The organism is Acinetobacter sp. YH12151 (assembly GCF_013418355.1).
Classification (GTDB): domain Bacteria; phylum Pseudomonadota; class Gammaproteobacteria; order Pseudomonadales; family Moraxellaceae; genus Acinetobacter; species Acinetobacter pseudolwoffii.
On sequence record NZ_VPCG01000006.1, the window covers coordinates 57,672 to 139,137 of the forward strand.

An 81,466-nucleotide genomic window follows, 5' to 3' on the forward strand; every position below is an offset into this window, starting at 1 on the left:
CGATCCTATGGAGCTAAACATGAAATTCCGTATTGAAAACATGACCTGTGGTGGCTGCGCGCGCAGTGTTACTGCGACGATTAAAGATCTGGATGAAAATGCTACTGTGAATATTGATGTGGCGACTAAGCTGGTTGAAGTTGAATCGACAGTCAGTGAGTCTGAGATTGTTGCAGCTTTAACCGAAGATGGTTTCCCGCCTGTGGCAGCCTGATCGTTGTCGTGTTAGATCACTCTTAATGATCATATGAAATCATACAGCCAAATAAAAAATGCCTGATCGAATCAGGCATTTTTTATTTTAGTGATTATACCGATGAGATTTTATCTGGCGTCATCAGCGCCTGATTAATATACAGCTTAATCAGACGTTCACGTGACCCAATCGCTTTTTGGTAATTGGTCGAATTTAATAACAGCGAAGCGCCATAGGTGACTGTCCAGATATAAGACAAATAATCCCGAATCGACATGGCACTTTCTAAAGCCACCAGATAATCATGGGTGATGTCTTTAATCCGGATAATCCGTTCTTCACGAATACGATAAAGCTCCTGAAATAATTCTTTCAGATTTTTTTCGTTATTGGTTAAACGCTCTTCAATGACATGCAACAGGATGGTTCGGTTTGAATTGAGCATGTGATAGAGCATATATTGTGAAACATAATTTTTAATATCGTTATTATGCTTTTTTGATATTTCTAGAATTCTTTTTTCATTCAGAATAATCAGTTCTAAATATAACTGGTTCTTGCTTTTAAAATGTTTGTAGATGGTTCCTTTTGCGATGTCCAGTTCACTGGCCAGCTCACTCAGGGTAATGTCCTGATTATTATCCAGTAGCAGGCTTTCCGCCATGCTCAGGATCTTCTCTTTACGAAGAAGGAAGTTCTGCTGTCTTACAGTCGTCATCTTCTTGGTCCATACTTTTCGAAAAAGAACCTTTAAAGAATATGCAATTTTGCACGCGATGGCTATAAAACTAAGGTCGTGATATTTATCTCATTTTGTATATTTATGCAGCAACTGCTGACAAATAAAAATAGCGATGCTGAGCAGCCAGAAATATTGTCAAGAAAACTGAACCCTAGAGATCAACTTTGCTAAATAAAATTCCATTTTCAGTATAATTATTTTATTGTTTCAGCGCACGAAGCTAAATCCTTTGACTGTTTTAAGCCCATATTCATCAAGGTTTAGTGCGGAAAGCAGATCAATATTAAGCTGGTAGATTCAGTCACTTATACTGAACATAAAGACGTGATTTTCAATGCAACTTTATGAATCTAGATATAGATTTAATACTGCAGGAATTGGATATCTCGATTTTAAAATCGCCTGCCTGGATTCTAATGAAAATTAGAAAATATTTGGCAACAGGATTGAGTATCACCCTTTAAGGAATTTAAAAATGCCGATTTATAATGCGCCTCTAAAAGACATGGAATTTATTTTAAATGATGTATTCCAAGCTGAACAATTTTGGCAAGGTAATGAAAATCTTGCACATTTAGATATGGCGACGGCAAATGCAATTCTGGAAGAGATGGCCAAATTTTCCAAGAATGTCATTCTTGACCTGAATCGTCCTGCTGATGAAGAAGGTGGTGCTCAGTTTAACAATGGTGTGGTGACGACACCCAAAGGTTTTAAAGAAGCTTTCAGACAGTTTGCCGAAGGTGGCTGGGTCGGTCTGGGTGCTCCTGAAGAATGGGGCGGGCAAAACATGCCGAAGATGCTCACGGTTCTGGCGGATGAAATGATCTGGAGCACCAATCCATCTTTTATGCTTTATCCACTACTCACTGTGGGTGCAGGTATGGCCATCAATGACCGCGCCTCACAGGAACAGAAAGAAACTTATTTACCAAAATTCTATACGGGTGAATGGTCGGGCACCATGTGTCTGACTGAACCACATTCCGGCACAGATCTTGGCATTATCAAGACCAAAGCTGAACCGAATGAAGATGGTTCATATAATATTACCGGTACCAAAATTTTTATTACCAGCGGCGAGCATGATCTGAGTGAAAATATCATTCATCTGGTGCTGGCAAAAACTCCGAATGCACCAGCAGGTTCACGTGGTATTTCATTATTTATTGTGCCGAAATTCCTGGTCAATGCAGATGGATCACTGGGTGAGCGTAATGCAGTATCTGCCGGTTCAATCGAACATAAAATGGGAATTAAAGGCTCGGCGACCTGCGTCATGAACTTTGACGGCGCCAAGGGCTATATGGTTGGCAATGAAAATGAAGGTCTGGCCGGCATGTTCGTGATGATGAACTACGAACGTTTGTCTATGGGAATTCAGGGCATTGGTGCAGCAGAATTTGCCTACCAGAATGCGGCACAATATGCGACGGACCGTTTACAGGGCCGTGCATCAACTGGTGCAAAATCTCCAGAAAAACCAGCCGATTCAATTCTAGTCCATGGCGATGTACGCCGTATGCTGCTCAATGTACGTGCTAACAATGAAGCTTCACGTGCGTTTGCGGTGTATGTAGGTCAACAACTGGATATTACCAAATACTCAACCGACCCTGAAGCGGTGCGTAAAGCGACTGACCGTGTGGCGCTGTTAACGCCAATCGCCAAAGCTTATTTGACCGACAAGGCACTGGATTCTGCACTGGAAGCGCAAATGTGCTTCGGTGGTCATGGTTATATCCGTGAATGGGGCATGGAACAGTGTATTCGTGACCTGCGTATTTCACAGATTTATGAAGGCACCAATGGCGTGCAGGCGATTGACCTGATTGGGCGTAAAACCACCAAATGTAATGGGGCTTATATCGCGGAATATATTGCTGAAATCCGTGAATTTGCCCAAAATTTACATGATTCATTGACGATTAAAACGGCGACATTAGAAGCCTGCCAGCAACTTGAAGATATCACCAAATTCATCGTCGAGCAGTCTAAGCTGAACCCTGATTTTGCTAATTCGATTGCTGTCGATTATTTACATGCGGTTGGGCTGCTCAGCTTTGTCTATATGTATGCGCGGATTAGCAAAGCCGCCGCAGCCAAAGACGATAGTTACTTCCAGAACAAACTGGTACTGGCCAACTACTATGTTGCCAAAGTACTTCCGGATTTGAGTGCACGAATCCAGCGTATTCAGGCCGGTGCGGAACTGGTCATGCAATTGCCTGAAGCATATTTTACCGCACAGGCTTAACCCGCAATGATTGCGAAGGACCAGCCCTACAGTGCTTTGGCTATGTAGGGTTGATAACAATGATGAAAAAGGATGAAACTAAAATGATCGTAATTGTAGATGCAGTACGTACCGCGATGGGCGGTTTTCAAGGTTCATTGTCAAGCTGTACCGCGCCAGATTTGGGTGCTGTGGCAATTAAAGAAGTAGTGGCACGTGCAGGTCTGTCGGCCAATGATATTGATGAAGTGATTATGGGCTGCGTTCTTCCTGCTGGTTTAAAACAGGGTCCGGCACGTCAGGCCATGCGTCAGGCGGGTCTACCGGATTCCACGGGGGCGACCACGATTAATAAAATTTGTGGTTCTGGTATGAAAGCCGTGATGCAGGCAGCAGATGCGATCAAAGCCGGTTCAGCAGAGATTGTGGTGGCTGGCGGTATGGAGTCGATGTCGAACGCACCATATTTGATGGACAAGGCACGTGCCGGATTCCGTATGGGACATGGCAAAGTCACGGATCACATGTTCCAGGAAGGTCTGGAAGATGCAGAAACAGGTCTGTCGATGGGAATTCTGGCACAGGAAATGGCAGATAAAAAAGGCTATACACGCGAACAGCAGGACGATTATGCCATTGGCTCATTAAACAAAGCGGTGACGGCTGTTCAGCAAGGCTTCTTTAAAGATGAAATCGTAGCAGTCACTGTCAGTAACCGTAAAGGCGATGTAGTGGTTGAGCAGGATGAACAACCTTTAAATGCCAAAACAGACAAAATTCCAAGCTTGCGTCCAGCCTTCAAAAAAGACGGAACCATTACCGCAGCAAATGCCAGTTCAATTTCAGACGGTGCTTCAGCACTGGTGGTCACCTCTAGTGAAATTGCTGCACAGCGTAACTTAAAACCGCTGGCTAATATTCTGGCCTATGCCAGCCATTCGCAGCATCCTTCAGAATTCACCATTGCACCTGTCGGTGCGATTGAAAAAGTGCTGAAAAAAACCGGTTGGGATGCCGCCGATGTGGACCTTTGGGAAATCAATGAGGCTTTTGCCATGGTGACGATGCTAGCCATTGATGGCTTTGAACTGGATACTGCAAAAGTCAACATCAACGGTGGCGCATGTGCGCTCGGTCATCCACTGGGGTCTTCTGGTTCCCGTATTATTGTGACCTTGATTCATGCCTTAAAACGTACTGGTGGCAAGAAAGGTATTGCCGCACTGTGTATCGGTGGCGGTGAAGCAACTGCGATTGCAGTGGAACTGGTTTAAGTCCAGCCAAAATTCAATGCTCGAATTAGCAAAATTAATTATTGATTGATTTAGACGCTAATGCTCTTGGTTCACCAGGAGCAGACGCCTCTTTATTTTATATTTTTGAGATTTTTTATGAACGGTTTAGAGCGCATTCGTTTGCTCCCATTACAAGATAAAGTCGTATCTGTCGAAAAAGCACTACAACTGATTCAAGATGGCGATGTAGTTGGTTTAAGTGGTTTTGGGGGGCAGGTGAAGCGAAAACTGTGCCTTTGGCCTTGGCTGAATATGCACAGAAGTATCCAATTCATATTACCTTGGCGACAGGCGCAAGTCTGGGGAACCGGATTGATGGAAAACTCAATGAAGCACATGTCATAACCCGCCGTTATCCTTATCAGGCAGATCCTTCTTTACGTAAAGCGATTAATGCCGGTGAAGTGATGTATGTCGATCAGCATCTCTCTGAACTGGCCGATAATATCCGTCATAAAAACTTGCCAGCGATTAATGTGGCTGTAATTGCTGCAACTGCGATTACTGAAGACGGTCAGATTATTCCGACAGGCTCTTGCGGAAATTCTGCAAATTTCATCGAAATGGCAGATCGGGTCATTATTGAAATTAATATGACGATTAATCCCGTACTAGAAGGTGTTCACGATATCTATGTACCTCAAGCGCGCCCAAACCGCGAGCCAATTCCTCTGACTCAAGCCAGTGACAAAATTGGAACAATCGGGATTCATGTTGCACCTGAAAAAATTTCTGCGATTGTCATCAATGAGATTCCAGACACTTCCTTTGGCATGGACGAACCGGATCAAGAAACGCTGGCGATTGCCAGTCACCTGATTCATTTCTTTGAACAGGAAGTGGCAGCAGGGCGTTTACCTGAAAATCTGGGGCCGCTGCAATCCGGTGTGGGCTCCGTGGCCAATGCGGTCTTTGCCGGCTTCGAACATTCCAATTTCAATAATCTGGAAATGTATTCTGAAGTCTTGCAGGATTGCACTTTCCAGCTTATCGATTCAGGCAAGATGACCTTTGCTTCAGGTTGCTCCATGACCCTGACCGATGACTGTGCCGCACGAGTGATGAACAATTTTGATCGATACAAAGATAAAATTGTCTTGCGTCCACAGGAACTTTCCAATAATCCTGAACTGATTCGCCGTCTTGGGATTATTGCGATTAATACAGCACTTGAGTTTGATATTTACGGAAATGTGAATTCAACCCATGTTACTGGAACCAAGATGATGAACGGCATTGGAGGCTCGGGAGATTTTACCCGTCATGCGCATATTGCCATCTTTGTGACCAAATCCTATGCCAAAGGTGGTGCGATTTCTTCAGTCGTTCCCCTAGTCAGCCATACCGACCATACCGATCATGACGTTGATATTCTGGTGACTGAGCAAGGTTTAGCAGATCTGCGCGGTTTGGCACCGCGTGAACGTGCCCGCAAGATTATCGATATCTGTGCTCATCCAGATTACCGCGAAAGTTTAAATCATTATTTTGAGCGTGCCTGTGCGCGTGGTGGTCAGACACCGCATTTGTTGAATGAAGCTTTGTCTTGGCATGCCCAATTTGAAGAAACCGGTTCAATGAAAACCGCTTAATACGTTTAATCGCATTGATCATCAAATAAAGCCCGTCGTATACGGGCTTTATTCATTTTATTACATTCAGTTTTTTGTCGTTTAGAGATCATTTGGATGATTTAAAAACTTTTTCCAGTACATGCCGATGTATAAATCGAAGCTTGTCTTCTACCGCTTCGGTCAGCTTGAATGGGTAGGCATCTTCCAGACCCATACAACGGTTCAAGGCATTTAAATTAAAGGTTAAGGTAACCCAGTTTGCAAGAATATGTTCAACATCCTGTCCGCCAATTGGACATTCTTTAAAATCCATGCTGGCCAGATAGCCACCATTGCCAATAACGCGGATTCCAGCATAGTAAGCAGTTTCCAGTGTTTCCATCATATGCAGATAATGCGCCCAGGTTTCTGCCCAGTCTTCCCAAGGATGTGCGGTGGCATAAGCACTAATATAGTTTTCCTGCCAGTTGATCGGGGCGCCGTCATTATAATAAGTTTGCAGCGCCTCACTGTAATTTTGCCGCTCATCACCAAAATAGTGACGAAACTCTTCAATCAGTTCCGGATGTAAGTGTTGCATCAGTGCAAAATAGTAATGTCCGCTTTCATGGCGAAAATGGCCCAATAAAGTCCGGTAATTTTCTCCCATATTCACGCGCGTTGTTTCACGATACACCACATCCGCCTCAATCGCATTTAAGGTAATCACACCATTGGCATGACCAATCAAAACCGGCTGATCATCTTCAGGCAGTAAAAAATCAAAACGCAGGCCAAATGGATCATCTTCAGATTTTTTGGGGCGTGGCATCATGTTCATACGCTGCGCCAAATAAAGGAAGCGGCGTTTGGCCTCTTCCAGTCGAAACCAGTAAATCAGGTTCTCTGAATTTTCCAGATCAGGAATCACATGAGTGAGTTGACAGGACTCACAAAAATCTTCATCTTCATTACTGGGAATCATCCAGTTACATACCTGATAGTGCGTATAGTTATGACAGGGTTTATAACTGGCATGCTGATAACTTTTGGAGACTGGAATCCATTGATCAGCACTCTGCTTTTTAAATGCGCACAATTCTTTTTCCGAAGCGACATAGCCGATTGGTGACATACAATGATCACAGACTGATTTGTAAAAAAATAGCTGTTGCTGGCAGACGGCGCATTCAAAATGTTTCATCTAAACTCCCTGTAGGGAAGCAAACTGTCTAGAATGCCTACCTAAATTTCATCCTATTGTAATAACATCATAAAAATTTTAATAAAAACTCTATATGGCTGAATTGTAAATGGAGGATGCTTGGCATTATATTGTGAGCTAAATAACTCGTTATTTTTAAATAGAAAAAGATTGCTTAGAGAAATACAAATTGACAGATGATCTGTTTTTGCAACAAAGCCAGGTTAAGGTGAAATTTAAAATAATATGAACATTAGAAAAGCTACTGTTCAGGATACATCTGCTATCGTAGAAGTCATTGCACCATTTGTAGAGGCTGTCACTACGGCAGAAGAGGGACGCTTACGTTTTAAAGCTGAAGTAATTCAAACCATTTTTGAACGGCCAGATAATTTATTATTATGTGGCTGAAATTGACCGCAGAATAGTCGGTGTGGTGGCTTATATAGCACCTGTACATTTCATGCATTTTTTCTTGAATAAGGCTTATCAAGGTCAAGGTTACGGTCGCCAAATGTGGCGCTTTTTAGAAAAACATATTCGTAGCCAAGGTCATCAATCTATTACTGTAAAATCCAGTTTATATGCTTTGGATATTTATAAACGCTTCGGTTTTGTTGAAATGGGCGAATACACTGAGGAAAATGGCATTCGTTTTATTCCCATGCGAAAAGACTATTTAGCTGAAATTTAAACTATCTAAAAACAATCCAAACTTTCCGCTATTCACCTTCACTCCATTTTTAATTAGTCATGCCTTTTACTTAGGCATAGAATTGGTTCACTTTTGTTATATATGCAAATCATTTTATGGCAATCAGTTGGATCTTTTTCACCTTAATGGCTGCATTTATGCAGGCATGGCGCAATGCATTTCAAAAACAGCTGAGCACTACGGTCGATGTTTGGGGGGTCACGCTGGCACGGTTTATCTTTGCCTTACCTTTTGCCATGGTCTATCTATACAGCCTGTATCACTTCAAGCCCGTTGAAAATATTATCCATTTTACTCCCAGGTTTTGGGTCTATATTGTGATTGCCGGTTCGAGCCAGATTTTAGCAACTGCATTGATGGTGAAGCTGTTTCAACAAAAAAATTATGCGATTGGGGTCGGTTTGGCTAAAAGTGAAGCCATTCTTGCCGCCGTCATTGGTGTCGTGTTTTTAGCCGATCATTTATCGGTACTGGCCTGGATCGGTGTGGTACTCGGTGCTTATGCTGTATTCCTGCTGAGTAAAGGCCAGCAGATCAGTGGATTTTCTGCCCAGACCTTAGCGATTGGAATCGGCAGCGGCTTAAGTTTTGCGATTACCTCACTCTTGGTCAGGGAGGCGAGTCTGGAGCTAAGCACATTGCCAACTGTCCATCGTGCTGCATGGGTACTGCTGATGGTCATCAGTTTTCAATGCATCAGTATGCTGATCTATCTGAGTCTATTTAGCCGCCAGACTTTAGTGGCCATGTGGCAACGCTTGAGATTAACCTTTAAAGTCAGCGTGTGCAGCTTTATGGCATCGCTGGGCTGGTTTACTGCCATGAGCATGATGAGTGTGCCCATTGTCAAAACACTAGGTCAAATCGAGATTTTATTTAGTATGCTGATTTCTGCATATTTCTTTAAGGAGAAACTGGCACGTGCCGAACATTGGGGGTTGGGCTTGGTGGTGATCGCTGCGATTTTGGTCATTTGGGCTTAATGCTGACTCCATCTTGATAAAAAAAAGCCACTGATGATGATCAGTGGCTTTTTTCTTTTTTTGAGCAGTTTAAGCTGCAATAAATGCCTGAACTGCCTGATTGAACGCTTCAGGTTGCTCGACATTGGAAATATGCGATGCATTGATTTCAAACAGTTGGCTATTGGCAATGCTGGCTTGCATCGACTGACCATCAGCAACAGTCGTTACAGGATCTTGCTGACCTGCCACAATCAATACAGGAACTGAAATTGTCTTTAACTGTTCACGTAAATCCGCTTTAGCCAAAGCTTCACAGCAACTCGCATAACCTTCCGGGCTGCCAGCTCCAAGGTCGTTTGAAAGTTCTGCAACAATTGCTGCGTTGCTTTGAATAAAGGGTTCGGTAAACCAGCGTGATGCTGCGGTCGATGCAATCGGTGCCAAGCCTTGCTCACGCACCAGTGCAGCACGTTCCAGCCAGGCCTGTTCCTGACCGATTTTGGCTGCCGTATTACACACAATCACTTGGTTAAAGCGTTCTGGGCGGTTAATTGCCAGCCATTGGCCAGTCAGACCACCCATGGAAATGCCACAGAAAGCAGCTTTCTGGATATTTAAATGATCCAGTAGATTCACTACATCTTGACCCAGTTGATCCAGGGTATATGGCCCTTGTGGTGCGCTCGAGCCACCGTGACCACGGGTGTCATAACACACCACGAAATAATCTTTCTGGAAAAAGTCAATTTGTGGCTGCCACATGCTGAATTTGGTGCCCAATGAATTGGAGAACACAATTGCAGGTTTAGAGGCATCCCCAAAAGTCTGGTAATTAATTTGTGCATCGTTAGATGTAAATGTTGGCATTAAAATCCCTCCCGACCTCCCTTTAAAAAAGGGAGGGGAAATTTTCATTAAGTGATATTGCTTTTAGACGCGTTCGATAATCAAAGCAATACCTTGACCGACACCAATACACATTGAACAGAGTGCATATTGACCGCCAGTTTGTTCCAGCTGGTTCAAGGCAGTGGTCACCAGACGTGCACCAGAGGCGCCGAGTGGATGACCCAATGCAATTGCGCCACCGTTCGGATTGACTTTTTCCGAGCCGTCTTCAATGCCTAGATCACGGGTACATGCCAACGCTTGAGCAGCAAAGGCTTCATTCAACTCGATCACATCCATCTGCTCTAAAGTCAGACCGGTTTGCGCCAATAGTTTCTTGATGGCAGGTGCTGGACCAAAGCCCATGATGCGTGGTTCAACACCAACGACGGTTGAACCAATAATTTTGGCACGTGGTTTTAAACCGTGCTGAGCAACCGCTTCATCAGATGCAATCAGTAGGGCAGCCGCACCATCGTTAATTCCTGAAGCATTACCCGCCGTTACCGTACCATCTGCTTTCACCACAGGCTTCAGTTTTGCCAGAGCTTCTGCAGTTGTAGATGCACGTGGATGTTCATCAGTATCGACAACGATCGGCTCGCCTTTACGCTGCGGAATCACTACAGGAATAATTTCATTGGCAAAGAAACCATTGGCCTGTGCTGCTGCGGTACGTTGCTGGCTGGTCAGGGCAAACTTGTCCTGGTCTTCACGGTTGATGTTGAACTGTTCCGCCAGATTTTCAGCAGTTTGTGGCATGGTTTCCACGCCGTACATTTCTTTCAGTTTCGGGTTAATGAAACGCCAGCCCATGGTGGTATCTTCGATTTTCTGACTACGGCCATAGGCGGTTTCTGATTTGCCCATGACAAAGGGTGCACGAGACATTGACTCGACACCACCGGCAATAATCAGATGGGCTTCACCCGCTTTAATCGCACGCGCAGCCATGGAGATAGTATCTAGCGATGAACCACATAGGCGGTTGACTGTAGTTGCAGGCACTTGATAAGGCACACCTGCAAGCAGCGCTGACATGCGGCCAACGTTACGGTTATCTTCACCGGCCTGGTTGGCACAGCCATAGATCACATCATCGACCTGTTCCCAGTTCACCGATGGATTACGTTCTATTAAGGCCTTGATTGGAAGTGCACCGAGATCATCAGTACGAACAGGAGCGAGGCCACCGGCATAACGGCCGAATGGGGTACGGATGGCATCGATAATATATGCGTTTTTCATGTTTTTACTTTCCAAATCTTTGAATCCCTCCCAACCTCCCTTTACTAAAGGGAGGCGTTTTTCCCGGAATTTAAAGGGTGAAAGTCCCTCCTTTAATAAAGGAGGGATTTAGGGAGGATTTATGAATTAGTTTTGAGTCGCATCAATCAGCTTGGCGCCAGTCAATGACTGCAATTCTTCGAATGACAGACCTTCGACTTTCTCAATCACTTTCATGCCTTCGCTGGTGATATCAATCACACACAGGTCGGTATAGATACGATCCACACATTTCAAACCAGTCGCCGGATAAGACAGTTCAGCCACAATTTTTGGCTCGCCTTTCTTCGTGACGTGATCGGTGGTGATGAAAACTTTCTTGGCACCCACAGCCAAATCCATTGCACCGCCCACAGCCGGAATCGCATCCGGTGCGCCAGTATGCCAGTTGGCCAGATCACCATTTTCAGCAATCTGGAAGGCACCCAATACCGCGATGTCTAAATGACCGCCACGCATCATCGCGAAGGAATCACCATGATGGAAGAATGAACCCCCTTCCAGTAAGGTTACGAATTCTTTACCAGCATTGATCAGCTCTGGATCACGGTCTTCTTCAGCAGGAGGAGGACCAAAAGCCAACAGGCCATTTTCAGAATGCAGGAATACATCTTTATCTGAAGGCAGGTAGCTGGAAATTTTGGTTGGCAAGCCGATGCCCAGGTTGACATAAGCACCATCAGGAATGTCTTGTGCCACACGTTCAGCGATCTGGTCACGGGTCAGTTTGCTATAGCTCATTATTTATCTCCGATGCCAATTATTGTGCAGGTTTAACTTGAACAACGTGTTGAACAAAAATTCCAGGGGTAATGATGTGCTCTGGATCCAGTGCACCGAGTTCCACGACTTCAGACACCTGAGCAATGGTGATATCTGCGGCCATCGCCATGATCGGGCCAAAGTTACGGGCAGATTTGCGATATACCAGATTGCCCCAGCGGTCGCCTTTAGAGGCTTTGATCAAAGCAAAATCTGCTTTAATTGGATTTTCTAAAACGAAGTCTTTGCCTTCGTAATTTAAAGTCGGTTTGCCTTCAGCCAGCAAGGTACCAAAACCGGTAGGCGTGTAGATTGGACCTAAGCCCATACCTGCGGCCTGAATACGGCAAGCCAGATTACCTTGCGGCACCAGTTCCAGTTCGATCTTACCTGCACGGTAAAGTTCATCGAATACCCAGGAATCCGACTGACGCGGGAAAGAGCAAATGATTTTACGTACAGCCCCGGCTTTCAGCAGTTTCGCCAAACCGTAGTCGCCATTGCCGGCATTATTATTGACGATAATTAAGTCTTTGATACCCAATTCGATCAGACCATCAATCAGTTCAGCAGGCTGACCCGCTGTACCGAAACCACCAATCATGATGGTTGAACCATCTTTGATCTGGGAGAGTGCTTCTTTCAATGATAATGAACTTTTATCTATCATAATCTGGTCCTTTCATATCCTAAACTTATGGATGTCTTTAAACTCATTTTGAATCTGATGCTGCAAGCGAAACAGCGTTACGGTCTTTTTGTGACAATACGAAGTGCGCCACCAAACCAATACAAATCCCCCAAAAGACTGAGCTCAGTCCAAGGAACTGCATACCAGATGCAGTCGCCAAAAAGGTGATCAATGCTGCATCACGTTGTGATTCTTTGCCCATTGCAACGGAAATATTGGTGGCAATTGCACCGAGCAATGCCAGTCCTGCCAAAGCCGCAATGAGTTCTTTGGGCATCAGGCTAAACAGCATGACAATGCTGCCGGCAAATAAGCCGCCTAAAATATAAAAAAGCCCATTGGCCACGCCGGCGATATAACGCTTTTCTTTCAGTTCATGGGCATCTTTACCCAAACATAAAGCAGCCGTGATTGAGGCCAGTACAATGGTAATGCCGCCTACACAGGCCACCGCAAGCGAAGCAATACTGGTCACACTAATAATAGGTTTGGCCGGCATGTCATAACCGCTGAGCTTGATAATACTCATGCCTGGTAAAAACTGGCCAGAAAGACTGACTAAAATCAGCGGTAGTGCCAGATTCAAGGTAGAGTTCCAGGTCCATTCCGGGGCAATAAATTGTGGAATCGCCAAGCTAAAATCAGCGGTTACCGGGTTAATTTTGCCCAGTAACAGACTTAAAACCACACCTGCCACTAATACCCAAACCATGGCATAGCGTGGGCTGAAACGCTTGGCCAGTAAAAATACTGCCAGCATGCCAAACACAATGTAGGGCATGGTATCGGTTGCCGTAAACAGACCTAAACCAAACTGCAATAAAATCCCGGCCATCATTCCGGCAGCCACTTCCTGAGGAATCCAGGACAGCAATTTGTCGAAATAACCGGTGATCCCAATGAAAAAAATCACCACGGCAGAGGTGATATAGGCAGCAACCGCTTCATTGAGCGAAATATCAGGAAAAAGCGTGACTAATAAAGCCGTTCCGGGTGCAGACCAGGCAGTCACCACCGGTATTTTGTATTTAATCGATAAGAAAATACCGGCAAGTGCAGCACCAATAGAAATTCCCCAAATCCATGAAATCATCATGTCTGGGGAAACTTGGGCTTGTTGAGCAGCCTGGAAAAAAATGATTAGTGGGCCTGAATAGGAAATCAGTACTGCTAAAAATCCTGCAACAGTTGCTGAAATTGACCAATCATTTTTTAATGTCTGAAACAGGGTGTTCATTGGTGATGTGCCTCCTTGCGTCAAACCATGATCCTGTTAAAAAAAAGTCATGATCAGGATTTAGCCCTGATCACCACCACCGACCGGTACGACGGTACCAGTCATATACGATGATTCATCCGAAGCCAGGAATACAATGGCATTCACCTGTTCCTGAATCGTACCGTAGCGACCCATAAAAGTACGGTCAATGGTCTGATCAACCACTTGCTGCATCCAGTCTTTTTCTGATTCAGTCAGCGGATTGGCATTGCGTGGCACTTTACGCGGTGGTGCTTCAGTACCGCCAGTTGCAATCGCATTGACACGAATTCCATCTTTGGCATGTTCAAAGGCGAGGGAAGCGGTCAAACCGTTCACACCACCTTTAGATGCTGAATATGGAACACGGTTAATACCACGTGTGGCAATAGAAGATACGTTTACAATTGTACCTTTCTGATTTTTAATCATTTCTGGAAGAACTGCACGGCAGCACCACAGCGTTGGGAACAGTGAGCGGTTCACCTCCTTGATAATTTCCTCTTCAGAAAATTCTTCAAAAGGTTTCATCCAAATCGCGCCGCCAACATTGTTGATCAGGACATCGACACGGCCATAAGTTTGCAGCGCTTTGGCGACAACAGATTCTGCGCCGGCAAAGGTTTCCAGATTGGCTTTGACAGTAATCGCATCACCGCCAGTGGCTTCAATTTCAGCCAGAACTTCCTCTACAAAAGGGGAAAGATCCGCCATGACGACTTGTGCGCCTTCGTTTGCCACTTGCAGCGCCACACCGCGCCCGATGCCTTGGGCAGCACCGGTCACGATCACGACTTTATTTTCAAATCTTTTTGAACGGTTCATTCTATTCTCCGGTTCAGTCTGAACTTAGTTTGCAGAGAATTTTTCAAACAGGAAGTTTGCAGGTTTAACGCCTTCAGCATCTAACCAGCCGCGAACTGCTTCAACCATTGGCACAGGACCACACAGATAAATATCCACATCACCCGCATTTAGCCATTCTTTTTCGATATGACCGGTCACATAGCCTTTACGCTCATGATTAGATTCTGGATTCGCAATCACAGTACGGTATTCGAACCAAGGGAATTTATCCTGCAGCTCATTTAGTTTTTCAATCGCCACCAGGTCAAAATCATTGGTCACACCAAACACCAGACGCACTGGATGTTCTGAACCTTTTTCTTCTAAGACTTGCAGCATCGACATAAACGGCGCGATCCCTGTACCACCAGCCAGCATCAATACTGGACGGGTCACAGGACGCAGGTAGAAGCTACCAAATGGGCCAGTAAAGGTCATTTTGTCGCCAGCTTGGGCATTGGCGCTCAAGAATTCACTCATTTTACCATTTGGCACGTTACGTACCACGAAACCGGTTAAACGATTACCTGGTTTTGAACTGAATGAATAAGAACGGGTTTCAGTCGTGCCCGGAATGCCGACATTGACATATTGACCGGCAAGGAAGTGAATGTCCGGTTGACCTTCGTCTAACTGAATGTCAAAAGTAATGGTCGAGTCAGATAAGTTCTCTACACGTGCCAAAGTACCCTGGAACGCGTGAATTTCAGTTTTACAAACTTCTGATGAGGCTTGAATCTGGAAAACTGCGTCTGAAGTCGGTTTACACTGACAGGCCAGAATATAGCCTTCTGCAGCTTCTTCAGGTGTTAATGCATCTTCAATATAAGTTTCTTCAGGCATGTCAAACGAACCTGATTCACAAAACGCACGACACGTTCCACAAGCACCATCACGGCAGTCCAAAGGAATATTGATCTTTTGACGGTAAGCTGCGTCTGACAGGGTTTCTCCGTCAGAAACAGAAATAAAACGTGTAACGCCATCTTCAAATTGAAGTGCAACATTGTGGTTTGACATGGCTGAATATCCTATATAAATCTTTGTAACTGAGCCTTTCAGTCAATTTTCCATCTGACTGAAAGGCTTAACCTGGCTGTATGAACAGTCTTAGAGGTGATAAATATCGATGACCTGGTTGATGTAATCGTTTTTCAGTACCACGTATTTGCTTAAAATTTGTGGTTTATCGCCTGAAAAGTCGATTTCATAACGTGACATACCGAAGTAGCTGTAGCTGTTTTTGTAACGGAAACTCAAAGTGTTCCAGTTAAAACGTACAGTCACTTTGTCACCCTCACGTTCTACAATTTCAATATTGCTGAGGTTATGGCAGGTACGTGTGTCCGGCATGGTTGCAGACGAACGTTCAGTCTTGATCCGGAACACGCGGTCTTCTAAACCTTGACGATCTGGATAGTAAATCAACGAGATTTCAGACTGCGGATCTGTGGTCAGTTTGTCATCATCATCCCAAGCTGGCATCCAGAAAGACGCAGTAGGGGCATAACAAGTTAACCAGTCATCCCATTGTTCATCATCTAAAAAGCGGGCTTCTTGATACAGGAACTGAGCAATATTTTCTAAAGTGATGTCGCTCATGCGTTTTCTCCTTCAGTCGATGCTGCAATTTCTTTCTCAGTCGCAATACCTTTTTTGATCAATTCTAACCAGTACTGGTGCTGAGACAGGTATAGACCTTCATCTTCAGTTTTAATACCAGACAGTTTTGGTTTTAAACCGATTTCATTGGCAGCATCATCAGGACCTTGAATCCAGTGTTTAGAACCACGGCACATATCGTTCCATTCCAGCGCGATACCGGCATAACCTGCCTGACAAGCACGGAATTCTTCAAGATCGTCTGGTGTCGCCATACCTGAAGCGTTAAAGAAATCTTCATACTGACGGATACGACGGGTACGTGCTTCAGGCTCTTCGCCTACAGGTGCGATACAGTAGATCGTCACTTCAGTTTTATCGACAGAAATCGGGCGCAGGACACGGATTTGTGAACCGAACTGATCCATGAAGTAAACGTTTGGATAGATACACAGGTTACGTGAACGTTCGATCATCCACTTCGCCATGGCTTCGCCATATTGCTCGGTGTATTCATCTTTCTTGGCAAAGTTAGGACGGTCTTCTGGGTTGGCCCATTGCGTCCAAAGTAGCATGTGACCATGTTCAAAGCCGTAAGAACCACCGCCTTGTTTGCCCCATGAACCTGCGCTCATGGCACGGATATTGTCACCCGCTTCTTTTTCTTTACGTTGCTGGGTCGTGGCAGCATAGTTCCAGTGTACAGCAGACACGTGATAACCATCGGCACCGTTTTCAGCAGTCAACTTCCAGTTGCCTTCATAAGTATAAGTTGAAGAACCACGTAATACTTCCAGACCTTGCTCAGACTGACCCACGATCATGTCAATGATTTTGGTTGCTTCACCCAGGTATTCTTCCAGAGAAGGAACATCCGGATTCAAGCTGCCGAACAGGAAACCTTTATAGTTTTCAAAACGGGCAACCTTTTTCAGGTCATGTGAGCCGTCTTTGTTAAAGCAGTCTGAATAACCCGCTTCAGCCGGATCTTTAACTTTTAATAACTTACCTGAGTTATTGAACGTCCAGCCATGGAATGGGCAAGTATAAGTTGCTTTATTGCCTTTCTTGTTACGGCACAATTGTGCACCGCGATGCGAACAGGCATTGATCATGGCATTCAGTTCACCTTGACGGTTACGTGCAATGATGATCGGCTGACGACCCATATAAGTAGTATAGAAGTCGTTATTGTTTGGAATCTGGCTTTCATGTGCTAGATAAACCCAGTTGCCTTCAAAGATGTATTTCATCTCAAGGTCAAACAGGGCCTGGTCTGTAAATACTGAACGGTGTAGTTTAAATTCACCAGATTCATAATCATCAACCAGTAATTCGTCAATGCGGTCTAAATGGCTGGTGTTAATTACGGGAATACGAGGCATGTCCTTTCTCCGACTTTCCAAGGGGGAAGTCAGCGGGATATATCTTTGAAACATACCCCGCTTCTATAGTTGTATTAAGCGCTAGCGCGGCGACGATCAACTTCAGTCGTTGGTGCAGCAGCTTGTTCTTTGACAAGTTCAATATCGAACTGGATGTGTTTGAAAGGACCTTTTAAGCCACGTTTTGCAATTTCAGCTTCATCAGTCACATCCACCGCAGTTGCCACCAGGCCTTCACGGGTTGCGAATGCAAAGTCATCCCACAGGTACTGGTCGCCTTCGATGTTGAATTGAGTGGTCAGCTTGCGGTAGCCCGGTGCAGATACGAAGTAATGCACATGCGATGGACGGTTACCGTGACGGCCTAATTTGTCCAGTACAAACTGAGTTGTACCTTCTGGAGGGCAGCCATAACCGACCGGCATTGTTGTGAGTGCAACGTATTTGCCGTCTTGGTCACTGAAGATAGAGCGACGTAAGTTGAAATCAGACTGTGACTTATCAAAGAATGAATAGTTCCCTAGGCTGTTGGCATGCCAAATTTCAACTTTAGCGCCTTCGATGATATTGCCTTCAGTATCCGTCACTGTCCCTTCAATGATCAACGTTGGGATTTTGTCTGATTCAGAACCATCATCCATACGTGCAAAGCCAACTGACTCTGGTGCACCTGAGACATAAAGTGGGCCTTCAATGGTACGTGGTGTACCACCGCTAATTCCTGCTTTTGCATCTGCTTCATCAGCACGTAGGTCCAAGTAATGCTCTAGACCCAAACCTGCAGCCAATAGACCTAGCTCGTTTGCTTGGCCTGCATCAGTAAAGTATTCAAGACCTTTCCACAATTCAGTTTGTGAAATATCAAGATCTTCGATCGCCTGGAAAAGATCACCGAGTAAACGTACAGTAATTTGCTGTACACGCTCATCTACAGGACCTGTCGCAGTGTCGACATTCATTTGTTTTACTAATGCATCAATTTCTTGGCGATTCATACTATTACTCCTCAGTATATCTACATTCTTTTATGTGGCGCGCTGTTTAGCTTGCTCTGGCTGGCTAAATCTTGCTGGCCACAATCCTTGTTTGGTTACCCTCTGGTCTTGCTGTGGGAAGGGGAATAACGTTATTCCCCAATTCCCATATTCTTAATTAGCTGTCGTCATCACGAATAGAAGAAGGGTGACGATTCAATGCCATCACTTCGATCTTCATATAGGGATAGAGTGGCAGGCCCTGAAGCAGGCTGTGCAATTCTTCATTGCTTTCAACATCAAAAATACTGATGTTTGAATACTGGCCAGTGATTCGCCAGATATGGCGCCATTTACCCTGACGTTGCAAGTCGTGGGAATAGGCTTTTTCAATGGCCTTGATTTCATTGGCCTGTTCCACTGGCATATCCTGTGGAATGTTCACGTCCATCCGTACATGGAAAAGCATGGGTATCTCCTCGAATTATTGACGACGCAAGTTGTCAATCTTGTTTTCATCCAACTCAATCCCCAGACCAGATCCTTTCGGAATCTCAAGTTCAAAGTTTTGATAGTTGAGTGGGGTTTTCAAAATATCTTCAGTCAGTAGCAAAGGACCAAACAGTTCAGTACCAAAAGCTAATGTTTCAAAGGTTGAAAATACATGTGCCGAAGCAATCGTGCCGACCGGACCTTCCAGCATGGTGCCGCCGTACAGATCGATTCCTGCAAGTTTGGCAATATTTCCGACTTCACAACCTTCGATCAGACCACCTGACTGGGCAACTTTCACTGCAAAAACAGATGAACCGTTTTGTTTTGCAATTTCATAGGCTGAATGTGGGCCCATTAAAGATTCGTCTGCCATGATGGCAATATCAAAACGTCGGGTGAGACGGCGCATTGCATCGAGGTTATCAATCGCACATGGCTGCTCAATCAGATCAACACCGCCGTCTTGCAGCAACTGAATTCCTTTAATGGCGTCTAATTCTGACCAGGCACGGTTGACATCGACACGAATCGAAATGTCTTTGCCCAGGGCTTTTTTAATCGCCAGCACATGCTCAACATCTTCTTCAACTGGACGGGAACCAATTTTGAGTTTGAAAATGTTATGGCGTTTTGCTGCAATCATTTTTTCTGCTTCAGCAATATCTTTTTCTGTATTGCCTGAAGCCAAGACCCAAAGCACTGGAATACTGTCACGTAAGCGGCCACCTAAGACTTCACTGAGCGGCTGCTGCATGCGCTGTGCCTGAATATCTAGCAGGGCAGTCTGAATCGCGCATTTGGCAAAACGGTTACCATTAATATTCTTTTTGATCGCTTGTAATGTTTGTGCAACATTTAAACCGGATAATGTCTTTAAAAGGGGGGCGAAATAAGTTTCAATATTGACTTTAACGCTTTCCGGGCTTTCATCACCATAACCTAAGCCGCCGATCGTCGTTGCCTCACCCCAACCGATATAACCATCTTCAGTGGTGATTTTAACTAAGACCAGGGTCTGGGTTTGCATCGTCGCCACAGCCATCTTGTGAGGGCGAATGGTCGGGATTTCTACCAGCAAGGTTTCAACTGACTTATACATAATACGGATTCACATTCTTGCTTTAATGCTTCGATTTGATATACCTTAAAAGAATAATGTTGATTGGTCTAAGATCGATTTAGCATTTTTTTATACTTTAAAGGTATTCTAGATCATGGAACTTAGACATTTACGCTATTTTGTTGCAGTGGTAGAAGAGCAAAGTTTTACTAAAGCGGCAGAAAAACTATTTATTGCTCAGCCTCCTTTAAGCAGACAGATCCAAAACCTTGAAGCAGAGCTGGATATTCAGTTATTTGAGCGTGGTAGCCGTCCATTGAAGACCACAGAAGCAGGTCAGTTCTTCTATCAGCACGCTGTTAAACTTTTGTCTAATGCGGAAGAAATTAAGTCGATGACCAAGCGCATCGGCATTGCAGATCGCACCATTACCATCGGTTTTGTTGGTTCTTTATTGTTCGGTTTACTGTCGCGTATTCTGTTTTTGTTTAAACAGCAGCATCCTTATCTCAAAATCGAGATGATGGAAATGAATACTTATGAACAGATTCAGGCCCTCAAAGAAGGCCGTATAGATGTCGGTTTTGGCCGCTTAAGAATCTCGGATCCGGCCATAAAACGAGTGTTGTTGCGTGAAGAGCGCTTGGTGGTGGCAGCACATGCCAGTCATGTCCTTGCTCAACGCGAGAGCCTGCATTTATCTGAACTGGTCGATCAGCAGTTGTTTTTATATCCGAATACGGGAAAGGCTAATTTTGCCACCCAGGTGCGCGGCATATTTTCTGAGTATGGATTAGAGCCTAAAAATCTGCGGATTGTACGCGAATTGCAGCTGGCACTCGGTTTTGTAGCGGCGGGAGAGGGTGTTTGTATCGCGCCGGAAAGTGCACAAAATATTAAATTGGCCCATCTCAACTTTATACCTTTAGCAGATGCATTTGCTGTGAGTCCTGTATTTATGGCCATGCGTAATATGGATGAAAGTGAATATATCCGCTACCTATTTGATGCTGTCTATCAAGTCTATGATCTTGAAGCATTAAAGTATGATCGTTCGGTGTTTTAAGTCTGATAAACCACTCAAACATGCACAAACAGGAACCGGATTTTTACAGGATGATGACTGCTGATCGAAAAATAATTCATGATTAAATAATATATTTTCCAGTTAATTTAACGGTTTAGCTTGAATCAGACTTTATAGGTATAAAGGCATGCCTATTCAGTTTTGGACATTAGCGTGCATCTTCTTCATTGTGGCTTTCATAAATTGAACTTCACAATCTGGAGGTGGAGATGTCTACAAATAAAGTGAATATAAATACGCTGATTGATGAAGCAAAGTTTACGCCCTTTCACTGGGGCGTATTGATCTGGTGCTTGCTGATCATTATTTTTGATGGCTATGATCTGGTGATCTATGGGGTCGCCTTGCCTCTGTTGATGCAAGAATGGTCATTAACTACAGTGCAAGCAGGTATGCTGGCCAGTACTGCACTGTTTGGTATGATGTTCGGTGCCATGACTTTCGGAACCCTGTCCGACAAGTTAGGCCGTAAAAAAACCATTATGATTTGTGTGGCTATTTTTAGTGGCTTTACCTTTATAGGTGCTTTTGCGACTTCACCGGTTGAATTCGGAATCTTGCGTTTCTTGGCGGGGTTGGGGATTGGCGGCGTCATGCCAAACGTAGTGGCCCTGATGACCGAATATGCGCCCAAGCGTATCCGTAGCACCCTGGTTGCCTTAATGTTTAGTGGCTATGCGATTGGTGGTATGACCTCGGCACTGTTGGGTGCATGGCTGGTACCGCAATATGGCTGGAAAATCATGTTCCTGTTAGCCGGTATTCCACTGTTGCTTTTGCCAGTGATCTGGAAATACTTGCCAGAATCACTGATGTACCTGACCAACAAAAATCAGACTTCCCAAGCGCACGATATTATTCAAAAAATATCTCCGGAACAGGTCATTACCCATGATACTCAATTTGTACTGAATGAAGTGCAGAAAGGTGATGAAGCGCCATTAAAAGCACTTTTCCAACAGGGCCGCAGTTTCAGTACGTTCATGTTCTGGCTAGCGTTCTTTATGTGCCTGTTAATGGTATACGCATTGGGCAGCTGGTTGCCAAAACTGATGATTCAGGCCGGTTACTCGCTTGGTGCCAGCATGATCTTCCTGTTTGCCTTAAATATTGGTGGCATGATCGGTGCAATCGGTGGTGGATATCTGGCAGATCGCTTCCATATCAAGAAAGTACTGACCATCATGTTCTTATGTGGTGCACTGGCCCTGATTCTGCTTGGCTTTAACAGTCCGCAATTCGTCCTATACACCCTGATTGCTGTGGCGGGTGCTGCAACAATTGGCTCGCAAATTCTACTCTATACCTTTGTTGCACAATATTATCCATCGACTGTACGTTCTACAGGCATGGGCTGGGCATCAGGTATTGGACGTATTGGTGCGATTGTTGGTCCGGTATTGACTGGTGCTTTATTAACCATGAATTTACCGCATCAAATGAACTTCTTTGCTATTGCGATTCCTGGTGTGATTGCTGCACTTGCGATTTTCCTGGTCAACTTAAAGACCTCAGTAGATGCGCAAGCCCTTGCAAGATCTAGCATGAAGCCAAATCCTGTGGCTGAGAACGCGACCCAATAAGTTAAACTTCAATTAATCAATATAATATCGTCAATGATATAGATCGCCATCGTAACGGGTGGTGATCTGTTGCTAGAATCTAGTCGAACAATAAAAAGCGAGTTTAGGATGAACACGACATTATTTACCCAAAAATCAATCAATAAGCCAACATTAAAACGTACATTATTGATGAGTATGATTGCAATGAGTATGGGCGGCATGGGCGTATCAGCTCAGGCGCAAACTGCACAAAACAGTCAGCAAGAAATCGAACAGCTCCGTCAGGAAGTTCAGGCCTTACGCGCATTGGTTGAGCAACAGCAAAAACAGACTGCGACATTAAATACCGCTGTACAAACTCAGCAAGCAGCAGCGGCATCTGCCAAACCTGTGATGAAACTTGCCAGCGGTGCTGAATTCAATCTTTATGGAAATGTCCGTGCCGATGCCTCTTATAAGGTTGACGGCGGTCCTATCGATTGGCCATATAACCAGATCAATAACGTGGCACTGGAAGGTACTGCCGGAAATAGTGACCGTTTAAGCTCGACTTTATCTGCAACGCGTTTAGGCATGGACTTTAAAGCACCTGTTGGTGCTGGGGATAAAGCGTTAAGCGGTAAAGTTGAAGTAGACTTTCTGAGTGGGGCTAACTTTGATAACTTACGGATCCGTCATGCTTATATGAGTTATGCCAATTGGCTGATCGGTCAAACCTGGTCAAACTTTGCTGTACCGGATTATATGCCAGAAACCATTGATGCAATGGCCTATGTTGGCGGTTCAGTAAAACGTTTTGCACAGGTTCGCCATACCACTGCTTTCAGTCCAACTACAAATTTGGTTCTTGCCGTTGAAGATCCAAAAGACAAAACACTAACTCAACGTCTGCCAGCTTTAACAGCGCGTTTAAATCATAAGTTTGCTGATGATCTTAATGTCAGTGCCCGTGCCATGGGTCATGAAAAACGTATTAATGAAGATGAAGAAATGGCGTGGGGTGTAGGACTTGGTGCAAAATATGAAGTTGTACCGGGTACTACCTTAAAAGCCGATTACTATCATGTTAAAGGTGATAGTAGCTTCGTTTCTTTCTCAAATACCGGTACTTTGAACACTGATGATGGGCTAAAACAAAGTGAATTTGACTCGATCACTGTGGGCCTAACCCAACAGTTCAATGACAAATTGCGTGGCACTTTGGGCTATGGCTATATGAGTTTTGATCAGGATGCTGGTTATATTGATGCTTTATCAGCAGATAATAAGACCAAAACTAACAAGGATCTTTGGCAAGCATGGGCAAACGTGTTCTATAGCCCAACCAAGCCTTTAAGTTTTGGTCTGGAATATGTCTATGGTGAACGTGAGGCAGTAGCTGCCGCTACACCAATTGGTAGTAAAACAGGCGAAGACAACCGAATTAATGCGGTTGCCATTTATAACTTCTAAAATATTGCTTAAACAGAATATTTAAGTTAAGAAAAGCGTGGCTGAATTAAGCCACGCTTTTGTTCTTTTGAAGAATAGTGTTTGCCAGCAGATTGACTGCATTTTCTATCTCGGTGGTCCATTCAAAAGAACAATTCAGGCGCATATAATGCTGACTGGCATGATCCGGTTTAAACAATAATGCAGGGGCGATTGAAATACCTTTCTGAATCAGTTGCTCATAAAGCACCTGTCCATCTAGACCATTTGGCAATTCGATCCAGAGAAAATAACCACTGGAATAATAGTAAATTTTACATGTAGGCGCTAAGCGGTTTTTGAGTTCCTGATAAAACTTCTTTTTATATTTTTCCAGATGATGTCTTAGCTGTCGTAAATGTTTTTCATAATGATGATGCGAAATAAATTCTACCAGCGTGTTCTGGAGTAAGGGACTGACCGTTAAAGTGCTCATGAGCTGCAAATGCTGAATGGCATCGGAAAATGGACCGGCATAGACCCAACCGACGCGTGCGCCCATGCCTAGTGTTTTGGAAAATGAAGCACAGTGCAGCACCATCTGATGCTGGTCAAAATATTTAACTGGTAGCGGTTTGGATGAACCATAATTCAACTCCTGATAAACATCATCTTCAATTAAATAGACCTGATACTCATACAAAAGTTCAGCAATTCTCTGTTTAATTTCCGAACTAACAGTAAAGCCAATCGGATTATGCGCGTTCAGCATTAGCCAGCACACCTTGATCGGATACTGTTTCAAAGCCTGTTCAAATGATGCTAGATCAAAACCGAATTGCGGATGCTCAGGGATAGTAATCACCTGTAGCCCCAAACGCTCGGCTGCCTGCCAGGCCCCATAAAATATGGTTTGTTGCAGCAGGATAAAATCACCGGGTTGGGTCAATGCCTGTAAAGACAGATTCAGTGCTTCTAGTGCACCGGATGTAATGACAATGTCATCTGCATGGCAAGCAATGCCTTGCAACTGGTAACGATTGGCAATCAGTTGGCGTAAATCCTGATTGCCAGGCGGCATATGATTCTGGTTGTTATAACTGCTTTTTCTTTTGGCCTGCTGCGCCAGAATCTGCATAAATTTGGCGTTATATAACAGCTCTGCATTGGGAAATGCGGAACCAAAAGGCACAATTTCTGCAGCTTGGATCGATTTTAAATAATTAAATACCACAGAGTTGATTTGAACTTTTGGGCTTAAACTAATCTGGATTGGTTGTTTGCTGTTGACCAGATCTGTAGAACGCTCTGCAACGTAATAGCCGGATTTATCTCTGGCATAAACCAGACCTTGCGCTTCAAGTTCCTGATAAGCATTGAGTACCGTCATCAGGCTATAGCCAGACAATTGGGTCTGTTCGCGGAGTGAAGGTAATTTTTCATGTACCCTCCATACGCCGTTTTCAATCATCTGACGGATATTCTGCGCCAGTTTTTCAGACTTATACATACACTTGCTTGAACTAAGACTGTTCTAATTATTTTGATTTATAGCATATTTCAAGATGCTCAATATAACAAATTAAGTTTAATGTGGTTGTCAGTCTATTTTCAAGCTGGCGTTCTATCGATCTGCTGTACTGTTCTTCTAAGATCAGTATCCAAGTAAATATTTCTATTCAAATGGGATGGTTGTATTAATCGGGTCGACATGAACTCAATACATGATCATTAAACTGAATATCAGGCCTCAACCTTTCTAGGGAAATTCTCTACCTCTCCATCAATCGTATTCTAATTTTTATACGCCTGAGTCACTTCTCTTAATTTGTCACAATTCGATACTTACAAATTCAGATTTACTTGCTAAATTCAGTCCACATGATGATAAAAACTATGTCACGGTCTTAGACCGCTCCATCATGTCTAGATAACAACGATACGAATACACGGACCAATAACAAGCACAAAGGAGTGGACAATGCTCGGAAATATGATGTTTCAGCCTTTACTGATCAGCAGCATGATTGAACATGCAGGACGCTATCATGCCGATACCGAGGTAATTTCCAAAAATACCGACACCAGCATTAAGGTGACCAACTGGGGCGAAATTCATCAAAACTCGAAACGTTTTGCCAAGGTATTGCAACAACTCGGCTTGGAAAAGGGAGATCGGGTTGCCACCATTGCCTGGAATAATCATCGCCATTTAGAGTCCTGGTATGCTATTTCTGGCAGCGGTCTGGTCTGTCATACCATTAATCCGCGCCTGTTTCCGGAGCAGCTGATTTTTATTATGAATGATGCGGCAGATCGTGTGGTCATCTTTGATAAAACATTTGTACCTTTAATCAAAGCGGTAAAACCGCTGCTGACCTCAGTCGAGCATTTTATCTGTCTGGATGCTGCCGATCCGAGCGTCACTGAAGCCATTCCAGAAGTACAATTTTATGATGATCTGATTTCCAGTCAACACACAGAATTTGAATGGCCAATCATTGATGAAAACTCAGCCAGTTCACTGTGCTATACATCAGGAACCACGGGCAACCCTAAAGGCGTGCTATATAGTCATCGCTCTACTGTATTACATAGCTATGCCATCATTTTACCGGACTCACTAAATGTCTCGGCTGCCGATATTATGTTGCCAGTGGTGCCGATGTTCCATGTGAATGCATGGGGCACGCCATACGCGGCGGCCATGGTGGGATGTACGCTGGTACTGCCGGGGCCAGGTCTTGATGGTGTTAGTCTGGTGAATCTGATTGATACGTATAAAGTTTCAGTGGCGCTTGGCGTGCCAACCATCTGGCAGGGTTTGATTGCCGCAGCAAACCAGTCAGGTTCCAAGCTGGAAAGTCTGAAACGTAATGTAATCGGAGGATCGGCCTGTCCACCGGCAATGTTACGAACTTTCAAAGAGCAGTTTAACTGTGAAACAATTCATGCTTGGGGCATGACGGAAACAGGTCCAGTGGCTACTGCCAATCAGCTCAAAGCCAAACATTTGCAGCTATCAGATGAAGAAAAACAGCAGATTCGTCTGTCTCAAGGCCGACCGCCATTTGGGGTTAGTGTACGTTTAACTGATGTAGAAAAATGTACGCATGAAATTGAACGAGATGGTGAAACTATCGGAAGTTTACAGGTGAAAGGGCACTGGGTTATTAATAAGTATTTCGGTAAGCAAGAATCTCCATTGACTGAGGATGGTTGGTTAGATACAGGGGATATTGGCACGCTGAATCAAGATGGTTTTGTAAAACTCAGTGACCGTTCCAAAGATTTAATCAAGTCTGGCGGCGAATGGATTTCATCGGTGGATCTGGAAAATATTGCCATGGGCCATCCGGAAATTGCGATGGCGGCGGTGATTGCCGCCCAGCATCCAAAGTGGGATGAACGTCCGGTATTGATTGCCATCAAGAAACCAGAGAGTCAAATTAGTGAAGCTGATCTTCTTGATTATTATCATGATAAAGTCGCTAAATGGCAGGTTCCAGACAGAGTGGTTTTTGTAGACTCAATTCCACTAAGTGGAACTGGAAAGATGCTGAAAAAAGATTTGCGGGAACTCTATGGCGCTATTCTCATGGAACAAGCAGCAGGCTAGAGTTTTACATTGAATCTGATAATCAAAGTGAATGATTGAAACTGACTTCTATACAGGAGTCAGTTTTTTATATAGAGTTAGCAGAATTAACAGATATAAAAATCCCTTTTTCTAAAAAACTACAGTTTCAGCAGATGCTTTTGCTTCATATTGTCCGACAAAAAGCTCTATTATGTTTGATAAGCACATAATTTGACCTGTATTGATATGGTCTGAATTATAAAACGCTTTATGCTGACAACATAATAAATAGACAGTTGTACATTAATATTACTGTCTGCGGATAAGGGGATAAAAATGACAAGTATGCCGACCTATCAGCCGCATTGGGTTCGTGAAGATTTCATTGATTTTATTGGTGAAAAAATCCATCCAACCTGGGCGTTTAAAAAAGTTAAAGCGGCCATTATGGGCATTCAGGCCATCAGTCCTGACTTTTTCAAGATTCACTTGCGCCCGAATCATAATTTTAAAGCCAGGTCATTTCAGGCTGGCCAGCATATTGCAGTAACAATAAGACTCGATGGTGTACGTCATCAGCGATATTATTCTGTGGTGACGGTATTAAAAAATGGTGATTTGATTATTGCGGTGAAACAGCAAGGCAAAGTGTCACGCGCCTTGAGCCAGATGCAAATCGGGGCTGTCATTGAAATTTCGCAGCCGCAAGGTGACTTTATACTGCAAAACTCTAGCCAGCCCACTTTATTTCTGGCATCCGGCAGTGGTATTACTGCAATATATTCCTTGCTGCAAAAAGCCGTGATCCAGTCCCTGGAACAGATCGACCTGATTTATTTTACTCGCGATGATGCCTTTCATGCTGAATTGAAAACCCTGGCTTTAATGCATCCAAACTTGAAATATCATCATTTTAATACACGGGAACAGCAACAGCATCTGAATCAAAGATTATTGCAAAAACTGGTGCCAGATGTTGCAGAACGAAAAATATATGCCTGTGGCTCTGCTGGGATGATGAAGGCTGCACTTAGAATTGTAGAAAAACTGGATTTGAAATCTAATTTTCATTCGGAATATTTCCAGATTGTGGTCGATGAAAAAATTAAGGCGCAGCCAGTACAGTTTTTAAGATCGCAGCAAGTGTTTCAGGCTCAGTCCAACTTGCTGGAAAGCGCTGAAAATTCAGGCCTGCGTCCTGCTCATGGTTGCCGGATGGGAATCTGTAATACCTGTTCCTGTACCAAAGTCAGTGGCTCGGTGCGTAATGTCCTGACCGGTGAGGTTGATCATGGCAATAACACCCAGATTAAACTTTGTATTTCCCAGGCGATGAGTCCAGTCGTTATTAATTTATAAGCCAGTATTAAACGAATAAAAAGGTGCTCCCATGAATATGCAAATTGATTTTAAACGACACAGTAAGTCGCAATTTCTCTGTCCTGAACAGATTGAGGAGTTTGGTGCTAAAGTCGATGCGATCCGCCGCGAGGTCATGGACGATCTGGGTGAAAAAGACGCCAATTATATTTATAAAATCCGTAATTTTGTCCGTTATAGCGAAATTGCATCCCGAGGCATGTTGATGTTTGCTGGCTGGTTGCCACCGGTTTGGCTGGCAGGGACAGGGCTGCTTGGCATCTCCAAAATTGTGGAAAATATGGAGCTGGGACATAATGTCATGCACGGTCAGTTCGACTGGATGAATGATCCGACCCTGAACGGAACCACCTATGACTGGGATACGATTTCCACAGGAGATGACTGGAAATATACCCATAACTATATTCATCATACCTATACCAATATTGTCGGGATGGATCATGATGTCGGTTATGGCCTGATTCGGGTCAGTGAATCCCAAAAATGGGAACCACGTTTCCTGTTGAATATTCCACTGGGCATGCAGTTAATGGTGTTTTTTGAATGGTATGTCGGCCTGCAACGCTTGCATCTGGAAGATGTGATTGCCTATAAAACCAAAACCTGGAAAGAAGTTTGGAAAGAAGCGGCTCCACTGCGTCAAAAAATGCGCCGTCAGGTGTTAAAAGATTATGTATTTTTTCCAGTGATTGCTGGCCCGAATGCCATTCCTGTGTTTGCCGGAAATGCCGTAGCCAATGTAATTCGTAGTCTGTGGGCGTCTGCAGTGATTTTTAATGGTCATTTTACGGAAGATGCTGAAACTTTTGAGATGGACAATACCGACAATGAAACCCGTGCTGAGTGGTATTTACGCCAGGTTCGTGGTTCGAGTAATTTTACCGGGACGGACTGGCTGCATATTTTGAGTGGTAATTTGAGCCATCAGATTGAACATCATCTATTTCCGGACATGCCAGCCAATCGCTATGCGCAGGTGGCGCCGAAAGTAAAAACGCTGTGTGCTGAATATGGTATTCATTATAATGAAGCGAGCTTTATAAAACAGTTTTCTACTGTTTGGGTGCGTCTGGCCAAATGTTCATTGCCGAATCACTGGACTGCACAGATTATTGAAAAAACCCACTCTGCTAAATCTGTATTGAGCCACTTTAAATCTAAAATCATGCCCTAATTTTTAATGTGTGGTATTCACCCGTTTGCTACGCCTCAATAGATTTACATGGTCTATTGGGGACTTTTTTGCTTTTTTGTCGTTTTAGTAGAAATTGAATCATCCATTTTTATGAATGAAGTATGGAGAGATATTTCAAAAAAATCACCAAAGAAAAACAGATACGGTACTGCTGAAACGCTTTGCCTACAACAACCTGCTTAAGCTCTAGAGGGTTGTCTCTATAATGGCCGCGTTGTCACACTCAAGGGCTCAGTTTTGAAATATCTTCAATTTTTTTCAGGCATCTCATTATTACTGCTTTTAACTGCTTGTAACCTCACAGAAGCACCAGCTCCAGATTATCAGGGAAACTGGAAAAATACGCTGGAAAATCCAAAACTTGAAAATGTATTGGTCATTTCGAAAAATGGTGAAAATTACTTCATTACCAACACCATAAAAGACAAAGAAACTGGTAAAACCGAAGAGAAAAATCCGATGCCGGCAGCAGTGAGCAAAAATGGCTTACTTCAGTTAAATGCAGGTGCAGGTATGGTTGATTTTGCAATCGATGAAAAAACAGGAAATCTGGTCGGTTCAGGCTCAGTCTATGAGAAAGCCAAATAACGTTTTCTTCTCAGGTCAGAGATCTGCAGAAAAAAATATCATGAAATACAATGATTCATGGCATTTTTTTTATTGGGCTAAACTTAATAACTCAGTAAAATCTTCTGCAAAATAATTTGCTTGGACCTTGATCAAATCTATTTCATGAACAGAGTATTGATCATAAACTGCAATCACATCGATTCCTGCATTGTTGGCCGCTTCAACGCCAATTAATGAATCCTCAATAATCAGGCAATCTGCGGCTTGCACCTGAAAATGCTGAAGGGCATTGAAATAGACTTCAGGATGCGGCTTGATGTTCTGCACATTTTCACGGGTCAAGAGCAGGGCAAAGTCATCATTAAAGCTGATTTTTTTGTTAATGTTTTGATTATTGTCCTGATAACGCTGCACATTGAACAAACTGGTGGTTGTGGTCAGGGCGATCTGAATCCCTTGTTGTTTCAGGGCTTGAATGAACCGTTCAGCATGTGGTTTTAGCTCGACCACATGATCGAGAAAATGCCGTGAAATTGCATAACGGCGGTTTTTTACTTCTTCTTTATTCGGCGCAAATCCATAAAGCGCTTTTAAATAAGCACAATATTCCAGATAGGGATCCGGCCGATGTTTAAATTTTTTGAGCTGAAGATCGCGCTGTTGCTGGATCTGACTTAAGTCGACTTCAATATTTGCCAACTCCTGAATCAGCGCAGCATCGACCTGATTCCAGACTCCCACAGAATCAATCAAGGTGCCATCCAAATCAAAACACACCAACTTTTTGCCTTGGAACATATGATATTTCTCTTAATTTGCATCGTTAATTCTGTGGGCTTGAGTATATAGCATGAAGCTTGCGTGTTTAAGTTGACCAAGGAAAAACAGAAGTGCATATTTACAACAGAACTACTTGTAACGAGGCTCCACATCAGAGAAAAGTAATTTTTAACACCACATGGAAATTGACTGATCCTAGAAATCGTTGCAAAGTGTTATATTTGAACATTGGCAATTGATAAAATGATGTCGATGATATCTTCGTCAAAATTATTAGAAAGTTAAAGGAAATGTGTTTCTGTGTTTGAACTTGACTGTAAATTGCTCAGTATTTTTTATTATGTCTATAAATTTAAAAACGTATCTCAGGCAGCTGATCATTTAGACATGAGCCAGCCAGCGGTGAGTAATCTGCTGAATAAAATTCGCCAGCATTATGGTGATCCTTTATTTTTACGTATTGGCAATGAAATGCTGCCGACAGATTTATCTAAGCAGTTGTTTCCCTTGGTCAGTGAAGCACTCAGTAAAGTTGAAGCGATTAATAATTTCACCATCAATTTTGATCAGGTCACTTCACAGCAACGTTTTACACTGGCGATGACCGATGTATCGCATCTGGTGTTATTGCCAAAAATTTCACAGTATCTCAAGCAGCATGCATCACATATCCGCCTGAATGTGCGTCCGATTACCTCGGAAACCAGTTATCAGATGGCCAATGGCGAGATTGATCTGGCTTTGGGCTTCTTGCCAAATCTGGAGAATGGCTTTTATCAGCAGAAACTGTTTGAACAGTATTATGTGGTGATCGCAGCGAAAGACCATCCGCGACTAACGGGTGACAGCATCACGACCGAAGAGTATTTACGTGAAACCCATATCGATATTGATGCCGGGATGGGGCATTACCATATTGAAAATGAATTGCTGAATCTGGAACTCAAGCGCGACATTCTAATGCGTCTGCCCAGCTATTTAGGCGTGGGACTGGTGGTACAGGAAACCGATGCGATTGCGACCGTGCCTTATTATTTGAGTGAAGTCCTGTTATCACGTGGCAATCTCAAGATTTTTGGGGCACCGATTGCTTTCCCGACCTATTCTGTAAAGCAGTATTGGCATATGTCCTGTCATCATAAAACCAGTCATCAATGGCTACGCAATATGTTGCATGAAATCTTAAGCAAATAGCATTTCAGCATACATGCATTGTGCTGCAATCTGCTTTTTCTCTATCTCAGAGATTTCGACACCATCCCATTTTTCAATCTGCTCGATTAACCAGATAAAATCGGCAAGCTGCGGTTTCGCACTTGCACCAACAAGATTGCGGATGATGTTTTGAATTTTATGATAGTCACAGACATGACGCTGTGCAGAGCATTCAAACTGGATAATCTGATAATCAACCAGCATGTCCCAAACTTGGGACAGATCAGCACGCTGTTTTAAATCCGTTTGGGCTTTCTGGACAGCATTGACCAAAGCCTTCACCGTGCATGGATGTAATTCTGCCCATTCCTGAGTCATGGCCAGAACCTTGTCGGCAACTTTAGGAATGACATTCTGGCTTGCAGCGACAATTAAACTATAGCCTTCAAGCTTGGCCTGAATATTCCAGGGTTCTCCCACACAAAAGCCATCAAAGACCTGTTCCGAGATTCCTTTTACCATCGAAGCTGGTGGTGAGGTCATGAGCTGAATCTTGTGGGCAATATTGACATCTGTCAGGGCTAACCATTCTTTTATACAATAATGATGAATTGAGTGCTTATAGACATAGGCCAGATTCATTTTCTGCTGTTGTTGCAAGGCCTGCACCAGTTTTTGAGAACTGCTTTTTTCATCATCTTCTGCATCAATTCCCAATTCATGACACAGATCTTGACGCAGGCTGATAAAAGCCTGATTCATGCTCAGTACCAACGGGGTTTGCAAAGCCACCTGTAACTGGTCTGTACCCAGAGCAGCAGCAGGTAGCATGGCGGACAAACAATGCGCAGCGTCCAGAAAGCCATAGGCCAGACGGTCTCTTAAACTGGACCAGGAGGCCTCCCGGATTAAGTTGATGGTTAATCCCTGTTCGGCAAAATAACCCTGTTTTTCGGCCCAGAGAATGGCCACACAATCAAGCAAAGGAATATAGCCAATATTGAGTTCAGTTTTTTCTAATGTGGACATATGCTTTTCCTTATTGGCCCAATAACAGCTTCTGTGCATCGAGCAGGCGTCTGGCCATTTCACCAATGGTAATCCGGTGACTCATGGCATTTTTACGTAATAAGGCAAAGGCCTGTTCTTCAGATAATGCATGCAGCTGGATCAGCAATGCTTTGGCTTTATCGATATCTTTACGGTCAATCAGCTTGTCTTGGGTTTCTTTTAAATCGTTCAGCAGCTTTTTATGCTTGCGGAACTGTTCAATTGATATTTCCAGAATGCTTTCTAATTTGCTGGGATCAATACCATCGACAATATAAGCCGTGATCCCGGCATCAATGGCACTTTTGATGGTGTCTTTATTGGAGTTTTGGGTAAACAACACGGTGGGAAGTTCATATTGGCTGACACAGCTTTCAATAATATCCCGATGCGGATGATCCATATTCAGCAGGATCACATCTGCATGAATACCCTTAACATGTACCATATTCAGGTCATTCAGGATTAAACAGGCCACCACCTGAAAATCATGTGAAAGTAAGGATTCCTGGATGAATTGGGCGCGCTCCAGATCATCATCAATAAGAGCAATTCGTAATTTGGACATGGAATATTTTCAAGTAAGGCCTAAGGAATATTCAAGCAGGAGTAAAGCAAAAAACATGCCATTAAATTGGTGCATAAAATTCTATTTTTCTGTTCAATTTGGTGCATAGCTTTAGGGATTTCAGCTGATAGCTGATCAAAATGAAGCATTTAGGTAGATCATCTGCCTGGAATAAGGCGTTTTCTTGTTGGAAAAGTTGGCATGATTTCTGCATTTATTAAATCGTCAAAGATGACTTTCAATACTAACAACGGCCAACGATGTCCGTTCTGATCGTAATTGCACTTTCAAGGAGTGTGATTGGTATTTCGTTCAGCACAGGATAAATGACATGGTCAGTTGTTCAGCAATACAAAACGCACAAGCGTTTCAACCCTTCCTCCAGCATTACAAAGCGCTGGGTTGCGGTATTTACAACATATTCAATCAGCAGACATATCAATGCCTAGACGTGATATGCGGCTTTTTATCATCTTTAAAAAAACAATAGTTGGAGTGCAGATATGAAAATTCTCATGATTGGGCATGGCATGGTGGGGCATAAATTCATCGAATCTGTACTGGAACAGGCCGGTGATGACATTGAGCTGACCATTTTGGCAGAAGAGCCACATTTAGCTTATGACCGGGTACATTTGACTGAATATTTCAGCGGCAAGTCGGTCAAGGATCTGAGCCTATGCCGTAGTGATTTTGCCGATGCCTATGGCATTGATTTGCGTCTTAATACCAAAGCAGTTGAAATTGATCAGCTCAATAAAACCGTCACCACCAGCCAGGGTGATGTGCTGAATTTTGACAAGTTGATTCTTGCTACCGGCTCTTATGCCTTTGTACCGCCAATCCCGGGCAATGACCGTCAGAATTGCTTTGTTTATCGTACCATTGAAGATCTGGATGCCATTCGCGCAGCCAGCCTGAATGCCAAAACCGGTGTGGTAATTGGCGGTGGTCTGCTGGGTCTGGAAGCAGCGAAGGCTTTGCGAGATCTGAATCTGGAAACCCATGTCGTAGAATTTGCTCCGCGCTTGATGGCGGTGCAGATTGATGATCTGGGCGGCCGGGTACTGCGCTCTAGAATTGAAGACCTTGGTGTCAAGGTGCATACCCAAAAAGCAACCTCATCTATTGAAGATGGTTACAACGCTCAGCATGTAATGAAGTTCGGAGATGGTTCGGTACTTGAAACCGATATCATCCTGTTCTCGGCCGGTATTCGTCCGCGTGATGAACTGGCGCGCCAGAGCGGCCTGCTGATTGGTGAGCGTGGCGGCATCATCATTAATGATTATTGCCAGACCTCACATCCGGACATTTATGCCATTGGTGAATGTGCACTTTGGGACAATAAAATTTATGGTCTGGTTGCACCGGGCTATGACATGGCGCGGATCGCGGCAAAACATGTACTGGACCAAGAGAGCCATGCATTCGCTGGTGCCGACATGAGCACCAAGCTCAAACTGATGGGTGTGGATGTTGCTTCTATTGGTGATGCACACGCCATGTCACCAGATGCCTTGAGCTATTTCTATGCTGATGAAGCCGCGCAGGTTTATAAAAAAATCGTGGTGTCAGCAGACAAAACCAAGCTGCTGGGCGCAGTGCTGGTGGGCTGTGCCAAAGAATATAGCGATCTTCTACAAATGATGCTGAATGGTCTGGCTGTACCGGAGCAACCAGAAAGCCTGATCATGCCGGGCTTTGATCAGTCAACTTCAAAATCAGGTGGTAGTGGTATTGATTTATTGCCTGACAGTGCGACCATCTGTTCCTGTAATAACGTTTCCAAAGCTGATATCTGTTCAGCCATTGATGGCGGTGCAACTTCATTGGGTGCACTGAAAAAATGCACGCAGGCTGCAACGGCGTGCGGTGGCTGTGCGCCACTGGTGACGCAGGTTCTCAAATCTGAATTACAGCGTCAGGGTGTCACGGTGAACAATCACCTGTGCGAACACTTTGCCTATTCACGTCAGGAACTGTATCACCTGGTACGCGTGCATGAAATCAAGACATTCTCTGACCTGATTCAGCAACATGGGCACGGCATGGGCTGTGATATCTGCAAACCGACCGTAGCCAATATTCTGGCATCCTGCTGGAATGATTTTGTTTTAAAACCTAGCCATGCCGGTTTACAGGATAGCAACGACTACTATCTCGGTAATATTCAGAAAGATGGTTCCTATTCGATTGTGCCGCGTGTTGCAGGTGGCGAGATTACTCCGGATGGCCTGATTAGCATCGGTCAGATTGCCAAAGATTATGGCTTATATACGAAAATCACGGGTGGACAACGGATTGACATGTTTGGTGCGCAGGTACATCAATTACCGGAAATCTGGGGAAAACTGATCAATGCCGGTTTCGAGTCCGGACATGCCTACGGCAAATCCTTACGTACCGTGAAATCTTGTGTGGGCAGTACCTGGTGCCGTTTTGGCGTCGATGATTCTGTCGGCTTGGCGATTTTTCTGGAAAACCGTTACAAGGGCCTGCGTTCACCGCATAAAACCAAAATGGCCGTATCCGGCTGTACCCGTGAATGTGCCGAAGCACAAAGCAAGGATGTGGGGGTGATTGCCACGGAAAAAGGCTGGAATTTATATGTCTGCGGCAATGGCGGTATGAAGCCGCGCCATGCAGAACTGCTGGCTTCAGATCTGGATACTTCCACACTCATCAAATATATCGACCGCTTCTTTATGTTCTATATCCAGACGGCGGATCGTCTACAGCGCACCAGTGTATGGCGTGACAATATGGAAGGTGGGCTGGATTATCTGAAAGATGTCATTGTGCACGATTCGCTTGCCATTGCGGCTGAACTGGAAAGCCGTATGCAGCATGTGATTGGCACTTATCAGGATGAATGGCGCACCGCGATTGAAGATCCAGAAGTACGCAAACGCTTTAAAACCTTTATCAACGCCAAAGCAGCCGAGCAGAATGACCCGCATATTCAGTTTGCACCTGTACGTGGTCAGATCCGGCCAAAGACTGACGCTGAACGTGATCTCAACCGTATTCCAGTGGTTGAAGCCTAAACACCACAGTCAGGGAGAATGAAAATGACAATTTTAAAAGATATGAACGAACTGAACTGGTACGAAGTCTGTCATCTGGATGAGATCACCCCGAATACTGGTGTTGCAGCTTTGATTGAAGATCAACAGATTGCAATTTTTCGCGTGGGTCAGGAACAGCGGGTGTATGCGCTCAGCAATCAGGATCCGTTTAGTCTGGCCAATGTCATGGCACGTGGCATTCTGGGCGATCTGCAAGGTGAGCGTGTAGTCGCATCCCCAATTTACAAGCAGCATTTCAGTCTGGTGACCGGCCGTTGTCTGGAAGAGCAAGATCAGAAATTACTGGTATTTCCAACCCGAATTGAAAATGGCACAGTCTTTATCAGCCCAACTGCACAAAAGACCTATATTTCCAGTAATGGTCAAAACACAGAGCGTTTAAAACTGGTATTGGTCGGGAATGGGCTGGCGGGTATGCGCTGTCTGGAAGACTTGCTGGATATGGCGCCAGATCGTTATGACATTACCGTGATTGGGGAAGAGCCATGGGGCAATTACAACCGCATCATGTTGTCACCGGTATTATCTGGTGAGAAAAGTTTTGCCGAAATTATGTTGCATTCAGTCGACTGGTATACTGAAAAAGGTATCCGTTTTATTGGCGGAGATGCAGCACTCTCTATCGACCGCTCACGCAAACAGGTGCATACCGGAAAAGGCGAAATGGTTGCTTATGATCGTCTGATCCTCGCCACTGGTTCCAAACCCTTTATACCGCCAATTCCAGGTGCTGAACTTGAAGGCGTGATGAGCTTCCGGGATATTCAGGATGTTAACCGCATGCTGGATTACTGCAAAACCAAGCAAAATGCCGTCGTCATTGGCGGTGGTCTGTTAGGACTGGAAGCCGCATATGGCTTGAAACAGCGAGGGATGAATGTAACGGTGCTACATCTGATAGACCGTATTATGGATCGTCAGCTGGACATGAAAGCCAGTCAAATGCTGAAGAAATCAATTGAAGAAAAAGGTATTAGGATTATCACCAAAGCCAACACCGAAGAGCTGCTCGGTAGTGATGGTCACGTGACTCAACTGCGCTTAAAAGACGGGACAATGCTGGATGCCGATTTGGTAGTTTTTGCCGTCGGGATTCGTCCAAATAAAACTCTGGCTGAACAGGCTGGCTTGCGCTGTAATCGTGGGGTGCTGGTGAATGACACCATGCAGACCTATGACCCGAGTATTTATGCGGTGGGTGAATGTATTGAGCATCGTGGCCAGACCTTTGGATTGGTTGAGCCATTATGGGGACAGGCCTTTATCTGTGCGACTCATCTGGCTGAACATGGCCGACTGACCTTTAAGGCACCGACTGTTCCGACCCAGCTTAAGGTCAGCGGATGTGACGTATTCTCGGCAGGTAATTTTGAACCGACTAATGATTTCGAAGATATCGTGCTGAATGATGAGAAGCGTCAGATTTATAAACGGATCATCATTCAACAGGACAAAGTCATCGGTGCGGTGTTGTTTGGCGATACTGAAGATGGGGCATGGTATGCCGAACTGATTGCAGATCAGACACCAATTAGTAATATCCGCAGCAAGCTGCTTTTTGGTCGGGATTTTGCATTAAGGAAAGTAGGCTAATCGGATAAAGCTCTCCAGCCCTTCTTTAGCAAAGGAGGGTTGGGGAGGATTAAATTTTAGGCTTGCTCATTCAGAAATTATATTGCTGGATAAGCCTTCAATTGTAGGTTGGTGCAACAAAGCCAATTACATTTAAAAATATGGCACGTTATTTGCTGATCTATTTAGTAAATATGGCAACGGCGCCATGACATGATTGATCTGCTTAAATAATGCAAGGCAAAGACGCCTAGGGTTGAAATAGACCTTAGGCGTCTTTTTATTTAATAACAGGCAAGAAATTTTTATATAAAGGGGATAAAACTATGGCTTATCTTGCTCCTGCAGAGTTTGCAAAAAAAGTAGTCGATGCTGGTGAAGCAAAACTGCATATGGCCACACGTGATGTTGTAATTCGTGCATTTATGGCCGGTGCGATTCTGGCGCTGGCAGCAGTATTTGCGGTGACGATTGCTGTACAGACAGGGGTGCCACTGATCGGTGCACTGTTATTTCCAGTCGGGTTTTGCATGTTATATCTATTGGGCTATGACCTGCTGACCGGGGTATTTGTATTGACTCCTTTGGCCTGGCTAGACAAACGTCCAGGGGTGACATGGGCGCGTATTTTAAAAAACTGGGGTCTGGTGTTTTTAGGCAATTTTATTGGATGTTTAACCGTCGCGATCTTGATGGCGGCGGTCTATACCATGGGTTTCGCAGCTGAACCAAACGAAGTCGGCGTGAAAATTGCTCATATTGGTGAAGACCGGACTTTGGGTTATGCCGAATATGGCTTTGCTGGCTGGATGACCATCTTTATACGCGGCATGCTGTGTAACTGGATGGTGTCACTTGGTGTGATTGGCGCCATGATGTCAACAACTGTAAGTGGAAAGTTCATTGCCATGTGGATGCCGATCATGCTGTTCTTTGCCATGGGATTTGAGCATTCTGTCGTGAATATGTTCCTGTTCCCATTTGCCATGATGATGGGCGGTGATTTCTCGATTACAGACTATTTCTTGTGGAATGAATTACCGGTAGTGCTGGGTAACTTGGTTGGTGGTTTAGCTTTAACTGGTTTGGCGCTGTATACCACGCATGTCCGTACAGGTGATAAAAAAGAATTTTAATTTGAGCATGATATTTATGTCTTGAAATTGAAGGGATCGATTCGATCCCTTTTCGAGTGTCTACAATGAATAAAAAATTAAAAATCAGTATCGGACAATATTCTTCCGCCGGAATCAAAGCACAAAATCAGGATTTTTATGGCATTTATATTCCTGAAGGCCATGCGCTGAGCAGCAAAGGTATTGCCTGTGCCATTGCAGACGGGATTAGCAGCAGCAATGTCAGCCATATTGCGGCAGAAACGGCGGTCAGTAGTTTTTTATCCGATTATTATTCAACTTCGGATGCATGGAGTACTCAAACTTCAGCTGCTCGGGTGATTCGTGCGACCAACTCTTGGCTGTATGCGCAAACCCAACAGAGTCAGGGACGTTTTGATAAAGATCATGGTTATGTCTGCACCTTGAGTGCACTGATTTTGAAACAAAACAGGGCACATATTTTTCATGCAGGTGATGGCCGTGTTTATCGCATTCAAGCCCAAAGCATTGAACAGCTGACCATTGATCATCGGGTTCGTTTATCTTCAACCGAGCATTATTTAAGTCGTGCTTTAGGTGTAGATCATCGGATTGAAGTCGATTATCAACAACTTGAATTATGTGAAGATGATTTGTTTCTCTTGATGACCGATGGTGTCTATGAATTTATCGATATACAGCAGATCTCGGATATGCTGCAGCAAAAACAAAATCTGGATACTATTGCCCAATCTATCGTCGAACTGGCCTTAAAGCGCGGCAGCGATGACAATCTCACCATTCAAATCATCCGAATTGATGCATTAGCTCAAGAGAAAAGCTTTCAGATTCAGGAAAATATTTTATTTCCACAGCAACTCAGTCATGGTGATTTGTTTGAAGGTTATCGCATTCATAAAATCCTGCACCAAAATCATCGCAGTAGCCTTTATTTGGCGCAGGATGCAGCCACACAAGCTCAGCTGGTCATTAAAACCTTGTCTGTCGATTTGCAGGATGACCTGAAAGCAGTGGAACAATTCCAGCTGGAAGACTGGGTATCCAAGCGTTTAAAACATGAAAACCTGATGCACTACTATCCGCATACAGGCAGTAAAAAGTTTTTATTTCAAAGTTATGAATACTTGCAAGGGGAAAGCTTAAACCGATGGCTACATCGTCAAAAAACTGCTTTAAGTTTAAAACAACTGATTCCGATTATTGAACAGGTGGCCAAAGCACTGAATGCCATGCATCGACTTGAAATGCTGCATCAGGATGTACGGCCAGAAAATGTCATGCTGCTTGAACCGATTGATGCTTTGAAAGTAAAACTGATTGATTATGGATCGACGGCAGTTAGAGGGCTGGTCGAACTGAATCCTAAACATGCAGATGTGCCTTTGGGAACGTTGGCATTTATGGCACCAGAGTATTTTATAGGGCGCTCACCCTCGGTAAAATCAGATCAGTTTTCACTGGCAGTGATGAGCTATTATTTATTGACCCGGCAATTGCCTTATGGGACAGAGCTGGCGCGCTGCAAGACCGAAAAAAAATTAAAAAAGGTACGCTATCATTCACTGTCTGAATATCGTCCGGATTTGCCCAAGGGTTTGGATGCGATTTTTAAAAAAGCACTGTCAATTCGTCCAGAGCAACGTTATGAGGCACTTTCAGCATTTATCTATGACTTGAAACAGCCTGATCTTGAATTAAAAAAATCTGTTTCACGTCCTGTGATTGAGCGTCATCCCCTGACATTCTGGAAATGCTGCACCGCGATTCTGTTTATCTTATTGCTCTTGGTCTTTTCCTTATATTTTATGAAATAAAGCTCTTTAACAGGATTTGAATTATATTTTTTGGATTGTTAGCAACAAGTTCGGAAATGTTTGGCATATTATTCAGTCCAAATATCTGCTTATTCTATGTGCAGGTTTTAATGAAACAGTTGCTGTTTGCATCACTTTATGTTCACGCTGTTTTCACCCTTTTTCTGCTCAATGAGTGAATAATTTTTGAATATGAGTCAGGTTGAGTCTGATCCAAAATTTATCCTTTAGCCCAGATCCAAGATCCAGTGCTCAGTAATTTTCTCAAAATATATAAACGACTGTGGGCTCGATCCAAGACGATGCTATGAGCTAATTCAAATCGATATGCTACTCAATTTCAGTGAGCTTTGAATATGAAGTAACTGGTTTAGTCCACTATGAATTTAACGCAGTATTACATTATGCCAACTGGAAATACATGTTTGCAGAATTAAATAGCATATTATTTAATATCAAATACTTAATTATTAAGTTCTTGGAACTTGTGAGGATGTGGTGGCTATCTTGCAAGTTGTATAATCAAAAAATACCAAAATTACATCAAAAAATATACGCTGATCAGTCAGTTTTTTGGCAGAAAATAATGCCTTGATTCGGCATTGTTCATTTATGCTACAGCATAATTTTTAAAACCAGAATCCCTCTAGGATTAGGATCATGTATACAGGATTGTATAAACCCGATATGAGCACGAGAACAATTCCGCTGAACAAAAAACCGCTAAGCTTGATGATCCTTTCAGTTCTTTCCAGTGCTGTCTATGCTGAAACATCTCGCAGCCAGCATCCTGTGCAACAACTCAACACCATCGTGGTCAGTGCTGAACAGACAGATCCGCAGCAGCAATACCAGACCGAGCTTGCGCAAACCTCAGGTGGAACCAATTTTATTTCAGCCCAGCAGCTTGAACATCAACATATTGCAAATAATGCCGATGTATTTCGTCTGCAACCCGGTATCTATGCTCAATCCCCGGGCAATGAAGGCGCCAAAGTGTCTATCCGTGGCTCGGGTATTAACCGGACATCAGGTGCGCATGCCTCTGGTACCTTTGTGCTGATTGATGACATTCCATTTACCGGGCCGGGCGGCACCGCTTATGAATTACTAGAGCCTTGGTGGATTGATCATGTCGGCGTCTATCGCGGTGCAAACGGTTTTAAACAGGGGGCGCTGGCGCTAGGCGGAGCGATTAACTATAAAAGCAAGACTGGTGCCGAGCAGAATGGTTCTGAACTGAAGTATGAGGCAGGCAGTCATGGTTATCAAAAATATCAGTTCAGTACCGGCCGTAAACTGGATCAGCTGGATTATTATCTGGCACTAACGGGTAACCAGTTTGACGGAATTCAGGATCATGCCAAAGGTGATGGCAAAGGCCTGGCTTTTAATCTCGGCTACCAGATTAGCCCGGACATTGAAACCCGTTTTTATGCCCGTTACCGCGAAAGCAAACATCTGACACCGGGGCGTATTACCCAGGAACAATTAAAAAACAATCCTGAAGTAGCTGATCCTAATTTTGTAGGAATTGATGCCAAACGTATCCAGCCGGGCAGTACCTGGCTCGCCAACACCACCACCTGGAATTTACAGGATGATGCAAAATTGACTGCTAGTCTGGCATATCATCATTATCCGTTAGACTTACGTGAAAGTCGCTATCGTACCAATGTCGATTATGAAGATATTACTGCACGTATTCAGTATGAAAAGCCCTATCAATTGTTAGGTCTGGAACATCAGGGGCGTATTGCCTTACGGAGTACCACCCATCGTCCAAACAGTGGTGTAACGGAAACTTTAAGATTTAATACAGAAATTGGTAATCAAACATATCCGGCAGATACGGTCACACGCCGTTATACCTATCGTGGTTCAGACAATGTATTGCAATTTGATCAGCAGACGGCGCTCAATGACCAGCTCTCCCTAGATCTGGGTCTTGCAGCAGTCTATGCCCATCGTGAAAGTGAAGTGACTTATGCAAATATTATTCCTGATCCAAATTCAGGTCCTTATGTAGATCCTAAAGTCAGTCGTTATGAATGGAATTTTGCTCCTCGTATTGGCCTAATGTATCAGCCGAATGACTCTGTACAATGGTTTGCCAATTTAAGCCGCAGCATCGAACCAGCTCATCCTTGGGCGATGGCATGGTCATCACCTTATTACTATTCTAAAGAAAGTGGGGCTGCATCAAATCGAGTACGTGCACCAATCTATTTAGAAACGCAAACCGCTAATAGTCTTGAAGTGGGTGGACGTGGCCAATCAGGCTTTGGCGATTGGGCGCTCAGCTATTATTATTCTAAAGTTAAAAATGAACTTTTAACGTCTGAAATGATTAAGGATTATGGAGAGGGTTCAAGCAAAAATGAAAGAATCAGTGTAGAAGCAAATGCCACACCAACCATTCATCAAGGCGTCGAACTCAGTTTGGATACACCATTGCATGAATTTAAATATGGCGAATTACGCTTGCAACAGGCCTATACACTGAGCGATTTCCAATACAAAAATGATCCGCTGTATGGCGAAAACCAGTTGCCGGGAATACCCAAACATTTGTATCAGGCACAGCTCAGTTATGCCATGCATAATGGTTTTTATATCGGCGTGAATACCGAATATGCGTCCAAAATGCCGCATGATTATGCCAATAGCCGCTTTAGTGATGATTACCAGATTTGGGGCATTGATCTCGGTTATGCACCAGAACACCAATCATGGAAAACCTGGATCAATTTCAAGAATATCACCGATGAAAAATATGCTGCTGTGGTGATTCCAGGTCTAAATGATCAAGGGAAGGATGTGGCGCGATCTTCGCCAGGCGAAGGATTCTCGACCTATGCTGGTGTGTCTTTCAAGTTTTAAACTTGAAACTGTTACAAGCGTAAAGAAAAGAGCGGAGATTAGTCCGCTCTTTTTTATATATGATTAATTCAACCATTAACTTTGGATAATTCCAGTCACGCCAGTGACAATCATATCAATCGCAATGGTACCGATCAGCAGTGCAGCAACACGCCCGACTATATCCACATATAAATCTATGTAGTTGGAATATTTATGCTGCAAATGATCATGCAGATATTTCATCAGAATCAGCAGGCTACAGGTCAAAAACAGGGTAAGAAAAATCACCAGCATGGTTTGCCATAAACTGAGCTGAATTCCAGTAATCACCGCCGCTGAAATGGTGCCCGGCCCAATCATAAAGGGCATGGCAATGGTGCCTGCCAGATGATGAGGTGCGCCGCGCATCACGCCAATGGTATCGGCACCTTCAAAGACATAGCGATAACCAATCACCAGAAAAATGATTCCGCCAAAAATCTGGAAGGATTCAAAACGGACATGCAGTACTTCCTGAAAAAAGGCTTCACCGGTCTTGGCAAAAATAATAAAGACGATAAAGCTGATCAGGCTGCCCTGAATCAATGCCATGTTAAAGACTTTGGCTTCGGAATTACGGATAATTCCGAGCATATAAATACTCATCAAAAATGGATTGAGTAAAGAGAAGAACAGGGCAAAGGCATGTAAGCTTTCTGACATTATCGATTCCTTCTAGGGCCTTGGACGGTATTAATTTTCACGGTCTGGAAACAGCGGGCGTGTACCCGGACTGATACGGTTAATATGCAGATACATCATATGACGTTCATATTTATCCAGAATGTCGTTAATGACCTGTTCCTTGCTATAACCGACCAGATCATTGCCTTGCGAACCTTCAAACAGATAGCTTTCCAGACGATAGTAATAACGTTTGGCACGTTTCCCGCGCGAACTGAAGTTTGGGGTGTCATAACGCACCGGCCAGATTTCATAAACAAAATTTTCTTCTTCATCGAGCTGAATAATCAGATCCAGATGATAGAGTTCCGGTTCATCCTCTACCGGTTTTTCCTGTACATCAACATGCACACCTTTAGTGATGAGTTCGGCTGCAACAGCCTCAATAGCCGGTTTGCACACCTCATTTAGCATGCTTCGGGTCTGGGGCAGGCTTGGATGTAACATCACCCGACTCAGCCGTTTTTTCCAGTTAAAGATGTCCACGTTTCCGACCACAGGTGCCGCATTCATACTGGTACTGGCCTGACGGAAATCTTCCAGACGCAGGGATTTATACAGGCCCGCCATGACAAAGAAAATCACAAAGCTAAAAGGCAGTCCCATAATAATGGTGGTGTTTTGCAAGGCTGTAACACCGTTGGCCATCAGCATCGCCAAAGTCAGCAAGCCAATCGCAATGGCCCAGAAAATACTCAGCCAGCGCGGTGAATCATGCTCGATATTGGTAAATTTAGTGGTGAAATTCCCCAGTACCAAAGCGCCAGAATCCGCAGAAGTGACATAGAACAACAAACCGGTAATGGTCGCGATCCCTGCGATAAAGCTAAAGCCAGGATATTGCGCCAGCAAGTCATAGAAACCATGTGCCGGATTTTCCAGGACTGTGGTCGCCAGTTGAGTATTGCCATCAAACATGACGCTATGGAGTGCACTATTACCAAAAATAGATAACCAGGTCAGGGTAAATAATAGGGGAATAATCAAGGTGCCGGCGACAAACTCACGGATGGTTCGTCCACGTGAAATACGCGCCAGAAACAGCCCGACAAAAGGAGACCAGGCAATCCACCAGGCCCAGAAGAACAAAGTCCAGCTATTCATCCATTCTTTAGGTTGCTCAAATGGAAAACTGGTTAAGGACAGCTTTGGAAACTGACTGATATAGTCACCAAAGTTCTGAATCAGGGCGGCCAGCAAGAATTCGGTATTGCCCATCATTAAAATAAACAGTAACAGGCCAATCGAGACATAAATATTAATTTCTGAAAGGACGCGGATGCCTTTATTGACCCCGGAGGCAACAGAAATAATGGTAATAATCACCGCGACTGCGATTAATCCGGTCTGTACCCACAGGTTTTCCGGTAAATCAAACAGCACATGCAGGCCGTAATTGAGCTGGACCACACCAATACCGCAGGTGGTCGCAATACCGAAAATCGTGCCGAGTACTGCCGCAGTATCGACCGTATGCCCAATCGGACCATGAATCTTTTTACCAAAAATCGGATAGAGTGCTGAACGGATGGTCAGTGGCAGGTTATAACGATAACTGAAATAGCCCAGGGCCACACCTATCAGTGCATACATGCTCCAGCCAGTTAAACCATAGTGGAACAGGGTCCAGACCATGGACTGGCGAGCCGCCTCGAAAGTCTGGCCTTCACCGACGGGTGGATTCATATAATGCGAGAGAGGTTCCGCCACCGAGAAGAACATCAGGTCAATCCCGATTCCGGCAGAAAACAACATGGCTGACCAGCTTAATAAACTAAATTCAGGCTTGGAATGTTTAGGCCCTAATTTAATTTCCCCATAACGTGAACAGGCAATAAAAATAATAAACACCAGATACAAAGTGGCAGCCAGCAGGTAATACCAGCTAAATGTACGACTGACCCAGTTCAGAATATTGGTGATGACCAGATTGGCCTGTTGATTGAATAAAATCGTGACGAGAGAAAAAAGCAGAATAAGTGTTGCTGAAACATAAAACACCACTTTATTCAGACTATCCTGCACTTGTTCAGTTTTCTTTTGCATAAATCTGTGACCGTAGTTTTATTGTCATGTGATTTACAGCGCAGTTCGATTTGACACAGGGTTCGACACTTAAAGAGTCAAAGCCGAATCAATTACAAACATTTGCAAATCCAAAACAAACTGCGCTGTACATCTGAGGTTGCTAGGCACTATAATTTTTATTAATTGATCGTTCAATTAAAAAAACGTTTTTTAATGTTACCTCATTCTGCTATTGCAGCATGAGTCCGATTTATAGATTCGTTATTCAGGTTAGTCTTATGCCAAAAGTTGGTATGCAACCGATCCGCCGTCAACAGCTTATTGACGCGACCCTAGCTGCTGTAAATGAACTAGGTTTTGCAGAAACCTCAATCAGCCAGATTGCACAACGTGCCGGTGTTTCGACCGGCATCATAAGCCATTATTTTGGCGGGAAAAATGGCCTCATTGAAGCAACAATGCGTTATTTATTGCAGCAGTTAGGTAAAACCGTGGCAGAGATGCAGACCCAGGTGGATGCCACACCTGAGCAACGTTTGCTTGCCATTGTACGGGGTAATTTTGCTGCACCTCAAACCAATAAGGCCGCTATGAAAGTCTGGCTGGCATTTTGGGCGAGCAGCTTGCATCAACCGGACTTGCATCGGTTGCAACAGGTTAACCATTACCGCTTACATTCCAATCTTAAATACGAATTTATGAAAGTGCTGTCCCAATCAGAAGCAGAAACAGCGGCTCAAGGACTGGCTGCACTGATCGACGGATTCTGGTTACGCGGCGCACTGATCAGTGGCGAGATTGATCCAGAAATGCCGGTCGAACTGTGTAGCCAGTTTATCCAGCAGCAATTGAAATCACACAAATAGGCGAGGGAATTACAGTGACTACCTATCATTTACAGCGTCCTTATATTCACGGCCAATATGTCGATGCAACATCGCATCGCAGCTTTGAAAGCATCAACCCTGCAACTGGTGAGATCCTGGCGGAAATCCAGATCTGCAGCAAAGAAGACATTGATCGTGCCGTCGAATCTGCACAAAAAGGGCAGAAGGTCTGGGCTGCAATGACGGCGATCGAGCGCTCCCGGATTTTAAATAAAGCAGTCGCTATTTTACGCGAACGTAGTGATGAACTGGCGCGTATTGAAAGTCTCGACAGCGGTAAAGCCTGGAGTGAAACCTCTACGGTAGATATTGCGACTGGTGCAGATGTCCTCGAATATTATGCCGGCATCTTGCCAGCCCTCGAAGGACAGCAAATTCCGCTGAGAGAGACTTCATTTATTTATACCCGTCGTGAACCTTTGGGTGTTGTGGCCGGCATTGGCGCCTGGAACTATCCGATTCAGATTGCCCTATGGAAATCTGCACCTGCACTGGCAGCAGGCAATGCCATGATTTTCAAAGCCAGTGAAACAACACCTTTAACCGCACTCAAACTGGCGGAGATTTATACCGAAGCCGGTGTACCGCATGGTGTGTTTAATGTCGTGACGGGTAGTGGCGAAATTGGGGGTTACTTAACTGCGCATCAGGATATTGCCAAAGTGTCGTTTACTGGTGGTGTTGCGACGGGCAAAAAAGTCATGGCACAAGCAGCAGATTCGAGTCTGAAAGAAGTCACCATGGAACTCGGTGGAAAATCCCCACTGATTATCTGTGAAGATGCCGATCTTGATCTTGCCGCTGACATTGCCATGATGGCCAATTTTTACAGCTCAGGTCAGGTCTGTACCAACGGCACCCGGGTATTCATTCCCTATACCTTAAAAGCGGCTTTTGAAGAAAAAATCTTGCAGCGTATTCCTCATATCCGTATAGGCGATCCGCTCGATCCGGAAACCAATTTTGGGCCAGTCTCTAGTTTTGCGCATATGCAGAAAGTACTGAAATTTATCGAGCAGGGCAAAATCGAAGGGGCACGATTACTTTGTGGTGGTGGCCGTGCCACACAAGGTGATTTGGCCAAAGGTGCCTACGTCTTGCCCACGGTATTTAGTGACTGCCGGGATGATATGAGTATCGTCCAGCATGAGATCTTTGGGCCAGTCATGAGTATTTTAAGCTATGACTCTGAAGAGGAAGTCATTCGCCGTGCCAATGCGACCGAGTACGGACTGGCTGCGGGCGTTGTCACGCCTGACCTTGCCCGTGCGCATCGTATCATTCACCAGATTGAAGCCGGAATTTGCTGGATAAATACCTGGGGCGAATCTCCAGCGGAAATGCCGGTCGGTGGTTATAAACACTCGGGCGTAGGGCGTGAAAACGGAATTATGACCTTGCAGCAATATACCCAGACCAAATCGGTTCAGGTGGAATTGAGCCCATTCCAGTCCGTGTTTAGCGCATAAGGAGGTCTCCGCTTGATGAATTACGATTATATTATTATCGGGGCAGGCTCGGCCGGAAATGTGCTGGCTGCTCGATTGACTGAGGATCCGGATACCAAAGTCTTGCTATTAGAGGCGGGCGGGCCGGATTATCGTCTGGATTTTAGAACCCAGATGCCGGCAGCCTTGGCTTATCCTTTACAGGGACGCCGTTATAACTGGGCCTATCTGACCGATCCTGAACCACATATGAATAATCGCCGCATGGAATGCGGACGTGGTAAAGGCCTTGGTGGCTCATCGCTGATTAATGGCATGTGTTATATCCGCGGCAATGCCATGGATCTGGAACAGTGGGCCAGCTTGAAAGGTCTGGAACACTGGAGCTATGCAGAATGTCTGCCCTATTATAAAAAGGCGGAAACACGCGATATTGGCGGCAATGACTATCATGGCGATGCCGGGCCAGTTTCAGTCGCAACACCAAAAAATGATAATAATGAGCTGTTTCATGCCATGATCGAAGCTGGTGTACAGGCCGGTTATCCACGAACGGACGATTTAAATGGCTATCAGCAGGAAGGCTTTGGCCCGATGGATCGTACCGTGACTCCGCAAGGCCGCCGTTCCAGTACCGCGCGCGGTTATCTGGATATGGCCAAAGGGCGCGACAATCTCACTATTATTACCCATGCCATGACCAATAGAATTCTGTTTAGCCAGAAGCAGGCGATTGGCGTGGAATATTTTGAAGGTCAAAATGCCTTACAACCCATTCAGGTCTTTGCCGATAAAGAAGTTCTGCTGTGTGCCGGGACGATTGCTTCCCCGCAAATTTTGCAGCGTTCAGGTGTGGGTCCTGCCGCATTATTAAAAAGTCTGGACATTACAGTCGTTCAGGACTTGCCGGGTGTGGGCGAAAACTTGCAGGATCATCTGGAAATGTACCTGCAATACCAGTGTAAAAAACCGGTCAGTCTCTATCCCGCCTTAAAGTGGTATAACCAGCCGATGATTGGTGCTGAATGGTTATTTCTAGGCACAGGTATTGGCGCCAGTAATCAGTTTGAAGCAGGCGGCTTTATCCGTTCTTCCGACGAGTTCGAGTGGCCCAATATCCAGTATCATTTCCTGCCGATTGCAATCAACTATAATGGAACCAATGCCATTCATGAGCATGGTTTTCAGGCGCATGTCGGTTCGATGCGTTCACCCTCCCGCGGGCGTATACAACTCAAATCCAAAGATCCGTTTGAGCATCCAAGTATTTTATTTAACTATATGAGTACCGAGCAGGATTGGCGCGAATTCCGGGATGCCATCCGGATTACCCGGGAAATTATGCACCAGCCAGCACTTGATCCTTATCGGGGTGAAGAAATCAGTCCGGGTCAAGCTGTACAGACAGATGCCCAAATTGACGAGTTTGTGCGTAATCATGCTGAAACCGCATATCACCCATCTTCTAGCTGTAAAATGGGCGAGGATGATATGGCAGTTGTGGACGGTTATGGCCGGGTACATGAAATGCAGGGTCTCAGAGTCATTGACGCTTCCATCATGCCCTTAATTATTACCGGAAATTTGAATGCCACTACCATCATGATGGCCGAGAAACTGGCAGATCATATTCGGGGAAATCCGGCTTTAGCTGCATCGACTGCGCCGTTTTATCAGGCAGCTCGAGTCTCAAGCCAAGCTTGAAATTTCTATTTTACAGGTGGAAATAGGCATAAACTTATATTAATTATGCGTTAAAATAAGCTGTATATTTTGATATTAATCAATCTTTAAGTAGGGCTGCATCATGTGTTCAGCCCTTTTATTTACCTAAAAAGAATTTTATATTTTATGAGAATCTTAAATCAAACCTTGCTCTTCGGCTGTGTCACATTTTCCAGTATTTGTAGTTTTGCAAATGACGTTCAAAATAATCAAATACAAGCAAGTGGCAACCTGAGCGTGGTGTCTAAATATGTATCACGTGGTTTAAGCAATGCACCGGAAGACGATAATATTGCACTACAAGCAGGGTTGAATTTGGCCTATGGCAACTTTTATGTGGGCTATTGGGGTTCTACATTGGGTTATTCCTATGCTGAGGTGCAAGGACGCAAAGGGCATAGCACCGATAAATTCGAGCATGATTTTCTGGTCGGTTATACGCACAGCTCGGAACATTATGATTGGGATTTCTGGAATGCCACCTACTATTATCCAGGGGGCGAAAACACCACCGGTAATGAGTTGGGTTTAAATGTCAGCCGTATGCTGGATGAAAAAACCAGTATTGGCGCGAGCGTATCGACCTATCTTTATGATGTGGCCTATGCCAATCAGGGCGATACCTTTTATACGCTGAATCTGAACCATCAATTGAATGATCGTGTGAATGCCAGTCTGACTGCTGCAGGTAGCTATTTTAATGATGAAGGCAAATATGAAGGTGGAGAACTGGGCGATACCCAAAAACAGCATGCCTTCCGTTATGCGTCTGCTGGACTGAGTTATGCAATCTTGCCTCAATTAAGTGTGTCAGGCGAATATCTGCTGGGGGGCTATGACCGCTACGGTGACAAGCAGCGAAATCTGGCTTTATTCGGTTTAAGCTATGATTTTTAAGGCCTTAAAGCTTAGAAGATGAAATTATTGTTAATCTGTCTATACATATTTTAAAGCTACATCAGAAGCGCTCATTCGATATTAAAAGCAACACATGGATCGTCACAAATTTTAAATGTGTTGATTCATGTTGTTCCTATTTCTTAGCTTTATAGAAAATATCGCAGAAAAACTCACAAACGTTATCAATTTCATCAAATGACTCTATAATAGCGCCCATTCTTAAAGGGTTCGCCGTAGTCTCATGACTACGTTATTACCCTGATTTATTTTTAAGTCAAGTTCTCCTGCGTGATTCGGCTTGTACATTCAGATTCAGCATCTTATTTGTCCATGGCGGCACATAAGAACATTTAGGTGTCCACATGGAAATCAAGGTCAATTATCTCGACAATCTGCGCCAAGAAGCCAAATTTGATGACTTCACGGTGATTGCCGATCAACCGATTCGTTACAAAGGCGATGGTTCTGCACCCGGTCCATTCGATTATTTTCTGGCCTCATCGGCACTTTGTGCAGCTTACTTTGTCAAAGTATATTGTGCAGCACGTGATATTCCGACCGAAAATATTCGCCTGTCACAAAACAATATTGTCGATCCTGAAAACCGTTATAAACAGATTTTTAAAATTCAGGTTGAACTGCCAGCTGATATTTCAGAAAAAGACCGCCAGGGCATTTTACGTTCGATTGACCGTTGTACGGTCAAGAAAGTGATCCAGACTGGCCCTGAGTTTGTGATTGAAGAAGTCGAAAGCATTGATGCCGATGCGCAAGCCTTGTTAATGCCAAGTCTGGCCTCTGCAAACAGCACGTTCATTCCGGGCAAAGATCTGCCTTTGGAAGAAACCATTGCCAATATGTCTGCCATTCTGGCCGGTCTGGGCATGAAGATTGAAATCGCATCATGGCGCAATATCGTACCAAATGTATGGTCATTGCATATTCGTGATGCACAGTCGCCAATGTGCTTTACCAATGGTAAAGGGTCAACCAAGGAAAGTGCGCTGGCATCTGCACTGGGCGAGTTCATCGAGCGCTTGAACTGTAACTTTTTCTATAATGACCAGTTCTGGGGTGAAGACATTGCCAATGCAGAATTTGTACATTATCCGGATGAAAAATGGTTTAAGCCGGGTCCAAATGGCGAACTTCCGCAGGAAGTCTTAGACGAATATACGCTTGAAATTTATGATCCTGAAGATGAGTTATTGGGTACGCATCTTTATGACACCAACTCGGGCAATACTGAACGTGGTATCTGTTCACTGCCATTTGTACGTCACTCCGATGGTGAAACGGTTTATTTCCCATCGAATCTGATTGAAAATCTATACTTGAGTAACGGGATGAGTGCAGGGAATACCTTGCCTGAAGCTCAGGTGCAATGTCTGTCTGAAATCTTTGAACGTGCAGTCAAGCGTGAAATTATTGAAGGTGAACTGGCTTTACCAGATGTACCTGAACAGGTGCTGGCGAAATATCCAAAAATCGTTGAAGGTATTAAAGGTTTAGAGGAACAGGGCTTCCCGGTGCTGGTCAAAGATGCCTCATTAGGCGGTCAATTCCCGGTAATGTGTGTGACCTTGATGAACCCGCGTACTGGCGGTGTGTTTGCATCTTTTGGCGCGCATCCAAATTTTGAAGTGGCACTTGAACGCAGTCTGACTGAATTGCTGCAAGGTCGTAGCTTCGAAGGTCTGAATGACCTGCCGAAGCCAACTTTTAGCTCAAATGCCGTGACTGAACCGAACAACTATGTCGAACACTTTATCGATTCGAGCGGTGTGGTGTCTTGGCGTTTCTTTAGTGCCAAAGCAGATCATGAATTTGTGGAATGGGATTTCACCAACCATGGTCAAAACTCCAATGCAGATGAAGCTGCAGCTTTATTCGGCATTCTGGAAGAGCTCGGTCATGAAGCCTATATGGCGGTTTATCAACATTTAGGTGCAACGGCTTGTCGTATCCTGGTGCCAGGCTATTCTGAAATCTATCTGGTCGAAGATCTGATCTGGGATAATACCAACAAGGCTTTGGCATTCCGTGAAGATATCCTGAACTTGCATCGTCTGGATGAAGAACAGCTTGAGGCGCTGGTAGAGCGTCTGGAAGAATGTGAGCTGGATGACTATACCGAGATCAAAACCTTGATCGGGGTTGAATTCGATGAAAATACCGAATGGGGACAGCTCACTATTCTTGAGCTAAAACTCTTGATTTATATCGCTTTACAGCAATTTGAAGAAGCCAAGGATCTGGTTGAGCAGTTCTTGCAGTTCAATACCAATACCGTTGAACGTGGCCTGTTCTACCAGTGCATGAATGTCGTGCTTGAAGTACTGCTCGATGATGATATGGAGCTGGAAGATTATGCACATAACTTCCGCCGTATGTTTGGAGATGAACGTATGGATGCGGTTATGGCTTCAGTTGAAGGCACAGTACGTTTCCATGGTTTGAGCGAAACCAGTATGAAGCTTGAAGGTCTGGATCGTCATTTACGCCTGATTGATAGCTATAAAAAACTGCATGCTGCGCGTGCCAAGTTTGTGGCGAAATAAACAGGGACTTCTGCCAAGTTTTGGCTGAGATTAAAATCTGTAAAAGAGCTCATTTCAGAATGGGCTCTTTTTTGCATATACATAAATTACGTTAAAATCAGGCAACAAGAGATGCCCTACTTTTTATAAAATGAAGATTTTTAATAGCTATTTAAAGAATAATCAAAAAATAAAGGGCGATTTATATCGCCCTATGATCTTTATAAAAGCCTTATATATTATTCAGGTTCATAGCAATACTATTTACCATATGAATCAGACGCGGTCCAATTTCATTTTCAAGTTTTTCCTGATTTAACAAGTAACTTGGTGCACCACAGTTAAAGGTTAAAATACCATGTTTAGGATGAATCAAAGGAACGGCTACAGAGTTCACATCCTTCGCCCAGTCTCCGAGGGATAAACAATAACCATAATCCTGATAATCGCGAATGGCGCGTTCTAGATTTCGTTTAATCGTTGTCCATTGATCTTCATTTCTTTTTTTAATGGCATCAAATAAATATTCACGTTCTTTTACCTCCATGGCCGCCAGACAGGCACGTCCCATGGCACTCGAATGAATCGGTAAGGTTGAACCCACTGAACGGCGCATGGTTAAGGTGGTGTCTGTATGTACGACTTCCAGGTAAATCATATTGAGACGGTCACGTGTTGCCATCGCCACTGGCGCCTGTGCATAGCGTGACATTTCTTCCATAAATGGATAAGCCTGAGTTCGTGCAGAGATATTGCTTAACGCAGAATAGCCCAGAGCCAGCACACCGACATCGAGTAAATATTTAGTCGTATTTGGAAGTTGTTTTAAATAACCTAAAGAAACCAGAGTGCTGGTAATACGCGCCACAGTTGGTTTTGGTAAATTGGTCATTTGTGCAATTTCTTGATTGCCCAACAACTGATTGGTTGCAGAGAAACATCTTAGAATCTCAAGGCCACGGGCAATAGAGGCAATAAACTGTGGATTATTTTCGCGATGAATATGCGAGATTGGATCTAAGCGAATTTCATCAAAATTAGGTATTTCACCTGTTTTATTTTTAGTCATGGTCTACAGAAATAGAAAGTAAATTAAGGAATATCATAGCAACTTCATTTCACGATACAAAATAAAACAATTAAATTATAGATAAATAATGACTAAGTTTTACTCTGATGTGCGCCAAAAGTTGCCATACACGTAAATAATTACACGAAATAGCGGGTCTACTTTTTAAATAAATCCTTTCATCAAACAATGGGTTTTATTGAGTTCTGAACGCTTTCAACACATAAAAACACCATCGAAAAATCAGAATTTAAAAACATAATAATTTTGCATTGCGAAATATTATTTTATATTAAATCTATTTTAAAGTCAGATAAATTTCGTTTTTATATAAAAAATAAATTTTTTGACGAATTTACTTGCTGAAATCTTGATTTTATGGTTATTTATTTCGTAATACGAAACAAAAAATAAAAGGGTAAAGGAATTTACCCAGACGATATAAATGGAGATTCCTATGATTCGCGATCCAGAAATGCTCGATCAACTTCTCTCGACGATTCGAGATTTTGTCAAAAATGAGCTGGTTCCTCTTGAGCATGAAGTGGAAGAAAGTAATGCTATTCCTGAACATATTGTGGAGCAGATGAAAAAACTGGGACTGTTTGGTCTGACGATTCCTGAAGAATACGGCGGTCTCGGGATTACCATGGAAGAGGAAATTCTGGTTGCGATGGAGCTTGGTCAAACTTCGGCTGCATTTCGCTCTCTGATTGGAACCAATAATGGCATCGGTTCGAGCGGCATCATCATTGATGGAACAGAAGAGCAAAAACAGAAATATTTACCACGCTATGCAACTGGCGAAATCATTGGCTCTTTCTGTTTGACTGAACCAGATTCCGGTTCTGATGCAGCCTCTTTAAAGGCCAGTGCGGTCAAAGAGGGTGATTATTATCTTTTAAATGGCACCAAACGTTTTATCACCAATGCACCGCGTGCAACGACATTTACGGTCATGGCCCGTACCAATCCGGATATTAAAGGTGCCAGCGGTATTTCGGCATTTCTGGTCGAAGCAGGCACACCGGGCTTGAGTCTAGGCAAAATTGACAAGAAAATGGGCCAACATGGTTCCTATACCTGTGATGTGATTTTTGACAACTGCCGTGTGCATCAAGACCAGCTGATTGGTGGCGTTGAAGGCATCGGTTTTAAGACGGCCATGCGCGTACTCGACAAAGGTCGTTTGCATATTGCCGGTTATAGCGTGGGTATGGCAGAACGCATGCTGGAAGATGCCTTAAATTATGCGGTTGAACGTAAACAGTTTGGCCAACCGATTGCGAATTTTCAGCTGATTCAAGGTATGTTAGCCGACTCAAAAGCTGAAATTTATGCAGCCAAATGTATGGTGCTGGATGCGGCACGTAAGCGTGATGCCGGCCAGAATGTGACGACGGAAGCCTCTTGCGCCAAAATGTTTGCCACTGAAATGTGTGGCCGTGTCGCTGATCGCTGCTTGCAAATCCATGGTGGCGCAGGTTATATCAGTGAATATTCAATTGAACGTTTCTATCGTGATGTGCGTTTATTCCGTTTATATGAAGGAACGACCCAAATTCAACAAATTATTATTGCGCGTGAAATGATTAAACAGGCAACAGCCTAAACACATAATTTTAAAATAGGGAAATATTAAAATGACGACAAAAATTAGATTTGATTGGCAAGACCCGTTTTTAATCGAACAACAACTGACTTCAGAAGAGCGCATGATTCGTGATGCGGCAGCAGCATATTGTCAGGACAAACTGATGCCGCGTGTATTGGAACAGTTTCGTCATGAAAAAACCGATCCGACTATTTTCCGTGAAATGGGTGAGCTTGGTTTACTGGGCCCAACCATACCTGAACAGTACGGCGGTGCCGGTTTAAATTATGTCAGCTATGGTCTGATTGCGCGTGAAGTCGAGCGTGTCGATTCAGGTTATCGCTCTATGGCCAGCGTACAGAGTTCACTGGTAATGGTGCCGATTAACGAATTCGGTTCTGAAGAGCAAAAACAGAAGTATTTACCAAAATTGGCCACCGGTGAATATATTGGCTGTTTCGGTCTGACTGAGCCAGATCATGGTTCAGATCCGGGCAGCATGATTAGCCGTGCCAAAAAAGTCGATGGTGGTTACCGTTTAACTGGCGCAAAAATGTGGATTACCAATAGTCCAATAGCCGATGTATTTGTGGTCTGGGCTAAAGAAGTCTCTGCTGAGGGTAATGTCGGTGACATTCGCGGTTTCATTCTGGAAAAAGGTTGGGAAGGGCTGTCTGCACCTGCGATTCATGGCAAGGTCGGTTTACGTGCCTCGATCACCGGTGAAATCGTGATGGATAACGTCTTTGTTCCAGAAGAAAATGCCTTCCCGGAAGTGCGTGGTCTAAAAGGTCCATTTACCTGTTTGAATAGTGCGCGTTATGGCATTGCCTGGGGTGCCATGGGGGCAGCAGAATTCTGCTGGCATACCGCACATCAGTACACCATGGATCGTAAACAGTTTGGTCGACCACTCGCTGCAAATCAGCTGATCCAGAAGAAACTGGCGGACATGCAAACTGAAATTGCTCTTGGTTTACAGGTCGCCTTACGTTTTGGTCGTATGAAAGATGAAGGTATTGCATCAGTCGAAGGAACATCATTGATCAAACGCAACAACTGCGGTAAGGCCCTGGATATTGCACGCTTGGCACGTGACATGATGGGTGGTAACGGGATTTCTGATGAATTTGGCGTAGCCCGTCATCTGGTCAATCTGGAAGTGGTGAATACCTATGAAGGTACTCACGATGTACATGCCTTGATTCTGGGTCGTGCTCAAACCGGAATCGCAGCATTTTGTAATTAAAGATAGGGCAACATTGAGCCAGCGATGCTGGCTCGTAAGTTTTGGCTGGCTTTAATTTAGTCAACCAACCCAGTTTTGGGTGTAATCTGGTTTTAGCATTTTTGATAAAAAGCCGTTGATTTGATGCTCAAACAACCAAGGAATAGATCGTTTAAACATTTTATAACAATCGGAAAATGGTTTTTTTGACGTACTGCTAAAATGGGTTTTGGGCAGCCAGATGCTGTTGTGATTCATATCTGTAAAAAGCTACTTGTAAGCCTGATAGTGGTCATTATATTAACTCTATACGCACTTTTGAGATGATAGTTCTATTTGCTTTAGCTCAATAATGATCAGACTCTGATGTTTCAGTTGGGTGCAGCAGAAAAAATCATTCAAGAATGCAGGATATCTTATTAACGTAAATTTATCTTCAGGTTTTCTATTGCTCATATCTAATTAAAAAAGACCAGAACTGATTTTAAACCACTGATTCTGTAGTACGAAATGAGTGATTTAAAATCATAAATTAAACAGGTTCTTTTACTCTATTTCGATTAAAAAAACTTGATTGACTAGTTAAACAAGAAAGCTGTTTGAGTTACTGAAAAAGCAGCTGCTTTATAAAAAAGAAAAATTCGCTATACAAAATAAATGGAGATTTTAATGGAACAGGTCGTTCAGATCGAGCAAATCTCGACGCATGTGGCGATGGTTAAAATTCATCGGCCTGAAGCAAAAAATGCCTTGAATACAGAAGTGCGTCAGAAACTTGCTGCTGCTTTTTTACAACTCAATGATGATAAAAATATCCGTGCCATTATTCTTACCGGTGGCGAAACAGATTTTGCAGCGGGTGCAGACCTGAAAGAATTGGCTACCGCTGAAACCATCCAGATGATGCAGCGCCGTACCGAACGTTACTGGCAGGCGATTGCACAATGTTCTAAACCTGTCATTGCTGCAGTCAATGGTTATGCGCTGGGTGGTGGCTGTGAACTGGCGATGCATGCCGATATTATTATTGCTGGAAAAAGTGCCCAGTTCGGTCAACCTGAAGTGAAAGTGGGCGTGATGCCGGGTGCAGGGGGCACTCAACGTTTATTCCGTGCAGTGGGTAAATTCCATGCCATGCGTATCATCATGACCGGTTGTCTGGTACCTGCGCCGGAAGCTTATCAAATTGGCCTGGTCTCTCAAGTGACCGAGGACAATGAAACCCTTGCCACTGCCATCAAGATGGCCGAAGGTCTGGCAAAATTGCCGCCAATTGCACTGGAACAAATCAAGGAAGTGGCATTACTGGCCGAAGATGTGCCGCTCAATGCTGGACTTACCCTAGAACGTAAGTCTTTCCAGATACTGTTTTCTTCAGAAGATCAAAAAGAAGGTATGCAGGCCTTTATCGAAAAACGTAAACCGAATTATCAGGGACGATAAGCATGAGTATTCAGATTCAGAAAATCGGCATCATTGGTGTCGGCACGATGGGTGCAGGCATTGCCCAGATTGCCATTCAGTCTGGGCATGATGTGGTGTTATTTGATGCCAAAGCCGGTGCAGCCGAACAGGCGCAGGAAAAACTGGCTAAAACACTGAATACACTGGCCGATAAAGGCAAGTTTAGCCACGAAAAAGCAGCTGAAGATATTGCCCATTTATCAATCGCGCAGCAGCTAGAAGACTTGAAAGATTGTGATCTGATTGTTGAAGCGATTATCGAAAATCTGGAAATCAAGCAAAAGCTGATGCAGCAACTGGAAGCGCTTGTAAAACCGGAAGCCATTCTGGCATCGAATACCTCTTCATTATCGATCAGTGCGATTGCTGCCAATTGCAGTCAGCCGGAACGTGTGGCCGGCTATCATTTTTTTAATCCGGTACCACTGATGAAAGTGGTGGAAGTGATTGAAGGCTTTAATACTCATTCCGATATTCTGGAAGCCTTGACTCAACTTTCAATCAAGATGGGACATCGCCCGGTCAAAGCCAAAGATACCCCAGGATTTATCATTAACCATGCCGGTCGGGCCTTTGGCAGTGAAGCCTATGCCATTCTGAATGAAAATGTCACGCCATTTTATGAGATTGACCGGATTTACCGCGATGGGATCGGTTTTAAAATGGGACCTTTTGAGCTAGGCGATCTGACCGGTATGGATGTATCGCATCCGGTGAGTGAATCGATTTATCACCAGTATTATGAAGAAGCACGTTACCGTCCAAGTGTGATTACCCGTCAACGCTTTATTGCCAAACAGCTCGGTCGTAAAACCGGTAAAGGCTTCTATGATTACACTTCAGGTAGCAAAGTAGGTGATGTGGCTCCAACACTGGTTGAAAAGCTCGATCACTATCCAGCAGTCTGGCTAGGCACAGAATATAGTGAAGATCGTCAGGCGCTTGAGCAGTATCTGCAACAGTTCAATATTCAGATCGAACAAACTGAAACACCTTCGGCAGATGCCTTAATCTTAATTGCCACTTATGGTGAAGATGCAACTTCAGCCGCTGTCCGTTATCAGGTGACACCTCAGCAAGTGGTCTGCATCGACCTGCTGTATGGTCTGAATAAACATCGCACTTTAATGCCAACTCTTGTGACCAAGCCTGAACTGACTCATGCCGCACAATCGATTTTTAATCTGGATGGCGTGACTGCGAGCACAATTCAGGAAAGTGTCGGCTTTGTGGCGCAGCGTGCTTTGGCGATGATTGTGAACCTTGGTTGTGATATTGCCCAGCAAGGCGTAGCTACGGTAGAAGACATTAACATTGCCGTGAAATTAGGCCTCGGTTATCCGCATGGCCCAATTGAATGGGGTGATGTGCTGGGTGCTGAAAAAATTATGAAAATTCTGGAGCGCATGACTGCAATTACCCGTGATCAGCGTTACCGTCCAAGTCCGTGGTTGCGTCGCCGTGTCCAACTCGGCCTTCCACTTGTCCATACTACATATTAATTAAAAAGTTAAAGGAATAACACTGATGTTAACAGTTTGGCGCACACAGCATGCCGGAAACAGGTGACAATGTTGCAGAAGAATTTGGCATTAGCCGTGAACAGGCAGATACCTTCGCCGCTGCATCACAGGCAGAATATCAGGCGGCGAAAGAAGCCGGTTTCTTTGAAGGTGAAATTACCCCGATTGAAGTTTCACAAGGGCGCAAATTACCACCTAAACAAATTACTGAAGATGAGCATCCACGTGCATCTTCAACATTTTAAGCATTATCCAAGTTAAAACCACTGTTTGAATGTGGTGTGGTGACTGCGGGTAATGCCTCAGGAATCAATGACGGCGTTGCAGCACTGATGATCGGCAGTGAAAAAGTTCAGGAACAGTATGGCTTAAAAACCTTTCTCGCATCCTGTCTTCTGCAGCTGCTGGCATTGAGCCACGCATCATAGGTGCAGGCCCTATTGAAGCGATTAAAAAAGCACTACAACGTGCCGGCTTGACGCTGTCTGCAAGTGGCAGATCAATCGGTTTAGGCTTCCTGATCATGGGCGGTGCCTATTTCTTATGTGGTGCAGTATCTGGAATTTTCATCAAAGACCGTCAATACGATCCTCAAAAGGCCTAAATTAATTTAAATGCAAAAAAATGAGCCTGGATACAGGCTCATTTTTATCTACATCTTTTAAAACCGTATGTCTATTTTTTATTATTGATCTGTTTGTTGATGCAGATAAATACTTTTTAAACCATCATTTACTTTATTAAGAAGGTGAATCAGAGTAATGGCATCATCAAAAGTCAGCTTGTTCAAAGCCTGTCCATAAAAATCAAAAAAATCATTCTGCAAACTATCCCAGGTTTTAAAGCCTTCGCTGGTCAGCGCGACATTTTTAGCACGTCTGTCTTGCTCACTGATAATCCGTTCAACCAGACCATCACGTTCCAGACGTTTTAAAACTGCGTCCAGATTTTGCCGGCTTACACCGAGGTATTCGGTCAAATCAGAAAATGACATCCCTGATTTTACCCGCGGCCGAGACAAGGCTCCCAGTACAGCCCAATGCACTGGAGAAATTCCCAGTTCATTCGAGCATTTGCGATCCAGCGTATTCCCCACCTGAAACAGCCTGAAAAAAAGTCTATTGTGGGCAGAGTATAAGGATTGATCATATTTTTTTGACACAGTATCACTCATTTGATAAGCCACCCAGCTCAACACGTTTAAATAAAAAAGAGTATAGCTTAGAGCTCACTCGCATAAATCGAATTCCAGATTGCAGCGCGCATGTAGAACCCAAGTACACTGGCACCATATTAACTTGAGAAATCATGATTTTTTTCTCTTTATTCAGTCAGCTTGATTGAATGAAGCAACATAAAAAGTTTTTTCGATTCAGGTTGCATTATTCTGAAAATGAGCCTGTGATTGATAGTGCAAATCTAAGAGTAAAGCTGATATGTGTCAATGTCTTTAATTTGTTAAAATTATAAGTTATTGATAATAAGTTATAAAATAAATATATAAACTTATTTTATGTAAATATATTGACATAAAAATATTCTAATTCTATTTTAGTGATAACAGGCGACATATGAACAATAGTTAATCAGAATCAGATAAAAATATACCAGGGAGAGTTAAATGAAAGGGTTGAAGGATAAAGTCGTAATTGTGACCGGTGGCGCAGGTGGCATCGGTTCAGCAACCTGCCGCCGTCTGGCGGAAGAAGGTGCCAAAGTTGCGATCTTTGACATGAATATTGCAGCAGCAGAAAAACTGGCCGCAGAAATTAACCAGCAGAATGGCCAGGCCCTGGCTGTGCAGTGTGACATTACTCAAAATACTGTTGTGGAGCAGGCTGTACAGCAAGTAGAAGCCGAGCTTGGGCCGATTGATGGACTGGTCAATAATGCCGGTTGGGATATTTTCAAACCTTTTATCAAAACGAATCCGCAAGAATGGGAAAAACTGATTCAGATCAATCTGGTCGGTATGCTGAATATGCACTTTGCCGTTCTGAAAGGTATGGTCGAGCGCAATTCTGGCAGTATTGTCAACATTGCCTCTGATGCTGCCCGAGTCGGTTCTTCAGGTGAAGCGGTTTATGCTGCATGTAAGGGCGGACTGCTTTCATTCTCAAAAACACTGGCCCGTGAACATTCTCGTCATAACATTAAAATTAATGTGATTTGTCCGGGGCCAACCGATACCGCTTTGCTTGCCGGTGTAACCGAAGGTGCCTCAAATCCAGAAAAACTCCGTGAGGCTTTCACTCGTGCTATTCCACTCGGTCGTTTAGGTCAACCTGAAGATTTAGCCTCTTCGATTGCCTTCTTTTTAAGTGAAGATGCCAGCTTTATTACCGGGCAAGTACTCAGTGTTTCGGGTGGTTTAACCATGAGTGGTTAAGCAAAAACTGCTAGAAAATATGGAAAATAAAGTCAGACAGAGAAATACAGGAAGTTATAACAATGATTTTTGAAGATATCTTATACGAAGTAAAAAACGGTGTAGCCTGGATCACCATCAATCGTCCAGAAAAAATGAATGCCTTTCGTGGTACGACCTGTGATGAATTAATCAAAGCCTTAAACAAGGCCGGCTATGACCGTGAAGTCGGTGCGATTGTACTGACTGGCGCCGGTGATCGTGCTTTCTGTACCGGCGGGGATCAATCCGCGCATGATGGAAACTATGATGGCCGTGGCACCATTGGTTTGCCAATGGAAGAATTACATACGGCAATGCGTGATGTGCCTAAACCGGTGATCGCTCGTGTACAAGGTTATGCGATAGGTGGTGGAAACGTATTAGCCACCATTTGCGATCTGACCATTTGTTCAGAGAATGCCATTTTTGGTCAGGTGGGCCCGAAAATGGGTTCAGTCGATCCGGGTTATGGCACAGCATATTTAGCACGTGTAGTCGGTGAGAAAAAAGCCCGTGAAATCTGGTATATGTGCCGTCGCTATACGGGCCAAGAAGCGGTTGCAATGGGTCTTGCCAATAAATGTGTACCCGCCGATCAACTTGATGCTGAAGTACAGGCTTGGGCCGAAGAAATCTGTCGGCGTAGTCCGACAGCCATCGCCATTGCCAAACGTAGCTTCAATATGGATACCGCACATCAGGCGGGGATTGCCGGCATGGGCATGTATGCACTGAAACTGTATTACGACACCGAAGAATCACGTGAAGGCGTGAATGCACTAAAAGAAAAACGTCAGCCTGAATTCCGTAAATTTTATAAATAAGGAGCATAGATCATGTCAAAAAATCCTTATATCACCGAAGATTTAGAATTCTTAGCTGAAACCGTTGAAAAGTTTGCACAAAAATATATTGCTCCCGGTTTTTTAGAGCGTGATCAAAGCCGCGTCTTTGACCGCGAGCTGGTCAAGAAAATGGGGGAGATGGGCTTTATTGCACCGGAACTTCCAGAACAATACGGCGGCCAAGGCATGGGACGTCTGGCTGCGGGGGTGATTCATGAAGCGGTGGCCAAAGCAGATTTAAGTTTCTCCTACATTAATTTGCTGGCTTCTTTAAATGGTCAGATTCTGGCAGAACATGGCCAACCGGACGTGGTTGAGCCTTGGCTCAGAAAACTGACCGCGGGTGAAGCCATTTTTTCAATCGCACTGACCGAGCCACGTGGCGGTTCAGATGCAGCCAATTTACGTTTAAAAATCGAACGTGATGGTGATGAATATGTCATTAATGGCGAAAAGACGTCCATTTCTGCGGCAGATCAGGCCGATGCGTCGGTGGTGTTCGGTCGTACCGGTTCAATTGAAGATGGTGCACATGGCGTAACGGCTTTACTGGTACCGATGAATTTACCAGGCATTAGTACCACACGTTTTGACTGTCATGGGCAGCGTGCGATTGGTCGCGGTTCAATTTTCTTTGATAATGTTCGTGTTCCGGTTAATCACCGTCTGGGTGATGAAAACAAAGGTTTTGTGCAAGTCATGCAAGGTTTTGACTTTTCACGTGCCCTGATTGGTTTGCAGGTTTTAGCCGTGGCACGTGTCAGTCTGGATGAATCCTGGGAATATGCAGCACAGCGTGAAGCTTTTGGTCAGCCACTTAGCGCATTTCAAGGGGTGTCACATCCCCTGGCCGAATATGAAACCCAGGTTGAAGCCGCACGATTACTGTGTTTGCAAACCTTATGGCTCAAAGACAACCATTTGCCGCATACCTCTGAAGCTGGCATGTGTAAATGGTGGGGGCCAAAACTGGCCTATGATGTGATTCATCAATGTTTACTGACCTTTGGTCATGCTGGTTATGACCGTGGTGTAATGGAACAGCGTATGCGAGATGTACTGGGCTTCCAGATTGGTGACGGAACAGCTCAGATCATGAAAACCATTATTGCGCGTAAAAAGGCCGGACGTAAAGCCGTTCCTGCCTGATGTAAACAGATCATGTGGGTGCGTGATCAATCGTGCAGATGATTCAAATAGAATTTTGTGTCATCTGCATCGCAGAATTTAGATCTGCAATGTTTGAGTTGATGACTAGTGTTCGGTCTGACCAAAAGAACAGGTAGATAATGATAAAATTGGAGTTATGGAATGGATTTCGATGCGGTTCTTTTACCCCCACGCCGGGAAAAAATGTTGCAACAAGGTTATTGGTTAAATAAGACCATTCTTCAATCATTGAATGAAGCTGTACATCAACATCCTGATAAAGTGGCCTTGGTCAGTTATAAAACTGAAGATCAGTCTGAAACAAGCTTTAGCTACCGGGAAATGCTGCATACAGCCAATAAAATCTCTTTGGGACTGAAGCGTTTAGGCGTGCAGAAACAGGATATCGTTTCTTGCCAGTTACCCAATTGGTGGGAGTTTACGCTATTGTATATTGCGTGTCGCCGGATTGGTGCCATCCTGAATCCGCTGATGCCGATTTTCCGAGAGCGTGAGCTTTCATTCATGCTGAAACATACGGAAAGTAAGGTCTTTATCGTACCGAAAGTATTTCGTAAGTTTGACCATGAAAAACTGGCCGATCAATTACAGAAAAATATTGAGAGCCTGGAACAGATTATTGTCGTCGGTGGTGAAGGCGAGAACAGTTTTGAAAACTTATTGCTTAACCACGGACTGGATCAAGATCCACAAATCCTGAATACCCTGAATGATGTCACCATCACAGCTGATGATATTGCTCAACTGGTGTTTACCTCCGGTACCACTGGCGAACCCAAAGGGGTGATGCATACTGCGAATACCTTATTTTCCAATATCGTGCCTTATGCCAAGCGTTTGCATTTAAACCAGAATGATGTGATTTTCATGGGATCACCGATGGCGCATCAAACCGGTTTTATGTATGGCCTGATTATGCCTGTGCTGTTAAAAGCCAAAGCGGTATTGCTGGATGTCTGGGAGGTCAATACGGCCATCGAGCTGATGCATAAGCATCAGGCGACTTTCACTATGGCTTCGACACCATTTTTAAATGACTTGTCTGAAGCGGTACTCAATAGTCACAAATCTTTAGATAGTCTGAAAATATTCCTGTGTGCCGGTGCACCTATTCCAAGCACGCTGGTGCAAAAAGCACGTCAAAACATCGGTGTGAAAGTGATTTCCGCTTGGGGGATGACCGAGTGTGGTGCGGTGACTACAACTCGTCCGGAAGATGATGATGAGCGTTCATTTAATACTGACGGTCTGCCGCTGCCTGGCGTTGAAGTCAAAGTGGTAGGCGATGATGGCGAGGAATTGGCACCACATCAATCCGGCACGCTAATGATCCGGAGCTGTTCGAATTTTGGTGGTTATCTGAAACGCCCACATTTAAACGAAACCAGTGAGGATGACTGGTTTGATACCGGTGATATTGCTTATGTAGATGAGCAGGGTTATATCCGGATTGCCGGGCGTAAAAAAGATGTGGTTATTCGCGGTGGTGAAAATATTCCGGTGGCCGAAGTTGAATCTTTGATCTATCTACATCCAGATGTGGCAACCGTGGCCTTAATTCCTTATGCAGATGAACGACTGGGTGAAAAAGCCTGTGCCATTGTGAAGCTGAAAGAAGGTGCGCCGCACATGGCATTAAAGGATCTGGTCGATTTCCTGAAAGCCCATAATCTGGCAATCCAGTATATTCCGGAACGTTTAGAGGTCTGGGAAGAAATTCCGATGACCCCATCCGGGAAAATCCAGAAATTTAAACTTCGGGAACTGCTGGCTCAACATATTGCTTCCGCCAGTTAAATCTCATTTCTCTCAACATAAACTCCTGAAAAATCCATTCAGGAGTTTATTGGTTTTATTCCATTTAGACATCAACGATTAAGAGGGCGTTTAGCTGTTATTTCGCGAATTTCAGTAAGGCTTTTGCGGTTGCAGCAGAAGATGCCGGATTTTGTCCCGTAATCAATAAACCATCTTGCTGGACATGCACCTGCCAATCCTCCGCTTTAGAGTATTGGCCGCCATGTTCTTTCAGCATGTCTTCCACTAGAAAAGGTACAATATCCGTCAAGCCAACCGCATCTTCTTCGCTATTACTAAAACCGGTCACGGACTTGCCTTTGACCAGCGGCTGACCATTATGGCCTTTTACATGTCGTAGCACACCGGGTGCATGACAGACCAAAGCCACCGGTTTATTGGCCTGTAAACTTTGCTCGATCAGCGCAATTGAATCTCTGTCTTCGGCCAGATCCCATAAGGGTCCATGACCACCCGGATAAAATACCGCATCAAAATCGGCAATCGAAACTTCACTCAGCTTTCGGGTCTGAGACAGATCCTGCATCGCTGAGGTATCTGATTTAAAACGCTCGGTCGCTTTGGTCTGGGCATCCGCTTCATTACTTTTTGGATCTAACGGTGGCTGGCCACCTTTGGGAGAGGCCAAGGTGACTTCAGCACCTGCATCGACAAACGTATAATAAGGGGCGGCCAGTTCTTCCAGCCAGAAACCGGTTTTCTTGCCTGTGTCGCCCAAGCTGTCATGTGAGGTCAGCACGATCAGAATTTTCATATGATTTTCCTAAATTGTTCTAAAATTATTCGACTCATCGGCTGTTAATTTAACAAGGGTCTAGGGAAAATAATGTTGTGATACGTTCATTTGCTGTATCGATACGTGTTTAGCTCAAAGAAGTGATCTAAATCTAAGCGCCCATTAACAGCTCTTGCTGGACATCGGCCTGTTTGCGCAGAAAGTCCCAGACCAGTTTGATTTTTGGTTCATGCTGTAAATCGACCAGCGTGAGCATCCAGAAAGTATGGGTAAAATTCACCTGATCACTCAAGACTTCTTCCAGCTCAGTTTTATCATGCACCAGAAATCTCGGTAATATCGCCAGTCCGGCACCGGCACTGACCGCAATCTGCTGGGCCAGAATACTGTTACTGCGAAAACAGGCCGTCACTTGCAACGGCAAACGTTCCAGCGAATACAGGGCCGAGCTATAGACCAGATCATCAATATAATCGACAAAACGGTGCTGCTTGAGGTCTTCCAGTTTTTTAATTTGCGGATTTTTCTGTAAATAATGCTGACTGCCATACAGCTTTAGGCAGTAATTCGACAGACGGGTAATGATATAGGGGCCGGATTTGGGCCGGTCAATCGCAATTACAATATCGGCTTCACGATGCGAAAGTTTGATCGCTTTCGGCACCGGAATCAGGTCAATGGTCAGTAAAGGGTAGTGCTGGGAGAACTCGGCCAGTAAGCGCGCTAAAAATGCCGTACCAAAACCTTCTGGTGCACCAATCCGCACCCGGCCTTGCAAGGGATCGTTGCGTTTGTCAATCTGGATAAAGGATTGTTCCATCAGTTCCACACGCGGCACCAATGCCAGACCTTCCGAGGTCAGCTCATACCCTGTCGCTTCGCGTTTAAACAGTTGAGTACCCAAGGTGTTTTCCAGCGCCTGAATCCGCCGTGCCACGGTACTGTGTTCCACCCCAATCAAGCGTGCTGCATTGGTGAGCGTTTTGGCACGTGCCAAAACCAAAAAGAAACGTAAATGATCCCAATCTACTTTCATCTTCTATTTAACATCCTGTTAAATCCCTGTGCATATTTGCACACCTATCGTGCATCAATTTCTATTGGTGGTCAAAGTGTTCTTTGTTAGTCTGCTGAAACAGCGTAAAAATAATACGTTTAAAACAGCCAGTAAAGGCAGATACAACGACAATAACAAACCAGCACGGAGCGACCATGAACGCCATTCATCATCCACAGCAAAGTACCGGATTCACCACAGCCAAACTCCTGATTAACGGTGAATTTGTCGAATCAAAAACCAGTCATTGGCAAGATATTATCAACCCTGCCACTCAAGAAGTTTTGGGTCAGGTACCATTTGCAACTGCAGAAGAAGTCAATGCCGCAATTGCTGCCGCACAAAATGCCTTTGCCAGCTGGCGCCAAACCCCGATTCAGGCCCGTATGCGGATTATGCTGAAGCTGCAGGATCTGATTCGTACCAATTTAAAAAATATTGCCCAAGTATTAACGGCGGAACAGGGCAAAACCCTGGCCGATGCCGAAGGTGACATTCAGCGTGGCTTAGAAGTGGTGGAGCATGCCTGTTCTATTGGTTCACTACAAATGGGTGAATATGTTGAAGGTGTGGCACGCGGTGTCGATACCTATACCTTGCAGCAACCACTCGGTGTTTGTGCGGGAATTACGCCGTTTAACTTTCCGGCGATGATTCCACTGTGGATGTTCCCGATGGCGATTGTCTGCGGTAATACCTTTGTCTTAAAGCCTTCGGAACAGGATCCGCTATCGACCATGATGCTGGTGGAACTGGCAATTGAGGCAGGCGTACCTGCTGGTGTGCTGAATGTAGTGCATGGCGGTAAAGAAGTAGTCGATCTGCTGTGTACCCATCGTGACATCAAAGCCATTTCTTTTGTCGGTTCAACCGCTGTGGGTACGCATGTCTACAATCTGGCCGGCCAGCACGGTAAACGTGTACAGTCGATGATGGGCGCGAAAAACCATGTCGTGGTGATGCCGGATGCCAATAAAGAACAGACCTTAAATGCGTTGGTCGGTGCAGCATTTGGTGCAGCCGGTCAGCGTTGTATGGCGCTTTCGGTGGCCGTGATGGTCGGGGACACCAAGCACTGGGTCGATGAACTGGTTAATAAAACCAAAACTTTGAAAGTTAATGCCGGGCATGAACCGAATACTGATGTTGGGCCAGTGATTTCGACCCGTGCCAAAGCGCGTGTCATCGATCTGATTAATAGTGGTGTTGAACAAGGCGCTGAACTGCTGCTGGATGGTCGTGATGTGAATGTTCAGGGTTATGAAAAAGGCAATTTTGTCGGACCAACGATTTTTAATCAGGTCACGACCGATATGCGCATTTATCAGGAAGAAGTATTTGGTCCGGTACTGGCGATCATACATGTTGATACTTTAGAACAAGCGATTGAGCTGATTAATGCCAATCCATTCGGTAACGGCGTTGGACTCTTTACTCAAAATGGCAATACTGCACGCACATTCCAGCACCAGATTGATATCGGTCAGGTCGGCATTAACATTCCAATTCCTGTACCTGTGCCGTTCTTCAGCTTTACCGGTTCGCGTGGTTCAAAACTGGGGGATTTAGGTCCTTATGGCAAGCAGGCAGTGCAGTTCTATACCCAGACCAAAACCATTACCAGCCGCTGGTTTGAAGATGATCAGGAAACCACAGGCGTCAATACCACGATTAGCCTGCGCTAAGGAGCATCAGCATGAAGATTGCATTTATTGGTTTGGGCAACATGGGCGGCTCGATGGCGCAGAACCTGCTCAAGGCAGGGCATCAGGTTTTTGGTTATGACTTGAGTGAAGTCGCTTTACAGCATTTTGCCGAAGCGGGCGGTATCGTTTGTGACAGTCCACAAGCTGCCGCAAAACAGGCAGATATTGTGGTCAGCATGTTGCCTGCAGCCAAGCATGTACGTGAAGTTTATCTTGGTGAGCACGGTATTCTGAACGTGCTTCAAGCGGGCAGTTTGTGTATCGACAGCAGTACCATTGACCCGCAAACCATTCAGGAGGTTGCTGCAGCAGCGCAGGCCAGACAAATTCGTGTCTGTGATGCGCCAGTCTCTGGCGGGACTTTGGGCGCCAAAGACGGAACTTTGACCTTTATGGTGGGTGCAGACAATGCCACCTTTGAGGCCGTAAAACCGGTCCTCAACTGTATGGGCAAAAATCTGGTGCATTGTGGCGCTGTAGGAACAGGACAGGTTGCAAAAATCTGTAATAACCTGATTCTGGGGATTTCCATGACTGCTGTTGCAGAAGGCATGGCACTTGGAGCCAAACTGGGAATTGATCCGCAAGCACTAGCCGGGGTAATCAATAGTTCCACCGGACGTTGCTGGAGTTCTGAAATCTATAATCCTTGGCCGGATATCTGTGCCAATGCACCGTCATCACGGGGTTATACCGATGGTTTTGCAGCACAGCTGATGCTTAAAGATTTGGGCCTGGCTGTCGATGCAGCGCAACAGGTGGACCAACCGGTGGTTCTGGGTAGCATGGTGCAGAAACTCTATCAACAGCTTTGTCAGGAAGGGGATGCGCATCTGGATTTTTCCAGCATCATGCATCAATACACCACGCCACCTGCTTAAAACTTAAAATATCCAGATGGAGCAAGGATTCGCTTCATCAACAATACCTTGTCAGTAATAACGATAAATTCAGGCTGAGGTTTAACATGTTAGATTATCAAAAAACGATTGAAAATTTTGATTTAGATGCAGTGGCAAAGCAGTATCTGTCCGGTTCGATGCAGGCGCTGAACGCCTGTTATGAATGCTGCGACCGCCATGCAGATTCCGATGCAATTGCTTTACACTGGTACGGTAAAGATGGCCGTAAAGAACAGTATAGCTTTCGCGAACTCAAGAAATATTCCAGCCAGTTTGCAAATTTCTTAAAATCTCAAGGCATTGGCAAAGGCGACCGCGTTTCCGGATTATTACCGCGGACTCCAGAGCTGATCATTACCATTTTAGCGACCTGGCGGATTGGTGCAGTGTATCAACCTTTATTTACGGCCTTTGGTCCCAAAGCCATTGAACATCGCATTCAGCTGGCGCAAAGCAAGCTGGTAGTGACTGATCTGGCGAATCGGGAGAAACTATCCGATCTTAGCGCTTGTCCCACGATCGTCACTGTACATGTCGAAACCGAGGCAGAGCGTTATCCACAAGACCTCAGTTTTTGGACGGTGTTAAACCGCCAGGCTGAAGGTTGTGAACTGGAAATGCTCAGTATCGATGAGCCATTTTTATTGATGTTTACCTCTGGAACCACTGGACCGGCCAAGCCCTTAAAAGTTCCACTTAAAGCCCTGATTGCTTTTGCCGGCTATATGCACAATGCCATCGGTCTAACCGAAAATGATGCTTTCTGGAATATTGCTGATCCGGGCTGGGCTTATGGCTTGTACTATGGGATTACCGGCCCGTTATTGCTCGGACACTCGACCCTGTTTTATGAGGGTGGTTTCAATGCCGAAAGTGTCTGCGACATTGTCAAGCAATATGGTATTACCAATCTGGCCGGTGCGCCGACCGCTTACCGCATGATGATGGCAGCAGATGCTGAACAGATGGCACAGCTACGGGGCAAGTTGCGCGTGGTCAGCAGTGCTGGAGAACCTTTAAACCCGGAAGTGATCCGCTGGTTTAAAGAGGTGCTGGATGTGCCAATTTATGACCATTATGGCCAGACTGAAGTCGGGATGGTGGTGTGTAATCATCATGCGCTACAACATCCGGTCCGTTCAGGTTCGGCAGGCTTTGCCAGCCCGGGTTACCGGATTGCAGTCGTCGATGAACAAGGTCATGAATTAACGGCTGACGTTCCGGGCGTCCTGGCAGTGGATATCAGTCAATCCCCAATGATGTGGTTCTCGGGTTATGAAGAAAGCCGTAAATCGCCCTTTGTTGGACATTACTATTTAACCGGTGATACCGCGGAAATTCATGCTGATGGCAGTATGAGCTTTGTTGGACGTAGTGATGATGTCATTACCACCTCAGGCTATCGGGTTGGCCCATTTGATGTGGAAAGTGCCTTGCTAGAACATGATGCGGTGATCGAAGCCGCCGTCATTGGCGTGCCTGATCCTGAACGTACCGAAGTGATTAAAGCCTTTGTGATTCTGGCGAATAACTTTGCAGCTTCATCTCATCTGGAAGAAGAACTAGGCCAGTTTGTGAAAAAGCGTTTGTCTGCGCATGCCTATCCGCGCCTGATTGAATTCGTCACAGAATTGCCAAAAACCCCGAGTGGCAAGATTCAGCGTTTCTTACTGCGTAATCAGGAAATCAACAAGCAGCAGGTAAAGACCGCATAACTAGCCAAAGCCAGCAGATTGAATAAAAATATTAAATAAAGAGATTGAAGGAAGCATCCATGCAATTTACGGAAGAGCAACAACTGATTCAGGATATGGCCAAAAGCTTCGCTCAGGAACAGATTAAACCTTTTGCCGGCGAGTGGGATCAAAAAGGCATATTTCCTAAACAGACCTTGTCTCAAATGGGTGAGCTAGGTTTTTTAGGCATGCTGATTCCAGAAGAGTGGGGCGGTTCAGGTACAGGCACGCTGGCTTATGTACTGGCCCTCGAAGAAGTGGCAGCGGCAGATGGTGCAACGTCCGCCATCATGAGCGTACACAACTCGGTGGGGTGTGTGCCGATTCTCAAGTTTGGAACGGAACAGCAAAAGCAGCAGTTTCTAAAACCTTTGGCTCAAGGGCAAATGATTGGTGCCTTCGCCCTGACCGAACCGCATACCGGATCGGATGCTGCAGCGATTAAAACCCGGGCCGTGAAAGATGGCGATCACTACATTATCAATGGCGCCAAACAGTTTATTACCTCGGGTCATAATGCCGGGATGATTATTGTCTTTGCCGTGACCGATCCAACTGCGGGAAAAAAAGGCATGAGTGCATTTTTAGTGCCGCGCGACACGCCCGGTTATGAAGTGATTCGGGTCGAAGAAAAACTCGGTCTGCATGCTTCGGATACCTGTCAGATTGCTTTAACCGATGTCCGCGTTCATGAAAGTTTAAGACTCGGTGCAGAAGGTGAAGGCTTAAAAATTGCCTTGGCCAATCTGGAAGGTGGACGGATCGGCATTGCCGCACAAGCAGTGGGTCTGGCCCGCGCTGCATTGGAAGAAGCGACTGTTTATGCACATGATCGCGTGGCCTTTGGCAAACCGATTTTTGAACAGCAGGCGATTTCGTTCAGGCTGGCCAGCATGGCCACCGAAATTGAAGCGGCGCGACAACTGGTCCATTTTGCTGCACGTAAAAAGGAAGCAGGTGAAAGCTGTTTAACCGAAGCCTCTATGGCCAAACTCTTTGCTTCGGAAATGGCAGAACGTGTCTGTTCCAAAGCGCTGCAGATTTTTGGCGGTTACGGTTATCTGAAAGACTTTCCGATTGAACGCATTTATCGCGATGCGCGTATTTGTCAGATTTATGAAGGCACCAGCGATATTCAGCGTCTGGTAATTGCACGTAGTTTATAATTTTAAAGGGATTTTTATCATGCAATGGCAAACTATTTTACTCGAACAGCGTAACGGGGTCGGGCTGATTACTTTAAATCGTCCACAAGCCTTAAATGCCTTGAATAATCAATTGATCGTTGAAGTGAATCAGGTGCTGGATCAGCTGGAAAAAGATCCGGCCATTGGTTGTATCGTGATTACCGGTTCGGAAAAAGCCTTCGCAGCAGGCGCCGATATTAAGGAAATGGCAGATTTAACTTTTCCGCAAATTTATCTGGATGATTTTTTCAGTCTGGCCGACCGGATTGCGCAGCGCCGTAAACCTTTAATTGCTGCGGTGAGTGGCTATGCCTTGGGTGGTGGTTGTGAGCTGGCGCTGATGTGCGATTTCATTTACTGTGCCGACAATGCCAAATTTGGTCTGCCTGAAGTGACTTTAGGCGTGCTCCCAGGTATTGGCGGCACTCAGCGTTTAACCCTGGCCATCGGTAAGGCCAAAGCCATGGAAATGTGTCTGACTGCACGTCACATGGGCGCGCAAGAAGCCGAGCAAAGTGGGTTAGTGGCACGTGTCTTTGCCAAAGAAGAGTTACTAGAACAAACTCTGCAAGCTGCCGAAAAAATTGCTGAAAAGTCGCTTACGGCCGTGATGATGATTAAAGAATCAATTAATCGGGCTTTTGAAGTCAGTCTGGCCGAAGGTCTACGCTTTGAACGACGGATATTCCATTCCATTTTTGCCGGTGCTGATCAAAAGGAAGGCATGCAGGCTTTTGTCGAAAAACGCCCAGCCAAATTCACCCATCAATAAAACAAAAATAGGAAAATAAAATGAGTGATGAAAATAATTTAGCGATTCGGGTACAAGGACGTTTAGGCATTATCAGCCTGGACCGCACCAGTCATTTAAATGCCTTAACCCTGCGGATGATTCAAGGGATTCAGTCACAACTAGATCAGTGGCGCCATGATCCAGCGGTGCAAGCGATTCTGATCAATTCTAACAGTCCCAAGGCATTCTGTGCCGGAGGAGACATCCGTTATCTGTATGACAGCTATCAGGCAGGCAATACCCAATATCAGGATTTTTTTGCCACTGAATATAGCATGCTGAGCACACTGCGCAATTTTCCAAAGGCTGTCATCGTGATGATGGATGGTTATGTTCTGGGCGGTGGCTTTGGTCTGGCTCAAGCCTGTCATATTAAAGTGAGCAGTGAAAAATCACGCTTTGCCATGCCAGAAACCGCGATTGGATTTTTCCCGGATGTGGGAGCCACCCACTTTCTCTCCCGACTGGATGATGTAGGCATTTATATGGCGTTGACAGGGGAGCAGATCAGCAGCAGTGATGCGCTATATCTGGATCTGGTCGATTATCATGTACCGAGTGAAAATTTTGCTGAACTGGAAACCGCATTGATTGCTGCACCGGTATTAAATCAGATTGAAATCCAAAAAATCATCAGTGCGTACATTACCCATCCGGTAGAAAGCGAGTTGCAAAAACGTGCAGATCTGATTAGTCAGCATTTTGGCCATCCAAACCTCGATGAGATCGAACAGAGTTTGGCACATGCAAGTAGCGCCACCGATCAGGAGTGGGCCAATAAAATGCTGGTCATCTTGCAGCAACGTCCAGTCATGGCCAAGCAAACGAGTCTGAAGTTACAGCAGGCCGGACAAAACTTATCGCTGGAAAAATGTATGCAACTGGAGCGAGATCTACAGGATGTCTGGTTGGAGCAAGGCGACTTTATTGAAGGTGTACGTGCACTGATTATTGATAAAGATAAAAATCCACAATGGCAAACCGATAATTCGAAATTTGAAAAAACGCTGGAAAAACTCTGGCCGGTTTGGACTCAACAGCGCGTAGAAAATACATATTAAAGATTTAGATTAAAAACCCTCTCATACGCAGTAATGAGAGGGTTTTTCGCCGAGCTTTCAACATAGGATTTTACCATAACTTACTATTATTAATGGAATTTTTTCCTTTTCTTGCCACCGCCATCTTGCTTGTTGACAGTAGACCAGGCAATACGTTCGGCTTCCTCCTCAGAATGACCGCGTTCTTTTTCGCTTTCTTCAATATGTTCGGCCTGCCGTTTTTGTTTATCGGTATAGGCTGATTTGTCACCTCTAGGCATATTGCTGTCCTCATCAAGGTTGGCTGAAATTACTATAACAATGACCTGTTTCTATGGCGGTAAATATCTGTCATGTATTTGTTGAAATTATTTTATAAAACCAGCATCTTTTAAGTGATAGAAAACCTGAAGAATAAATTGAATGAAGATAACGGTTCTCACTGACTGTTATCTTCAAATTCTAATTAACCGTTAATGATACTGCCTCCATTAACATGAATGACTTGACCGGAAATATAACTGGCTTCTTCACTCGCTAGAAATAAATACGCTGGTGCGACTTCACTAGGCTGGCCCATCCGACCCATGGGTGTCTGTTTACCGAACTCTTTGAGCTGTTCTTCATCAAAACTGCTTGGAATGAGGGGAGTCCAGATGGGGCCGGGTGCTACGCCGTTGACCCGGATCCCGGTTTTATTTTTTAACAAACTGGTGGAAAGACTGCGGGTAAATGTGGTGATGGCACCTTTGGTACTTGAATAATCAATCAGTTCATCATGTCCATGATAACTGGTAATACTGGTGGTATTAATAATGCTGTCACCTTCTTGCATGTGCGGAATCACAGCCTGAGTCAAGTGAAACATCGACAGAATATTCACATTAAAGGTCTTAAAAAGTTGCTCAGGAGAAATATCGCTAATACTTTTTTGCGGATATTGAACCCCGGCATTATTGACCAGAATATTAATGGTTTTAAATTCCTGAAGCGTCTGCTCAACCATTTTCTTGATTTCATCTTGATCTTGTAAATCACACTTGATCAGTAAACAACGCCGTCCTGCATCCTCTACCATCTTTCTGGTATCTTGAGCATCCTGATCTTCATCCAGATAACAAATCACAATATCAGCACCTTCACGGGCAAACAAGACCGAGACTGACCGACCTATACCGCTATCGCCACCTGTGATCAGGGCGATTTTACTTTTAAGTTTATCGCTACCTTTATAATTCGGTTTGATGACTTCCGGTGCAGGATCCATTTTGGTTTGCACACCAGGTTGATGATCTTGAGTTTCAGTTGAAGCAGGGGTTTCAGGATAGTTATTCATGTTTTCCCTTTTTCTGTACAAAGTTTAGAAATATCTTAGAGGCTTTCTAGCTTTATGCATTCGGTCTCAACATTTAATAACAGAATGCATTCGAGATTTATCAATTATTCATAGAGCTGTGATTGACATGATTTTAAGTAAAACTAGATACCGCCATTGTCTAAATCTTAATAGAACAGAATACCGCCTATGGTTTACAGCATTCTATCTCTCACATTTTGAGCAACCATTTCTATCATAGCTTTTATGTCCTTTTAGGATATAGCTTTATATTTAATCAAACATCTGAATTTATTGAATAAATTAGTAATTATTATATTCATTAAAATTTATCTAAAGAGCAAGTAGATAAAACTTTTGTGAAATTATCTAATTAACAAATAGCAAATCGCCATTTATAACATGCGGGTTGCGATTGACTAAAATTAGAACAATAGAGCGTTTTTATAGCCACTGGAGAGGGCAATGCTTTTTTATTGGATTGGAATAGCAATTTTGGCATTATTCTTTTTATGGCTTGTATTTGACATTAGAAAAACTTTATTAGACTGACTACTGGAGAGAACAATGATTGATAGAGTTCGTTTAGTTGCTTATGTGCTTGGCATGTGTTTAATATTTTTGATGTTGTGTCTTTTTGAGTACTTAAAAATTCTATAAATGTTTACTGGAGAGAACAATGTTTCTAGGAGAATTTCATCATCCATTCTTGAGTCATGAGCAAGTTGTTATTCTTATCGGTTTCTTTATGGCATTTTTATTTTGCTATTTGCTTGTTTTTATTGAGCTACAAAACAAAAAAGACTGATTTCAATGATCAATAGACACATATACAAAACAGTTAGCTATGACAGAAAATATGTTCATTAGGATACTCAGCATCGTGAATATAATTTTGCAGATTCACGATGCTGAGCTGTGGCAACAACTGAGGTTGCGTAGGCCACAGTCTTGGATATGCTATTTAACTTATGTTTACCTAAAGTCTAGTTCATGAAAAAACTAAAAATATTTTTTATAAAATTTAATAAGTTATAGGAAATTATAGACTAATTTAGAAAGCTGACTTCATGAACCTATAAGATTTGGCAGTTTTAGACCAACTTACCTCCAATCAATGTGACATATTGCGCAGAAAGAAACTTCCCATAGAAGTGATATACAAATAACCTTAAAGGATCTAAGCATCCAGACAGAATTGATTGCTACTCTGTTATTTGGACTTATCTCGTGTGCATCCATTGAGTGTGGACATCAACCATATTGAGAAATTTCCTTAATTCATTAACGCTTTGGTTAGTTATACTCTTTATATTTAACAGGGCTTAGCCTGATTTATGATATTAATGCCATAAATCCCTGTTAAAAGTAAATTTTTCTAGAATAAATGGCTATAATGTTTCTTATTATTTTAAATATTTTGAGGGGAATATTTTGGCTGTATCTAAAACAATTTTCAACCTAACAGAAGAAAAGACAGCAAAGTTAGCAGTACTAATAGATGCTGATAATGCTTCAGCTAAGGACATAGAAAATATTCTTAACGAGCTCACCAAATATGGTGAAGCCACAGTAAAGCGGATATATGGAAATTTTGTCAATCAAAATGGTAGTTGGAAACAAGCTATTAACAACTTAGCTATTAAACCAATGCAACAGTTTGCTTATACAACAGGAAAGAACGCAACTGATGGATTTATGATTATCGATGCTATGGATCTGCTTTATACAGACCGTATTGATGGTTTTGCTATTGTATCAAGTGATAGTGATTTTACTGCTCTAGCTATCCGCATAAAAGAGCAGGGTGCAACAGTGTATGGCTTTGGGAAAAAACAAACTCCTGAAGCATTCCGTAACGCATGCTCTCATTTTACTTACGTTGAAAACTTAACTGGCTATGAAGAGTTATCGCAAAATAAAGAAGAACCAACACAGGTTAAAAAAGAAATAATAAATACTATAAATAAAGAACCTATTCAAACTAAACCCCAATCTAATTCAAATTTACCATTGGATAAGATCAAACAAATTTTTGATAATCATGATACTGAATGGGTTTCGGTGGCATCCTTGGGTTCACAATGGAAACTCTTGCAAGTTGATTTTGATCCACGTACATATGGTTTCAAAAAGCTTGGAGACTTGGTGAAAGCATACCCAAAAGTTTTTGATGTTGAAGAACGCTCAACTAGTACAAATGAACATAAGAATTTATATGTCCGTCTAAAAAAGTAAAGTGTCTCAAATTCGAGGATATTGAATTTTTTAACTTAGAAAAATAGAGAAATCTATTATCTATATTAACGCTATTACCTTGAAATATAGTTATCTAATTATAGATTTTTCTGATCTTAGAGAGTTTTAAAAACCTAATTATTTTCAATATCCTTGTTTTTTTAAAGTATAAATCTATCCTGCTTAACATTTTAAGCTGAAATTAATAAGTTAGATGTTTTAATTATGAAGTTAAATGAAAGAATAGAACTAATATTGCAACAATTGTCAGAAAACATGGCAGAGTAAAACTTGAAGTGCGACATAAACCACCTAATTAATTTAAAGGGTTTATGGAGTATATAAAATTGTCATACCATCATCTTAACTTTGAAGATCGTACTGCATTAATGCTTGAGTCAAGAA

Annotated in this window: 66 protein-coding genes and 2 pseudogenes; 42 read left to right on the forward strand and 26 right to left on the reverse strand. The window is 44.1% G+C overall.

The annotated features are described in order from the left end of the window. Positions 1-19 precede the first annotated feature (19 nt). Positions 20-214: a heavy-metal-associated domain-containing protein gene (locus FTU82_RS03565; RefSeq protein WP_005100179.1), complete on the forward strand. Its 195-nt coding sequence runs from the start codon at positions 20-22 to the stop codon at positions 212-214. A gap of 94 nt (positions 215-308) precedes the next feature. Here the strand turns inward: FTU82_RS03565 and FTU82_RS03570 are convergent, their stop codons facing one another. Further along, a complete protein-coding gene (locus tag FTU82_RS03570) occupies positions 309-914 on the reverse strand; it encodes a TetR/AcrR family transcriptional regulator (protein WP_004280405.1) in 606 nt (201 codons plus the stop codon). 499 nt (positions 915-1,413) lie between these two features. Here FTU82_RS03570 and FTU82_RS03575 point away from each other — a divergent pair, with 499 nt between their 5' ends. The 3 genes and pseudogenes from FTU82_RS03575 (at position 1,414) to FTU82_RS03585 (ending at position 6,061) form a co-directional block, all read left to right on the forward strand. Continuing rightward, positions 1,414-3,195, forward strand: a complete 1,782-nt coding sequence (locus FTU82_RS03575) for an acyl-CoA dehydrogenase C-terminal domain-containing protein (RefSeq protein ID WP_180085373.1) — start codon at positions 1,414-1,416, stop codon at positions 3,193-3,195. An 83-nt stretch (positions 3,196-3,278) separates the two neighbouring features. Beyond that, positions 3,279-4,448, forward strand: a complete 1,170-nt coding sequence (locus FTU82_RS03580) for a thiolase family protein (protein ID WP_180085374.1) — start codon at positions 3,279-3,281, stop codon at positions 4,446-4,448. Positions 4,449-4,565: 117 nt separating this feature from the next. Beyond that, a pseudogene (locus FTU82_RS03585) lies at positions 4,566-6,061 on the forward strand (succinate CoA transferase). A gap of 88 nt (positions 6,062-6,149) precedes the next feature. Here FTU82_RS03585 and FTU82_RS03590 read toward each other — a convergent pair. Continuing rightward, a complete protein-coding gene (locus FTU82_RS03590) occupies positions 6,150-7,226 on the reverse strand; it encodes a putative zinc-binding metallopeptidase (RefSeq protein WP_180085376.1) in 1,077 nt (358 codons plus the stop codon). 246 nt (positions 7,227-7,472) lie between these two features. Between FTU82_RS03590 and FTU82_RS16385 the strand changes: the two genes are divergently transcribed. From FTU82_RS16385 to FTU82_RS03605, 3 genes are all read left to right on the forward strand, one after another. After that, a complete protein-coding gene (locus FTU82_RS16385; protein WP_005096973.1) occupies positions 7,473-7,637 on the forward strand; it encodes a hypothetical protein in 165 nt (54 codons plus the stop codon). Continuing rightward, the gene (locus FTU82_RS16390; RefSeq protein ID WP_005096971.1) at positions 7,630-7,920 is read left to right on the forward strand and encodes a GNAT family N-acetyltransferase; all 291 of its coding nucleotides are present in this window, start codon (positions 7,630-7,632) and stop codon (positions 7,918-7,920) included. The genes FTU82_RS16385 and FTU82_RS16390 overlap by 8 nt, the downstream gene beginning before the upstream one ends. A gap of 116 nt (positions 7,921-8,036) precedes the next feature. Next, on the forward strand, positions 8,037-8,924 hold the full coding sequence (locus tag FTU82_RS03605) for a DMT family transporter (protein ID WP_100328590.1): 888 nt from the start codon (positions 8,037-8,039) through the stop codon (positions 8,922-8,924). A 69-nt stretch (positions 8,925-8,993) separates the two neighbouring features. Here FTU82_RS03605 and pcaD read toward each other — a convergent pair whose 3' ends face one another. From pcaD to FTU82_RS03665, 12 genes are all read right to left on the reverse strand, one after another. Next, entirely contained in the window at positions 8,994-9,773 is a 780-nt protein-coding gene (pcaD, locus tag FTU82_RS03610; RefSeq protein WP_180085378.1) for a 3-oxoadipate enol-lactonase, read from the reverse strand. A 63-nt stretch (positions 9,774-9,836) separates the two neighbouring features. Beyond that, the gene (gene pcaF / locus FTU82_RS03615) at positions 9,837-11,042 is read right to left on the reverse strand and encodes a 3-oxoadipyl-CoA thiolase (protein ID WP_180085380.1); all 1,206 of its coding nucleotides are present in this window, start codon (positions 11,040-11,042) and stop codon (positions 9,837-9,839) included. 126 nt (positions 11,043-11,168) lie between these two features. Continuing rightward, positions 11,169-11,822, reverse strand: a complete 654-nt coding sequence (locus FTU82_RS03620; protein WP_159515746.1) for a 3-oxoacid CoA-transferase subunit B — start codon at positions 11,820-11,822, stop codon at positions 11,169-11,171. Positions 11,823-11,841: 19 nt separating this feature from the next. Continuing rightward, the gene (locus tag FTU82_RS03625) at positions 11,842-12,513 is read right to left on the reverse strand and encodes a 3-oxoacid CoA-transferase subunit A (RefSeq protein WP_005096964.1); all 672 of its coding nucleotides are present in this window, start codon (positions 12,511-12,513) and stop codon (positions 11,842-11,844) included. Between the two features lie 43 nt (positions 12,514-12,556). Further along, positions 12,557-13,771: a benzoate/H(+) symporter BenE gene (gene benE, locus FTU82_RS03630; RefSeq protein WP_180085382.1), complete on the reverse strand. Its 1,215-nt coding sequence runs from the start codon at positions 13,769-13,771 to the stop codon at positions 12,557-12,559. 60 nt (positions 13,772-13,831) lie between these two features. Next, positions 13,832-14,617: a benzoate diol dehydrogenase BenD gene (benD, locus tag FTU82_RS03635; RefSeq protein WP_074382751.1), complete on the reverse strand. Its 786-nt coding sequence runs from the start codon at positions 14,615-14,617 to the stop codon at positions 13,832-13,834. Between the two features lie 24 nt (positions 14,618-14,641). Beyond that, positions 14,642-15,658 (reverse strand): benzoate 1,2-dioxygenase electron transfer component BenC, encoded by a 1,017-nt coding sequence (gene benC, locus FTU82_RS03640; RefSeq protein ID WP_180085384.1) that lies wholly within the window; start codon positions 15,656-15,658, stop codon positions 14,642-14,644. 90 nt (positions 15,659-15,748) lie between these two features. Next, positions 15,749-16,240, reverse strand: coding sequence for a benzoate 1,2-dioxygenase small subunit (gene benB / locus FTU82_RS03645; protein WP_100328595.1), 492 nt, complete (start codon positions 16,238-16,240; stop codon positions 15,749-15,751). After that, positions 16,237-17,625, reverse strand: a complete 1,389-nt coding sequence (benA, locus tag FTU82_RS03650; protein ID WP_180039897.1) for a benzoate 1,2-dioxygenase large subunit — start codon at positions 17,623-17,625, stop codon at positions 16,237-16,239. Before benA ends, benB begins: the two co-directional genes overlap by 4 nt. A gap of 74 nt (positions 17,626-17,699) precedes the next feature. Further along, positions 17,700-18,620, reverse strand: a complete 921-nt coding sequence (catA, locus tag FTU82_RS03655; RefSeq protein WP_005170822.1) for a catechol 1,2-dioxygenase — start codon at positions 18,618-18,620, stop codon at positions 17,700-17,702. A gap of 157 nt (positions 18,621-18,777) precedes the next feature. Next, positions 18,778-19,068, reverse strand: a complete 291-nt coding sequence (catC, locus tag FTU82_RS03660; RefSeq protein WP_005170825.1) for a muconolactone Delta-isomerase — start codon at positions 19,066-19,068, stop codon at positions 18,778-18,780. A gap of 15 nt (positions 19,069-19,083) precedes the next feature. Then, on the reverse strand, positions 19,084-20,193 hold the full coding sequence (locus FTU82_RS03665; protein WP_005170827.1) for a muconate/chloromuconate family cycloisomerase: 1,110 nt from the start codon (positions 20,191-20,193) through the stop codon (positions 19,084-19,086). Positions 20,194-20,308: 115 nt separating this feature from the next. On the opposite strand from FTU82_RS03665, the gene FTU82_RS03670 reads away from it, so the two are divergent. From FTU82_RS03670 to FTU82_RS03680, 3 genes are all read left to right on the forward strand, one after another. After that, entirely contained in the window at positions 20,309-21,220 is a 912-nt protein-coding gene (locus FTU82_RS03670) for a LysR family transcriptional regulator (RefSeq protein WP_005096953.1), read from the forward strand. Positions 21,221-21,450: 230 nt separating this feature from the next. Continuing rightward, positions 21,451-22,824 (forward strand): aromatic acid/H+ symport family MFS transporter, encoded by a 1,374-nt coding sequence (locus tag FTU82_RS03675; RefSeq protein WP_180076334.1) that lies wholly within the window; start codon positions 21,451-21,453, stop codon positions 22,822-22,824. Positions 22,825-22,932: 108 nt separating this feature from the next. Further along, positions 22,933-24,258, forward strand: coding sequence for a DcaP family trimeric outer membrane transporter (locus FTU82_RS03680; protein ID WP_180085385.1), 1,326 nt, complete (start codon positions 22,933-22,935; stop codon positions 24,256-24,258). A 46-nt stretch (positions 24,259-24,304) separates the two neighbouring features. Here the strand turns inward: FTU82_RS03680 and FTU82_RS03685 are convergent, their stop codons facing one another. Beyond that, positions 24,305-25,726: a PLP-dependent aminotransferase family protein gene (locus FTU82_RS03685; RefSeq protein ID WP_180085387.1), complete on the reverse strand. Its 1,422-nt coding sequence runs from the start codon at positions 25,724-25,726 to the stop codon at positions 24,305-24,307. 471 nt (positions 25,727-26,197) lie between these two features. Between FTU82_RS03685 and FTU82_RS03690 the strand changes: the two genes are divergently transcribed. The 4 genes from FTU82_RS03690 (at position 26,198) to FTU82_RS03710 (ending at position 30,962) form a co-directional block, all read left to right on the forward strand. Next, positions 26,198-27,835: a long-chain-fatty-acid--CoA ligase gene (locus tag FTU82_RS03690; protein ID WP_180085389.1), complete on the forward strand. Its 1,638-nt coding sequence runs from the start codon at positions 26,198-26,200 to the stop codon at positions 27,833-27,835. Positions 27,836-28,132: 297 nt separating this feature from the next. Further along, complete coding sequence (locus tag FTU82_RS16025; protein WP_005096945.1) at positions 28,133-29,155, forward strand: flavin reductase family protein; 1,023 nt, start codon at positions 28,133-28,135, stop codon at positions 29,153-29,155. 31 nt (positions 29,156-29,186) lie between these two features. Further along, a complete protein-coding gene (locus tag FTU82_RS03705) occupies positions 29,187-30,353 on the forward strand; it encodes an acyl-CoA desaturase (protein WP_180085391.1) in 1,167 nt (388 codons plus the stop codon). A gap of 258 nt (positions 30,354-30,611) precedes the next feature. Next, a complete protein-coding gene (locus tag FTU82_RS03710) occupies positions 30,612-30,962 on the forward strand; it encodes a hypothetical protein (RefSeq protein WP_074382760.1) in 351 nt (116 codons plus the stop codon). A 69-nt stretch (positions 30,963-31,031) separates the two neighbouring features. Here FTU82_RS03710 and FTU82_RS03715 read toward each other — a convergent pair whose 3' ends face one another. Beyond that, positions 31,032-31,742: an HAD family phosphatase gene (locus FTU82_RS03715; protein ID WP_005096941.1), complete on the reverse strand. Its 711-nt coding sequence runs from the start codon at positions 31,740-31,742 to the stop codon at positions 31,032-31,034. Positions 31,743-32,024: 282 nt separating this feature from the next. Between FTU82_RS03715 and FTU82_RS03720 the strand changes: the two genes are divergently transcribed. After that, positions 32,025-32,918, forward strand: a complete 894-nt coding sequence (locus tag FTU82_RS03720) for a LysR family transcriptional regulator (RefSeq protein WP_005096940.1) — start codon at positions 32,025-32,027, stop codon at positions 32,916-32,918. Here the strand turns inward: FTU82_RS03720 and FTU82_RS03725 are convergent. Both FTU82_RS03725 and FTU82_RS03730 read right to left on the reverse strand, forming a co-directional pair. After that, the gene (locus FTU82_RS03725; protein ID WP_005096939.1) at positions 32,907-33,908 is read right to left on the reverse strand and encodes a CmpA/NrtA family ABC transporter substrate-binding protein; all 1,002 of its coding nucleotides are present in this window, start codon (positions 33,906-33,908) and stop codon (positions 32,907-32,909) included. The genes FTU82_RS03720 and FTU82_RS03725 overlap by 12 nt on opposite strands. 10 nt (positions 33,909-33,918) lie before the next feature. Continuing rightward, a complete protein-coding gene (locus FTU82_RS03730) occupies positions 33,919-34,497 on the reverse strand; it encodes an ANTAR domain-containing response regulator (RefSeq protein ID WP_159515756.1) in 579 nt (192 codons plus the stop codon). Between the two features lie 503 nt (positions 34,498-35,000). Here FTU82_RS03730 and nirB point away from each other — a divergent pair. From nirB to FTU82_RS03755, 5 genes are all read left to right on the forward strand, one after another. Beyond that, positions 35,001-37,547: a nitrite reductase large subunit NirB gene (gene nirB, locus FTU82_RS03735; protein ID WP_218947726.1), complete on the forward strand. Its 2,547-nt coding sequence runs from the start codon at positions 35,001-35,003 to the stop codon at positions 37,545-37,547. A gap of 24 nt (positions 37,548-37,571) precedes the next feature. Continuing rightward, positions 37,572-39,182, forward strand: coding sequence for a nitrite reductase small subunit NirD (gene nirD / locus FTU82_RS03740; protein ID WP_180101022.1), 1,611 nt, complete (start codon positions 37,572-37,574; stop codon positions 39,180-39,182). A gap of 305 nt (positions 39,183-39,487) precedes the next feature. Beyond that, entirely contained in the window at positions 39,488-40,297 is an 810-nt protein-coding gene (locus FTU82_RS03745) for a formate/nitrite transporter family protein (RefSeq protein WP_005170868.1), read from the forward strand. Positions 40,298-40,362: 65 nt separating this feature from the next. Next, the gene (locus FTU82_RS03750) at positions 40,363-42,093 is read left to right on the forward strand and encodes a bifunctional protein-serine/threonine kinase/phosphatase (protein ID WP_180101023.1); all 1,731 of its coding nucleotides are present in this window, start codon (positions 40,363-40,365) and stop codon (positions 42,091-42,093) included. Between the two features lie 687 nt (positions 42,094-42,780). Beyond that, positions 42,781-44,976 carry a TonB-dependent receptor domain-containing protein gene (locus FTU82_RS03755; RefSeq protein WP_180101024.1) on the forward strand — a complete coding sequence of 732 codons (2,196 nt, stop codon included), beginning with the start codon at positions 42,781-42,783 and terminating at the stop codon, positions 44,974-44,976. A gap of 75 nt (positions 44,977-45,051) precedes the next feature. On the opposite strand, the gene FTU82_RS03760 is transcribed toward FTU82_RS03755, so the two are convergent. Further along, complete coding sequence (locus FTU82_RS03760) at positions 45,052-45,660, reverse strand: MarC family protein (protein ID WP_005170876.1); 609 nt, start codon at positions 45,658-45,660, stop codon at positions 45,052-45,054. A 30-nt stretch (positions 45,661-45,690) separates the two neighbouring features. Beyond that, positions 45,691-47,727 (reverse strand): choline transporter, encoded by a 2,037-nt coding sequence (locus tag FTU82_RS03765; RefSeq protein ID WP_159138107.1) that lies wholly within the window; start codon positions 47,725-47,727, stop codon positions 45,691-45,693. A gap of 260 nt (positions 47,728-47,987) precedes the next feature. Here FTU82_RS03765 and betI point away from each other — a divergent pair, with 260 nt between their 5' ends. From betI to FTU82_RS03790, 5 genes are all read left to right on the forward strand, one after another. Continuing rightward, positions 47,988-48,575 (forward strand): transcriptional regulator BetI, encoded by a 588-nt coding sequence (gene betI / locus FTU82_RS03770; protein WP_180101025.1) that lies wholly within the window; start codon positions 47,988-47,990, stop codon positions 48,573-48,575. 14 nt (positions 48,576-48,589) lie between these two features. Next, positions 48,590-50,065 carry a betaine-aldehyde dehydrogenase gene (betB, locus tag FTU82_RS03775; RefSeq protein WP_180101026.1) on the forward strand — a complete coding sequence of 492 codons (1,476 nt, stop codon included), beginning with the start codon at positions 48,590-48,592 and terminating at the stop codon, positions 50,063-50,065. Positions 50,066-50,080: 15 nt separating this feature from the next. After that, on the forward strand, positions 50,081-51,748 hold the full coding sequence (gene betA, locus FTU82_RS03780; protein ID WP_180101027.1) for a choline dehydrogenase: 1,668 nt from the start codon (positions 50,081-50,083) through the stop codon (positions 51,746-51,748). Between the two features lie 147 nt (positions 51,749-51,895). After that, positions 51,896-52,666 carry a hypothetical protein gene (locus FTU82_RS03785; protein ID WP_100357599.1) on the forward strand — a complete coding sequence of 257 codons (771 nt, stop codon included), beginning with the start codon at positions 51,896-51,898 and terminating at the stop codon, positions 52,664-52,666. A gap of 365 nt (positions 52,667-53,031) precedes the next feature. Beyond that, complete coding sequence (locus FTU82_RS03790; RefSeq protein WP_180101028.1) at positions 53,032-55,230, forward strand: OsmC domain/YcaO domain-containing protein; 2,199 nt, start codon at positions 53,032-53,034, stop codon at positions 55,228-55,230. Positions 55,231-55,441: 211 nt separating this feature from the next. Here the strand turns inward: FTU82_RS03790 and FTU82_RS03795 are convergent, their stop codons facing one another. Then, entirely contained in the window at positions 55,442-56,278 is an 837-nt protein-coding gene (locus FTU82_RS03795; protein WP_180075845.1) for an IclR family transcriptional regulator, read from the reverse strand. A gap of 457 nt (positions 56,279-56,735) precedes the next feature. Here FTU82_RS03795 and FTU82_RS03800 point away from each other — a divergent pair, with 457 nt between their 5' ends. From FTU82_RS03800 to FTU82_RS16140, 6 genes and pseudogenes are all read left to right on the forward strand, one after another. Then, on the forward strand, positions 56,736-57,890 hold the full coding sequence (locus FTU82_RS03800) for an acyl-CoA dehydrogenase family protein (protein ID WP_180075844.1): 1,155 nt from the start codon (positions 56,736-56,738) through the stop codon (positions 57,888-57,890). 31 nt (positions 57,891-57,921) lie between these two features. Continuing rightward, a complete protein-coding gene (locus FTU82_RS03805) occupies positions 57,922-59,121 on the forward strand; it encodes an acyl-CoA dehydrogenase (RefSeq protein WP_180075843.1) in 1,200 nt (399 codons plus the stop codon). A 648-nt stretch (positions 59,122-59,769) separates the two neighbouring features. Further along, a complete protein-coding gene (locus tag FTU82_RS03810; protein ID WP_180101029.1) occupies positions 59,770-60,543 on the forward strand; it encodes an enoyl-CoA hydratase in 774 nt (257 codons plus the stop codon). Between the two features lie 2 nt (positions 60,544-60,545). Further along, positions 60,546-62,066, forward strand: a complete 1,521-nt coding sequence (locus FTU82_RS03815) for a 3-hydroxyacyl-CoA dehydrogenase (protein ID WP_180101030.1) — start codon at positions 60,546-60,548, stop codon at positions 62,064-62,066. 32 nt (positions 62,067-62,098) lie between these two features. Next, positions 62,099-62,571: pseudogene (locus FTU82_RS03820) on the forward strand (3-oxoadipyl-CoA thiolase); the annotation flags it as partial. Beyond that, positions 62,563-62,691, forward strand: coding sequence for a hypothetical protein (locus tag FTU82_RS16140; protein WP_257223936.1), 129 nt, complete (start codon positions 62,563-62,565; stop codon positions 62,689-62,691). The pseudogene FTU82_RS03820 and the gene FTU82_RS16140, both read left to right, overlap by 9 nt. A gap of 81 nt (positions 62,692-62,772) precedes the next feature. Here the strand turns inward: FTU82_RS16140 and FTU82_RS03825 are convergent, their stop codons facing one another. Beyond that, the gene (locus tag FTU82_RS03825) at positions 62,773-63,261 is read right to left on the reverse strand and encodes a MarR family winged helix-turn-helix transcriptional regulator (protein ID WP_180101031.1); all 489 of its coding nucleotides are present in this window, start codon (positions 63,259-63,261) and stop codon (positions 62,773-62,775) included. Positions 63,262-63,708: 447 nt separating this feature from the next. On the opposite strand from FTU82_RS03825, the gene FTU82_RS03830 reads away from it, so the two are divergent. From FTU82_RS03830 to aliA, 4 genes are all read left to right on the forward strand, one after another. Continuing rightward, on the forward strand, positions 63,709-64,476 hold the full coding sequence (locus FTU82_RS03830) for a glucose 1-dehydrogenase (protein WP_100357180.1): 768 nt from the start codon (positions 63,709-63,711) through the stop codon (positions 64,474-64,476). Between the two features lie 62 nt (positions 64,477-64,538). Beyond that, positions 64,539-65,321 (forward strand): 2-ketocyclohexanecarboxyl-CoA hydrolase, encoded by a 783-nt coding sequence (gene badI / locus FTU82_RS03835; protein WP_005096888.1) that lies wholly within the window; start codon positions 64,539-64,541, stop codon positions 65,319-65,321. A gap of 12 nt (positions 65,322-65,333) precedes the next feature. Beyond that, on the forward strand, positions 65,334-66,491 hold the full coding sequence (gene aliB, locus FTU82_RS03840) for a cyclohexanecarboxyl-CoA dehydrogenase (protein ID WP_180101032.1): 1,158 nt from the start codon (positions 65,334-65,336) through the stop codon (positions 66,489-66,491). A 162-nt stretch (positions 66,492-66,653) separates the two neighbouring features. Beyond that, the gene (gene aliA / locus FTU82_RS03845; RefSeq protein WP_100535100.1) at positions 66,654-68,309 is read left to right on the forward strand and encodes a cyclohexanecarboxylate-CoA ligase; all 1,656 of its coding nucleotides are present in this window, start codon (positions 66,654-66,656) and stop codon (positions 68,307-68,309) included. A gap of 97 nt (positions 68,310-68,406) precedes the next feature. Here the strand turns inward: aliA and FTU82_RS03850 are convergent, their stop codons facing one another. Both FTU82_RS03850 and FTU82_RS03855 read right to left on the reverse strand, forming a co-directional pair. Next, complete coding sequence (locus FTU82_RS03850; protein ID WP_100535099.1) at positions 68,407-69,084, reverse strand: type 1 glutamine amidotransferase domain-containing protein; 678 nt, start codon at positions 69,082-69,084, stop codon at positions 68,407-68,409. 133 nt (positions 69,085-69,217) lie between these two features. Beyond that, entirely contained in the window at positions 69,218-70,102 is an 885-nt protein-coding gene (locus tag FTU82_RS03855; RefSeq protein WP_100535098.1) for a LysR family transcriptional regulator, read from the reverse strand. Positions 70,103-70,278: 176 nt separating this feature from the next. On the opposite strand from FTU82_RS03855, the gene FTU82_RS03860 reads away from it, so the two are divergent. From FTU82_RS03860 to FTU82_RS03885, 6 genes are all read left to right on the forward strand, one after another. Continuing rightward, on the forward strand, positions 70,279-71,808 hold the full coding sequence (locus FTU82_RS03860) for a CoA-acylating methylmalonate-semialdehyde dehydrogenase (RefSeq protein ID WP_180101033.1): 1,530 nt from the start codon (positions 70,279-70,281) through the stop codon (positions 71,806-71,808). A gap of 11 nt (positions 71,809-71,819) precedes the next feature. Then, positions 71,820-72,710 (forward strand): 3-hydroxyisobutyrate dehydrogenase, encoded by an 891-nt coding sequence (mmsB, locus tag FTU82_RS03865; RefSeq protein WP_180101034.1) that lies wholly within the window; start codon positions 71,820-71,822, stop codon positions 72,708-72,710. Between the two features lie 86 nt (positions 72,711-72,796). Then, positions 72,797-74,446, forward strand: a complete 1,650-nt coding sequence (locus FTU82_RS03870) for an AMP-binding protein (RefSeq protein WP_180001365.1) — start codon at positions 72,797-72,799, stop codon at positions 74,444-74,446. A gap of 59 nt (positions 74,447-74,505) precedes the next feature. Beyond that, positions 74,506-75,633: an acyl-CoA dehydrogenase family protein gene (locus tag FTU82_RS03875; protein ID WP_005096876.1), complete on the forward strand. Its 1,128-nt coding sequence runs from the start codon at positions 74,506-74,508 to the stop codon at positions 75,631-75,633. A gap of 19 nt (positions 75,634-75,652) precedes the next feature. Then, positions 75,653-76,426: an enoyl-CoA hydratase gene (locus FTU82_RS03880; RefSeq protein ID WP_180101035.1), complete on the forward strand. Its 774-nt coding sequence runs from the start codon at positions 75,653-75,655 to the stop codon at positions 76,424-76,426. A gap of 20 nt (positions 76,427-76,446) precedes the next feature. After that, complete coding sequence (locus FTU82_RS03885; RefSeq protein WP_005096872.1) at positions 76,447-77,508, forward strand: enoyl-CoA hydratase/isomerase family protein; 1,062 nt, start codon at positions 76,447-76,449, stop codon at positions 77,506-77,508. A gap of 89 nt (positions 77,509-77,597) precedes the next feature. Here FTU82_RS03885 and FTU82_RS03890 read toward each other — a convergent pair whose 3' ends face one another. Then, positions 77,598-77,768: a hypothetical protein gene (locus tag FTU82_RS03890; protein ID WP_180101036.1), complete on the reverse strand. Its 171-nt coding sequence runs from the start codon at positions 77,766-77,768 to the stop codon at positions 77,598-77,600. Between the two features lie 185 nt (positions 77,769-77,953). Further along, positions 77,954-78,823, reverse strand: coding sequence for an SDR family oxidoreductase (locus FTU82_RS03895; RefSeq protein ID WP_074382801.1), 870 nt, complete (start codon positions 78,821-78,823; stop codon positions 77,954-77,956). A 1,434-nt stretch (positions 78,824-80,257) separates the two neighbouring features. Here FTU82_RS03895 and FTU82_RS03900 point away from each other — a divergent pair. Next, entirely contained in the window at positions 80,258-81,061 is an 804-nt protein-coding gene (locus FTU82_RS03900) for an NYN domain-containing protein (RefSeq protein ID WP_180101037.1), read from the forward strand. The last annotated feature ends 405 nt before the right edge of the window (positions 81,062-81,466 follow it).

What these genes read in the sequence shown, in the direction of transcription:
- FTU82_RS03880 (WP_180101035.1), top strand. Translation starts at nt 75,653, where the DNA reads ATGCAATGGCAAACTATTTTACTCGAACAGCGTAACGGGGTCGGGCTG.
- FTU82_RS03855 (WP_100535098.1), bottom strand. Translation starts at nt 70,102, where the DNA reads ATGAAAGTAGATTGGGATCATTTACGTTTCTTTTTGGTTTTGGCACGT.
- FTU82_RS03565 (WP_005100179.1), top strand. Translation starts at nt 20, where the DNA reads ATGAAATTCCGTATTGAAAACATGACCTGTGGTGGCTGCGCGCGCAGT.
- FTU82_RS03805 (WP_180075843.1), top strand. Translation starts at nt 57,922, where the DNA reads ATGACGACAAAAATTAGATTTGATTGGCAAGACCCGTTTTTAATCGAA.
- FTU82_RS03570 (WP_004280405.1), bottom strand. Translation starts at nt 914, where the DNA reads ATGACGACTGTAAGACAGCAGAACTTCCTTCTTCGTAAAGAGAAGATC.
- benB (WP_100328595.1), bottom strand. Translation starts at nt 16,240, where the DNA reads ATGAGCGACATCACTTTAGAAAATATTGCTCAGTTCCTGTATCAAGAA.
- FTU82_RS03690 (WP_180085389.1), top strand. Translation starts at nt 26,198, where the DNA reads ATGCTCGGAAATATGATGTTTCAGCCTTTACTGATCAGCAGCATGATT.
- catA (WP_005170822.1), bottom strand. Translation starts at nt 18,620, where the DNA reads ATGAATCGCCAAGAAATTGATGCATTAGTAAAACAAATGAATGTCGAC.
- pcaD (WP_180085378.1), bottom strand. Translation starts at nt 9,773, where the DNA reads ATGCCAACATTTACATCTAACGATGCACAAATTAATTACCAGACTTTT.
- badI (WP_005096888.1), top strand. Translation starts at nt 64,539, where the DNA reads ATGATTTTTGAAGATATCTTATACGAAGTAAAAAACGGTGTAGCCTGG.
- mmsB (WP_180101034.1), top strand. Translation starts at nt 71,820, where the DNA reads ATGAAGATTGCATTTATTGGTTTGGGCAACATGGGCGGCTCGATGGCG.
- FTU82_RS03800 (WP_180075844.1), top strand. Translation starts at nt 56,736, where the DNA reads ATGATTCGCGATCCAGAAATGCTCGATCAACTTCTCTCGACGATTCGA.
- FTU82_RS03795 (WP_180075845.1), bottom strand. Translation starts at nt 56,278, where the DNA reads ATGACTAAAAATAAAACAGGTGAAATACCTAATTTTGATGAAATTCGC.
- pcaF (WP_180085380.1), bottom strand. Translation starts at nt 11,042, where the DNA reads ATGAAAAACGCATATATTATCGATGCCATCCGTACCCCATTCGGCCGT.
- FTU82_RS03580 (WP_180085374.1), top strand. Translation starts at nt 3,279, where the DNA reads ATGATCGTAATTGTAGATGCAGTACGTACCGCGATGGGCGGTTTTCAA.
- FTU82_RS03715 (WP_005096941.1), bottom strand. Translation starts at nt 31,742, where the DNA reads ATGTTCCAAGGCAAAAAGTTGGTGTGTTTTGATTTGGATGGCACCTTG.
- FTU82_RS03675 (WP_180076334.1), top strand. Translation starts at nt 21,451, where the DNA reads ATGTCTACAAATAAAGTGAATATAAATACGCTGATTGATGAAGCAAAG.
- FTU82_RS03590 (WP_180085376.1), bottom strand. Translation starts at nt 7,226, where the DNA reads ATGAAACATTTTGAATGCGCCGTCTGCCAGCAACAGCTATTTTTTTAC.
- betI (WP_180101025.1), top strand. Translation starts at nt 47,988, where the DNA reads ATGCCAAAAGTTGGTATGCAACCGATCCGCCGTCAACAGCTTATTGAC.
- FTU82_RS03810 (WP_180101029.1), top strand. Translation starts at nt 59,770, where the DNA reads ATGGAACAGGTCGTTCAGATCGAGCAAATCTCGACGCATGTGGCGATG.
- benE (WP_180085382.1), bottom strand. Translation starts at nt 13,771, where the DNA reads ATGAACACCCTGTTTCAGACATTAAAAAATGATTGGTCAATTTCAGCA.
- FTU82_RS03750 (WP_180101023.1), top strand. Translation starts at nt 40,363, where the DNA reads ATGAATAAAAAATTAAAAATCAGTATCGGACAATATTCTTCCGCCGGA.
- FTU82_RS16025 (WP_005096945.1), top strand. Translation starts at nt 28,133, where the DNA reads ATGACAAGTATGCCGACCTATCAGCCGCATTGGGTTCGTGAAGATTTC.
- FTU82_RS03870 (WP_180001365.1), top strand. Translation starts at nt 72,797, where the DNA reads ATGTTAGATTATCAAAAAACGATTGAAAATTTTGATTTAGATGCAGTG.
- FTU82_RS03680 (WP_180085385.1), top strand. Translation starts at nt 22,933, where the DNA reads ATGAACACGACATTATTTACCCAAAAATCAATCAATAAGCCAACATTA.
- FTU82_RS03755 (WP_180101024.1), top strand. Translation starts at nt 42,781, where the DNA reads ATGAGCACGAGAACAATTCCGCTGAACAAAAAACCGCTAAGCTTGATG.
- FTU82_RS03620 (WP_159515746.1), bottom strand. Translation starts at nt 11,822, where the DNA reads ATGAGCTATAGCAAACTGACCCGTGACCAGATCGCTGAACGTGTGGCA.
- FTU82_RS03730 (WP_159515756.1), bottom strand. Translation starts at nt 34,497, where the DNA reads ATGTCCAAATTACGAATTGCTCTTATTGATGATGATCTGGAGCGCGCC.
- FTU82_RS03625 (WP_005096964.1), bottom strand. Translation starts at nt 12,513, where the DNA reads ATGATAGATAAAAGTTCATTATCATTGAAAGAAGCACTCTCCCAGATC.
- FTU82_RS03575 (WP_180085373.1), top strand. Translation starts at nt 1,414, where the DNA reads ATGCCGATTTATAATGCGCCTCTAAAAGACATGGAATTTATTTTAAAT.
- FTU82_RS03895 (WP_074382801.1), bottom strand. Translation starts at nt 78,823, where the DNA reads ATGAATAACTATCCTGAAACCCCTGCTTCAACTGAAACTCAAGATCAT.
- FTU82_RS03830 (WP_100357180.1), top strand. Translation starts at nt 63,709, where the DNA reads ATGAAAGGGTTGAAGGATAAAGTCGTAATTGTGACCGGTGGCGCAGGT.
- FTU82_RS03875 (WP_005096876.1), top strand. Translation starts at nt 74,506, where the DNA reads ATGCAATTTACGGAAGAGCAACAACTGATTCAGGATATGGCCAAAAGC.
- FTU82_RS16385 (WP_005096973.1), top strand. Translation starts at nt 7,473, where the DNA reads ATGAACATTAGAAAAGCTACTGTTCAGGATACATCTGCTATCGTAGAA.
- FTU82_RS03765 (WP_159138107.1), bottom strand. Translation starts at nt 47,727, where the DNA reads ATGCAAAAGAAAACTGAACAAGTGCAGGATAGTCTGAATAAAGTGGTG.
- benA (WP_180039897.1), bottom strand. Translation starts at nt 17,625, where the DNA reads ATGCCTCGTATTCCCGTAATTAACACCAGCCATTTAGACCGCATTGAC.
- FTU82_RS03785 (WP_100357599.1), top strand. Translation starts at nt 51,896, where the DNA reads ATGAGAATCTTAAATCAAACCTTGCTCTTCGGCTGTGTCACATTTTCC.
- benD (WP_074382751.1), bottom strand. Translation starts at nt 14,617, where the DNA reads ATGAACCGTTCAAAAAGATTTGAAAATAAAGTCGTGATCGTGACCGGT.
- FTU82_RS03885 (WP_005096872.1), top strand. Translation starts at nt 76,447, where the DNA reads ATGAGTGATGAAAATAATTTAGCGATTCGGGTACAAGGACGTTTAGGC.
- FTU82_RS03670 (WP_005096953.1), top strand. Translation starts at nt 20,309, where the DNA reads ATGGAACTTAGACATTTACGCTATTTTGTTGCAGTGGTAGAAGAGCAA.
- benC (WP_180085384.1), bottom strand. Translation starts at nt 15,658, where the DNA reads ATGTCAAACCACAATGTTGCACTTCAATTTGAAGATGGCGTTACACGT.
- aliB (WP_180101032.1), top strand. Translation starts at nt 65,334, where the DNA reads ATGTCAAAAAATCCTTATATCACCGAAGATTTAGAATTCTTAGCTGAA.
- FTU82_RS03890 (WP_180101036.1), bottom strand. Translation starts at nt 77,768, where the DNA reads ATGCCTAGAGGTGACAAATCAGCCTATACCGATAAACAAAAACGGCAG.
- FTU82_RS03825 (WP_180101031.1), bottom strand. Translation starts at nt 63,261, where the DNA reads ATGAGTGATACTGTGTCAAAAAAATATGATCAATCCTTATACTCTGCC.
- nirB (WP_218947726.1), top strand. Translation starts at nt 35,001, where the DNA reads ATGAAAATTCTCATGATTGGGCATGGCATGGTGGGGCATAAATTCATC.
- betA (WP_180101027.1), top strand. Translation starts at nt 50,081, where the DNA reads ATGAATTACGATTATATTATTATCGGGGCAGGCTCGGCCGGAAATGTG.
- FTU82_RS03815 (WP_180101030.1), top strand. Translation starts at nt 60,546, where the DNA reads ATGAGTATTCAGATTCAGAAAATCGGCATCATTGGTGTCGGCACGATG.
- nirD (WP_180101022.1), top strand. Translation starts at nt 37,572, where the DNA reads ATGACAATTTTAAAAGATATGAACGAACTGAACTGGTACGAAGTCTGT.
- FTU82_RS03760 (WP_005170876.1), bottom strand. Translation starts at nt 45,660, where the DNA reads ATGTCAGAAAGCTTACATGCCTTTGCCCTGTTCTTCTCTTTACTCAAT.
- aliA (WP_100535100.1), top strand. Translation starts at nt 66,654, where the DNA reads ATGGATTTCGATGCGGTTCTTTTACCCCCACGCCGGGAAAAAATGTTG.
- FTU82_RS03850 (WP_100535099.1), bottom strand. Translation starts at nt 69,084, where the DNA reads ATGAAAATTCTGATCGTGCTGACCTCACATGACAGCTTGGGCGACACA.
- catC (WP_005170825.1), bottom strand. Translation starts at nt 19,068, where the DNA reads ATGCTTTTCCATGTACGGATGGACGTGAACATTCCACAGGATATGCCA.
- FTU82_RS03790 (WP_180101028.1), top strand. Translation starts at nt 53,032, where the DNA reads ATGGAAATCAAGGTCAATTATCTCGACAATCTGCGCCAAGAAGCCAAA.
- FTU82_RS03725 (WP_005096939.1), bottom strand. Translation starts at nt 33,908, where the DNA reads ATGTCCACATTAGAAAAAACTGAACTCAATATTGGCTATATTCCTTTG.
- FTU82_RS03705 (WP_180085391.1), top strand. Translation starts at nt 29,187, where the DNA reads ATGAATATGCAAATTGATTTTAAACGACACAGTAAGTCGCAATTTCTC.
- FTU82_RS03665 (WP_005170827.1), bottom strand. Translation starts at nt 20,193, where the DNA reads ATGTATAAGTCAGTTGAAACCTTGCTGGTAGAAATCCCGACCATTCGC.
- FTU82_RS03685 (WP_180085387.1), bottom strand. Translation starts at nt 25,726, where the DNA reads ATGTATAAGTCTGAAAAACTGGCGCAGAATATCCGTCAGATGATTGAA.
- FTU82_RS03605 (WP_100328590.1), top strand. Translation starts at nt 8,037, where the DNA reads ATGGCAATCAGTTGGATCTTTTTCACCTTAATGGCTGCATTTATGCAG.
- FTU82_RS03860 (WP_180101033.1), top strand. Translation starts at nt 70,279, where the DNA reads ATGAACGCCATTCATCATCCACAGCAAAGTACCGGATTCACCACAGCC.
- FTU82_RS03745 (WP_005170868.1), top strand. Translation starts at nt 39,488, where the DNA reads ATGGCTTATCTTGCTCCTGCAGAGTTTGCAAAAAAAGTAGTCGATGCT.